95 protein-coding genes, 1 pseudogene and 1 riboswitch are annotated in these 99,011 nt (G+C 67.9%); of the genes and pseudogenes, 23 read left to right on the top strand and 73 right to left on the bottom strand.

What is annotated here, in order from left to right; translation table 11 throughout:
- A partial coding sequence (locus ACFWPX_RS19090) for a GntR family transcriptional regulator (protein WP_378928519.1) occupies positions 1–488 on the top strand: 488 nt, incomplete at its 5' end.
- Between the two features lie 4 nt (positions 489–492).
- Here the strand turns inward: ACFWPX_RS19090 and ACFWPX_RS19085 are convergent.
- A complete protein-coding gene (locus ACFWPX_RS19085) occupies positions 493–852 on the bottom strand; it encodes a DUF4254 domain-containing protein (RefSeq protein WP_101468584.1) in 360 nt (119 codons plus the stop codon).
- Between the two features lie 398 nt (positions 853–1,250).
- Between ACFWPX_RS19085 and ACFWPX_RS19080 the strand changes: the two genes are divergently transcribed.
- Positions 1,251–2,129 carry a helix-turn-helix domain-containing protein gene (locus ACFWPX_RS19080; protein ID WP_378912373.1) on the top strand — a complete coding sequence of 293 codons (879 nt, stop codon included), beginning with the start codon at positions 1,251–1,253 and terminating at the stop codon, positions 2,127–2,129.
- Here ACFWPX_RS19080 and ACFWPX_RS19075 read toward each other — a convergent pair.
- From ACFWPX_RS19075 to ACFWPX_RS19065, 3 genes are all read right to left on the bottom strand, one after another.
- A complete protein-coding gene (locus ACFWPX_RS19075; protein WP_378928517.1) occupies positions 2,123–3,019 on the bottom strand; it encodes a thioesterase domain-containing protein in 897 nt (298 codons plus the stop codon). The two genes, ACFWPX_RS19080 and ACFWPX_RS19075, sit on opposite strands and share 7 nt — an antisense overlap.
- Positions 3,020–3,085: 66 nt before the next feature.
- Complete coding sequence (locus tag ACFWPX_RS19070) at positions 3,086–3,505, bottom strand: hypothetical protein (RefSeq protein ID WP_378928516.1); 420 nt, start codon at positions 3,503–3,505, stop codon at positions 3,086–3,088.
- 362 nt (positions 3,506–3,867) lie between these two features.
- Entirely contained in the window at positions 3,868–5,214 is a 1,347-nt protein-coding gene (locus ACFWPX_RS19065; protein WP_378928515.1) for a TIGR03118 family protein, read from the bottom strand.
- 114 nt (positions 5,215–5,328) lie between these two features.
- Between ACFWPX_RS19065 and ACFWPX_RS19060 the strand changes: the two genes are divergently transcribed.
- Together ACFWPX_RS19060 and ACFWPX_RS19055 are read left to right on the top strand one after the other, a co-directional pair.
- Entirely contained in the window at positions 5,329–5,826 is a 498-nt protein-coding gene (locus ACFWPX_RS19060) for a peroxynitrite isomerase (RefSeq protein ID WP_378912377.1), read from the top strand.
- Between the two features lie 264 nt (positions 5,827–6,090).
- Entirely contained in the window at positions 6,091–6,294 is a 204-nt protein-coding gene (locus tag ACFWPX_RS19055; protein ID WP_378928514.1) for a hypothetical protein, read from the top strand.
- Here the strand turns inward: ACFWPX_RS19055 and ACFWPX_RS19050 are convergent.
- From ACFWPX_RS19050 to dxr, 5 genes are all read right to left on the bottom strand, one after another.
- On the bottom strand, positions 6,288–8,078 hold the full coding sequence (locus ACFWPX_RS19050) for a penicillin-binding transpeptidase domain-containing protein (protein WP_378928513.1): 1,791 nt from the start codon (positions 8,076–8,078) through the stop codon (positions 6,288–6,290). The genes ACFWPX_RS19055 and ACFWPX_RS19050 overlap by 7 nt on opposite strands.
- A gap of 56 nt (positions 8,079–8,134) precedes the next feature.
- Positions 8,135–8,989 carry a GNAT family N-acetyltransferase gene (locus ACFWPX_RS19045; protein ID WP_378912740.1) on the bottom strand — a complete coding sequence of 285 codons (855 nt, stop codon included), beginning with the start codon at positions 8,987–8,989 and terminating at the stop codon, positions 8,135–8,137.
- Between the two features lie 87 nt (positions 8,990–9,076).
- On the bottom strand, positions 9,077–10,231 hold the full coding sequence (gene ispG / locus ACFWPX_RS19040) for a flavodoxin-dependent (E)-4-hydroxy-3-methylbut-2-enyl-diphosphate synthase (protein WP_378928512.1): 1,155 nt from the start codon (positions 10,229–10,231) through the stop codon (positions 9,077–9,079).
- Positions 10,232–10,346: 115 nt separating this feature from the next.
- Positions 10,347–11,543, bottom strand: coding sequence for a M50 family metallopeptidase (locus ACFWPX_RS19035; protein ID WP_378912381.1), 1,197 nt, complete (start codon positions 11,541–11,543; stop codon positions 10,347–10,349).
- A gap of 145 nt (positions 11,544–11,688) precedes the next feature.
- Entirely contained in the window at positions 11,689–12,882 is a 1,194-nt protein-coding gene (dxr, locus tag ACFWPX_RS19030; protein ID WP_378928511.1) for a 1-deoxy-D-xylulose-5-phosphate reductoisomerase, read from the bottom strand.
- Positions 12,883–12,977: 95 nt separating this feature from the next.
- Here dxr and ACFWPX_RS19025 point away from each other — a divergent pair, with 95 nt between their 5' ends.
- Positions 12,978–13,247 (top strand): DUF2631 domain-containing protein, encoded by a 270-nt coding sequence (locus ACFWPX_RS19025; RefSeq protein ID WP_378912383.1) that lies wholly within the window; start codon positions 12,978–12,980, stop codon positions 13,245–13,247.
- A gap of 66 nt (positions 13,248–13,313) precedes the next feature.
- Here ACFWPX_RS19025 and ACFWPX_RS19020 read toward each other — a convergent pair whose 3' ends face one another.
- The 3 genes from ACFWPX_RS19020 to ACFWPX_RS19010 all read right to left on the bottom strand — a co-directional run bounded on the left by ACFWPX_RS19020 (position 13,314) and on the right by ACFWPX_RS19010 (position 16,029).
- Positions 13,314–14,276 (bottom strand): LysR family transcriptional regulator, encoded by a 963-nt coding sequence (locus ACFWPX_RS19020; protein ID WP_378928510.1) that lies wholly within the window; start codon positions 14,274–14,276, stop codon positions 13,314–13,316.
- Positions 14,277–14,319: 43 nt separating this feature from the next.
- Entirely contained in the window at positions 14,320–15,459 is a 1,140-nt protein-coding gene (locus tag ACFWPX_RS19015) for a protein kinase (RefSeq protein WP_378928509.1), read from the bottom strand.
- Between the two features lie 147 nt (positions 15,460–15,606).
- Entirely contained in the window at positions 15,607–16,029 is a 423-nt protein-coding gene (locus ACFWPX_RS19010; RefSeq protein WP_378912386.1) for an uL11 family ribosomal protein, read from the bottom strand.
- A gap of 115 nt (positions 16,030–16,144) precedes the next feature.
- On the opposite strand from ACFWPX_RS19010, the gene ACFWPX_RS19005 reads away from it, so the two are divergent.
- Positions 16,145–16,948: a transglutaminase family protein gene (locus ACFWPX_RS19005; RefSeq protein ID WP_378928508.1), complete on the top strand. Its 804-nt coding sequence runs from the start codon at positions 16,145–16,147 to the stop codon at positions 16,946–16,948.
- A gap of 17 nt (positions 16,949–16,965) precedes the next feature.
- On the opposite strand, the gene rlmN is transcribed toward ACFWPX_RS19005, so the two are convergent.
- A complete protein-coding gene (gene rlmN / locus ACFWPX_RS19000) occupies positions 16,966–18,075 on the bottom strand; it encodes a 23S rRNA (adenine(2503)-C(2))-methyltransferase RlmN (protein ID WP_378912388.1) in 1,110 nt (369 codons plus the stop codon).
- Between the two features lie 101 nt (positions 18,076–18,176).
- Between rlmN and ACFWPX_RS18995 the strand changes: the two genes are divergently transcribed.
- Positions 18,177–18,554, top strand: a complete 378-nt coding sequence (locus tag ACFWPX_RS18995) for a lipopolysaccharide assembly LapA domain-containing protein (protein ID WP_378912389.1) — start codon at positions 18,177–18,179, stop codon at positions 18,552–18,554.
- Positions 18,555–18,557: 3 nt separating this feature from the next.
- Here the strand turns inward: ACFWPX_RS18995 and ACFWPX_RS18990 are convergent, their stop codons facing one another.
- The 5 genes from ACFWPX_RS18990 to rpsB all read right to left on the bottom strand — a co-directional run bounded on the left by ACFWPX_RS18990 (position 18,558) and on the right by rpsB (position 22,860).
- Entirely contained in the window at positions 18,558–19,442 is an 885-nt protein-coding gene (locus ACFWPX_RS18990) for a phosphatidate cytidylyltransferase (protein WP_378912741.1), read from the bottom strand.
- 111 nt (positions 19,443–19,553) lie between these two features.
- Positions 19,554–20,111 carry a ribosome recycling factor gene (frr, locus tag ACFWPX_RS18985; RefSeq protein ID WP_378912390.1) on the bottom strand — a complete coding sequence of 186 codons (558 nt, stop codon included), beginning with the start codon at positions 20,109–20,111 and terminating at the stop codon, positions 19,554–19,556.
- Between the two features lie 49 nt (positions 20,112–20,160).
- Entirely contained in the window at positions 20,161–20,889 is a 729-nt protein-coding gene (pyrH, locus tag ACFWPX_RS18980; RefSeq protein ID WP_378607015.1) for a UMP kinase, read from the bottom strand.
- 168 nt (positions 20,890–21,057) lie between these two features.
- On the bottom strand, positions 21,058–21,882 hold the full coding sequence (gene tsf / locus ACFWPX_RS18975) for a translation elongation factor Ts (RefSeq protein WP_378912392.1): 825 nt from the start codon (positions 21,880–21,882) through the stop codon (positions 21,058–21,060).
- A gap of 108 nt (positions 21,883–21,990) precedes the next feature.
- The gene (rpsB, locus tag ACFWPX_RS18970; protein ID WP_378928507.1) at positions 21,991–22,860 is read right to left on the bottom strand and encodes a 30S ribosomal protein S2; all 870 of its coding nucleotides are present in this window, start codon (positions 22,858–22,860) and stop codon (positions 21,991–21,993) included.
- 1,099 nt (positions 22,861–23,959) lie between these two features.
- Between rpsB and ACFWPX_RS18965 the strand changes: the two genes are divergently transcribed.
- A complete protein-coding gene (locus tag ACFWPX_RS18965) occupies positions 23,960–24,541 on the top strand; it encodes a M23 family metallopeptidase (protein WP_378928506.1) in 582 nt (193 codons plus the stop codon).
- 61 nt (positions 24,542–24,602) lie between these two features.
- On the top strand, positions 24,603–25,115 hold the full coding sequence (locus tag ACFWPX_RS18960) for a DUF1990 family protein (RefSeq protein ID WP_378928505.1): 513 nt from the start codon (positions 24,603–24,605) through the stop codon (positions 25,113–25,115).
- Positions 25,116–25,275: 160 nt separating this feature from the next.
- On the opposite strand, the gene ACFWPX_RS18955 is transcribed toward ACFWPX_RS18960, so the two are convergent.
- From ACFWPX_RS18955 to ACFWPX_RS18880, 16 genes are all read right to left on the bottom strand, one after another.
- Positions 25,276–25,617, bottom strand: coding sequence for a hypothetical protein (locus ACFWPX_RS18955; protein WP_378928503.1), 342 nt, complete (start codon positions 25,615–25,617; stop codon positions 25,276–25,278).
- A gap of 82 nt (positions 25,618–25,699) precedes the next feature.
- The gene (locus tag ACFWPX_RS18950; RefSeq protein ID WP_378912397.1) at positions 25,700–25,999 is read right to left on the bottom strand and encodes a DUF202 domain-containing protein; all 300 of its coding nucleotides are present in this window, start codon (positions 25,997–25,999) and stop codon (positions 25,700–25,702) included.
- Positions 25,996–26,361 carry a YidH family protein gene (locus ACFWPX_RS18945; RefSeq protein WP_378912398.1) on the bottom strand — a complete coding sequence of 122 codons (366 nt, stop codon included), beginning with the start codon at positions 26,359–26,361 and terminating at the stop codon, positions 25,996–25,998. The genes ACFWPX_RS18950 and ACFWPX_RS18945 overlap by 4 nt, the downstream gene beginning before the upstream one ends.
- Positions 26,362–26,695: 334 nt before the next feature.
- The gene (locus ACFWPX_RS18940) at positions 26,696–27,619 is read right to left on the bottom strand and encodes a tyrosine recombinase XerC (RefSeq protein ID WP_378912399.1); all 924 of its coding nucleotides are present in this window, start codon (positions 27,617–27,619) and stop codon (positions 26,696–26,698) included.
- Positions 27,620–27,774: 155 nt separating this feature from the next.
- Positions 27,775–28,956, bottom strand: coding sequence for a DNA-processing protein DprA (gene dprA / locus ACFWPX_RS18935; RefSeq protein ID WP_378928502.1), 1,182 nt, complete (start codon positions 28,954–28,956; stop codon positions 27,775–27,777).
- Complete coding sequence (locus ACFWPX_RS18930) at positions 28,953–30,461, bottom strand: YifB family Mg chelatase-like AAA ATPase (RefSeq protein WP_378928501.1); 1,509 nt, start codon at positions 30,459–30,461, stop codon at positions 28,953–28,955. Before ACFWPX_RS18930 ends, dprA begins: the two co-directional genes overlap by 4 nt.
- The gene (locus ACFWPX_RS18925) at positions 30,461–30,817 is read right to left on the bottom strand and encodes a YraN family protein (protein WP_378912401.1); all 357 of its coding nucleotides are present in this window, start codon (positions 30,815–30,817) and stop codon (positions 30,461–30,463) included. The genes ACFWPX_RS18930 and ACFWPX_RS18925 overlap by 1 nt, the downstream gene beginning before the upstream one ends.
- Positions 30,818–30,908: 91 nt before the next feature.
- Complete coding sequence (locus ACFWPX_RS18920) at positions 30,909–31,214, bottom strand: DUF2469 domain-containing protein (protein ID WP_011210678.1); 306 nt, start codon at positions 31,212–31,214, stop codon at positions 30,909–30,911.
- Positions 31,215–31,260: 46 nt separating this feature from the next.
- Entirely contained in the window at positions 31,261–31,965 is a 705-nt protein-coding gene (locus tag ACFWPX_RS18915; protein ID WP_378912402.1) for a ribonuclease HII, read from the bottom strand.
- A gap of 76 nt (positions 31,966–32,041) precedes the next feature.
- A complete protein-coding gene (lepB, locus tag ACFWPX_RS18910) occupies positions 32,042–32,806 on the bottom strand; it encodes a signal peptidase I (protein ID WP_378912403.1) in 765 nt (254 codons plus the stop codon).
- A gap of 86 nt (positions 32,807–32,892) precedes the next feature.
- On the bottom strand, positions 32,893–33,234 hold the full coding sequence (gene rplS / locus ACFWPX_RS18905) for a 50S ribosomal protein L19 (RefSeq protein WP_056811812.1): 342 nt from the start codon (positions 33,232–33,234) through the stop codon (positions 32,893–32,895).
- A gap of 157 nt (positions 33,235–33,391) precedes the next feature.
- Positions 33,392–34,282, bottom strand: coding sequence for a hypothetical protein (locus ACFWPX_RS18900; protein WP_378912404.1), 891 nt, complete (start codon positions 34,280–34,282; stop codon positions 33,392–33,394).
- Between the two features lie 24 nt (positions 34,283–34,306).
- Positions 34,307–36,709, bottom strand: coding sequence for a Tex family protein (locus ACFWPX_RS18895; protein WP_378928500.1), 2,403 nt, complete (start codon positions 36,707–36,709; stop codon positions 34,307–34,309).
- Positions 36,710–36,756: 47 nt separating this feature from the next.
- Positions 36,757–37,923 (bottom strand): alpha/beta hydrolase family protein, encoded by a 1,167-nt coding sequence (locus tag ACFWPX_RS18890; protein WP_378928499.1) that lies wholly within the window; start codon positions 37,921–37,923, stop codon positions 36,757–36,759.
- A 99-nt stretch (positions 37,924–38,022) separates the two neighbouring features.
- Positions 38,023–39,657, bottom strand: a complete 1,635-nt coding sequence (locus ACFWPX_RS18885; RefSeq protein WP_378928498.1) for an AMP-binding protein — start codon at positions 39,655–39,657, stop codon at positions 38,023–38,025.
- On the bottom strand, positions 39,657–41,270 hold the full coding sequence (locus tag ACFWPX_RS18880; protein WP_378928497.1) for an AMP-binding protein: 1,614 nt from the start codon (positions 41,268–41,270) through the stop codon (positions 39,657–39,659). The genes ACFWPX_RS18885 and ACFWPX_RS18880 overlap by 1 nt, the downstream gene beginning before the upstream one ends.
- Before the next feature lie 96 nt (positions 41,271–41,366).
- Between ACFWPX_RS18880 and ACFWPX_RS18875 the strand changes: the two genes are divergently transcribed.
- Both ACFWPX_RS18875 and ACFWPX_RS18870 read left to right on the top strand, forming a co-directional pair.
- On the top strand, positions 41,367–42,212 hold the full coding sequence (locus tag ACFWPX_RS18875) for a LuxR C-terminal-related transcriptional regulator (RefSeq protein WP_378928496.1): 846 nt from the start codon (positions 41,367–41,369) through the stop codon (positions 42,210–42,212).
- Positions 42,213–42,612: 400 nt separating this feature from the next.
- Complete coding sequence (locus tag ACFWPX_RS18870; protein WP_378912410.1) at positions 42,613–42,981, top strand: VOC family protein; 369 nt, start codon at positions 42,613–42,615, stop codon at positions 42,979–42,981.
- Position 42,982: 1 nt separating this feature from the next.
- Here ACFWPX_RS18870 and trmD read toward each other — a convergent pair whose 3' ends face one another.
- The 6 genes from trmD to ACFWPX_RS18840 form a co-directional block, all read right to left on the bottom strand.
- A complete protein-coding gene (gene trmD / locus ACFWPX_RS18865) occupies positions 42,983–43,660 on the bottom strand; it encodes a tRNA (guanosine(37)-N1)-methyltransferase TrmD (protein ID WP_378928494.1) in 678 nt (225 codons plus the stop codon).
- Positions 43,661–43,663: 3 nt separating this feature from the next.
- Positions 43,664–44,188: a ribosome maturation factor RimM gene (gene rimM, locus ACFWPX_RS18860; RefSeq protein WP_378912412.1), complete on the bottom strand. Its 525-nt coding sequence runs from the start codon at positions 44,186–44,188 to the stop codon at positions 43,664–43,666.
- On the bottom strand, positions 44,189–44,431 hold the full coding sequence (locus ACFWPX_RS18855) for an RNA-binding protein (protein WP_056811833.1): 243 nt from the start codon (positions 44,429–44,431) through the stop codon (positions 44,189–44,191).
- On the bottom strand, positions 44,431–44,868 hold the full coding sequence (gene rpsP / locus ACFWPX_RS18850) for a 30S ribosomal protein S16 (protein ID WP_378928493.1): 438 nt from the start codon (positions 44,866–44,868) through the stop codon (positions 44,431–44,433). Before rpsP ends, ACFWPX_RS18855 begins: the two co-directional genes overlap by 1 nt.
- 208 nt (positions 44,869–45,076) lie before the next feature.
- The gene (locus ACFWPX_RS18845; protein ID WP_378928491.1) at positions 45,077–46,171 is read right to left on the bottom strand and encodes an amidohydrolase family protein; all 1,095 of its coding nucleotides are present in this window, start codon (positions 46,169–46,171) and stop codon (positions 45,077–45,079) included.
- Positions 46,172–46,298: 127 nt separating this feature from the next.
- Complete coding sequence (locus ACFWPX_RS18840) at positions 46,299–47,117, bottom strand: nuclear transport factor 2 family protein (RefSeq protein ID WP_378928490.1); 819 nt, start codon at positions 47,115–47,117, stop codon at positions 46,299–46,301.
- Between the two features lie 105 nt (positions 47,118–47,222).
- Between ACFWPX_RS18840 and ACFWPX_RS18835 the strand changes: the two genes are divergently transcribed.
- Positions 47,223–48,014, top strand: a complete 792-nt coding sequence (locus tag ACFWPX_RS18835) for a 3-oxo-5-alpha-steroid 4-dehydrogenase (protein ID WP_378928489.1) — start codon at positions 47,223–47,225, stop codon at positions 48,012–48,014.
- Between the two features lie 169 nt (positions 48,015–48,183).
- Here the strand turns inward: ACFWPX_RS18835 and ffh are convergent, their stop codons facing one another.
- The 6 genes from ffh to ftsY form a co-directional block, all read right to left on the bottom strand.
- Positions 48,184–49,749 carry a signal recognition particle protein gene (gene ffh / locus ACFWPX_RS18830; protein ID WP_378912417.1) on the bottom strand — a complete coding sequence of 522 codons (1,566 nt, stop codon included), beginning with the start codon at positions 49,747–49,749 and terminating at the stop codon, positions 48,184–48,186.
- An 80-nt stretch (positions 49,750–49,829) separates the two neighbouring features.
- Positions 49,830–50,144 (bottom strand): hypothetical protein, encoded by a 315-nt coding sequence (locus ACFWPX_RS18825; RefSeq protein ID WP_378912418.1) that lies wholly within the window; start codon positions 50,142–50,144, stop codon positions 49,830–49,832.
- A 132-nt stretch (positions 50,145–50,276) separates the two neighbouring features.
- Positions 50,277–52,721 (bottom strand): [protein-PII] uridylyltransferase, encoded by a 2,445-nt coding sequence (locus ACFWPX_RS18820; protein WP_378928488.1) that lies wholly within the window; start codon positions 52,719–52,721, stop codon positions 50,277–50,279.
- Between the two features lie 92 nt (positions 52,722–52,813).
- Positions 52,814–53,152 (bottom strand): P-II family nitrogen regulator, encoded by a 339-nt coding sequence (locus ACFWPX_RS18815; protein ID WP_110036141.1) that lies wholly within the window; start codon positions 53,150–53,152, stop codon positions 52,814–52,816.
- Between the two features lie 5 nt (positions 53,153–53,157).
- Positions 53,158–54,522, bottom strand: a complete 1,365-nt coding sequence (locus ACFWPX_RS18810) for an ammonium transporter (RefSeq protein WP_378928487.1) — start codon at positions 54,520–54,522, stop codon at positions 53,158–53,160.
- Between the two features lie 315 nt (positions 54,523–54,837).
- Positions 54,838–56,280 carry a signal recognition particle-docking protein FtsY gene (ftsY, locus tag ACFWPX_RS18805; RefSeq protein ID WP_378928486.1) on the bottom strand — a complete coding sequence of 481 codons (1,443 nt, stop codon included), beginning with the start codon at positions 56,278–56,280 and terminating at the stop codon, positions 54,838–54,840.
- A gap of 154 nt (positions 56,281–56,434) precedes the next feature.
- Here ftsY and ACFWPX_RS18800 point away from each other — a divergent pair, with 154 nt between their 5' ends.
- Entirely contained in the window at positions 56,435–56,824 is a 390-nt protein-coding gene (locus tag ACFWPX_RS18800; RefSeq protein ID WP_019048221.1) for a DUF2237 family protein, read from the top strand.
- A 33-nt stretch (positions 56,825–56,857) separates the two neighbouring features.
- On the opposite strand, the gene ACFWPX_RS18795 is transcribed toward ACFWPX_RS18800, so the two are convergent.
- Positions 56,858–57,514, bottom strand: coding sequence for a response regulator (locus ACFWPX_RS18795; protein ID WP_378912422.1), 657 nt, complete (start codon positions 57,512–57,514; stop codon positions 56,858–56,860).
- A complete protein-coding gene (locus tag ACFWPX_RS18790; RefSeq protein WP_378928485.1) occupies positions 57,511–58,653 on the bottom strand; it encodes a sensor histidine kinase in 1,143 nt (380 codons plus the stop codon). Before ACFWPX_RS18790 ends, ACFWPX_RS18795 begins: the two co-directional genes overlap by 4 nt.
- A 132-nt stretch (positions 58,654–58,785) precedes the next feature.
- On the opposite strand from ACFWPX_RS18790, the gene ACFWPX_RS18785 reads away from it, so the two are divergent.
- Together ACFWPX_RS18785 and ACFWPX_RS18780 are read left to right on the top strand one after the other, a co-directional pair.
- Complete coding sequence (locus ACFWPX_RS18785) at positions 58,786–59,703, top strand: ABC transporter ATP-binding protein (RefSeq protein WP_378928484.1); 918 nt, start codon at positions 58,786–58,788, stop codon at positions 59,701–59,703.
- Positions 59,700–60,491, top strand: coding sequence for an ABC transporter permease (locus tag ACFWPX_RS18780; RefSeq protein WP_378928483.1), 792 nt, complete (start codon positions 59,700–59,702; stop codon positions 60,489–60,491). Before ACFWPX_RS18785 ends, ACFWPX_RS18780 begins: the two co-directional genes overlap by 4 nt.
- Positions 60,492–60,605: 114 nt before the next feature.
- Here the strand turns inward: ACFWPX_RS18780 and ACFWPX_RS18775 are convergent, their stop codons facing one another.
- Positions 60,606–61,376 carry a TetR/AcrR family transcriptional regulator gene (locus tag ACFWPX_RS18775; RefSeq protein WP_378928482.1) on the bottom strand — a complete coding sequence of 257 codons (771 nt, stop codon included), beginning with the start codon at positions 61,374–61,376 and terminating at the stop codon, positions 60,606–60,608.
- Positions 61,377–61,499: 123 nt separating this feature from the next.
- On the opposite strand from ACFWPX_RS18775, the gene ACFWPX_RS18770 reads away from it, so the two are divergent.
- Positions 61,500–62,411, top strand: coding sequence for an NmrA family NAD(P)-binding protein (locus ACFWPX_RS18770; RefSeq protein WP_378928481.1), 912 nt, complete (start codon positions 61,500–61,502; stop codon positions 62,409–62,411).
- A gap of 28 nt (positions 62,412–62,439) precedes the next feature.
- Here the strand turns inward: ACFWPX_RS18770 and smc are convergent, their stop codons facing one another.
- The 10 genes from smc to ACFWPX_RS18720 form a co-directional block, all read right to left on the bottom strand.
- Positions 62,440–66,066: a chromosome segregation protein SMC gene (gene smc, locus ACFWPX_RS18765; RefSeq protein ID WP_378928480.1), complete on the bottom strand. Its 3,627-nt coding sequence runs from the start codon at positions 66,064–66,066 to the stop codon at positions 62,440–62,442.
- Positions 66,067–66,221: 155 nt separating this feature from the next.
- Positions 66,222–66,707: a DUF1707 domain-containing protein gene (locus tag ACFWPX_RS18760; RefSeq protein WP_378912429.1), complete on the bottom strand. Its 486-nt coding sequence runs from the start codon at positions 66,705–66,707 to the stop codon at positions 66,222–66,224.
- Between the two features lie 87 nt (positions 66,708–66,794).
- Positions 66,795–67,250 (bottom strand): DUF350 domain-containing protein, encoded by a 456-nt coding sequence (locus tag ACFWPX_RS18755; protein WP_378912430.1) that lies wholly within the window; start codon positions 67,248–67,250, stop codon positions 66,795–66,797.
- A 35-nt stretch (positions 67,251–67,285) separates the two neighbouring features.
- The gene (locus ACFWPX_RS18750) at positions 67,286–68,449 is read right to left on the bottom strand and encodes a glutathionylspermidine synthase family protein (protein ID WP_378912431.1); all 1,164 of its coding nucleotides are present in this window, start codon (positions 68,447–68,449) and stop codon (positions 67,286–67,288) included.
- Positions 68,450–69,196, bottom strand: coding sequence for a hypothetical protein (locus tag ACFWPX_RS18745; RefSeq protein WP_378912432.1), 747 nt, complete (start codon positions 69,194–69,196; stop codon positions 68,450–68,452).
- Positions 69,197–69,227: 31 nt separating this feature from the next.
- Positions 69,228–69,563 (bottom strand): acylphosphatase, encoded by a 336-nt coding sequence (locus tag ACFWPX_RS18740; RefSeq protein WP_378912433.1) that lies wholly within the window; start codon positions 69,561–69,563, stop codon positions 69,228–69,230.
- The gene (locus ACFWPX_RS18735) at positions 69,560–70,003 is read right to left on the bottom strand and encodes an OsmC family protein (RefSeq protein WP_378928479.1); all 444 of its coding nucleotides are present in this window, start codon (positions 70,001–70,003) and stop codon (positions 69,560–69,562) included. Before ACFWPX_RS18735 ends, ACFWPX_RS18740 begins: the two co-directional genes overlap by 4 nt.
- A gap of 90 nt (positions 70,004–70,093) precedes the next feature.
- Positions 70,094–70,822: a response regulator gene (locus ACFWPX_RS18730; protein ID WP_378912743.1), complete on the bottom strand. Its 729-nt coding sequence runs from the start codon at positions 70,820–70,822 to the stop codon at positions 70,094–70,096.
- A 64-nt stretch (positions 70,823–70,886) separates the two neighbouring features.
- Positions 70,887–73,397 (bottom strand): ATP-binding protein, encoded by a 2,511-nt coding sequence (locus tag ACFWPX_RS18725; RefSeq protein WP_378912434.1) that lies wholly within the window; start codon positions 73,395–73,397, stop codon positions 70,887–70,889.
- The gene (locus ACFWPX_RS18720) at positions 73,394–73,558 is read right to left on the bottom strand and encodes a hypothetical protein (protein ID WP_378912435.1); all 165 of its coding nucleotides are present in this window, start codon (positions 73,556–73,558) and stop codon (positions 73,394–73,396) included. The genes ACFWPX_RS18725 and ACFWPX_RS18720 overlap by 4 nt, the downstream gene beginning before the upstream one ends.
- A gap of 283 nt (positions 73,559–73,841) precedes the next feature.
- Here ACFWPX_RS18720 and ACFWPX_RS18715 point away from each other — a divergent pair, with 283 nt between their 5' ends.
- The 4 genes from ACFWPX_RS18715 to ACFWPX_RS18700 all read left to right on the top strand — a co-directional run bounded on the left by ACFWPX_RS18715 (position 73,842) and on the right by ACFWPX_RS18700 (position 78,693).
- Positions 73,842–73,925 (top strand): potassium-transporting ATPase, encoded by an 84-nt coding sequence (locus tag ACFWPX_RS18715; RefSeq protein ID WP_267890436.1) that lies wholly within the window; start codon positions 73,842–73,844, stop codon positions 73,923–73,925.
- An 83-nt stretch (positions 73,926–74,008) separates the two neighbouring features.
- The gene (gene kdpA, locus ACFWPX_RS18710; protein ID WP_378912436.1) at positions 74,009–75,679 is read left to right on the top strand and encodes a potassium-transporting ATPase subunit KdpA; all 1,671 of its coding nucleotides are present in this window, start codon (positions 74,009–74,011) and stop codon (positions 75,677–75,679) included.
- Position 75,680: 1 nt separating this feature from the next.
- Positions 75,681–77,822 carry a potassium-transporting ATPase subunit KdpB gene (gene kdpB, locus ACFWPX_RS18705; RefSeq protein WP_378912437.1) on the top strand — a complete coding sequence of 714 codons (2,142 nt, stop codon included), beginning with the start codon at positions 75,681–75,683 and terminating at the stop codon, positions 77,820–77,822.
- A 1-nt stretch (position 77,823) separates the two neighbouring features.
- On the top strand, positions 77,824–78,693 hold the full coding sequence (locus tag ACFWPX_RS18700; RefSeq protein WP_378928478.1) for a potassium-transporting ATPase subunit C: 870 nt from the start codon (positions 77,824–77,826) through the stop codon (positions 78,691–78,693).
- A gap of 55 nt (positions 78,694–78,748) precedes the next feature.
- On the opposite strand, the gene ACFWPX_RS18695 is transcribed toward ACFWPX_RS18700, so the two are convergent.
- From ACFWPX_RS18695 to ACFWPX_RS18650, 10 genes are all read right to left on the bottom strand, one after another.
- On the bottom strand, positions 78,749–80,893 hold the full coding sequence (locus tag ACFWPX_RS18695; protein WP_378912439.1) for a glycogen debranching N-terminal domain-containing protein: 2,145 nt from the start codon (positions 80,891–80,893) through the stop codon (positions 78,749–78,751).
- The gene (locus tag ACFWPX_RS18690) at positions 80,890–82,059 is read right to left on the bottom strand and encodes a glycosyltransferase family 4 protein (protein WP_378912744.1); all 1,170 of its coding nucleotides are present in this window, start codon (positions 82,057–82,059) and stop codon (positions 80,890–80,892) included. Before ACFWPX_RS18690 ends, ACFWPX_RS18695 begins: the two co-directional genes overlap by 4 nt.
- A gap of 286 nt (positions 82,060–82,345) precedes the next feature.
- The gene (locus tag ACFWPX_RS18685; protein WP_378912440.1) at positions 82,346–83,857 is read right to left on the bottom strand and encodes a PstS family phosphate ABC transporter substrate-binding protein; all 1,512 of its coding nucleotides are present in this window, start codon (positions 83,855–83,857) and stop codon (positions 82,346–82,348) included.
- 92 nt (positions 83,858–83,949) lie between these two features.
- Positions 83,950–84,987, bottom strand: a complete 1,038-nt coding sequence (locus ACFWPX_RS18680; protein ID WP_378928477.1) for a PHP domain-containing protein — start codon at positions 84,985–84,987, stop codon at positions 83,950–83,952.
- Positions 84,988–84,992: 5 nt separating this feature from the next.
- On the bottom strand, positions 84,993–85,574 hold the full coding sequence (locus ACFWPX_RS18675) for a dihydrofolate reductase family protein (protein ID WP_378912442.1): 582 nt from the start codon (positions 85,572–85,574) through the stop codon (positions 84,993–84,995).
- A 64-nt stretch (positions 85,575–85,638) separates the two neighbouring features.
- Positions 85,639–86,499: a bifunctional DNA-formamidopyrimidine glycosylase/DNA-(apurinic or apyrimidinic site) lyase gene (gene mutM, locus ACFWPX_RS18670; protein WP_378912443.1), complete on the bottom strand. Its 861-nt coding sequence runs from the start codon at positions 86,497–86,499 to the stop codon at positions 85,639–85,641.
- Positions 86,500–86,502: 3 nt separating this feature from the next.
- On the bottom strand, positions 86,503–87,234 hold the full coding sequence (gene rnc, locus ACFWPX_RS18665; RefSeq protein WP_378912444.1) for a ribonuclease III: 732 nt from the start codon (positions 87,232–87,234) through the stop codon (positions 86,503–86,505).
- A gap of 24 nt (positions 87,235–87,258) precedes the next feature.
- The gene (rpmF, locus tag ACFWPX_RS18660) at positions 87,259–87,441 is read right to left on the bottom strand and encodes a 50S ribosomal protein L32 (RefSeq protein WP_040708879.1); all 183 of its coding nucleotides are present in this window, start codon (positions 87,439–87,441) and stop codon (positions 87,259–87,261) included.
- A gap of 80 nt (positions 87,442–87,521) precedes the next feature.
- On the bottom strand, positions 87,522–88,127 hold the full coding sequence (locus tag ACFWPX_RS18655) for a YceD family protein (RefSeq protein ID WP_378928476.1): 606 nt from the start codon (positions 88,125–88,127) through the stop codon (positions 87,522–87,524).
- 87 nt (positions 88,128–88,214) lie between these two features.
- The gene (locus ACFWPX_RS18650) at positions 88,215–88,988 is read right to left on the bottom strand and encodes a DivIVA domain-containing protein (protein WP_378912446.1); all 774 of its coding nucleotides are present in this window, start codon (positions 88,986–88,988) and stop codon (positions 88,215–88,217) included.
- A gap of 252 nt (positions 88,989–89,240) precedes the next feature.
- Here ACFWPX_RS18650 and ACFWPX_RS18645 point away from each other — a divergent pair, with 252 nt between their 5' ends.
- The gene (locus ACFWPX_RS18645) at positions 89,241–89,786 is read left to right on the top strand and encodes a GtrA family protein (RefSeq protein WP_378912447.1); all 546 of its coding nucleotides are present in this window, start codon (positions 89,241–89,243) and stop codon (positions 89,784–89,786) included.
- Here ACFWPX_RS18645 and coaD read toward each other — a convergent pair.
- Genes coaD through ACFWPX_RS18630 form a run of 3 tightly spaced genes read right to left on the bottom strand, consistent with a single transcriptional unit; the run spans position 89,783 to position 94,230 of the window.
- Positions 89,783–90,268: a pantetheine-phosphate adenylyltransferase gene (coaD, locus tag ACFWPX_RS18640; RefSeq protein ID WP_358187554.1), complete on the bottom strand. Its 486-nt coding sequence runs from the start codon at positions 90,266–90,268 to the stop codon at positions 89,783–89,785. The two genes, ACFWPX_RS18645 and coaD, sit on opposite strands and share 4 nt — an antisense overlap.
- Positions 90,269–90,271: 3 nt before the next feature.
- Positions 90,272–90,835, bottom strand: coding sequence for a 16S rRNA (guanine(966)-N(2))-methyltransferase RsmD (gene rsmD / locus ACFWPX_RS18635; RefSeq protein ID WP_378912449.1), 564 nt, complete (start codon positions 90,833–90,835; stop codon positions 90,272–90,274).
- Positions 90,832–94,230, bottom strand: coding sequence for a pyruvate carboxylase (locus tag ACFWPX_RS18630; RefSeq protein WP_378928475.1), 3,399 nt, complete (start codon positions 94,228–94,230; stop codon positions 90,832–90,834). The genes rsmD and ACFWPX_RS18630 overlap by 4 nt, the downstream gene beginning before the upstream one ends.
- Before the next feature lie 290 nt (positions 94,231–94,520).
- A riboswitch (cobalamin riboswitch) is annotated at positions 94,521–94,718 on the top strand.
- A 142-nt stretch (positions 94,719–94,860) separates the two neighbouring features.
- Here ACFWPX_RS18630 and metE point away from each other — a divergent pair.
- Both metE and ACFWPX_RS18620 read left to right on the top strand, forming a co-directional pair.
- Positions 94,861–97,125 carry a 5-methyltetrahydropteroyltriglutamate--homocysteine S-methyltransferase gene (gene metE, locus ACFWPX_RS18625; RefSeq protein ID WP_378928474.1) on the top strand — a complete coding sequence of 755 codons (2,265 nt, stop codon included), beginning with the start codon at positions 94,861–94,863 and terminating at the stop codon, positions 97,123–97,125.
- Between the two features lie 194 nt (positions 97,126–97,319).
- Complete coding sequence (locus ACFWPX_RS18620) at positions 97,320–98,744, top strand: short-chain fatty acyl-CoA regulator family protein (protein ID WP_378912452.1); 1,425 nt, start codon at positions 97,320–97,322, stop codon at positions 98,742–98,744.
- A gap of 16 nt (positions 98,745–98,760) precedes the next feature.
- On the opposite strand, the pseudogene ACFWPX_RS18615 reads toward ACFWPX_RS18620, so the two are convergent.
- Positions 98,761–99,011, bottom strand: a pseudogene (locus ACFWPX_RS18615) (ATP-dependent DNA helicase RecG); the annotation flags it as partial.

The raw sequence follows: 99,011 nt of genomic DNA, 5'->3' as shown, positions 1-99,011 counted from the left end.
CGACTCCGCGCCCCACCAGGCGCGCGGGCTCGAGCCCCGCGGGGCCCACGCCGGCCGCCACCAGCTGTGCTGGTAAGTGGGCCGCCCCTGCCGCGCCCACGGCCACCGACCTCGAGGTGGAGCTTGGCACCGAGGTGATGCACCTGGAACGGGTACTGCTCGCCGACGGTGAACGTGTCGGGCTGGAGAGCACCTACCTGCCGCTGCACCGCTTCGCCGCCCTGCGCGGCAGCTATGACCCCACCACTTCGCTGTACGCCGCGATCCGCGCCACCGGCGTCGAACTCGCCGGTGCGCGCGAACGCATCGAAACCGTACTCGCCGCCCCGCGAGAAGCGGGTCTGCTCGAATGCACCACCGCACTACCGATGTTGCTGCTGCACCGGCGCAGCGTCGACGCCGATGGCGCACCCGTCGAACGGGTGCGCTCGCTCTACCGAGGTGACCGCATCGCCTTCGAGGCGAGGCTGTCACCGGAGCCGGCGTAGCCCTTTACTGTTCGGGCAGCCTTCGCCGTCCGCCTGCCACATCGGTGACCAGATCTGTGTAACCATCCACAAGCTCGGCCAGGTGGTACCAGTGCTTGTGGGTGTTGTCGCTTCGCGCACCGTCGATGTCGATGGCCTGGTTGGCATCCACCCAGCTACGCGCCATCCGGTCGACGACCGCACCGAGACTTTCGGTGTGCAGCGAGGCGCCGTTGCGGTGCAACGGGATCTCCTGGACACACCAGTCGTTGATGTCGTCGACGAGTTCACTTCGACGGCAATCGATCTCGGCGATCAATGCCGTGTCACGCACCTGCCCCCGCCGTTCGTGCAGTTCAGCGAGTGCGTGTGCTGACCGCAACAATTCGCGATCTTGAAATCGCCGCCCCTGAAATGCACACAACAATTGCGGAGCGGTCGGCAGTATCCCCATCACCGGCGCGCTCATCGCAAGGCCCCGAATTCACCCGACACCCAAGATTTGTCTACCAACATGATTGGCTCTCGATTCGGTTGTCCCGGTCATCTGTTCGGATTGTTCGCAACCAGGCTATCTGGATCATGCTCGCTCAGAAGACGAAACGCAAGATTGCGTTATCACTCCTGCAGTAAAGCCGCCCTGACAGAACCGGGAGTCACATGCGCAGCGCCGCACGGTCTTCCGGCGTGCCTCGCGGACTCGCCGAACACCATGGCAGGCCCAATGCCGCTGTCTTCGCCGATCGCGTGACATAGCGGCCTTGCAGCGCAATAATGCGTTTCATGGCAGGCAAGCGCACGACCCTGACCGTCCGGCTCCGCAGGCTCGCAGCCATGTTGCGCGAGCTGCGTGAAAGCGCCCAGCTGAGCAAGGAAGACGTCAGCGCGCGAACCGGTATCAACGTCACCACGCTGTACCGGATCGAAATGGCTCAGGCGCGCCCACAACGCCGCACTCTCGGCGCCATGCTCGACCTGTATCAGGTGGACGACAAAATGCGCGAGGAAGCACTCAGTTTGCTGACCGACGCGCTGAAACCCGGCATGTCGCGCCCTTACGAAGGCGCGGTGTCGGAGGTGTATGCGAATTACATCAACTTCGAGGCGGAAGCATTGTCGGCCAGGCAGTACCAGACCTCGACGGTGCCCGGCCTGCTGCAGACATTCGAGTACGCCGCCGCCGTGATCGACACCTCGATGCCACGCCTCGACGCCTCGGTGATGGAGAGCAGGGCGCAGGCGCGCATGGATCGCGCCATCAACCTGACCAAGGACGACCCACTGGAATTGTGGGTGGTGATGGACGAGGCGGCGATCCGCAGGGTGGTCGGCGGGCCCGCGACGATGGCAGGCCAGCTCGACCGGCTGCTCGACGAGACCAAGCGCAAGAACGTGATCCTGCAGGTACTTCCGTTCGACGCGGGCGCGCACCCCGGCATGGCAGGCTCGTTCACGCTGCTCGACTTCCGCAATCCGGTCGACCCCGAACTGGTGTACGTGGAGAGCATGTCGGTGCACGACCTGGTGGAGGGGCACTCCGAGATCCGCCGGTTCGGCGTGATCTTCGATCAGCTGCGGGCGATGGCGTTGAGCCCTCGTGACTCGGCGAAGCTGATCACCGAAGCCCGGGCCGCGATCACCCAGTCCGCGACCGCTCAGTAGCGGCCGGTGCTCGCCAGGATCCGGGCGATCTCGGGGAGAACGTCGGGTGCGGTGAGTTCGTCAGGGGTCGCGTCGAGGACGAAGCCGGTGATCGCACCCTCCACGTAAGGGCGCCAATTGCGCACCGTGGCAACAGGATCGAGGCGATCGGTGCCGTCGAGTGCGCGGCCCGCGACGCACACGGTGAGGTCGCCGGGGAGCCACGAGGGTCGGTGGCCGGTCACCATGCCTGCGGCCGCGGTGCTCACCTCGGCGATGCGGTCGAGATCGCTGCCGGTGAGGTCGATCGTTCCCGCCAGTGCGGCGTTGATCGCCGCGGCGGTCGCGGTGGGCGTTTTCGTTCCCGCGTCGGCGCGTGCCTCGAAAGCTGGAGTGTCGATGTCGGCACCGAGCAGTGCGGCGAATCGGTCGGCGGACAGCGGCGCGGGCGTGGGCGCCGCGGGGTCGGTAGCGAGTAGGACGACGCTGACGTGTTCGCCTGCCGCGCGGAGTCGGACCGCGACTTCGTGGGCGACGAAACCGCCTGCGGACCAACCGAGGAGCTGGTACGGGCCGTGCGGGGCGATGCGCCGGATTTCGGCGAGGTAGCGGGTGGCGTATTCGCCGATCGTGCGCGGTTCACTGCCGGCCTGCAGACCGTAGATCGGGACGCGGGGGTCGAGGTGGGCGACGAGGTCCACATAGTTCCAGGCCAGGACCGCTTCACCGGCCAGGCAGAACAGGGGCGCGGCGTCGACCGAGGTGGTGCGTGGGCGGATCGGTAGCACGATGGCCGTCGCCGCGGACTCCGCGCGCTCGTCTGCGGCGGATTCCGCCGGACAGGAATCGGGCCGGTCGGCCGTCCACCTGCAGGTGGACGGCATGCCGACCGGATCATCGCGAGTGCTCACAACAAATGATACGTCGTACGAAACATCCAGCAGCCCAATACTTTCGGGGGCCCGCGGCCGTCGGGATCAGTAACTGTTCGACGGCAGGCTGCGGGCACCCGACCATAGGTCGTCGATCAGACGCTCGTAGCTGTCGGCGAGGTCGTGGAGGCGGACCCACTCGTCGTAGAAGACCGATTCGGGGGCACCGGCCAGGCCGACGAATGCCTGGGAGCAGTGCTTGGCGAGGCGGTCGACCAGGTCGCCGAGAGTTTCGCAGTGCTCGTCGGCCGCGGCGTGCGGCACGGGGGCGGCGAGGATGACCCAGCGATCGATCGCGCGCATCAACTGGCCGCGGCGGCGATCGATGTGCTCGGACTCGCTCTGTGGGGTCCGCTCGCGCAACTGGTGCAGCAGCGCCAGCTCGCCTGCGGCGTCGAGGATGGGGTGGTCATCGTGTGGCAAACCGCGGAAGGCCGCCAGGAGCACGTCCCGGCCGGGCAGCATCGCCCCTCGTCCCGAATGGCGCATGTCACCGCACTCCCGCCGAGCCGACGACGTCAACGCACGAAACCTTCATCTGGCACACCTCCGGCTCTGGCACGACACCCCGGTGGGAGTGTCATCGCGTGCGGATGGAACTCGCCGGGCAGACGCGGATCGCGCCCACCCGGCAACCATTCCGCCACCACTGTCCCTTACAACGCCCGGTCGGCGGAAGCGAATCGGCACCGGACATCCAAATTGTCCGCTAGCCCGCCTCTCCGCGAATTCAAGCCAGGCCTGGGAGCGTGGTCGACCAGGCGGGCGACCGGCGGCGGTGTTGTCGGCCTCGTCCGCCCGTACCCGGTGAGTTACCCATGTGCTTGCTACTGCACGCGCAAGCTTCCGAACAGGCCGTCTTTCTCGTCTTCCGGGCCCGCGGTGAAGTACAGCGCGTTCGCGTCGCCCAGGCTTTCGCCGTTGCCGAACATCAGTGCCCACAGGCCAGCGATCTCGACCGGCTTCGCCTCACCGTCGCGCAGGTAGTCGACGAAGGTGCCGGTGGTGTCGTCGTAGGCGAGGACGCGGCCGAGGCCACCGAAGTTGCCGATCAGCAGCTTGCCCGAGAGCGCACCGAAATTCGACGGCGCGATCGCCACGCCCCATGGCGCGTTGAGCCTGCCGCCGTCGTCGATGATGCGCACCAGCTTGCCCGCACCGTCGAACTCGGCCACCTTGCCCTTGTCGGGCTTGCCGTTGGAGTCCTTGTCCTTGTCGGCGTCGAGCGAGGCTTCCTCGGCCTTGTCGAAGGCCTTCGGATCGTCCTCGGCGGGCTGGGTCACGGCATAGGACACGAACACTCGGCTACCGAGGGTGGTGATGTTGAACGGCGCCGGATCGCCGGGCACAGCCTTGCGGCCCTTCTCGGGCGAGGAGGCGTCGATCACCTCGCCGGTGGCGAACGGGTTGGCGAAACCGGTGGTCGCGACCGGCTGCCAGTTCTTGTCGAAGGTGCGGACCTGCGGGTCGGTGCCGAAATCGGCGGCCAGCAGCTTGTCACCCGTTGGCGCCAGCGCGATACCGAAGAAGGCCATGCCCGCGGCGGAACCGTCGAACACCTGGTTCGCGCCGCCGTCGCGCCGCACGATCGCACCGTCGGGGGCCTGCTCGGTCCAGGCCGAGATCTTGCCCGAATCGGTGGCGAAGATGAAGCGCGAGGAACCGCCGAGCGGAACCGGCATACCGTCCACATCGACCCACTGGTCGCGCACCACGAACAGATCCGAGGTGATCGGCGCCGGATTGAACACCACGCCGGTGACCTTGCCGATGCTCTTGTCGGAGGTGTCGGCGTCGGCACCGGGGATGCCGACGAGCTTGAGCTGGTCCTGGGTCAGCTTCTGCAGCTTGGGATCCGAGGACGACTGCACATCACCGAGGAACTGGAACGACTTGCCGCCCGCGCCGACCCAGAAATGCCCGCCCGCGCCCTTGGGCCGATCCGCCAGGCCCCAGGCGTTGACCATGCCGGGCAGCGTGAACTGGGCGTGATAGGAGTCCTTGTCGGCGGCCAGGTTGGTCTGGCTGTAGCGGTTGCCGTCCAGCGCGGCCACGTCGTCGGTCGAGGGCCCGGTGTTCGAGCACGCCGCGGCGAGCAACACTGCCGCGCCGAGTACCGCACCGCGCACCAGCCCGGACCGCACCCCGCGGGCACCCCTCACATGTCCGTTCACGTTCTTTCCTTTCGACCTTCCGCCGGACGGCGTTCAGGCGAGGCTGACCTTATCGTGGCTGATGCGGTGGTGTGCCCTGACCGTCGCAGGAAGCACAGGACTACGCTGTCGGCCGTGGTCGAACCTTCCCCCAACATCGCCCCGCATCCCGACATCGCCGCCCTCGCACCGCTACTCGGTACCTGGCGCGGCCGGGGCAGAGGCGAATACCCGACCATCGAATCCTTCGACTACGTCGAGGAGATCACCTTCGGGCACCTCGGCAAACCGTTCCTCACCTACAAGCAGCGGACCAAGGCGGGCTCCGACGGCAGGCCGCTGCACGCGGAGACCGGCTACCTGCGCAGCCCGGCACCGGGCCGGGTCGAGCTCGTACTCGCCCATCCGACCGGAATCACCGAGATCTGCGAGGGCACGATCACCGAAACGGTCGACGGAATTCGTCTGGAATTGAACTCCACGAATATCGGCCTGAGCGAATCGGCAAAGCCGGTTACCGCGGTCGGCCGCTCATTCCATGTCACCGGCGACACCATCGAGTACACGTTGCGGATGGCGGCGGTTGGCGAATCTTTGCAGCATCACCTAGCGGCAACTCTGCAACGCGGCTGAGTCACGTGTAATTCGGTAATTTACCCGAACATGACCCTTGATCAGCGCATTTGCACGATCGAAACCGGTAGTTCACCTTTTCATCACGGCCGGGTAGCGGTTGTGTTCGAACACGCCCGCACATAGGGCAACAATTGTGTGTCGCTTGCTGCCGTCGCCTGTTGCCGAAGTAACCGCCGTTCTACGGTTGTGCATCAGCTAATCCTCAGACAATCGAACTCTGCCCCGCGAACACGTCGAAACCCTGAATGAGGGAGACGAACTATGAGGCGTTCCACTCTGATCTTGACCACTGCGGGGATGATCCTCGGCGGCGCGGCCGCCATCGATATCCTCGACGGCGCGGCCATGGGGGCCGCACCCGAGCCCGTTGTCAGTTACAACGTGCTGCACGACACGGCGACATCGCATACCGAGAGCACCTCGCTAGCGGTGGTGCGGGGTCTGCTGGCGACCGAGAATCAGTAGCCGGCAGGCAATGCGGCGAACATATCCCGGGTGACGGCAACCGCGTTGTCGGAGCTACCACCCTTGACCAGCAGTGTCGCGAACGCGATATCCCCGCGATAGCCGATGAACCACGAGTGCGATCCACCGTCGACTTCGGCTTCGCCGGTCTTGCCGTAGACCTCGCCCTGATCCCGGATGCGTTCGGCCGTGCCGCCGGTGACCACCATGCGCATCATCGAACGCAGCCCCTCGACCACCTCCGGCGCGATCGCGGGCCGATCACCGGTGATCTCGGTCGGCCTGCCCGCGATCAGATACGGCACCGGCGCGGCACCGTGGGCGACGGTCGCGGCCATCACCGCCATCCCGAACGGGCTCACCACCACTCGGCCCTGCCCGATGCCGTCTTCAGCGCGCTGAACGAGACCCTCGGCTCTGGGCACCGAACCGGACACGGTCGGTAGACCTTCGACCTTGTAGTCCTGGCCGACGCCGAGACGCGCCGCCGCCTGTGTGAGCGCGTCGGGTTCGAGCTTGCTGGCCAGCCTGGCGAAGGTGGTGTTGCACGAACGCTCGTAGGCGGTGGCCATCGGCACGTCACCGACGGAGAACATGTTGTAGTTGGGGATGGTGCGTTCGCCGATGATGGTGCTGCTCGGACAGGCCAGCACGGTCTCCGGCGTGGCCAGACCGGAGGCCATCGCCGCCGACGCCGTGACCGTCTTGAAGATCGAGCCCGGCGGGTACTGGCCACTGGTGGCCACCGGACCGTCGCGGTCGGCGAACTTGTTCTGGGCCACCGCGAGAATCGCCCCGGTCGAAGGGCGGAGTACCACCATCATCGCCTGCTCGGTGCGCAGGTCGACCGCGTGCTGGGCGGAATTCTGGACGAACCGGTCGATGCTCAGCGCGAACGACGGTGCCGGTTCGGCCGCTTCCTCGTGCAGCACATCGAGATCGGCGCCGTCGGCATTGCGGGTGACCACGCTCCAGCCTGCCTTCCCGTCGACCTCGGCGATCACCGTTTTGCGGACCTGGGTGAGCAGGTCGGGCGCGAATTTGCGGTCGGTGGGCACCATGTCCCACTCCTGGGTCAGGGTGACGCCGGGCAGGCCGATCAGTTCGCCGCCGATCGTCTCGGCCTCGTATTCGTTGAGCAGGATCACGGTGTGCGCGCCGTCGGTCCTGCGCGCCGAGGTGAGGATGGTCTGCGGGGTGTAGGCGACGGGATCGATGCGGCTCAGCGCGGCAGCGAGCGCGCCGGCGACGCGGCTCGGGTCGGGGGCATCGGCCACGGTGAACTTCACGCGCGAGACCTTGCCGGGAACCAGCACGTCACTGCCCGCAGCCTCGTTCACCCTGGCGCGCGGCGCGGGGCGGGTACGCAATTCCATGCTCTGGGTGTCACCGAGTTTGGGGTGGATATCGGCGGAGCTCCAGCGGACCAGCCAGCGCCCGTCGCTGCGGCCCATCTGCAATTCGCCGGAATAGGTCCACTGGCGCCCTTTGGGCAGAGTCCACTCGTAGGTGTAGTCGACCGTCGCGGTGTCACCGTTGACGCGCGCGTCGCCGGTGCGGATCGACAGCTTCTCCGCCTGCAACGCCTGCCACGTCGAAGTCAGTGCCGCCGTTGCCCTCTCGGGCGCGGTGGTGAGCGCAGCGGCCGCGGAGAGATCGTGTTCGGCGAACGCCGCGGCGAAGGCATCGGCGGCGGGCACCGGCCCCTGGGCGCCGGAAGAACAGGCGGTCGCCGCAACGGCGAGGGCGGCCACCGCACAAGTGGTGAGCATCCGTGTCCTCATCGGCATCGATGGTAGCGGCGAACAGGCCGCTGACCTCGGCGCCACGCGCCGAAGTTTCAGTCCACCAATACGGTTGCGAAGGTAGCGATCTGGCGGAAACCCACCCGGCTGTAGGCGCGGCGGGCGATGCGGTTGTAGTCGTTGACGTAGAGGCTCGCGGTACGGCCCGTTGCCACAACAGCATTGGCGACCGACGCGGTGCCCGCGGTGCCCACACCGGCGCCCCGGTATTCGGGATGTACCCACACGCCCTGGATCTGACCGGTGCGTCGCGACAGCGCGCCGATCTCGGCCTTGTAGATGACCTCGCCGTCTTCGAAACGTGCCCAGGCCCTGCCGGATTCGATAAGGCTCTTGATCCGCCGCCGGTAGCCGCGACCGCCGTCGCCGGTGCGCGGGTCGATGCCGACCTCTTCGATGAACATGGCGATCGCGGCGGTCAGGTAGCGGTCGATCTCGTCGGGTCGCACGCGGCGCACTCCCCCGTCGGCGCGCGCGGCGGCGGGCCGGGCGAGCGCCAGCAGGGGTTGATCGGCACGTAACTCCCTGGCCGGACCCCAGGACGGGAGCAGCATTTCCCACAGCGGGAGGGCGAGCTCCTGCCTGCCGACCACCGAGGAACACACCCGTGGCCAGCGGCCTGCCCGATCGGCGAACGCGCGCAGGGCCTGCTGGTCACCACGCAGCGGAACCAGGTTGGCGCCGGAGAAACACAGGGAGTCGGCCGGTCCGCCGCGGCTCCACAGTTCACCGACACCGCTACGGGAGTCGAGCCCGTACTCCTGCACGCGGGCGGCGATCATGCACGAAGCCACCGGGTCGGTATCGAGGACACGCAGCACCTCGCCCAGATCTCGCACGGCCACCGGACGCGCGGGAGCGGTTTTGGACCGTCGCGTCGGCTCCAGCAGACTCCGCACGGCACCAGCCTGCCACGAAAGCACGCCGAGCGGTACGAGTCCGCCGAATCCGACGTGTGAGCGTAAGGGAGGCGGGATTCAGCTCACGCTGACAACGGGCTCGGCGCCCGGCTGCTCGCCCATCTCCTCGGCGACGCCCCCCCCCTCTTCGATCAGGGTCTCCACGATCAGATGCTCGGGCACGGTCTTGATGACCTCACCCTTGACGAAGATCTGGCCCTTGCCGTTGCCGGAGGCGACACCGAGGTCGGCCTCGCGTGCCTCGCCCGGCCCGTTCACGACACAGCCCATCACCGCGACGCGCAGCGGCACTTCCAGGCCGTCCAGACCGGCGGCGACAGCGTCGGCCAGGGTGTACACGTCCACCTGGGCGCGTCCACACGACGGGCAGGACACGATCTCGAGCTTGCGCGGGCGCAGGTTCAGCGACTGCAGGATCTGGTCGCCGACCTTGATCTCCTCGGCGGGCGGCGCCGAGAGCGAGACCCGGATCGTGTCGCCGATGCCCTCGCTGAGCAGCGCGCCGAAGGCCACCGCCGACTTGATCGTGCCCTGGAACGCCGGGCCCGCCTCGGTGACGCCGAGGTGCAGCGGGTAGTCGCTGCGCGCCGCGAGCTGGCGGTAGGCCTCGACCATGATCACCGGATCGTTGTGCTTGACCGAGATCTTGATGTCGCCGAAGCCGTGCTCCTCGAACAGGCTCGCCTCCCACAGCGCCGACTCGACCAGTGCCTCGGGCGTGGCCTTGCCGTACTTCTCCAGCATCCGCTTGTCCAGCGAACCCGCGTTGACGCCGATGCGGATCGGGATACCCGCGGCGCCCGCGGCCTTGGCGACCTCGCCGACACGGCCGTCGAATTCCTTGATGTTGCCCGGGTTGACGCGCACCGCGGCGCAGCCCGCGTCGATCGCGGCGAAGATGTAGCGCGGCTGGAAGTGGATGTCGGCGATCACCGGGATCTGCGACTTCTTCGCGATGGTGGCGAGCGCGTCGGCGTCTTCCTGGCGCGGACAGGCCACCCGCACGATGTCGCAGCCCGAGGCGGTGAGCTCGGCGATCTGCTGCAGCGTGGCGTTGATGTCGTGGGTCTTGGTGGTGGTCATCGACTGCACCGAGATCGGCGAATCGCTACCGACGCCGACATTGCCGACCATCAGCTGGCGGGTCTTGCGCCGGGGTGCGAGAACAGCAGCGGGGGCGGTGGGCATCCCCAATCCGATTGTGCTGGTCACGTTCGGCTGCCTTCTTTCGTACGTTTCGCGGATCGACCTGGGTTGTTGTTGCCGAGCTTAGTCGCGCGGGGTGACCGGGCGCCCTGTGAGGGGCATGACACCGGTCATCTCGCCATCAGGGCAGACGGATCGGGTTGACGATATCGGCGGCCAAGGTCAGCAGCATGAACGCACCACCGATCACTACCGCCACATAGGTCACCGGGAGCAGCTTGAGATAGTCGACGGGACCGGCAGGGGCCTTGCCGAACCAGCCACGAACAGTGTTCCTGATCTTCTCGTAGAGCACCACCGCGATATGCCCGCCGTCCAGCGGCAACAGCGGCAACAGGTTGAACGCGCCGAGGAAGAAGTTCAGGCTGGCCAGGACCAGGATGAACATGCCCCACAGGCCGCGCTCGGCGGTCTCGCCACCGATGCGGCTGGCGCCGTAGACGCTGACCGGGGTCTCCGGGTCGCGCTCGCCGCCGGTGACCGCTTCCCACAGCGCCGACACCTTCTGCGGCATCTTCGCGAGGGATTTCACAGTCTCGATGAAGAAATCACCGGTGAACGAGATGGTGGCCGGGATCGCGGCGATCGGGCCGTACTGCTTCGGTTCGGCGAAATCGGGGCCGACGCCGACGGCGCTCACTTCACGACTCGGGCCTTCCTTGGGCGAGCGCATGACCCGCTCCGGGGTGACCGGGACGGTCAGCCGGTTGCCGTCGCGTTCGATCGTGTAGGTGAAGGTGCCGGTCTGCTTCTGGGTTTCGGCCTGGAACTGCGCCCAGGTGCTCACCTCGACGCCGTTCACGGCCTTCACCACGTCACCACGCTGCAACCCGGCACGTTGGGCGGGCCCGTCGCCCGCGCAGGGGGCGAGGGTCTTCTCCGGGGTCTCCTGCGCGACGCAGCTCATGGTGCCCAGCGCCGTAGCCGGGGGCTGCTCGAGCTGCGGCAGACCCCAGCCGATCGCCAGGACCACCAACAGGATGAAGCCGAGCAGGAAGTTCATGCCGATGCCGCCGAACATCACGACCAGGCGCTTCCAGGTCGACTGGCGATACATCGCCCGGTCGACTTCCTCCGGCTCGAGCTCGTCGAGGGCCGTCATGCCCGCGATATCGCAGAAACCGCCGAGTGGCAGCGCCTTGAGTCCGTACTCGGTCTCACCGCGGCGGAACGAGAACACCTTCGGTCCGAAGCCGATGAAGTAGCGGCGCACCTTCATGCCGGTGGCCTGCGCGGTCCACATGTGCCCGCACTCGTGCAGCGCGATCGAAATCGTGATACCGAGCGCGAACAGTGCGAACCCCAGCGCGAAAACCATGTGGCCCTTTCTTTGGCGGCTGGCGCCGCGTGTTTTCGGCCTCGTAACCCCGGATCCGAGGGGCGATACTGCGCCTTCGGCGTTCCGTCTCGCCCCTCGGATCCGGGGCGGCCGAAAACGTGGTGGTGTCGTTGTGGTCGTTAGGTCAGGTCGTAGTTTCGCCGTCGATGGTCTTCGCGGCGTACTCCCTTGCCCAGCGGTCGGCCGCGAGGACGTCGTCCAGGGTATCGGGTTCGGCGTGCCAGCGGTCGGCGGCCTCTACCGCGCGGGTGACGGTGCGCACAATGGTGGGGAAGGTGATCTTGCCGTCGAGGAAAGCCTGGACGGCGACCTCGTTGGCGGCGTTGTAGACCGCGGTGACGCTGCCGCCCGCTTCACCCGCCTGTCGGGCAAGGCGCACGGCGGGGAAGACCTCGTCGTCGACCGGCTCGAAGGTCCAGGTCGCGGCGGTGCCGAAATCGCAGGCCGCGGCGGCGCCGGGGATGCGGTCGGGCCAGCCCAGTGCCAGGGCAATGGGGAGTTTCATGTCAGGCGGGCTGGCCTGGGCCAGGGTCGAGCCATCGGTGAAGGTGACCATCGAGTGCACGATCGACTGGGGGTGCACGGTGACGTCGATGCGGTCGTAGGGCACGCCGAAGAGCAGGTGGGTCTCGATCACCTCCAGACCCTTGTTGACCAGCGAGGCCGAGTTCAGGGTGTTCATCGGGCCCATCGACCAGGTCGGGTGGGTCTTCGCCTCGGCGGGGTTCACGGATTCGAGCATCTCGGTGGTCCAGCCACGGAACGGTCCGCCCGATGCGGTGAGAACGAGGCGGTCGACCTCCTCGGCGCGGCCACCGCGCAGGCACTGGGCCAGCGCCGAGTGCTCGGAGTCGACGGGCACGATCTGCCCGGGTGCGGCCGCGCGCGTCACCAGGGAGCCGCCCGCCACCAGTGATTCCTTGTTCGCCAGCGCCAGGCGGGTGCCTGCGTGCAGGGTGGCCAGTGTGGGTTCCAGCCCCAGCGAACCGACCAGGGCATTGAGCACGACATCGGCTTCGGTGCGGCGGACCAGTTCGGTCACCGCATCCGGGCCGCCGAGTTCGAGATCGAGCGCCTGGGCGGCGGCGGGATCGGCGACGGCGGCATTGCGGGTGCCGGTGGCCGTCATCTGCTCGGCGAGCAGGGCGGGGTTGCCGCCGCGCGCCGCCAGACCGACCACCTCGAAGCGGTCGGGATTGGCGGCGATCACCTCGAGCGCCTGAGTACCGATCGAACCGGTACTGCCGAGAAGCAGCACCTTCACCCGATCGGTGGACGGGGAACTGGCGTGCGCGGCACGCGTTGCGGGGTGGGACACGGGCCCATTGTGGCAGGGCTGCTGGCTACGACGGACGGTCGTATGCCACGATATGCTCACTCGCCCAACCAGAACTCGAGCCCTAAGGAGCGATCGTGGCAGCCACGGACCTCGACAAAGCCAGCACCGAGCGCGCCGTCGCCACCAGCGTCGACCCCGCCGAGGTGCCCTCGGCAGCATGGGGCTGGAGCGGTGAGTCGCGCAAGACCTTCCGCATCGCGGGTTGGGTCGTCGTCGTCGCCCTGCTCGCGATGACCATCGGCAACCACCAGGGTCACGTCGAAGACATCTTCCTCGTCGGCCTGGCGGGCCTGATGGCGCTCATGATGGTCGTCGACTCGCTCACCCAGCGTATGCCGAAGTAACCCTTCAGCTCGAAAACGTCCACGCCTGCGGCAGCGATCACCTTGCGCCGCAGGCGTTTTCGCGTGTCAGCGGCCGCGCCGGGCCGGTTTGCGGCCACGCGCGACCGGCTTCTTCGCCGCCGGTTTCTTGGCTGCGGGTTTCTTCGCCGCGGGCTTGCGAGCCGGCGCCGCGGCGCGCTGTTCCGGTTCCGCCACGCCGCCGCGCGAGCTGTTGGCCGAACGACCGCGCACGATGCCGACGAACTCCTCGAGCAGATCGCTGTCGGTCCCGGCGGGCCAGGCCAGCGCGATCTCGGTGAACTCGGTGTCGCTGACCGGGCGGTAGACCAGGTCGCGGCGGTGATGCAGGCGGGCGATCGACTGCGGCATGATCGCCGCTCCACCGACCGCGGCGACGAGGGCGAGGATGTCGACGGCCTGATCGAGATCGGCGCTGTCCTGGATCGTTTCGTCGGCCAGATCCGCCGGGCTGATCGACTCGAGCAGCGACAGCGCGTCGTCCTTCTGAACGACCGCGACCGGCGTCTCCTGCCACAGTGAGATCGCGTTCGTCGCGGTCCGGTCGATGGGCAGCCGGACGAAGCACAGGTCGACGCGGCCCTCGCGCAGCGCCGACTCCTGCTCACCCTGCGCGACGCCGACGACCTCGAGTGGATGGTCCGGTAGCCGCTCGCCCCAGATCCGCGCCCACTTCGACACCGTCACCCCCGGCACGAACCCCACCCGCAGGCTCGCGGGCGCGTCGGGTTTCTGCTCCCGTTCGGCCTGCTCCCGCACCCGGATCAGGTCCCTGGCACGCGCGAGCAGGGCGTTGCCGTCGTCGGAGAGCTGGGTGGGCGAGGCGCCTGGCACGAAGACCCGGGTGCCGAGTTCTTCCTCCAACTCGATCACGGTGGCGCTCAGTGCCTGCCGCGGGATCCGCAGGGCCTTGGCGGCGCGCGCGAAGTGCAACTCCTCGGCCACGGCGACGAAACGACGCAACCGGTCGAGGTCGATGGAGTCGGCGGCGGTGACGTCGAAGTCGCTCATTCTGACCAGAATATGGCACCCGCCGATCGGGTCGGCGGGCCGATCAGAGGTTTGCCAGCAGCGCGATCACTCCGGCGATCGCGATGACCACGATCAGCAGGACCGCGTAGGTGCCCAGTGCCGATCCCCAGCCGCCTCGCTGCGGTGGCGGATTCGGGATCCGGGCCGGTTGCGGCTGCCAGTACTGCGGCGTGGGCGCGTACTGAGGCTGCGGCGCTCGTGGGGGCATCGGAACGGGGTTGTACTGCGGGATGGGAGTGCCCGTCGAACTCACCGGGCGCATGGGCTGCATGCCGACGAACGGCTGAGCGTGCGCACCCGAGGTCGGGCGGGCGAGCGGGCGGGCACCGGTGGTTCCGGTGCGCACTGCCCGCTGAGCGGCGTCGACGAACTCCTCGCACGAGGCGAACCTGTCGGCGGGTCGCTTGGCCAGCGCGCGAGCCATCACGGCGTCGAGCACCTGCGGCAGACCCGCGCGACGCGGACTCACCGGGGGCGGTGGTGCTTGCAGATGGCCGGTGATCACCGCGGCCGGACTGGTCGATTCGTAGGGTGCGCTGCCGGTCAGCAGCGTGTAGAGCGTGCACGCCAGGGAGTACTGGTCGGCGCGGTGATCCAGCGCGGCGCCGGTGAGCTGCTCGGGCGCGGCGTAGGCCAGGGTGGCGGTGAACGACCCGGTCTCGGTCAGATGACCCGAATCGTCGCGCAGGCGGGCGATACCGAAGTCGGTGAGATACACCCGCTCCTGGCTGCTGGAACGCGCCAGCAGGATATTGGCAGGCTTGACGTCGCGGTGCAGCACTCCCGCGCGATGCGCGTAGTCGAGCGCGGCGGCGGTCTCACCGATGATCTGCAGCGCCCGGTCCGGCGGCAGGGTGTGCGGATCCAGCGAGGAGGCGTCGATCCCGTCGATGTACTGCATGCTGATCCACAGCTGATCGCCCTCGACCCCGCGATCGAACACGGTCACGATATTGGGGTGATCGAGCTGGGCGACCAGATCGGCTTCCCGCTCGAACCTGGCCCGGATCTCGGAGTCGGAGAACAGCTCTCGATTGAGCAGTTTCAGCGCCGTCCACCGGGGCAGACGCGGATGCCTGGCCAGATACACCGACCCCATCCCGCCCTGACCCAGCTGCCGATCGATCGTGTAGCCGGCGAACACCGTCCCGTCAGAAACCACTCTGACCCCCGAATCTCGCTCCTCGTCCGACGGCTGGACCATACCAAACGAAGGACCTGCGAATCGGTGCAGTACACCGCTCCGGAGTGGGTTCACCCCAGCTGGAAGCGGCGCAGACGAGGGTCGCGGTGAACGGCCGCTCGGTCGTCAGCCCTCGACACGCACGCCCATCGAGCGCGCGGTGCCTGCCACGATGCGCATCGCCGCCTCCACATCGGTGGTGTTGAGGTCGGGCAGTTTGCGAACAGCGATGCGGCGCAATTGCTCCCGGCTGAGCGCGCCGACCGGCTTGTGGCCGGGTTGCGGGGAGCCCGGTTGGCCGAGAGCCTTGCGGATCAGGGAGGCGGTGGGTGGGGTTTTGAGTCGCATCGTCCAGCGCTTGCGGGCGTCGATCGTGATGACGGCCGGAATGATCTCGCCGCGCTGGTCTGCCGTCGCGGCGTCGTAGCGCCGTTTGACCTCGAAGGGTGGGACGCCGGTGGGACCGAGCATCTTGCCGAGGATCATCAGCGAGGCGTTTCCGGCTTCGAGCTCGAGAGTGACTGTGACAGAGGCTGTTTCGCGCGCCATAGTCAACGATCTCGGACGCACGCGTCGATCCGGTCCCGCGACGATAACGCCTGGGCCGCAACCCGCTCGAGCGGTTCGGTTCGCCTGATCCCGGTTCGCCTGTCAGTCTGTGGGCGTGAAACGGGACGTTTCCGCTCGCCTGGAGGTCGCGGTCCATGCTGATTCGGTGCTGCAGTGTCAGATCGCTGTCGCCCGCAGGCCCGGGCTCGACCTGATCGAGTCCATGACATGCTCGCTCGACGGCGAGTTCCTCACGCCGCGCGAAGTGGTCGGTGCGCACGGTTCCCGGATCCACGTGCTCGATGTGCGCGCGGGCACCCTCCGCATCGACTACCAGGCGACCGTCCTGGGCACTGCCTTCCTCGAGCCGCCCTCCGACTACGACCTCGCGCTGTACCGGCGACCGAGCCGCTACGCGGAGTCGGACAAACTGCTCGGCTTCGCGGCGGCCGAATTCGGCTACGGCATAGCCGATCCCGAGGTAGCCAACCGCGTCGCGTCGTGGATCGGCCGACGGATCACCTACGTCTCGGGTAGCAGCACGCCCATCGACGGCGCGGTGGAGACGCTGCTGTCGGGCACCGGCGTCTGCCGCGACTTCTCACACCTGATGGTCGCGCTGCTGCGCGCCGTCGGCGTCCCCGCCCGGGTCGCCGCGGTCTACGCGCCGGGCTGCGTGCCGATGGACTTCCACGCTGTCTGCGAGGCCTACATCGACGGCAAGTGGCGCACTTACGACCCGACGGGCCTCGCACCGCGCTCGAGCCTGGTGCGCATCGCCACCGGCCGCGACGCCTCCGATATCGCCTTCCTGGACAACCACGGCGGCGACATCACCCTGAACTTCATGCAGGTCAACGCCTTCGTCGCGGGCCCACTCCCCTACGACGACTTCATCGCACCGATCAGCATCGTCTGACGGCGCGGAGGAAGGACCTAGCCCTCGGCAGCGAGCTGACCGCAGGCCGCCGCGATCTCCTGACCGCGGGTGTCACGCACCGTGCACGACACACCCTGGGCGATCACGCGCCGCACGAACTCCTTCTCGACCGGCTTCGGGCTGGCATCCCACTCACTACCCGGCGTCGGGTTGAGCGGGATCAGGTTCACGTGCACGAGCGGGCCCAGCGCCTTGTGCAGCTTCTTGCCCAGCAGGTCCGCCCGCCACGGCTGATCGTTGATATCGCGGATCAGCGCGTATTCGATCGACACGCGGCGCCCGGACTTGTCGGCGTAATACCTTGCGGCGTCGAGCACTTCGGCGATGGACCAGCGATTGTTCACCGGCACCAGGGTGTCGCGCAGTTCGTCGTCGGGCGTGTGCAGCGACACCGCCAGGCGCACCGACATGTCCTCGTCGGCCAGCTTGCGAATCGCCGGTGCGAGGCCGACGGTCGACACCGTCACCGATCGCTGCGAAATGCCGAGCCCGTCGGGAGCGGGCGAGGTGATCCGGCGAACCGCGTTCACCACCCGCTTGTAGTTGGCCAGCGGCTCGCCCATCCCCATGAACACGATGTTGGAGAGTCGGCCCGGACCGCCGTGCACCTCACCGTCGCGCAAATCGGCCGCGGCCGCGCGCACCTGATCGACAATCTCCGCGGTCGACAGGTTACGGGTGAGCCCCGCCTGCCCGGTCGCACAGAACGGACACGCCATACCGCACCCGGCCTGGCTGGAAATGCACAGCGTATTGCGATCGGGGTAGCGCATGAGCACGCTCTCCAGCAGTGTCCCGTCGTGCGCCTTCCACAGCGTTTTGCGGGTATCGCCCTCATCGCAGGCGATATTGCGCACCACCGACAGCAGCGGTGGGAACAGCGTTTCGCCGACCTTCGCGCGCACCTCGGCGGGCAGATCGGTCATCAGCGCCGGATCGGACTGCAGGCGGCCGTAGTACTGACGGGCCAGCTGGTCGGCCCGGAACTTCGGCAATCCCAGCTCCTGCACCGCGGCCTTGCGTTCGTCCGAATCGAGATCGGCGAGGTGACGCGGCGGCATGCCGCGGCGCGGGGCATCGAACACGAGGGGCAGGGAGATGGCCATAGTTTCACCATTGTCCCAAACGCGACCTCGGGGTTGGCACGCCGGGCAACGTTATCGACAAGATGCGTGCGCGAGCCATAGCAGTCGGCAATGATCGAACCATGAGTACATCCGCAGAATCCGGTGCGTCACCGGCCGAGCACGACCCGCCGCCGACCGATCTCACCGGCAAGCACAGCAAGCCCGCCGAACCGGCGCAGCCTGCTACCACACCGGTATCGGTTCCACACGACGCCGTGCACGGATCGCGCACCGGCTACACCTGGATCGCCTTACTTGCCGCCGCCCTGCTCGGCATCGTGCTGCTGATCTTCATCATCCAGAATCTCGACAAGGTCCGTACCAACCTGCTGTTCTGGCACTTCGAACTGCCGCTCGGCGTCACCGTGTTGCTGTCGCTGATCGCGGGGGCGCTGGTGATGGGCCTGGTCGGCGGGGTGCGGATCCTGCAACTGCGGCAGGCCGCCAAGAGGCCATGACGCTCAGATCAGCGCGCTGAGTACCAGCCAGGAGACGAACGCCGAGGGCAGCATCGAGTCGAGACGATCCATGATTCCGCCGTGCCCCGGCAGCAGCGTCCCCATGTCCTTGATGCCGAGTTCCCGCTTGATCTGCGACTCGATCAGGTCACCGATGGTCGCCACGGCCACCAGGCCGACACCGAGCACCACACCGATCATCGAGTTGGCCTCGAGCAGCAAGGTGACGGTCAGCAGACCGCCGATCACGCTGAACACCAGCGAACCGCAGAAACCCTCCCACGACTTCTTCGGGCTGATCGCGGGCACCATCGGATGCCTGCCGAACAGCACTCCGGCGACATAGCCGCCGACATCGGAGCACACCACCAGGATCATGAACGTGAGCACCCGCAGATTGCCGTCGGGTTCGAGCAGCAGCAGCGTGGAGAACGCGGCCAGCAGTGGGATCCAGGTGAGGGTGAACACGGCGATCGCGGTGTCACGCAGGAAATTCTTCGGCGCGGTACTGAGGCCGTGATCGAACAGGCGCCACACCATGCACACCAGCGCGGTGGCGGCGAACGCGCCGAGCACCCCGCTCGCCCCCCACGGCCAGCCGAGCCAGAACACCGCCTGACCGCCCACGAGCAGCGGAATCCGCGGCACCAGCACGTCGGCTTCGCGCAGCCGCTTGGTGACCTCCCAGGTCGCGACGCCCACGCCGAGCCCCGCGACCGCGATGAACACCTTCGGGACGAACAACAGGATCGCGATCAGCGACAGCCCGAGCGTCAGCCCCACTGCCAGTGCCGCGGGCAGATTGCGCCCGGCACGGGATGCCGGGGCAGGCGGCTGCTCGCCCTGCGGCGTGGCCGCGGTCGCGGTCTCCTCGACCTTGTCCGGCATGGGATCCGGTGCCGCCCCGGTGGCGGCGGCGTCTTCGGCCACGATTGTCCCGTCGCTCAACTCGTCGTTCCGTTCATCCCCCGCACGAGCGGGACTGGCGAGATCTGGCGCTCAGACCTCGAGCAGTTCGGCTTCCTTGTGCTTGACCAGCTCGTCGACCTGGGCCACATACTTGGCAGTGGTCTTGTCGAGCTCCTTCTCGGCGCGCCCGACCTCATCCTCACCCGCTTCGCCATCCTTCTGGATGCGGCCCAGTTCGTCCATCGCCTTGCGGCGGACGTTGCGAATCGAGACCTTGGCGTCCTCACCCTTGCCCTTGGCCATCTTGACCATCTCGCGGCGACGTTCCTCGGTGAGCTGCGGCACCGAGATCCGCAGGATGTCGCCGTTGTTGGTCGGGTTCACGCCGAGGTCGGAGTTGCGGATGGCGTTCTCGATCAGGCCGAGCGAGCTCTGCTCGTAGGGCTTGATCACGACCATGCGCGGCTCGGGCACGGTGATGCTCGAGACCTGGGTGATCGGGGTGAGCGAGCCGTAGTACTCGATCAGCACCCGGGTGAACATGCCCGGGTTGGCGCGGCCGGTACGAATGCTGCCCAGGTCGTCCTTCGCCACCGTGACGGCCTTGTCCATCTTCTCCTCGGCATCGAAGAGCGCTTCATCAATCACGACCGAATCCTCCACAGCATCGTCATCGTCATCGTCCGCGGATGCGGGGTCACGACCGAACCAGGGTGCCGATGGGTTCACCGGCCACCGCGCGGGCAATATTGCCCTTGATCAACAAATTGAACACCAGCATCGGCATCTGGTTGTCCATGCAGAGACTGAACGCGGTGGCATCGGCCACCTTCAGGCCCTTTTCGATCACTTCCTTGTGGGTGATCTCGGTGAACATGCTCGCATTCGGGTCGACGCGCGGGTCGGCGTCGAACACGCCGTCGACCGCCTTGGCCATCAACACCACGTCGGCGCCGATCTCCAGCGCGCGCTGGGCGGCGGTGGTGTCGGTGGAGAAGTAGGGCATGCCCATGCCCGCGCCGAAGATCACGACACGGCCCTTCTCGAGGTGGCGCTTTGCGCGCAGCGGCAGGTAGGGCTCGGCGACCTGGCCCATCGTGATGGCGGTCTGCACGCGGGTATCCACGCCCTGCTGCTGAAGGAAATCCTGGAGGGCAAGGCTGTTCATCACGGTGCCGAGCATGCCCATATAGTCGGAGCGGGCCCGCTCCATGCCGCGCTCCTCGAGCTCGGCGCCGCGGAAGAAGTTGCCGCCGCCGATCACCACGGCCACCTGCACGCCGGTCTCGACGATCTCGGCGATCTGCTCTGCCACCGTCTGCACGACATCGGGGTCGAGGCCGACCCCACCACCACCGAACATCTCCCCACCCAGCTTGAGCAGCACCCGGTTGTATCCAGGGCGGTCGTTACCCGGGTCGGTCATGGGTGTTGGTCTCCTTCGGCGAGGTCGAGAGCGGGGCGAGCAGGCGGCATCTATCCTGCCCTATCAGGTTGCGATCACCCAGAAGTGGGGTCGGTCGATCCACGAGTAAAGCCTCTCCAGCGCGGCATCACACCGCGCCGAAGAGGCTTTTTCGTCAGTTCAGGCGGATCAGGCCTGGCCGACCTCGAAACGAGCGAAACGCTTCACGTTCACGCCCGCCTCTTCCAGAAGCGCCTTGACGGTCTTCTTGGAGTCGGTGACGGCGGACTGCTCGAGCAGCACGACGTCCTTGAAGAAGCCGTTGACGCGGCCTTCGGTGATCTTCGACAGCGCGGCTTCGGGCTTGCCCTCTTCGCGCGCGGTCTCCTCGGCGATGCGACGCTCGGCGTCGACGACGTCGGCGGGCACCTCCTCGCGGGTCAGGTACTTGGCCTTGAGCGCGGCAACCTGCATGCCCGCGGCACGCGCGGCGTCGGCAGCGGCGTCGCCGGTGCCTTCGTACTCCACCAGCACGCCGACGGCGGGCGGCAGGTCCGAAGCACGCTTGTGCAGGTAGGTGGCGACCGGGCCGTCGAAGGACACGACGCGACGCAGTTCCAGCTTCTCGCCGATCTTGGCCGACAGCGCCTGCACGGCGTCGTCAACGGTGCCGTCGGTCAGCTTGAGCGCCTTGAGGGCGTCCAGGTCAGCCGGCTTGGCCGCGGCGGCCGCGGTCACGATGGCGTCGGCCAGCTGCTGGAACTCGGCGTTCTTGGCGACGAAGTCGGTCTCGCAGTTGATCTCGACCATGACGCCGTCCTTGGCGATGACCAGACCCTCCGCGGTCGCACGCTCGGCGCGCTTGCCGACGTCCTTGGCGCCCTTGATGCGCAGCACCTCGACGGCCTTGTCGAAATCGCCGTCGGAATCGGCCAGCGCGTTCTTGCAGTCCATCATGCCGGAGCCGGTGAGCTCCCGGAGCCGCTTCACATCAGCAGCGGTGTAGTTCGCCATCGGGGGCGAGCCTCCTCGTGTGTGGGGTGCTTGGGTGTTAACACCACCTTGCCGACCGCTTCTGAATTCAGAAGGGCCGGCAAGGTGAACGTAGTGCTACCGGTCAGCTCAGAAGTCGGCCGGGGTGTGCTGCGCCGGGTCGGCCTTGACCTCGGCCTCGGCCTCGGCCGGGGTCTCGACGGCTTCGGCAGCCTCGGCGGCCGGGGTAGCCGAGGACAGGAGCTCCTGCTCCCACTCGGCCAGCGGCTCGCCTGCGCCGGCTTCGGGCTTCGCGTCGCCGGAAGCCTGGCCCGCGCGGGCCTGCACGCCCTCGGCCACCGCGGAAGCGACGACCTTGGTGAGCAGTGCGGCGGAACGGATCGCGTCGTCGTTACCCGGGATCGGGTAGTCGACCAGGTCGGGGTCGCAGTTGGTATCCAGGATCGCGATGACCGGGATGTTCAGCTTGCGCGCCTCGCCGACGGCGATGTGCTCCTTGTTGGTATCGACGATCCAGATGGCCGAGGGAACCTTGGCCATGTCACGGATACCACCGAGGGTGCGGTCCAGCTTGGTCATCTCACGCGTGAGCATGAGGATTTCCTTCTTGGTGCGACCCTCGAAGCCACCGGTCTGCTCCATCGCCTCGAGTTCTTTGAGGCGCTGCAGGCGCTTGTGCACGGTGGAGAAGTTGGTGAGCATGCCACCCAGCCAACGCTGGTTGACGTAGGGCATTCCGACGCGCAGCGCCTCGGAAGCGATCGACTCCTGGGCCTGCTTCTTGGTGCCGACGAAGAGAACGGTGCCACCGTGGGCGACAGTCTCCTTGACGAACTCGTAGGCCTTGTCGATGAAGGTCAGCGTCTGCTGCAGGTCGATGATGTAGATGCCGTTGCGGTCGGTGAAGATGAACCGCTTCATCTTCGGGTTCCACCGACGAGTCTGGTGGCCGAAGTGCGCGCCGCTGTCGAGCAGCTGCTTCATAGTTACGACAGGCATAGCCTTCGTATCCTCTTTCGTTGCCGGTTGTCGCGGTCGATCGGCGATCGACTGCCCTGGCGCCACCGAAACCGCCGGACCCGATTCGAAGAATCCGGGACCAGCCGACGATTTCCCTGTTCATCCGTTGGAGAACTCGCGCTGACATGCCCTCGCGGACCGTCTGCATTGCGAGCGACGACCGGATGGACGAGCACGGGTGGCGCGCGAAGTCGGTCCGTACCGTGCACACGCACTGGCTGCTGAGCACAAACCGCTCGTTCAGTCTACGCGGACCTGGGCCAGGTCCGAAATCGCCCCTGCGCAACGACCGCCCATTTCGTAGATGAAGTGGTCGATATCCACATGTGGGGAAGTTGTCCACAATCCCGAAATCGTTGTCCCGGTGGGGTTGTCCGGCGCCCAGAGTTGGGGCATGAATCCATTGACACGCACCCTGATCACTACGTTTCCGCTGCTCTGCGTGGCCGGAGTCGCCGCCGCGCCGGCCGTGGCTCATCCTACTTCGGGCGATGGCGCGACCGGACCGTCGGTGACTCGGCCCGCCGAGGCGACGCCCCCAGCCGGTCTGTCGTCGATATGCGCCGGCGGCGGTGCTGTTGTCCTCGCACAGCCACCCGTACGAAGGACCGGCGAACCGATTTTCCCACCGCAACGTGCGGCCGCGCCGGGCACGGTCCCGGTAGCGCCTCCGGTACCGCAGAGGAAGGGCACACCATCCGAGACACGGGGTTTCTGCGGGCGGGCGCCGGTCGTGGTGCCGGTGATCGTCGTGCCGCGGCGAGAGCTTGTTCCCGCACCGGTGCGGGTGACTATCCACGACCTCGATTCGGCTCCCGCCCGTCCGCGAGGTGTGGATCAGAGTGCGGGGGCGCGGTCGGAGATCGAGATCGTGGTGCGAGCCGGGGGTGGGAGTGGGTCGGCGGCGGGGCTTCCGGCGGTACTGCGGGAGATGTTGCGAACGCTGGCGGCGCAGCAGCGGGTGCCGACACCGCGACCGCACCGCTGAGACCGGGCGATGTTCGACAAGCCCGATGCCGGACAGAAGATGCGGGCTCGCATTCGCGGTCGCGATCGTCCCGTTGCAAGGCGAGCCGCCATGACCGACGGCGACGAGTGGCCTCGCGACCGCAGGAATCTCCGTCGTGCGGTGCGCCGGGTCCGGTCGGTACTCGGGCGGGTACTCGGTGTCGTCTGCCTGGTGGCGATCGTGCTCAGTGGTGCGGTACCCGCCGATGCGGCCGAATCCGGGCCGTTCGGTTGGCCGCTGCGGCCGCGGCCCACGGTGGAGCGCGCGTTCGACAAACCGGATCGGAATTGGTTGCCGGGGCATCGGGGCGTGGATCTGGCGGGCACGGCCGGGCAGACGGTGCTGGCGGCGGGCGAGGGCATCGTGGTGTTCGCGGGGGACGTGGCGGACAAACCGGTGGTGTCGATCGATCATCCTGGCGGCTTGCGCACCACCTACGAGCCGGTGCGGGCGCAGGTGAGGGTGGGAAGCCGGGTGAGCAGGGGTACGCCGATCGGCACGCTGGTGGCCGGACACGAGGGGTGTCCGGCCACCGCCTGCCTGCACTGGGGCGCCCGTCGCGAGTCCGGTGCGCACAACCGACGCGAATATGTCGACCCACTCGGACTCCTGCACGAGGTGCCGGTCCGCCTGAAACCGTTGGAGCCATGACGTGACGAACCACTCCACCACCCGGCCCCCACGGCGATCGGCCGCGGACGAGAATCGAGGCGTGCCCGATAAAACAGCGCCGTTCACCTACCCCGAGGTCGGTGCCACCCGCACCACCATGCCCGGCGGATACCACCGGTTCCGGCTACGACAGCCGATCGGTCACGGCCGCGATCTGTTCGACCGCGCGGAAAACCACATCCTCGAGTACGGAATACAGAAGGGCTCCGGCGTCTTCCAGAGCGCCGACACCGAAACCGCCCAGCCGGGAACCGCATTGACGGTATTCCTCGGAATCGGCCGGCTCGGCATCACCGCACCCTGTCGCGTCGTCTATGTCCTCGACGAACCCGACCGCCGAGGCTTCGCCTACGGGACCCTGCCCGGGCACCCCGAGATCGGTGAAGAACTGTTCGCGGTCGAGTACGACCCCACCGACGACACCGTCTACGGCCTGGTCACGGCCTTCTCCAAGCCGGGCACCTGGTACGTCCGCCTCGGTGGCCCCGTCGTCCGCCTGATCCAGCGCTGGTTCGCCCACCGCTACCTGAATACCTTGCCCACCAACGGCTGACGTCGCGCTCGACCGGCGCGGGTGCCGGGGGATCAGCGTTTCCTTCGGCGTCCGTGTCGCGCTACCCACCTCGCCGACGCGCTCGATGTCGGCGCTTCGAGACTGGCCGGTGCCGAAGCCTCGCGGACCGGTGGCCGTCACTCGCGGACTCGGTGGCTCGTCAGAGGAGCGCGGCCAGCGCGTCTGCCTCCGCGATCAGCCGATCGCGGCGGTCGATCGCACCGTGGTGTTCGTATTCGGTTGCTGCGACCCGTCTCTCGTCGATCTCACGGCGGACGATCGCTTCGATCTCGACATCGGTGAGGTCGCGGCGACTGGCCTCGGCCGCGCCGAGACCGACTGGGCTGTCTTCCATCGCACCGGCTCGCATCTCACCGACATCGATCGCCTCCGCGTTGTCGATCGCCGCCAGCGCCGAACGTAGCGCCGACACCGCACCGAGGTCGCGGGCCTTCATCGCAGGTTTCAACGCGGCGCGCAGCCGCTCGCGCAGGGAAGTCACGCCCTCACACTATTTTCCGGTGCCGCGATCGTCGATCGAGTTCCGTATCGGCGCAGGTCGCTCGCCAACGCGCGGACACCTTTCATAGCCTGAGCAGCACAGTGACGACAGCGATCAGGGATACGGTCGCGACGGCGAGGGCGGCGGTCCCGACAGATCGGTGACCGGTGCCCACACGTCCGCGATCGAGCGCGCGGCCACGGGACCAGCCCATCCCGGCCAGGATCAGCGCCACCGTGGCCGCGGCGAGTGGGAGCACCCAGGTCAGCCCACCGTCGGTGGTTGCCTCGTGGACGAAGAGCAGGGCGCAGGCGGCCGCGCCGAGGGACGTGCGCCGCCAGGCCAGGGCGGTGCGCTCCATGGCCAGGGTCGGTGCGGTCACGACAGCACTACCGCTACACAGGCGAGTGCGGCGACCACCGCGACGCCGACCGAGAGAACCGGCACCAGGATCGTTCCCGGCAGCGGTCCCCCGGCGCGCATCGCGAGATTCACCCGACGCCAGTGCCGGAAGGCGGCGAGCGCGACGACCAGTCCCATGATCAGGCAGATCAACGAGATGACACCGGCGAATCCGGCCAGGCGAGTCGGTTGGACGAGGGTGTGCACCGCGACACCGCCGGCGAGCAGACCGAGCGCGGTCCTCATCCACGCCAGGAACGTGCGTTCATTGGCGAGGGTGAATCGGTAGTCGACCTCCTCCTCGCCGTCCTCGGATTCGGCCCCGACCTCGGGCAATGTCACTACACCACCTCCTGTCCCCATCATGCGCCACCGCGATCCCTCCGCTCGTGATCGTTGCGAGCGCGCCGACCGCCATGTCGTCACCGCTGATCTCCCCGGTCGCCATGTCGCTCACGCCGATCTCCCCGCCGCCATGTTGCTCACCGCCGATCTCCCCGTCGCCATGTCGCTCACCGCCGATCTCCCCGTCGCCATGTCGCTCACCGCCGATCTCCCCGTCGCCATGTCGCTCACCGTTCGCACGTGCGCCCGTTCGCTGATGCCCGCTACGTTCTCACTCGCCGATCCGCTCGCAGCGCGGCGCGGTCTCGGTGCCGGACTCGTTTCGCGGCCGTCAGGCGCGGGGGTGGGCTTGGTCGTGGACTCGTTTGAGGCGTTCGACAGAGACGTGGGTGTAGAGCTGGGTGGTCGCCATGCTGGCGTGGCCGAGCAGTTCCTGGACGACGCGGAGGTCGGCGCCGCCTTCGAGCAGGTGGGTGGCAGCGGTGTGGCGTAGACCGTGGGGGCCCATGTCGGGGGCGCCGGGGATCGCGGCGATGACCTCGTGGACGACGGAGCGGGCTTGGCGCTGGTCGAGGCGACGACCACGTTGACCGAGGAACAGGGCGCGGCCGGAGTGGTCGTTGACCAGGGAAGGGCGGCCGGCGCGGAGCCAAGCATCGAGCGCCGTGTCGGCGGGACCACCGAACGGCACCGAACGTTCCTTGTTGCCCTTGCCGAGAACGCGCACGAGGCGACGCTCCCGATCGATGTCGTCGATATCGAGACCGCACAGCTCGCTGACGCGAATTCCGGTGGCGTACAACATCTCCACGATCAGCCGATCCCGCAGTGCCATCGGATCCTGCTGCGCCGCCCCGGATTCCGCCGCATCCATGGCGTGTTCGGCTTGATTGCGGCCGAGCACCGCAGGCAGCACGCGATGCGCTCTCGGGGCCTGCAGACGCAACCCGGGATCGACACCGAGCCGCCCGGTCTCGGTCAACCATGCGGTGAAAGTCCTTGCCGCCGATGCCCGCCGAGCCAGGGTCGTCCGCGCCACCCCTGCCGCCGCGAGGTCGGCCAGCCACGACCGCAACAACGGCAGATCCAGCTCCCGCACCGCCGAATCCGCCGACCGCGCGTACAGATGCTCGAGCAACGACCGCACATCCCCCAGATACGCCCGCACCGTATGCGCCGACCGATTCCGCCCCAACCGCAGATGCCGACCGAACTCGGCGAGCAATGCGGTCAGATCATCAGGCAACACATCCATGACCCAACCGTCGCCCTTCCCCGTCCCCCACGCAACCCACCACGCCGCCCCGGGATGCGAGCCGCCCACACGGCCGACCACCGGTTCTACTGGCCGAACCCTCCAGTTGCTCGCTCGACGGCCGATGCATGCGCATCAACTGCATGCTTTGCCCCTCAGCCCGCCCGTCGGCTGGAGGTCCGAAACCATCCGTCGGAGTCGCAGCCGACCAAATCGGCTAGTTCCAGACTCGGAAGGACTGCCCGGACGGTGGCCAGGTCAAGGCCGGACTGTTGAGCTAGTTCCCGAGGAAGGCGGGTACCGATGGTGGGTAGAGCCGCATAGATTTCGGCTTCGGCGCCGCGGAGGTGGGCTGCCTGGTCCAACGGGTTGCCTTCGGCGACGGGAAGGCGGAGGGGGCCCGCTTCGTCGATGATGTCCTCGGCGCGGGTTACCAGGAGGGCTTCGCCGTCTCTGATCATTCGGTGGCAGCCTGCCGAGGAAGCCGACCCGACGGGTCCCGGAACAGCCATGGCCGGCCTGCCCAGCCTGCGAGCCCATTTCACCGTGTTGCGGGCACCGCTGCGTAGACCCGCTTCGACCACCAGGACACCGTCCCCGAGTGTCGCGATCAATCGATTCCTGGCCAGGAACTGGTGTTTCTGTGCCGAGATGCCCGGCGGGTATTCGCTGACGACGAGACCACTTTCGGCGATGGCGGCGAGCAGGCGGTCGTGCTGAGCCGGATACGGGCGATCGACACCGCAGGCGAGCACCGCCACGGTGGTCCCACCGACGGCCAGCGCCGCCCGATGGGCCGCGGCATCGATGCCGAAGGCCGCCCCGGAGACGATCGTCCAGCCCCGACCGGACAGGTCGCACGCGATCTCACTGGCCACCTGCAACCCGTATCCGCTGCTACACCGCGAACCGACCACCGCGACAGCACGTTCGGACGCGGCATGGAGCGAGAGCGGGCCCCGCGCCCACAGCACCAGCGGAACCGCTGCCTCACGATCGCGTTCGGTGTCGAGCTGGCCGAGTCCGAGCATCCGCCAGCCGGGCCATTCCTCGTCATCAGGAGTGATGACCCGTCCACCCAAGCGCAGCATGGTGTCCAGATCCTTTGCCGCTGAGTCGATTTCGCGCCGCATGGCGGTAGGTCCACGCAGTGCGGCAGGCAACTCGTGCTCGCGGACCGCACGGGCGGCCTCACACACCCCGACGGAGGCGATCAGTGCCGACAGCGGTGCGCACGGCCCCTGCACCACCCGCGACAGATACACCCAGGCGAGCCTGCGTTCGTCCGGATCACCGTCCAGATCCACCGCATCACCGACCACGCGCAACTCGCTCATTGCGCACCCCGCTGCCGGAAGTTCAACGACGACATCACATCCTGCACGGTGGGCAACTCCCCTTCGCGCAGATCGCAGACCGTCCAGGCGACCCGGATCGCCCGGTCGGCGCCACGAGCCGACATTCGCCCCAGCCGTAAGGCCGTCTCGATCGGCGCGATCGATTCCCGTGGCAGCTTGAACCGCTTGCGCAGGACATGGCCTGGCACTTCGGCATTGGTCGCCCACCCGTCCTCGCTCCACCGCTGCGCGGCGCGGACTCTGGCTCGGGCAACGCGCGCGGCCACGGTGGTGCTGCTCTCGGCCTGCTCGTCGCCGAACGTAGCGCCTGCCTGCCCGTGCATCTGCACCCAGATATCGATGCGATCGAGCAGCGGCCCCGATAGTTTGCCCAGGTAGCGGCGCCGAGCCAGTGGCGCGCAGATGCAGTCGACATCGCGCGCCGGTGCGCACGGGCAGGGATTGGCCGCCAGCACGAGTTGGAAGCGGGCCGGGTACCGGGCGACACCATCGCGCCGGGCGATGCGCACCTCTCCCTCTTCGAGCGGAGTCCGCAGCGCTTCCAGCACTTTGGTGCCGATTTCGGCGCACTCGTCGAGGAACAGCACCCCGCGATGCGCCCGGCTCACCGCGCCTGGACGAGCCATACCGGAACCACCGCCGATCATCGCGGTCACCGACGTCGAATGATGCGGGGCGACAAACGGAGCCCGCGTGAGCAACGGCTGCTCCGCCGAGAGTGATCCCGCCATCGAGTGGATCGCGGTCACCTCCAAGGACTCCGCTTCCGACAGTGGGGGCAACAGCCCTGGAAGACGCTGCGCCAGCATCGTTTTGCCGATTCCGGGCGGTCCGGTGAGCAACAGGTGATGCCCGCCCGCCGCCGCGACCTCCAACGCCCAGCGCGCCTCGTCCTGACCGACGACGTCGCTGAGGTCACCGCACGGAGTCTGCGTCCCCGGCACGACCCCGTCGGGTTCGACCAGCTTGCCCTCCCCGCGCAGCCACGCGACCACCGCTCGCAGGCTCGTCGCCCCGAGTACCTCGATCCCCTCGACCAGCCCCGCTTCGGCCACCGCTTCGGCGGGCACGACCACGGTGGGCAGCCCGGCCGCCCGCGCCGCGATCACGGCGGGCAACACCCCACGCACCCGCCGAACCCGACCGTCGAGCGCCAACTCCCCCAGCAGCACCGTCTTCACGAGCCGCTCGCCGGGCACCGCACCGGAGGCGTCGAGCACGGAAACGGCCAGCGCGAGGTCGTAAACGCTTCCTACCTTCGGCAGGGTTGCCGGCGAGAGTGCCAGGATCACGCGGCCATCCGGCCACTTCTCCCCCGTATTGGCCACCGCGGAACGCACCCGATTGCGTGATTCCTGCAGCGCGGTATCGGGCAGACCGACGAGATTCACCGAGGGCAGGCCCTGACCGATATCGGCCTCGATCTCCACCAGCTGGCCGTCGACCCCGGTCACCGCCACCGACAGCGCCCGTCCGAGTGCCATCAGAAGGCCCCGGTCAGATGATCGATGACCGGCCCGCGCCCCCGCGGGACCAGCACCGACACGACGTCGAAGCGAATCCGCCGCCACGGCCCGTCCTGCTCGGCCAGCCACAGCAGAGCCAGCCGCCGAATCCGCTGCTGCTTGCTGAACGTGACGGCCTCGGCGGGAGTACCGAATCCCAGCCCCGACCTCGTCTTCACCTCGACGAAGACGGTGACCGACGGGTCCTGGACGATCAGATCCAGCTCACCGTATCGACACCGCCAATTGCGGGCGACGATCTCCATCCCGGTCTCGCAGAGATACTGCGCGGCCAGCTTCTCCCCGTAGGCGCCGAGCGCCTGTTTGTGTGCCATGAGCGAAAGCATGGCCACATGCCCTCGCGTGGCTGACCCACGCGAGCTGGGCAAACAGAAAACCTGTGGATAACCGCGCCCCTGTGGACAACTACTCCGGCAGGCGCAGGTCCGGCTTCTCCAGCTCCTCGATGTTCACGTCCTTGAACGTGATCACCCGAACATGCTTGACGAACCGGGCCGGGCGGTACATATCCCACACCCACGCATCGCTCATCCGCACTTCGAAATACACCTCGCCGTCGGCGTTCTGCGGGCGCAGTTCGACAGAATTGGCCAGGTAGAAGCGCCGTTCGGTCTCCACCACGTACGAGAACTGGCCGACGATGTCCTTGTACTCGCGGTACAACGACAGTTCCATCTCGGTTTCGTACTTCTCGAGGTCCTCAGCACTCATCGGGTGGGACGTCCTCCTGCTAGCAGCGCCGCGTTCATTGCTGACATCATCGCGCATGTGCCGCCGGAGTAGCCACTCGGCTACCTCCGGGCACCTCGAGCTCGCGCACATTACGCCAGGAACGACGGTGCTCGGTGCTTGGTCCGAGCTGCCGCAGGGCCGCGGTGTGCTCGGGCGTGTTGTAGCCCTTGTGCGCGGCGAAACCGTAGCCGGGCAGCTGCGCGTCGAGCTCGACCATCATCCGGTCCCTGGTCACTTTCGCCAGGATGCTCGCGGCCGCGATGCAGGCCGCGGTGCCGTCGCCGCCGATCACCGGCAGCGACGGGGCGGGCAGGCCGGGGACCTTGAATCCGTCGGTCAGGATGTAGCCGGGGGTGCGTTCGAGGCCTGCGACAGCCCGGCGCATGCCCTCGATATTGGCGACGTGGATGCCGATCGAGTCGATCTCCCACGCGGGCACCACGACGACACTCCAGGCCAGCGCCAATCGCTGAACCACCGGGAACAGCTCCTCACGAGCCGCCTCCGTGAGTTTCTTGGAGTCGTCTAGCCCAGCCAGCTTGTCGTAGGCCTTGGGCGCCAGCAGGCACGCGGCGACCACCAGCGGGCCCGCGCAGGGTCCGCGCCCCGCCTCGTCGACGCCGGCCACCGGCGCGAGGCCACCGCGTACGAGCGCCGCCTCGAGCGTGCGTAGGCCGCCCGCCCGGCGCATCACCATCCGCGGCGGCCAGCTGGTCCGATCCTGCCCCACAGTTCGATTGTCCCGTCGCGTCAGTTCTCCTGGGCGTTCCGGGTGCACTCGACCCGGAACGCCCGTCCTCAACGTGTCAGTTCTCTTGCGCGTTCTGCGTCTTCACCGGGCCCATACGGTTCGGCGGCCAGATCTTGAACACCGTCTTGCCGCGGACGTTGTCCACCGGCACCGTGCCCTGCAGATCGTCGCTGACGTGGGCGCGCGAATCAGCCGACTCGTTGCGGTTGTCGCCCATCACCCACAGATTGCCCTCCGGCACCTTCACCGGACCGAACACCCGGCCCGCCGGGTACACGGCGTTGGGGCGGTCGGTGTACCAGGGGTAATCCTTCTTGATGTACGGCTCGTCGAGAGGTTTGCCGTCGACCATGACGCGGCCCTGCGGGTCGCAGCACTGCACGGTCTGCCCGCCGACCGCGATGACGCGCTTGACCAGATCGTTCTCGTCCGGCGGGACCAGCCCGAAGTAGGACAGGAAGTTCTGCAGTCCGCGCAGGACGGTGTTGTCGGAACGGACCGACTTGTAGTGCCCGTTCCACGACGGCGGTCCGACGAAGACCACCACGTCGCCCGGCCCGGGTTCGGAGCCGTAGTAGCTGATCTTCTGGACGTAGATGCGATCACCGATCTGCAGCGTGTTCTCCATCGACTGCGACGGAATCACATACGGCCGACCGACGAAAGTCACCATCAGCGCGGCGATCACCGCCGCGATCACGATCAGTATCGGCAGCTCCTGCCAGAACGGGCGCTGCTTCTTGTCGCCGCGCTTTTTTCTGCGCCGCCCACCGTCGTCACCCGAATCGGACACCGACACCGACTCACTTTCGTCTGCCACGCCGAACAGAGTAGCCCGGCACCCTGACGTGAGTCGGGTACCGGGCTACCTGAAGAATTCTGGTACTGCCAAGTGCTACTGCGAGATCAGCGCTTTTCCTTGATCTTGGCAGCCTTGCCGCGCAGATCGCGCAGGTAGTACAGCTTGGCGCGACGCACGTCACCGCGGGTCACGACATCGATGTGGTCGATGTTGGGGCTGTGCACGGGGAAGGTGCGCTCGACACCGACGCCGAAGGACACCTTGCGGACCGTGAAGGTCTCGCCGATGCCGCCGCCGTGACGCCGGATGACGACGCCCTTGAAGACCTGGATGCGCTCCTTCGAGCCTTCGATGACCTTCACGTGCACGTTCAGGGTGTCGCCCGGACGGAATGCGGGGACATCGCTACGCAGCGACTTCTCGTCGACGAAATCAAGGGTGTTCATTTTCCACCTTTTCGGATTCTTCGCGTGAACAGAGGAACCTGGCGGCACTCGCGCGCTCGACCGGTTCATGCTCAGAACAGGAGTGCTCTCGGACATGACTCGTCCAAGGCAACCGGTTCATTGTGCCAGACCGGGTAGCCCCGACCGAAATCGGGGCTCACTCGTCGCTTGACTGGTCGGACACGGTATCGGCCCGGCGGCGCGGCAGCAGATGCGGGTGCGGCGGCGGGGCGGACGGCGCGGGAACGACCGTGCGGGCCAACTCGGCCTCGGCGGCGGTGCGTGCGTGCTCGACATCGGGTTTGCCCGCGATCAGGTCCTGGACGAAGATCTTCGCGCGGATGACCGGGCGGCGATATCGCCGCTCCCGCTCGATCGCCCGATTCATGGTCTTGGGCCGGTGACCGTAGCGCCAGCGCGCCCACGGCGCACCTGGCCTGCTCAATCGCACGGCGCCGACGAGCAGCAGCGGGGTGAAGAACATGCCGAACAGCCCGGTCCAGATCTTGCCCTTGGCGATCACCACCGCGGCGAGCAACAGGTTAACCACCGTCGTGACGGCCACACCCAGCCGCACCCCGACACCGCGCGAGGACCGGAAATCGTCGTAGTCCAGAAACGTCGCGGGCTGCACGCCGAGCAGCAGCAGGCCGGTCACCGCGAGCGCGACGAACACCGCGTCCACCGAGGTGCGGCCCTGTTCGGACCAGTAGACGTCACGCAGATAGAAGATCAGCGCGAACTCGTCGAGTACCAGCGCGGCGCCGATCCCGAACAGCGCCGCCAGCACGCTCGAGGTGACCTGGGTGGAGTCCTCGGCGGTGGCGATCAGCCCGATGCCCGACAGCAGCACCGTGATCACGCCGAACACCATGTGATGGATGTGGGTGTCGCCGGCCTTCACATTGCCCGGCCACCAGCGCACCTTGGCCCGGATCATCCGCACGCTGATCCGGATCACCACGAAGCCGAGGATGAACCCCAGCAGGAAACAGAGCAGGGGCAGGCGGCCGTGCGCGATCACCTCGTGTTCGAGCCACCGTCCCATGCCGCCTGCCCTGTCGTCGAGTGCCTACTTGTTGCCGAAACCGGCCTTGCGCAGCGCGTCGGCCATCGATCCCGTCGGTGCGGCAGCCGGCTTGCGCTGGTTGCCACCACCGTTCCCATTGCCCTGACGAGCCTGTCCCTGATTGCGACCCTGTCCTTGATTGCGAGCAGGTGCCTGGCCACGACCGCCCTGGCCACGACCCTGACCGCGCGGCGCACCGCCACCACGATTGTCCCCCTGCGCGGGCTTGCCCGGCTCGTCGTCCAGCCGCAGGGTGAGTCCGATCCGCTGACGCGCGACGTCGACCTCGAGGACCTTCACCTTCACCACGTCACCGGACTTCACGACTTCGCGCGGGTCCTTGACGAAGTTGTGCGACAGCGCCGACACGTGCACGAGACCGTCCTGGTGCACGCCGACATCGACGAACGCGCCGAACGCGGCCACATTCGTGACGACGCCTTCGAGCACCATCCCCGGCTTCAGATCGGCGACTTTCTCGATGCCCGCGGCGAATTCGGCGGTCTTGAACTCCGGACGCGGGTCAAGGCCCGGCTTCTCCAGCTCGGCGATGATGTCGCTGACGGTGGGCACACCGAACTTCTCGTCGGTGAAGTCGCCGGGCTTCAGCGCGCGCAAGGTGCTGGTGTTGCCGATGACCTCGGCCATCTCCCGGCCGGTGTGCTCGAGAATGCGACGCACCACCGGGTAGGCCTCGGGGTGCACGGCGGAGGTGTCGAGCGGGTCGACGCCGCCGCGGATGCGCAGGAAGCCCGCGCACTGCTCGAAGGCCTTGGGACCGAGGCGCGGTACCTCGAGCAGGGCGGTCCGGCTGCGGAACGGCCCGTTCTGATCACGGTGGGCCACAATGCTTTCCGCCACCGAGCCAGATACACCCGACACCCGCGAGAGCAGCGGCACCGAGGCGGTGTTCACGTCGACACCGACCGCGTTCACCGCGTCTTCGACGACGGCGCCCAGCGAGCGCGCCAGCAGCGTCTCGGATACGTCGTGCTGGTACTGGCCGACACCGATCGACTTGGGATCGATCTTCACCAGTTCGGCGAGCGGGTCCTGCAGACGCCGGGCGATGGAGACCGCGCCGCGCAGCGATACGTCCATGTCGGGCAGTTCGGCCGAAGCGTAGGCCGAGGCGGAGTACACCGAAGCGCCCGCCTCCGACACCACGATCTTGGTCGGCTTGTTCTCCGGGATCCGCGAGATCAGTTCCACCGCAAGGGCATCGGTCTCGCGTGAGGCGGTGCCGTTGCCGATCGCGATGAGCTCCACGTCGAAGCGGGCGACGAGCGCGGCCAGCACGGCGAGGGACTTCTCGGTCTGACCCTGCGGCTTGTGCGGGTAGATGACCTCGGTCGCCACGGCCTTTCCGGTGGCGTCGACGACGGCGACCTTCACACCGGTGCGGTAGCCCGGGTCGAGGCCCATGGTGGTGCGGGTACCTGCGGGCGCGGCGAGCAGCAGGTCGCGCAGATTCGCGGCGAACACGTCGACCGCGTCCTTCTCCGCCGCCTGCCGCAACCGCATCCTGGTGTCGATACCCAGGCTCACAGCCAGTTTGGTGCGCCAAGCCCAGCGGACGGTGTCGAGCAGCCAGGAATCGGCCGGGCGGCCCTTGTCGGCGATGCCGAAGGCGACCGCGATGCGGCCCTCGTAGATCGTGCGCTCGCCGGGTACCGGTTCTTCGGTGTCGGCTTCGAGGTGCAGCGTGAGCATCTCTTCCTTCTCCCCGCGCAGCAGCGCCAGGATCCGGTGCGAGGGCAGTTTGTGGAAAGGCTCGCTGAACTCGAAGTAGTCGGAGAACTTGGCCCCCGCCTCCTCTTTGCCCGCGCGCACCGTCGAGGTGACCTGACCGCGATTCCACATCAGCTCGCGCAGCTCACCGACCAGGTCGGCGTCTTCGGCGAAGCGTTCGACGAGGATCGAGCGGGCACCGTCGAGCTGTTCGGCGGTGTATCCGGCCGGATCGGTGTTCGGGTCGCCGATCAGCGCGTCGGCCACCGGCTCGTGTCCGGCTTCGCGCGCGATCTGAGCCTTGGTGCGGCGCTTGGGTTTGTACGGCAGGTAGATGTCTTCCAGGCGCGCCTTGGTCTCGGCGAGCATGAGCTGCGAGTGCAGGGCGGGATCGAGTTTGCCTTGGCCGCGGATGGATTCGATGATCGCGCCGCGGCGCTCGTCGAGCTCACGCAGATAGCCGAGCCGTTCCTCGAGCTGACGCAGCTGGGCATCGTCGAGGCCGTCGGTGACCTCCTTGCGGTACCGCGCGATGAACGGAACCGTCGAACCGCCATCGAGCAGTTCGACGGCGGCGCGGACCTGGGTCTCGCGTACCCCCAGTTCATCGGCGATCCGCCTGCCTACGCTGGCGATGGTGGTCGTGCTGTCGGCGATCTCGGGCGCTGTCGTCACAGCCGCAGAGACTACAGCTCCGCACCGACACCCCGCTGGCACCCAGGTCAGCGGATTGTCCTCACCTCGGGTTCGGTCACCGGCCGATCCAGCACGGTGTCGGTGCGGTCGCGCAGGAACCGGTCGAACATCGCGGCGACGTAGCCGTGTACGAGCGCCGCGGAACGGTCCGGCGCCATCGCGCCGATGTAGGTCGAGGCGGCGGGCCGGGCGAGCGCGGGGACGAGCAGCGGCATGTCGGTGAAGTCGTAGTGGGCCGTGTCCTGGATCGCCAGGTGCCGTTTCCAGCCGGTCGCCGTGCGCCAGAACGCGTTCAGCGACGGGTTCGCGTCGCCGACCTCCTCGATCTGGGCGCTGGTCAGCACGAGCGTCGGCCGGTCCAGGCCCTCGGTCACCGCGCGGCCGAAGGCCTCGTCGACCCCGAGCTGCCCGTCGAGGTCGACGGCGGCGTCGATCCGGCGGTCCTCGTGCATCGATTCCACCGCGGTGTAGCCGCCCGACGAGTGGCCGACCGTGCCGATCCGGTCCAGATTCAGGGTCCGCCCGAGATCAGCGGGGAGCGCGCGCTGTTCGGCGTCGGGGTTCGTGCCACCGGCCAGCCCGGTCAGTGAGTCGAGCACGAGGCGGAAGTCGAGCAGCCGGGTGGCGACGTACTTCGCCCTGATCTCGGTGTCGAACCCGTTCGGGGCGGCCGCGGCCCGAACGAGGCGACCGCCGGGGAATTCCACGACGGGCGCCTCGTAGGTGTGGTCGACGGTCACCACGACATAGCCACGACTGGCGAGGTCCTCGGCCAGACCGGTGCCGAACAGTCGCGACACCCCGGCGCCCGGTGTGTAGAGCACGACCGGATAGGCCGCCTCGGCACGGGCGGGCGCGTCGCGGTGGGAGTTGGTCAGCGCGCCGGGCAATTCGACACCCAGCGACTGTTCCAATCCGGGAATCAGCTCGGTCGAGACGTAGTGGGCGCGCGGATGCCGCTCGACGTCGGTGGCCGGGTAGAACACCGACACCATCAGCTCCCGGGTCCGGTCCGGCGCGAACGGGTCCGGCCGTGCCGGGTCGACCAGATGCAGCGTCGTCGTGCCGACCGGCAGCGCGCCGACCGGCGATGGCAGCACCACGGCACCGCCCGGCCCGGCACCGGCCGGTCCCCCGCTCGCCGCGATCAACGCGCACACCGTCATGGCCATCATCGACAGACGACGGATCACCGTATCCCCCAGATCATCTCGCGGCCCGGCACGAACCGCCGCGCCCAGGCTACCGGTGCGATCGGGGCAGCGCGACCGGATGAGTGACGTTGCGCTGCACTACATTTGCGCCGAGTCGGAGCTGTCGAGGATGCGCTCGGCCAGCTCACGCATCTCCGCCTTGCGAACCTTGCCGGTGACCGTCATCGGGAACTCGTCGACGACGTGCACATAGCGCGGGATCTTGTAGTGGGCAAGGCGGCCTGCGCAGAAGGCGCGGATGGCGGCGGCATCGAGCAGGTCCGCGCCGTCGCGCAAGCGCAGCCAGACCATGAGCTCTTCGCCGTATTTGGCGTCGGGGACACCGATGACCTGGGCGTCGACGATATCGGGATGCGTGTAGAGGAACTCCTCGATCTCGCGGGGATAGACGTTCTCGCCGCCGCGGATGACCATGTCCTTGATCCGGCCGGTGACCGAGAGATAGCCGTCGTCGTCCATCACGCCGATATCGCCGGTGTGCATCCAGCGGGCGGCGTCGATCGCCTCGGCGGTCTTGTCGGGCTGTTCCCAGTAGCCGAGCATCACCGAGTAGCCGCGGGTGCACAGTTCACCCGGTTCCCCGCGTGGCACGGTGCGCCCGGTCTCCGGGTCGACCACCTTGACCTCGAGGTGTGGGCCGACCCGGCCGACGGTGGCGGTGCGGCGGTCGATGCTGTCGTCGCGACGGGTCTGGGTGGAGACCGGCGAGGTCTCGGTCATGCCGTAGCAGATCGCGACCTCGGCCATGCCGAGCCGGTCGATCACTCGTTTCATCACCTCCACCGGGCACGGCGAGCCCGCCATGATGCCGGTGCGCAGGCTGGACAGCTCCGGTGTGGCGCCGCTGTCGAGTTCGGCCAGCATCGCGATGAACATCGTCGGAACCCCGTAGAGCGAGGTGCAGCGTTCGGCGGCGACGGCGGCCAGCGTCGCGGCCGGATCGAACGACGGCGCCGGAATCACCACGGCCGCACCGTGCGAGGTGACCGCGAGATTGCCCATCACCATGCCGAAGCAGTGGTAATAGGGCACCGGGATGCAGACCCGGTCGGCTTCGGTGTATCCGCACAGCTCGCCCACGAAGAACCCGTTGTTGAGAATGTTGTGGTGGCTCAGCGTCGCGCCCTTCGGGAAACCTGTTGTTCCCGAGGTGTATTGGATATTGATCGGATCGTCGGCCGACAGCGTCTCGGCGATCGCGGCCAGCCGTCCGGCGTCGGGCACCGTCTCGGCCACCTGCTGCCACGGCTCGGTACCCAGGATCAGCACCTGTTCCAGGGCGGGACAGTTCGGCCGGACCTGCTCGATCATCGCGACGTAGTCCGAGGTCTTGAACTCCGGTGCGGCGACCAGCATTCGCACCCCGGCCTGGACGAGGACGTATTCGAGTTCGCTGGTGCGGTAGGCGGGATTGATATTGACCAGGATCGCGCCGATCTTCGCGGTGGCGTACTGCACGAGAAGCCATTCCGCGCAATTGGGCGCCCAGATGCCGACCCGGTCACCGGGGCCGATGCCGCGCGCGGTGAGGCCGGTCGCGACGGCGTCGACAGCGGCGCCCAGCTCGCCGTAGGTCCAGCGGCGCCCCGTCGGGCAGTCGATGAGCGCGTCGCGCGCCGGGTGGGCAGCGACGGTGCGGTCGAGGTTCGCGCCGATGGTGTCGCCGAGCAGTGGCGTGCCTGCCGGACCGCAGGTGTAGCTGAGTTCGGACATCAGCGGATCTCCTTGCCACGCAGCAGGAATCGCTGCACCTTGCCGCTCGGGGTTTTGGGCAGACTGTCCACGAAGTGGACCCTTCTCGGATAGGCGTGGGCGGCGAACTTGTCCTTGACGAGTTGCTGCAGTTCGGCGGTCAGCTCGGCACTGCCCTCGGTGTCGGCGCGGGTCACCACGAAGGCCTCGAGTACCTCGCCGCGGAGTTCGTCGGGCATGCCGACCACGGCGGCCTCGGCGACCTGATCGTGCAGGACAAGCACGCTCTCGACCTCGAACGGGCCGATCCGGTAGCCCGCCATGATGATCACGTCGTCGTCGCGGGCGCTGAAGCGGAAGCAGCCGTCGGCGTCGCGGGCGCCGACGTCACCGGTCAGATACCAGCGTCCGTCGGCGGTGAATCGGCTCGCGGTGCGTTCCGGATCGTCGAGGTAGCCGAGGAACCAGAGCAGCGGGCTGTGGTCGGTGTCGATGGCGACCCGGCCGATCTCGCCGGGTGCCGCCTCGATGTCGGCGTCCTCGGCCAGGACCGCACAGGACCACCCGGGCAGCTGTCTGCCCATGGAACCGAGCGGGGCGGCGACATCGAGGGCGGGGTGCCACGCGTGGCAGATGACCATGCCGTGTTCGGTCTGGCCGTAGTGATCACGCACCGCCACCCCGAGGTTCCGCTGCGACCACGCCACCACGTCCGGGGTCAACGGCTCCCCCGCCGACGAGGCCCTACGCAGGGCGAAGCCGTCCGGGACCGGACCGCCGCCGGCGCGCAACGCCCGGTAGACGGTCGGCGCCGCGGCGAAGTTGGTGACACCGAAGCGCCGCAGCACGTCCCAGGTGAGTGGCGCCGAGAAACCCGCGTGCAGCAGCAGGCTGCGCACGCCGGTGGCCAGCGGACCCAGGATCGCGTAGTAGAGGCCGTACGCCCAGCCCGGGTCGGCCGCGTTCCAGAAGACGTCGTCGGGGCGAACGTCGAGGGCGAACTCCTGGTAGGCGTGGAAGGACGCCAGCGCGCGGACCGGGATCGGCACGCCCTTGGGGGTTCCGGTGGTGCCGCTGGTGAACAACTGCACCAGCAGACCGACGCCGCCGACCGCCACCGGCCGCGCGCGCGGATCGTCGGGCCGGTGCCGGGCGAGCAGATCGTCGAAGCGCAGCGCGCCGGGGATCTCGGCGGCGCCGACGATGATCGTCCGGTAGTCGGTCCCGGCGAGTTTCGGCGCCTGGTCGGCGTCGGCGACAACTACTTTCGCGTGACTCGCGCTCAGCCGGAACTCGATGGCGGGTGCGGCGAACGCGGTGAACAACGGGACGTGCACCGCGCCACGGCGCCAGAGGCCGAGCAGGGCCACCACGAGCTCGGCGGACTTCCCCATCAGCGTCGCCACCCGGTCGCCCGATTCGACGCCGAGTTCGGCCAGCGCGGCGGCGAACCGGGCCGAGCGCTCCCGCAGCTCGCCGTAGGTCAGCTCGTGCGCGCTCAGATCGGCTTCGACCACGGTGAACGCGATCTGCTCGGCCGGATGCCGATCGCAGAGCAGTTCGGCCGCGCAGGCCTCGGGTCCGTCGTAGTCGTCGAGCAGGTCGCGCACCCGCGCGTCCAGGTCGGTAGTCATCGCAGCTTCTCCTCAACACCCGGGCAACGGCCGCCGGGTCTGCCTTAGAATGTGGCATAGCTCACGTCGACCACTACCCCCGAAAAGGGGTGACCCATGACTTCCCTGTTGCGCCCGCGCGACGGTGACGCCCTGCGCGCCGAGATCCGCTGGGTGGCGCGCCGGGCGGGCGTCCCGGTGGTGTTCGGCGGCGCGGTGGACGAGGACACCCTGCTGCTCACCGAGTTCGCGGGCACCGTCACCACGGGACTGCGCGGGCTGTCGGTGCTGCGCACCTCCGGGCTCGGTGGACAGGCCATGGAGTACCGCAGGCCCGCGTCGGTGGCCGACTACCGGGGCGCGTCCACCATCACCCACCACTACGACGCCGCGGTGGTCGGCGAAGGGCTGCGGTCGGTGCTCGCCGTGCCGGTCCTGGTCGCCGACCGGCCGCGCGCGGTGCTCTACGCGGCCACGCGTGGCGCGACCCCCCTCGGCGACCGCACCGCCGAGGTGATCCTGCAGGCGGGTCGGCGGCTGGCCGCCGAGATCGCCGTCCGCGATGAGGTGGACCGGCGGGTCCGGCTACTCGACCTCGCGACGCCGCCGCCCGCGTCCACGCCCGCGGTGACCGAGGAGCTGCGCGAGATCCACGCCGAACTGCGCGCCCTCGCGACCGAGACCGGCGATCCCGCACTGCGAGAACGGCTTTCCGGGGTGTGCGAACGATTGACCGGGGTATTGACCGGCGGTCCCGGCGGCGATGCGCCGCGACTGTCACGGCGCGAACTCGATGTGCTCGCTCAGATCGCGCTCGGCTGTACGAATCAGGAAGCGGCGCTTCGGCTCTCGCTCGGGGCCGAAACCGTGAAGAGCTATCTGCGGCAGGCGATGAGCAAGCTCGATGCGAGCACTCGACACGAGGCCGTCGCGTTGGCACGGCGGCACGGCTTGCTGCCCTGAACGGCCGTCACACAGCCCCATTCACGGCTTGTCCGATATGTGCGATATATCACTTTCATTCGGCCGCCATGAGTGTCCAATGCCCTGGAACAGTCACGCGGGCAGACTCGATCGCCCGCGGCGGCGCGAGACACCGGCATCGAAACTCGTACCCCACGCATGTCGGTAATAGCCAATCACCCACGGACGCAATGCCTGTACTGGGAACATCGGCGCGCAGCACGCTCGGATTCACCGCTCCGGACCCGATCGCGCCGAAAGACGCAGGTACCGAACCTATTCCGAATGGAACCAGCAAGTCTCAGGTTGGACGATCGCACAACGCATGACCGCAATGGATACCCAACTGTCTTTGGGCAAAACAATCTCGGCGCGCATCCGGCCCGGTACCGTCGGTCCGATGACGGAGCCTTTTCAACTGGCCGGCCTCTCACTGGACTGTGACGACCCCGAGTCCCTCGCCCGCTTCTATCTCGGGCTGCTCGGTGGCCGTGTCCTGTGGAACGACGCGCACAGCGTCGGGATCCGTATCCCGTCGGGACTGACGGTCGCCGCGCAACGCGTCGAGGACTACTATCCGCCGCAGTGGCCGGGCACAGCCGCGGTACACCTGGACCTCGCCGCCGATGCCGACCTGGACCTATGCGAACAGCACGCCCTCGCGATCGGCGCGAAACCCGCACCGGTGCAACCGGATCCGCGCTGGCGTGTGTTGCTCGATCCCGCGGGGCATCCGTTCTGCATCACCACCCGCGTGATCACGGGATAGTTCAGGGCAGCAGATCGGGACGACGCCGCGCTGTCCGGTCCAGTGACTGTTCGTGACGCCACGCAGCTACTTTGGCGTGATCGCCCGAGAGCAGGATCGGGGGCACATCGAGGCCCCGCCACGACACCGGCCGGGTGTAGCTGGGACCCTCGAGAAGCCCGTCGGAGAACGAATCCTCCTGGTGGGACTGCTGATTGCCGAGCACGCCGGGGATCAGGCGCACCACGGCCTCGGTCATCACGAGCACCGCGGCCTCGCCGCCGATGAGCACGTAGTCGCCGATGCTCACCTCTTCGACGCGCACGCGGCGGGCGGCGTCGTCGAACACGCGTTGATCGATGCCCTCGTAGCGCCCGCAGGCGAAGACGAGGTGTTTCTCGGTGGCCCAGCGCTGCGCGGTGGCCTGGGTGAACGGCACACCGGCCGGGGTGGGGACGACGAGCAACGCGTCGTCGGGGCACACCTCGTCCAAGGCGTCGCCCCAGACGGTGGGCTTCATGACCATGCCGGGACCACCGCCGTAGGGCGAGTCGTCGACCGACTTGTGCACATCGTGCGTCCAGTGACGCAGGTCGTGGACACCGACCGAGATCAGGCCCTTGTCGACGGCCTTGCCGAGCAGCGCGGTGCGCAGCGGCTCGAGATACTCCGGGAAGATCGTGACGACGTCGAGTTGCACGAATTACTCCGGATCGAGCAGGCCCTCGGGCGGTGTGATGACCACCAGCCCATCGGCGAGCGAAACCGTCGGCACGATGGCGGTGACAAAGGGAATGAGAATTTCGCGACCGTCGTCGGCGGCACGTACAGACAGCAGTTCACCCGCGGCCGAATGCAGCACCTCGGTGACCGTGCCGACTTCGGTGCCGTCGGCGAACTCGACCCGAAGGCCTTCGAGTTCGTGGTCGTAGAAGGCGTCGTCATCCTCCGACGGCGGCAGCGACTCGCTGTCGACGACGAACAAGGTGCCGCGCAGGGCATCGGCGGCGGTGCGGTCGTCGATACCGTCGACGAACACCAGAAGCCGGCCCGAGTGCTCTCGGGCCGACTTCACGGTGTAGTCACGGGTCGCCGAGGACTTCGGCATCCTGCCGCGCAATGTGACACCCGGCGCGAACCGGACGTCCGGCTCGTCGGTGCGAACATCGACGACGAGTTCGCCGCGCACGCCGTGCGACTTGGCGACCCGACCTACGACGAGTTCCATCTAGGCGTCGGTATCGACCACGTCGACCCGGATCCCACGGCCGCCGATGCCGGCGACCAGGGTGCGCAGCGCGGTCGCGGTACGACCACCGCGCCCGATCACCTTGCCCAGGTCTTCAGGATGGACGTGTACCTCGACGGTGCGTCCACGACGTCCGGTGAGCAGCTCGACACGGACGTCGTCAGGGTTGGCGACGATGCCGCGAACCAGATGTTCGACGGCATCGGCAACAACAGCAGTCATTACTCGGCAGCCTCGGTGGCGGCTTCCTCAGCGGCAGCCTCGTCCTTCTTGGCGGCCTTCTTCTTCGGGGTGACGGCCTCGGTGGTGGGCGCGTTGTCGGCGGCGGCGAGCGCGGCGTTGAACAGGTCAAGCTTGGAGGTCTTCGGGGCCTTGACCTTCAGGGTGCCCTCGGTGCCCGGCAGGCCCTTGAACTTCTGCCAGTCGCCGGTGATCTCGAGCAGACGCTGCACCGACTCGGTCGGCTGCGCGCCGACGGACAGCCAGTACGCGACGCGATCGGCGTCGATCTGGATCAGCGAAGGCTCTTCCTTCGGGTGGTACAGGCCGATGGACTCGATGGCCCGGCCGTCACGACGGGTGCGGGCGTCGGCGACGACGACGCGGTACTGCGGGTTGCGGATCTTGCCGAGACGAGTGAGCTTGATCTTGACAGCCATGCTGTTCAGTCTTCTTTCAGTAGTTTGGTCACCACGCGATTCGGCGACCCACATGGTCTGCGGGTCCGGTTTCGCGCATGCGTGCGTGACCGCCGCGCGGTACGTAACCGGAGACGGGCTGACACTGTCCAGGAAGGACGAGGGTTCATTCTGCCAGACGACCCGCCGCGGCCGGAAATCGCCTCCGCTATCGCCGCGCAACGCCGATTCAGCGGTGCCCGGTGACGGGGTCGGGTGTCTTCACCACCAGGCCACGCAGCACAACCCATTGTGGGTCGGTGAGCGACTGAGGGTCCACGCGAGGGTCGTGGGCGTAGACGACGAAGTCGGCCGGGGCGCCCTCTTCGATGCTGGGGCGGCCCAGCCAGGTGCGGGCGTTCCAGGAAGCGGCGCCGAGGGCCTCGTGGGGTGACAGGCCCGCGCCGGACAGGGCGGTGATCTCGTCGGCGATGCGGCCGTGACGGATGGAACCGCCCGCGTCGGTGCCTGCGTAGATCGGGACGCCCGCCTCGTGGGCTTTGCCGACGGTGTCGCGGACGCGGCGGTGCAGATCGCGCATGTGGGCGGCGTAGACCGGGAACTTCGTGGCGCTGTCGGCGATGCCGGGGAAGGTGTCGATGTTGATCAGGGTGGGGACGAGGGCGGTGCCGTTGGCCACCATCAGCTCGATGGTGTCGTCGGTGATGCCGGTGCCGTGTTCGAGGCAGTCGATGCCCGCGTTGATCAGACCAGGCAGCGCGTCCTCACCGAACACGTGCGCGGTGACCCTGGCCCCGTTCGCGTGGGCCGCGTCGATGGCCTGCTTCAGGATGTCGTCACTCCACAGTGGCCGCAGGTCGCCGACCGACCGGTCGATCCAGTCGCCGACGATCTTCACCCAGCCGTCGCCGAAGCGGGCCTGCTCGGCGACGATCTCCGGCAGGTCGCGTTCGTCGTCGAGTTCGATGCCGAGTTCGCGGATGTAGCGCTTGGGGCGGGCGATGTGGCGGCCCGCGCGGATGATCCGCGGCAGCTCGGCGTGCTCGTCGATGAAACGGGTGTCGATCGGCGAGCCCGCGTCGCGCAGGAGCAGCGCGCCCACGTCGCGTTCGGTCTCTGCCTGCTCGATCGCGCCCTCGTGGGTCTCGTCCCCGCCGCCGTAGCGAATGCCGACATGACAGTGGGCGTCGACCAGGCCGGGCACGATCCAGCCGGTCCGGCACAGCGTGTCCGCGTCCGCGACCGGCTCGAAGGTCACATGGCCGTCGACGACCCACAGGTCGCGCTCCTCGTCACCGGGCAGAACCACCCCGCGCACGTGCATGAAGACCTCCTCGCCGTCGACGCCACCAACCTACCGCCGGTGACGCCGCGCCGGAGCCGGTTGCCCGGGCGTCGGCGCGGTGAATGCCGGGCCGAGGACGGCTATCCGGGCAGAGCCGGCCGCGTCGCTAGCTTTCGGACGGATTCCCGTCGAGAAAGACAGTCACCTTGGCGATACGCGCAGAGTCGGGCGCGAAGTCGACGAACGCCACGCCCGGTGCCGTACCGACCCGTACGCTCACGCTGACCGTGCGCCCGGCGGCGATCATCTTGTCCCACTTCATCCCTCGCGCACGTTCGGCGAACTCCGCCACCGAGATCGGGTGCCCGGCGGGCAGTTCGACCACCGTCCGCTCATCGAGCAGCGCCCGCACGCCGCCCGAATCGCCGGACGCGGCCGCGGCGAACAGCCTGCCGACGATGCGCTTGCCGGAGCCACCCACCCCGCGCAGCGCCCGCATCATGCCCATCGCGCCGCCCACACCGAGCTCGGCGACGAGTTGCGGCCCGAGCTTCGCGCCCGCGAGCAGCCCGGACGGCCCCGTGCGCAGCAGTCGCGCGATCATCACCCCCAGCTCCCAGTGCGCGGCGAGCCGCGCGATTCGCCAGCCGCCGTCGGTGCCGACCAGGTCGTAGCGCAGATGCATCGGTACGGTGACGGTGGCGCCGGTCGACATCGTGGTCTCGATGTTCAGATCACGCACCACCGTGTACCCGGCGACGAGATCGCGGTCGACGCGGAAGGCGATGGAATTCGGCGCGATGAAGACGTTGTAGAAGCGCGAGATCGCGTCGGGGCCGATGTGCTCGCGCGAGCCGTACGGGTCGTGCACCGCGGCCTGCTCGGCGAACAGGCCGACCCAGGCGGTCTTGTCGTGCGCCGCCACGGCACGCGGTGACGCCCGCACCGCCGCCAGCAGGTCTTCGTCGGTCCGGTCCAACGGCATGTGCGTCCTCCATACTCACGCTCCCCCTGCGCGATCCATGATAGAACGTGTTCTAGTTTTGCGTCGGCGATCGTGCCCGGCGCCTGTTGGACAAAGAGGATCTCGATGGACTGGTACACCGGGAACACCACCTACGACACAGTGCTGACCATCGCCTTCGCCTTCGCCGCGTTCGTGATCGTCGGCGGACTGTTCGCCCAGAGCCCCTACGGCCGCTTCGCGTCGAACAAGGTCGGCTTCAATCTCAACCCCAAGCTGGGTTGGTGGCTGATGGAGCTGCCCGCGACCGTCGTGTTCGCGCTGTTCTATCTCAGCGGCCCCGATCGCTTCGAACCGGTGCCGCTGATATTGGCCGCCATCTGGCTGCTGCACTACAGCAACCGCGGCTGGTTCTTCCCGCTCTCCATCCGGCAGGTGCCGGGCAAGAAGAGCAGTTTCAACGTCTCGGTGGTCGCGGCGGGCGTGTTCGTGACGGCCCTGCACGGCTATCTCAACGGCGCGTTCTTCAGCAACGACTACAAGAACCAGTACGGCACCGCCTGGCTCACCGATCCGCGCTTCCTGATCGGACTGGTGGTGTACCTGTGTGGCTTCGGCCTGCTGGTGCGATCCGAGGCGATCGTGCGCAACCTGCGAGACAAGAACAACCCCGGCGCCGCCGAGTACCGCGTCCCGCACGGCGCGGGCTTCCGGTTCGTCAGCAGCCCGGCCTATCTCGGCGAGCTGATCGCCTGGGCCGGATTCGCCCTGCTCACCTGGTCGCTGGCCGGCGTCGTGATCTTCCTGATCACCGCGGGGAACCTGGTGCCGCGCGCCTTCGCGACCCACCGGTGGTACCGCGAGAAGTTCGCCGACTACCCGGCGAAGCGCAAGGCGTTGATCCCCGGCGTGATCTGACACACCGACCCGCACCCGCGACCCCTAGGGAGCGGCGGCCACGAAGTGGCCGGTCCGCGGCCGGGTCGCCGGTTAGACGCCGTTGCGTAGGCGACGAAGGAGCAAGCAACGGTGTCTAACCGGCGGCCCCTTGGGGCCACGGACACGCGCGCGCCAGCGCGCCAAAAACTCAGTTCTTGGGGAACTTCAGCTGCGACAGGTCGATCCCGTCCAAGCCGGGCGGCAGTTGATCGAGACCGGGCGGCATGTTCGACAGATCCATGCCCGGCGGCAACCCCGGCATTCCGGCGGGCATCCCGGGGAACCCACCACGGACCTTCGGCGGGGTAGGCCCACGCCCACCCTTCTTGCCCTTCTTACCGCCCTTTTTGGTGCTGCTGCGCCGTGCGCCGGGCATCCCCATCTGCCGACCCATCATCGCCATCATCTTCTTGGCTTCGAAGAAGCGGTCGACGAGCTGGTTGACCTCGGAAACCTGGACTCCGGAACCATTGGCGATGCGCAAGCGCCGTGAAGCGTTGATGATCTTCGGGTTGTCCCGCTCGGCGCGCGTCATGCCCCGGATGATCGCCTGCACCCGGTCGAGCTGCTTGTCGTCGACCGCGGCCAGGGCGTCCTTCATCTGACCCGCGCCGGGCAGCATCCCGAGCAGGTTGCCGATCGGGCCCATCTTGCGGATGGCCAGCATCTGGTCGAGGAAGTCCTCTAGCGTGAGTTCGCCGCTGCCGATCTTGCGCGCGGTCTCCTCGGCCTGCTGGGCGTCGTAGACCTGTTCGGCCTGCTCGATGAGCGTGAGCACATCGCCCATGCCGAGGATGCGCGAGGCCATCCGGTCGGGATGGAAGACGTCGAAGTCCTCGAGCTTCTCACCGGTGGAGGCGAACATGATCGGCGCGCCGGTGACATTGCGCACCGACAGCGCCGCACCACCGCGAGCGTCACCGTCGAGCTTGGTGAGCACGACGCCGGTGAACCCGACACCGTCGCGGAAGGCTTCGGCGGTGCTGACCGCGTCCTGACCGATCATCGCGTCGAGCACGAACAGCGTCTCGTCCGGCTGCACGGCATCGCGGATGCCCGCGGCCTGGCGCATCAGTTCGGCGTCGATACCGAGGCGACCAGCGGTATCGACGATGACCACGTCGTACTGCTTGGCCTTGGCCTCTTCGATACCGGCCGCGGCGACGGCGACCGGGTCGGCCGCGGTGATCCCGAGCGGGTTCTCACCACCGCCGATGGAGGTGCCGCCGTGCGGGGCGAACACGGGCACGCCCGCGCGCTCACCGACGACCTGCAGCTGGGTGACCGCGCCGGGACGCTGCAGGTCACAGGCCACCAGCAACGGCTGGTGTCCCTGGCCCTTGAGCCATTTGGCCAGCTTGCCCGCGAGGGTGGTCTTACCCGCACCCTGCAGACCGGCCAGCATGATGACCGTCGGCGGGTTCTTGGCGAGGTTGAGGCGACGGGTCTCGCCACCGAGGATCGCGACGAGTTCCTCGTTGACGATCTTGACGACCTGCTGCGCGGGATTGAGCGCGCCGGAGACCTCCGCGCCCTTGGCGCGTTCTTTGACGTTGGCGATGAAGCCGCGCACCACGGGCAGCGCGACGTCGGCCTCGAGGAGTGCGAGGCGGATCTCGCGCGCGGTGGCGTCGATGTCGGCCGGTGACAGACGCCCCTTACCGCGCAGATCCTGCAGTGCACCGGTAAGCCGGTCGGACAGGGATTCGAACACCGATCGCGCTCCTGATCTGAAAGGGTCTCAGATCGTCTGACCGAAGTCGGACGTCTATTGCCCTCCCAGGGTAATGGAGGTTATTCGGTATGTTGCACGTGCGGTGGCGCCGTGCGGCGTAACTCGTGGGATTCGATGTTCACCAGGTACACCGCTTCTCTGCCGGTGAGGCCGAGTTCCCGCGAGAGCGCCTCGATCCGGAGCCATTCGGAATCGGCGCTGTCGGCGTGGCGGGCGGCGGTCGAGGCGATGGTCATCGCGGCTAACGCCTGCGCACCACTGAGGGTGCGACCCGGTAACCACGAAACCACCCACAGGTCACCACCGACGCAGCGCGCGATGTGCGCGGTTGCGTCGCTGGTCATCATTGACGCGGAAACGACTTCGATAGCCACGGATCAGCTCCCCTCGTACGAGTGACAGCCAGACCAGGGAAATGCTATAGGTCCTATCTCGACTTATCGGGCCGCGAGCTCGCTGTGTAGCAACCTGATAGCAATCAGTGAGTAAACCGTGTCCTTACAATGTCAAGCGGTTTCGTCGGTTTCGGTCGGCGGCGGGGCGGGCGCAGGCCTGGGAACCACGTCGAGGACGGCCTTTTCGATGCGGTCGCGCAGTGCGGGGCTGTCGGCGTCGCCCAGATCGAGGCAGAAGGCGTCGACCACGGCCGAGCCCATCGTGACCACCTTGGCCCACCGGACGTTCGCTCCCGTCGCGGCGAAGGCACCGGCCAGCCTGCTCAGCAAACCGACCCGATCGTCGGCGCGCAGCTCCAGGATCACCTGCCCAGGTGTGCTGACAGATGACCAGATCAGTCGCGGCGCGGCACGCGCGTACCGGCCCGGCCCCGTCCCGGCTGCCTCGGCTTCGCGTTTGGCCAGCACTTCGGGCAGGTCGAGCGCGCCGGTGGTGGCTCGGATGAGCTCCTGACGCAGCAGACCCGCGTCCGGCGGGTCACCGAATTTCGGCATCACCACGAAGGTGTTGATCGCCGCATCCCCCGCACTACCCAGCGAGGCCGAGAGCACGCGCAGCGCGTGCAGTGCAAGGACACCGGCGGCGTCGGAGAGCAGGCCGGGCTCGTCGGGGGCGATCACGGTCACCACGAAGGTGTGTTTGCCGTCGCCGGGCGCGAGGGTGACGTGCACGCCGCCCGCCGCGGCCTTGTCCAAGAGCTCCGGGTCGATCGGTTCCGGTTGCGGCAGTGGCTCGCCCGCCATGACGAGCCGGCAGCGGCGCACCAGTTCGCCGATCAGCGAGGCCTTCCAGTCGCCCCAGACCCCAGGGCCGGTGGCCATCGAGTCCGCCTCGGCCAGCGCGTGCAGCAGTTCGAGCAGGCCAACGTCACCGCCGAGCGCGTCGGCGACGTGCTGCACGGTCGCCGGGTCGTCGAGGTCACGCCGGGTAGCGGTGTCGGGCAGCAGCAGGTGGTGGCGCACGATCGCGCTGAGGGTGCGCACATCCGAGGGCCACAGGCCGAGCCTGCGGCCGATGTGGGTGGCCAGTTCGGCGCCGACGACGCTGTGGTCGCCCGTTCGGCCCTTGCCGATGTCGTGCAGCAGCGCGCCGAGGGCGAGCAGGTCGGGCCGGGCGACCCTGGTACTCAGGCCACTGGCGAAGGCGACCGTCTCCATCAGGTGCCGATCGACGGTCCAGGTGTGCAGTGCGTCGCGCGGCGGCAGATCGCGGACCGCGCCCCATTCGGGAAAGAGCCTGCCCCACAAGCCCGTTCGATCGAGCGCCTCGACCGCGTCGATGCTGCCGCGGCCCGCGCCGAGCAGCACGAGCAGGTCGTTGAGCGCGTCCTTTGGCCACGGTTCGCGCAGTTCGGGCGCGTCCTCGGACAGGCGGTTGAGCGTGGTCGCCGACATCGGCAACCCGGTCTGCGCCGACGCCGCCGCCACCCGCAGGATCAGCCCCGGATCACGTTGCGGGCGTGCGTCTCTGGCCAGCACGACCTCGCCGGAGTGCTCGACCACCCCCTCATCGAGTGGTCGGCGCACCGGCATCCGGCGCAGTCTGGCCAGGCCGCGTCGCGGTAGCGCGTTGGCGGCCGTGCGCAGACCGACGTCGCACGAATAGCTCACCGTACGCGCCGAATCGGTCAATGTCCGGGCGAGATCGAAGCGGTCACCGATGCGCAGCGCGGCGCCGATCTCGTCGGCGTCCTGGGCGCGCAGTTGATCACGGGCCCGGCCCGCGACCCGGTGCAGTTCGGTGCGCACGTCGAGAAGCCTGCGGTGGGCCTGTTTCAGGCCGCCGCCGGGGACCTCGGGGCCCAGTCCCGGCATGGCGTCGGTCAGCTGGGCGATCGAGAGCGCGTCGAGCAGCTGGATATCGCGCAGCCCGCCGCGACCGTTCTTGAGATCGGGTTCGGCGCGGTGAGCGATCTCGCCGCTGCGCTGCCAGCGTGCGCTGGTCTGGGCGATGAGATCGTCGAAGCGGGACCGGATTCCGGTGCGCCATTCCCGGCGCACGCCGCCGATGAGCAGATTGCTGAGGTCTTCGTCGCCGACGATGTGGCGGGCTTCGAGCAGGCCCAGCGCGGCGATCATGTCGTCGGCGGCCACCCGCAGCGCCTGCGGCACGGTGCGCACGCTGTGATCGAGCTTGATGTGGGCATCCCAGAGGGGATACCAGAGTTGATCGGCGACCTCGGAGACCACCTTGGGGTCGACGTCGTCGTGCAGCAGCACGAGGTCGAGATCGGAGTACGGCAGCATCTCGCGGCGGCCGAGTCCGCCGACCGCCACGACCGCGAGGCCGCTGTCGGCGGTGATGCCGAGTTCGTTGCCCTTGCCGGTGAGCCACAGTTCGAACAGGTCGACCAGGGCCTCGCGCAGCGATTCCGGATCGAGCCGTGGATTGCGGGTGCCCGCTCCGTCGAGCAGTTGCGCCCTGGCCTTGACCAGATCCGCCGCTCCGTTGTTCTGAGTACCGCCGTTCCGCTGTGCCACAGCCCACACCACCATTTCATGCGGGCGGCCCCGCCCCGACCGGTTGAGATTCTCACCGGTGGGAGCGGGGCCGCCACTCGATCGATTGTCGTGCGTTCCCTACCGAATTACAGTGCGTCGCTTCCGCGTTCGCCGGTACGGACACGGATGATGGTGTCCACCGGGGTCACCCACACCTTGCCGTCACCGATCTTGCCGGTGCGCGAGGCTTCGACGATCACCTCGACGACCTTCTCGACCGACGCATCGTCGACGACGACCTCGACCCGGACCTTGGGAACGAAATCCACCGAGTACTCGGCACCGCGGTAGACCTCGGTGTGGCCCTTCTGCCGGCCGTATCCCTGGACCTCGCTGACGGTCATGCCGAGCACGCCTGCCTGTTCCAGCCCGGTCTTCACATCTTCGAGCGTGAACGGTTTGACGATTGCCGTAACCAGTTTCATGTTCGTCATGCCTCCTTGACGAGCGAGCGTGCCGTGCCACCCACAGCAGCGAAATCGTATGCGGTTTCCGCGTGCTCGGCCTCGTCCAGGCCCGCCGACTCGGACTCTTCGCTGGCGCGCAGGCCGATCGTGAACTTGATCGCGTACGCGATGACGGCCGTGGCGACCAGCGAGTAGGCCAGGACGACGAAGGCACCGACAGCCTGCAGCTTCAACTGCTCGATCCCACCACCGTAGAACAAGCCGGTGACGCCCGCCGGAGCTTCGCTCGCAGCGACCAGACCGACCATCAGGGTGCCGACCAGACCACCGACAAGGTGGACGCCGACCACGTCGAGCGAATCGTCGAAGCCGAAGCGGAACTTCAGGCCGACGGCCAGGGCGCACAGCGCACCGGCGACCACACCGATGGCCAGGGCGCCGACCACGTTCACCGAGGAACAAGCCGGGGTGATGGCGACCAGACCGGCGACGATGCCCGAGGCAGCGCCGAGCGAGGTCGGGTGACCGTCGCGGATCTTCTCCACGAGCAGCCAGGCCATCATCGCGGCGGCGGTGGCGATCGTGGTGGTGAGGAAGGTGGCACCGGCGATGCCGTTGGCGCCCAGCGCCGAACCGGCGTTGAAGCCGTACCAGCCGAACCACAGCAGACCGGCGCCGAGCATCACGAAGGGCAGGTTGTGCGGACGGAACGGCGTCTTCGGCCAGCCCTTGCGCTTGCCGAGGATGAGGCACAGGACCAGACCGGCGGCGCCGGCGTTGATGTGGACCGCGGTACCACCGGCGAAGTCGATCGCCTTGAGGTTGTTGGCGATCCAGCCACCGGCCTCAGCGGTGTAACCGTCGAAGGCGAAGACCCAGTGCGCGACGGGGAAGTAGACGACCGTGGCCCAGATTCCGGCAAATACGAGCCACGAGCCGAACTTCAGGCGGTCGGCGACCGCGCCCGAGATGAGTGCGACCGTGATGATCGCGAACATGAGCTGGAAGGCGACGAAGACCGTCAGCGGGATACCCGCGGTGATCGGGGCCGTCGGGTCCTCCGGGGTCGCCGTGAACAGCGGGATGCCCGCCGAATCCGCGGCGGTGCCACCGAAGATGCTCTTCAGACCGAAGTACTGGAGAGGATCACCGATCAGGTTGCCCTTGTCCTCGCCGAACGTCATCGAGAAGCCGTACAGACACCACAGAATGGTGACCAGGCCCATCGCGGAGACGCTCATCATGATCATGTTCAGCACGTTCTTGCCACGGACCATGCCGCCGTAGAAAAACGCCAAACCCGGCGTCATCAACAGCACGAGCGCTGCCGACGCCAGCATCCAAGCGGTATCACCGGTATCCGGTGTACCGATCAGTGGAAATGCCACCTTGTCTTCCTCCTCATCTCGGGCCTCGCCGATGACGGCAAAAGGACCTGTACAGAAGGGTCGCCACTCGGTGTTTCATCCGTTGAGCTGTGGTGTTTCGCCTGAGTGAACGGATAGCGCTGTTGTGTTGCATCCACGTTTCGTGTGGTTGGCATGAGCCTGTCAGCTCACGGTGAGGTTGGTACGGAGGTGGGATTCGCCGCGAGTTCGCGCGGCGATTCGCCGCGGCGCCGTTTCCCGGGAACAGTGATGTCAGCCCCGGAAAACAGCGATGCCCGCCCGATCGCTGGATCGGGCGGGCATCGATGGGAATCGCTACGCGGCGCCCCCGAGCAGGGCGTCGACGAATGCACCCGGCTCGAACGGGGCCAGATCGTCGGCGCCCTCGCCGAGGCCGACGAGTTTCACCGGCACACCGAGTTCGTGCTGCACCTGGAACACGATGCCGCCCTTGGCGGTGCCGTCGAGCTTGGTGAGCACCACGCCGGTGATGTCGACGACGTCGGCGAACACCCGCGCCTGCATCAGGCCGTTCTGGCCGACGGTCGCGTCGAGGACCAGCAGCACCTCGTCGACCTCACCCTTCTTCTCCACGACCCGCTTGACCTTGCCCAGTTCGTCCATCAGGCCGGTCTTGGTGTGCAGGCGGCCCGCGGTGTCGATGAGGACCGCGTCGACACCGCCGTCGATGCCCGCGGTGACCGCGTCGAAGGCGACGGCGGCCGGGTCGGCGGCCTCTTTACCGCGCACGGTCTCGGCGCCCACCCGTTCGCCCCAGGTCTGCAGCTGATCGGCGGCGGCGGCGCGGAAGGTGTCGGCGGCGCCGAGCAGGACGCGGCGGCCGTCGGCGACGAGCACGCGGGCGAGTTTGCCGGTGGTGGTGGTCTTTCCGGTGCCGTTGACGCCGACGACGAGCAGGATCGCGGGCTTGTCGCCGTGTGGGAGGGCGTGGATGGAACGGTCGAGTTCGGGGCGCAGCGCCTCGATGAGCACGTCACGCAGCGCGCCGCGGGCCTGCTCGGGAGTGCGCACGCTGCGCGAGGCCATCTCCTCGCGCAGGCGTTCGACGATCTTCGCGGTGCTCGCGGTGCCGATATCGGCCAGCACCAGGGTGTCTTCGATCTCCTCCCACGAATCCTCGTCGAGGTCGCCGCCGCCGAGCAGGCCGAGCAGACTCTTGCCGACCGCGTTCTGGGAACGCGCCAGGCGGCCGCGCAGGCGGACGAGGCGGCCGGTGGTGGGGTCGATCTCTTCGATCGCGGTGGTGGTGGCGTCGGCCGGGATCGGCGCCGCGGTGGGCGCGGCCTCGGCGGGCGCTGTGTCAGCGGGCGCGGTGGTGGTGGGCGCGATCTCGGTGTCGGGCTCGGCCGGTGCGACCGTGTCGAGGGTGGACGCGTCGTCGGGGACGACCACCGTCTCGTCGACGACGACATCACCCTCTGGCAGCGGAACATCGGTGATGCCGCGGCGCGGGGCGTCACGCGGGACCGCCGCGTCGTCGCCGACGTGCGGTTGGCCGTCGGTGTCGGTGCGCTCCGGGACGGGCTCGGGCTTGGGCAAGGTGGCCGTCGAGCCGCCCTGGCTGAAGTTGAACCCACCGGACGCGGTGTAACCACCGGAGCGGTCCGTCAACTCCTTGTCCGGCTCGGGCGGCGCCAGCGAAATCTGGCGTCGCTTGTACAGGACGAAACCCGCGACGAGCGCCACCAACAGGACGGCGGCGATCGCGGCGATCAGGATCCACGCTTGCGAACTCACCCGGCGAGTCTATTCGTGCGGGCAGTTACCGCACGTCGGCGGCGTCTGCGGGGCAGGTCGGCGAGCCGTATCCGGGCGCGTCGCGGTGTGGCGGAAACACTACAGATTCGTTGTCCTGCGGAACTTCTGGCGCTTGCCCCATAGGATCGGCGGAGTGACCGATCGAAACGTGCTTGGGGGGCCGCTGGAAGAGTGCGGCACCGATCCTCTCACGGGCTTCTACCGGGACGGCTGCTGCAGCACCGGTCCGGAGGATCTCGGCAGCCACACCGTGTGCACCGTCGTGACGGCGGAATTCCTGGAGCATCAGGCCTCCATCGGCAACGACCTCAGCACCCCCCGCCCAGAGAACAATTTCCCCGGCCTGCAACCGGGCGACCGCTGGTGCGTGGTGGCGGTCCGCTGGTTGCACGCCCACGAGGACGGCGTAGCCGCTCCCGTGGTGCTGGCCGCGACCCACGAGAACGCGCTGGAGGTCATCTCGATGGACATCCTGCGCAAATACGCGGTAGACGTCCCCGACGACGTCAGCGACCTGCTGTAGGCAGTAACCCCTGATCACGCGAGAACATCGGGTTCAGTGCCCCACCCGGCCGGTGTCGTAGGCCCACATCGCGATCTCGACCCTGTTCCGAGCGCCGATCTTGGTCAGCAGGCTCGCGACGTGGGTCTTGGCGGTCGTCACGCTGATGAACAGCTCGGCGGCGATCTCGGCGTTCGTGCGGCCGATAGCGACCAGTTTCAGCACCTGCTCCTCGCGCGGGGTGAGCGGCTCGATCGGTTGGGTACGGCGTTTCGGTGAGGCCCCCGCGGCGAGGGTCGCCAGCAGCCGTCGGGTGATGTTCGGCGCGATCAGGGCATCGCCGACGGCGGCGGCATGGACGGCCTGCACCAGCAGCTCGGGCCCGGCATCCTTGAGGAGAAATCCTCGGGCGCCGGCCCGAAGCGCGCCGTGGACGTACTCGTCCAGGTCGAATGTCGTGATCACCACCACCGCGATCGGGTCAGGGACGTCGCGCCCTGCGAGGAGCTCGGTCACCTCGATGCCGTCCAGCCCTGGCATCCGAATGTCGACCAGGCACACATCGGGGCGGAGCTGACGCGCCAGCTCGACGGCGGCCTTGCCGTCGGCGGCTCGGCCGACGACCTCGATGTCGGGCTGGGCGTCAAGGATCATCGACAGGCCGGTGCGCACCAGGTCTTGGTCGTCGGCCACCAGCACGCGCACCGTCATCGGGGTATCTCCGTCGGCAGCTCGGCGTCGACCGCCCACCCGCCCTCGGGCGTCGGCCCGGCGCGCAGCGTGCCGCCGAGCAGCCGCGCGCGCTCGGTCATCCCCAGCAGCCCGAAGCCGTGGGTCGCAGGCCGCGCCGGGTCGATCCGGCCGTCGTCGGTCACGCGGATCCGCAGCCTTCCCGCGCCCTCGGCGACCCGGATCTCCACACGTGAGGCGTTTCGGGCGTGCCGCAGTGCGTTGGTCAGCGCCTCCTGCGCTATCCGGTACACGGCTGCGTCGACCGGGGGCCGAAGTCCGGCCAGATCACCTGCCAACTCGACGTCGACGACGGGGTCCGGGTCGCGGCGGGCGAGGGACACCAGGTCGGCGACGCCGGGTTGGGGAGCGTACTCCGCCGGTGCTCCGTCGCGCAGCACCCGGACCATCGCCCGCATCTCCGCCAGTGCCCGCGACGCTTCCCCTTCGATGACCGAAAGCGCCTCGAGCGCCGCTTCAGGTCGCTGCCCGGCCATCGCCCGGCCTGCCTGCGCTTGCACAGTGATCGCCGAGACGTGGTGGGCGACCGAGTCGTGCAGCTCGCGCGCGAGGCCGACGCGCTCCTGGCTGCGGACCTGGTCGAGCGCCCGGCGCCAACTCTCGGCGCGGTAGCGCAACGCCGCACCTCCCGCCACCACCGCCGCCAGGACGGCGAGCCCGCCGAAGAGCTCGGACGGCCCGGTGTAGTCGGTCGCAATGCTGAACACCGTGGCGACGGCCACCACCGCCAGCCCGATCACGATCTGACGCCCTGAACCCCAGCGGACCAGCGCGTAGACGAGCACCAGGATGAAGCTCATCGTGTGCAGGCCCACACCCTGGATCCCGGCCAGCCGGCTCGCCAGTCCCAACGCCATGCCGGTGCCGAAGGCCACCACGACGCAGACCAACGGGTGGGTACGCCGCCACAGCAGCACCGGCGCGAGTCCGACCGTCACGATCGTCACGACCAGCCGCCAGGTGACGTCCTCTCGCAGGGTTCCTTCGAGCAGCGCCGCCACTATCACCACACCGACCAGCACCCGGTCGCGCCACGGCTGTTCGGGCGGGTCGGCGGCGCGGGGCTCGTCCCACAGCGAGCGCAGGGCGGTAGGGATCACACACCGAGCCTAGAGACTGCCGAGGCGTCGGAGATCCGCCGAAAGAACGAGACGTTTCCCCTCCCATCGGTCGAGGCGGGTCCGGCCTCGACGCCGATGTGGCGGAAGGCCTGTCGCAGCGAGACTTCCGTCATGATCACTGTCGACCACCTGACCAAGAGCTATCGCGGCGTGACCGCCGTCGACGACGTCTCGTTCACCGCCCGACCGGGCCGCGTGACCGGCTTCCTCGGCCCCAACGGGGCAGGCAAGTCGACCACGATGCGGATCATGGTCGGCCTGAGCCCAGCCACCTCCGGCCACGTGGAGGTCCTCGGCGGCCGGTACGCCGACCTGCCGAACCCGGGCATCGAGATCGGGGTACTCCTCGATGCCTCGGCCCAGCACGCCGGCCGTACCGGCCGCGAGGTGCTCACCGTCGCGGCCCGCACCATGGGGCTGCCGACCAGCCGGGTGCCCGAGATGTTGCGCCGGGTGTCGCTGACGGAGAAGGAGGGCGACGGCAGGGTCCGCAACTACTCCCTCGGCATGCGGCAGCGGCTCGGCATCGCGACCGCTCTCATCGGCGACCCCGCCGTCCTGGTCCTCGACGAGCCCGCCAACGGCCTCGACCCCGCCGGCATCCGCTGGATGCGCGATCTGTTGCGCGAGTTCGCCGACCAGGGCGGCACGGTGCTGTTGTCCTCACACCTCCTGCACGAGATCGAGGTCATCGCCGACGACCTGGTCGTGATCGGGAACGGCCGGATCGTCGCTGAGGGGACCAAGCAGGATCTGCTGTCGACGGCCGGGACCGTCGTCTCGTCCGCGGACAACACCCGGCTGGCCGGCGCCCTCGCGGACGCCGGCATCGGCGCCTCGCCCTCGGGCGCAGGCTCGCTCCACACCCACGCCGACCCACACCACGTCGGCAGGGTCGCCCTCGCGGCCGGCATCGCCCTGACCGAACTGCGCCCCGCGGACGGCGCTGGTCTGGAGGAGATGTTCCTCGAGCTCACCGCGGAATCCCAGCGCGACAGCAACTTTCCCGGAGAAGGGGCAGCAGCATGACCACCCAGACCGCAACGACCGCCGACCGCGCCGTACATCCGATCCCGACCAGCCGGATCATCGGCGTCGAGCTGCGCAAGATGTTCGACACGCGCTCGGGCTTCTGGCTGCTCACGAGCATCGGCGTCCTCTCGGTCGTGGCGACCGCGGCCGCCATCATCTTCGCCCCCGCCAGCGCGCTCAGCTACCAGACCTTCGCCACCGCGCTCGGCTTCCCGATGACGCTGATCCTCCCCATGATCGCGATCCTCGCGGTCACCAGCGAGTGGAGTCAGCGCACCGGACTGACGACGTTCACGCTCGTACCGAGCCGGGGGCGCGTCATCGGCGCCAAGGCGATCGCGACCATCATCGTCGGGATCGTCTCGATGCTGGTGGCGTTCACGATCGGAGCCGTCGGCAACGTGGTGGGCTCCACCCTCGCCGGGGTCGACACGGTGTGGAACATCGGACCGGCTCACGCGGCTCAGATCGTCCTGGGCAACTTGGTGGGGATGGCCATCGGTTTCACCCTGGGCGTGGTGCTGCGCAACTCCGCAGGCGCCATCGTCGGCTACTTCGCGCTGTCCTTTGTTCTCTCCGGCATCCTGGTGCTGCTGGCCCGGGTGAGGGAATGGTTCACCGACCTCCAGCCCTGGATAGACTGGAACCACACGCAGATCGCGCTGTTCGCGGGTCAGACGTCCTCGGCACAGGAGTGGGCCCAGCTCGGATCGACCACGATGATCTGGATCATCATCCCGCTCGTCATCGGCATGGTGCTGCTGCGCCGCTCCGAGGTCAAATAGCCGGTCCACCGGTTCACACTGCGTCAGATGCGAGAGTTCCGGTAGTTTCCGCCCGAAGGGCCCAACACCCGACTACTCGAAGTCCCCCGGCCCGATGCGAAACCCTGCCACCCGTCACAACCCGGCGAAAAGTCGCGGGGAGCTGCGTTGGCGGTGTGCCTTTTGGCGGCAAGCCGGCGAGCAGTAGCGCGCCGGTCTGCCGGTGGCCGGTCGGCGGACGGGCGCGCTACAGACGGGGCAGGGTGCCGGGATTTCGTTACTTTCCAGCGTTTCGTTACGGTCGGTTCTCGCGGGTTCCGTTACGGATAGTGGGCGGGTTCGCAGGGCGTCGAGGATGAGGGCGACGGCCGGGGCGAGGGGGTCTTCCGCGCGTCGATGTCGTTGGATCGCAACGCATCCGGTGAAGATGTCGAGCACGTCGGTGACGACCACGTCGGGGCGGACCGCGCCCTGACGTTGGGCCGAGGCGAGCAGGGCGCCCAGTGCGCGATGGAATCGGTTGCCCGCGCCGCGGAGCAGGGCGCGTGGCCAGCCGTCGTCGGATTGCACCAGGTCGCAGAGGTCTTTGTTGCCGGGCGTCGTGACGATGACATGGGTACAGAGGGCGAAGAAGGCCGAACCGGGGTCCGGATCGGTGAGATGTTCGGCGGCCAGCGCGGCCAATCCGTCGACACGCTGCTGCATCACCGCTTCCAGCAGATCGGTTTTCGTCGGAAAGTGCCGGTGGACGGTGCCCGCGCCGACACCGGCGCGGCGGGCCACCTCGGCCAGCGAGACCGTGGTCCCGCGTTCCGCGAGCGCGCGCTGAGCGGCGGCCAGGATCTGTGCGCGGTTGCGGCGCGCATCGGATCGGATCGCGGGTTCCGCGCTGTTGCCGACCGTCATTTCGTTACGCCTTCCCTGTACGTGACCTCGCCAACCGGGTGCAATCGCCCGTAACGTCCGGCATACGGGTTGACCGACCCGATTGTAGGCACACGATCGATCACGAAACGGAGCTCCTCCGCGATGACGTCAGCACTTCCCGTCCTGATCACCGGCGCCACCGGCAAGCAGGGCGGCGCGACCGCCCGCCGGTTGCTCACCGAAGGACACCGGGTCCGAGCTCTGGTGCGCGACACCGACTCCCCCGCTGCCCGCGCACTGGCCGCCCTGGGCGCCGAATTGGCGGTCGGCGACTTCGACGACCCCGCATCGCTGCGTGCCGCGACCACCGGTACCCGAGCCGTATTCCTCGTTCCGCCAGCCGATTACAGCGCGAAGGGCTGGGGCGAAGACACCGAGGCCCGTCGCGGCATCGCCATGATCGACGCCGCCCGAGCCACCGGTGTCGAGCAGATCGTGTTCACCGGCGTCGCCACGATGGGCGCCGCGGAATCGTGGGGCCAGCAGGGCAAACGGCAGATCGAAGAGGCCCTGGCCGCAGTCGGCTTGCGCTACACCGTGTTGCGCCCCGTGCGGTTCATGGAGAACTACCTCCTCCACGACTCCCCTGTAGACGGCATCCGCGAAGGCGGCGAGCACCGGCACCTGTTCCCCGCCGATCGCCCGCTCCAGATGATCGCCGTCGACGATATCGCCGCGTTCGCCGCCCTGGCCTTCGCCGACCCGGACACCTGGCACGCCCGCATCCTCGAGCTCGCGGGCGAGGCCATCACCCCCGTCGAGGCGGCCGCCACGATCAGCGCCGCGATCGGCCACCCCATCCACTACCGCGAGGTCACCGAGGACGAGGCCGACGCGATCGGACCCCAGCTCGGCAACACCTGGCGCCTGATCCGCGAAACCGGCGGCTGGCACGCCGATCTGCCCGCGTTGCGCTCACTGCACCCGGGGCTGACCTCGCTGCGCGACTGGTTGGCACGCGGTGGCACCCAGCGGATCCTCGAACGGATCGGGGCGCAGGCCCCCGCGAACTGACCTGGGCGACTCCGCCGACCCGACGATCTCAGACCGAGGCCGACACCGGGTCGGGGTCGGTGACCTCGGCTCGGTTCAGCCGCTGGGAGATCACCTGGGTGATGCCGTCGCCACGCATGCTCACCCCGTAGAGGGCGTCGGCGATCTCCATGGTCGGCTTCTGGTGGGTGATGACGATCAGCTGGCTCTTCTCGCGCAGCTGCTCGAACAAGCCGATGAGGCGGCGCAGGTTGGTGTCGTCCAGCGCGGCTTCGACCTCGTCCATCACGTAGAACGGTGAAGGGCGGGCGCGGAAGATCGCGACGAGCAAAGCCACTGCGGTGAGCGACTTTTCGCCGCCGGAGAGCAGCGAGAGGCGTTTGACCTTCTTGCCGGGCGGGCGGGCCTCGACCTCGATGCCGGTGGTGAGCATGTCCGACGGGTCGGTGAGCACCAGCCTGCCCTCGCCACCGGGGAACAGTTTCCCGAACACGCCGACGAATTCGCGTTCCACGTCGGCGTAGGCCTCGGTGAACACCTGAAGGATGCGGGCGTCGACCTCGGCGACCACGTCGAGCAGGTCCTTGCGCGCGTTCTTGACGTCTTCGAGCTGGGTGGCGAGGAAGGTGTAGCGCTCCTCGAGTGCCGCGAACTCTTCCAGCGCAAGGGGGTTCACCTTGCCGAGAGTGGTGAGGTCCTTCTCGGCGCGCTTGGCGCGGCGCTCCTGGGTGGGCCGGTCGTAGGGCATCGGTTGGGGTGCGCTGACCTGTTCGCCGCGTTCCTTGGCCTGCTCGTACTCGTGTATCTCCAGCGCCGAGGGCGGCAGCACCACGTCGGGCCCGTATTCGGCGACGAGATCGGCGAGTGCGATGCCGAACTGTTCGGAGATGGTCGTCTCGAGCTGTTCGATGCGCAGTGCGGCTTGGGCTTTGGCGACTTCGTCGCGGTGCACGGCATCGGTGAGCTGGGCCAGCTGGGTGTTCAGCGCGCGGGCGCGTTCCTTCACCTGTTCCAGCGCCGCGGCGCATTCGCCACGGCGACGGACCAATTCGTCACGTCGCGCCGCGGCGGTGGCTACCACCTGCTCGAGTTCATGCTTGATCTTGGTACCCGATTCGGCGACCGCCGCGGCCACGGCGGCCGCTTGGCGCCGAGCGGCCTGCGCACGTTCGGCGCGGGCCCTGGCCTCCCGCTCACCACGGGCGGCCCTGCGCAGCGAATCCGCTTTGCCGCGAACGGATTCCGCGCGTTCCTCCGAGGTGCGCACGGACAGGCGTGCCTCGACCTCCATGGTCCGGGCTTCGGCGAGCGCGGCGGCGGCTTCTTCGCGGGCGTACCCCGCGGTCTCGGTGCTCGCGGCGCCGAAACTGTCGTCGCTGCCGTCGTGCTCGATCTCGGCGTGCCGCAACCGGTCCTCGAGTTCGGCCAGCGAGGCCAGCGACTTCTCCCGCGCCGCTTCGGCTTCCGCGCGCTGGGTGGCCAGCCGCTCCCCTTCGGTCTGCGCGGCGCGCGCACTCTGCCCGACGCGGGCCAGCCGGTCGTAGATCGCCAGCAGCGCCTGGTCCGATTCGTGCAGCGCCATCAGCGCGTGGTCGGCGGCGTCCTTGCGGTCGGCCTGTTCGGCCAGCGCCCCGGCCAGCGCCGCCTCCAGCTCCTCGGCCCGCCGTTGCGCGGCTGCCAGTTCCGCTGTGGCGGTGTCGATATCGGCCTGGACCTCGAGCTGGCTCGGCATCCGTTCCGAACCGCCGACGATCCAGCCCGCACCGGCCAGATCACCGTCACGGGTGACCACCCGTAGTTCCGGGCGCAGCGCGACGAGCTCGGTGGCGGTCGCCAGATCCTCGACGACCACGACGTCGGCGGTGAGCGCGGCCAGCGCGGGTCGCACCTGATCGTCGCCATCGAGCACGTCGGCGAGCCACTGCGCACCGGCGGGCAACGCGGACCGCTCGGCCGGAATCGTCGCGCCGGTCGCGAAGACGAACGCCACCCGACCACCGTCACCGCCGCGCAATTCCCGCACCGCCGAGTCGGCGGTCGTCGCGGTATCGGCGGTGATGGCATCGGCGAGCGGACCGAGCAGCGCGGCGACAGCGGCCTCGAATCCGGGCTGCACGCGCAACAGGCCCGACAGCCGTCCGCCGAGCCCGCTCACGCCGTGTTCGAGCAGCCAGGCCGCACCGTCCTTGCGGGCCAGGTTCATGCCGAGAGCTTCGATGCGGGCACCGAGCCGGGCGACGAGCTTGCTCGCCTCACGGTCGAGTTCACGCAGTTCCCGGACCCGCTCGTCGGCCAGTCCCTGCGCGGCGACGGCGTGTTCGTGCTGGGCGTCCAGCCCCTTTTCCCCCGCGTCGAGCTCGCCGAGTTCGTCCTGCACCGAGTCGTATTCGACCTGCGCGGTCTCACCACGGTGGCGGGCGTCGGCGATGGCCACGGACAGGCGCGCGATCTCGGCGTCCACGGACTGGGCTCGGGTGCGCAACGTGTCGACCTGGCCGGACAGCCGGGCCAAGCCTTCGCGCCGGTCGGCGATCGCGCGCACGGCCGCCAGGTGCGCCTGCTCGGCGGCCTTGGCGGCGTGCTCACGCTCGGCGAGGGCTTCGCGCGCGGCTTCGAGGGTCTCGGTCGCCATCTCGACCGCGTACCGCAGTTCGGCCTCTTCGGCTTCGATCCGGTCGGCCTCGGCCTCGAGCTGATCCGGGTCGCGTCCCGTGCCGACCGGAGCCTCGGTGTGCAGGTGCCTGGCCCGGTCACTGGCGATGCGGATGGTGGCGTTCACTCGTTCGGCCAGTGCCGAGAGCTGGAACCAGGTCTGCGCCGCGGCCTCGGCACTGGGACTCAGCCGCGACAGCTGGAACTCCTGCTGCGCGAGCGCGGCGTTGGCGGCGTCTAGTTCGGTCTGCACGTTGATCTGCTGTTCGCGGGCGTAGGCCTCTTTGCTGAGCTGAGACTCCAGTTCGCCACGGCGGGTGACCAGATCGTCGGCGGCCAGGCGCAGCCGGGCGTCGCGCAGGTCGGCCTGCACGGTCTGCGCGCGGCGGGCGACCTCGGCCTGGCGGCTGAGCGGTTTGAGCTGGCGTCGCAGTTCGGTGGTGAGGTCGGTGAGCCGGGCGAGGTTGGCCTGCATCGCGTCGAGCTTGCGGACCGCCTTCTCCTTGCGCCTGCGGTGCTTGAGCACACCCGCGGCCTCTTCGACGAACGCGCGCCGGTCCTCGGGCCGCGATTCCAGGATCGCCGACAGCCTGCCCTGACCCACGATGACGTGCATTTCGCGCCCGATACCGGAGTCGGACAGCAGTTCCTGCACATCCATCAGCCGGCACGTGCTGCCGTTGATCTCGTACTCGCCCGCGCCGTCGCGGAACATCCGCCGGGTGATCGACACCTCGGCGTAGTCGATGGGCAGCGCACCGTCGGAGTTGTCGATGGTCAGCGTCACCTCGGCACGCCCGAGCGGTGCCCGCCCGACGGTCCCGGCGAAGATGACATCCTGCATCTTCCCGCCCCGCAACGCTTTGGCACCCTGCTCACCCATCACCCAGGAGAGCGCGTCCACGACATTGGACTTACCGGACCCGTTCGGCCCGACGACGCAGGTAATGCCCGGTTCGAAGCGCAAAGTGGTCGCAGACGCGAAGGACTTGAACCCCTTCAACGTCAAGCTCTTCAAATGCAAGAGAGCTCGTCCGCCTCTCCGCGATTCGGGCCGGACCTAGGTGCGTGTAGGCATCGCACGCGGCCAGCGGTGATGAGGGTGACTCGAGTAGCCGGTTCCCGATGAGTTACCCATGTGCTCGCGAAAGCTTAGCGGATGTAGCGGCAGGTTTGCGGTCAGTGCGGGCCGTGGGGGTTCATGTGCTTGGCTTGCTTCTGCAGTTGGCGCAGGTGGGTCTCGGTGCCAGGGCTCGCTTCCCAGCCGGTGATCACCCGGAAGACCAGGACAGCGCCCCATGGGCCGATCACCCACATCGGCCAGAAGTAGGTGAGCTCGCCCGCGGTCAGCGAGATCAGGCCCCAGATGACCAGCACGATCACGCTGACGCCGAGCCAGCTACCCGCCTCGATGCGCTGCCAGATCGGGAAGCGGGTACCGGACTTGCGTTCGGTGGGCGCCGCGGCCTGCTGTTGTGTGGTCAGCGGCGGCAGGTCGGACAGGACGAGCGCGAGGTCGTCGCGCGTGGTGGTCGCGTAGACCTTGGCCACGCGCAGGTCGTATTCGCCAAGGTCGAGCCTGCCGTCGGCCAGATGCGTACCCAGCTGGGCGACGATCGCGTTGCGTTCGGCGTCGGACGCGCGCGTACCCGGGGTGATATCCATGCCGACGTCCTCTCGGTCACATCCACGATGGAGTGCTGGTTTCCAGCGTCCACCCTCCACAGTGCGATGTCAACCGCTCACCCTCGCTCAGAGGATGGCGAACGCCACCACGAGACCGAGCGCGAAGTGCGCGGCGGCGACGACGAGGACCTCGGGGGTGTAGGTCTCGGCGTGCAGCGTGCGGCCGATGTCGACGCCGGTGACCTTTTCGATCACCCGCACCGAGATCACCTGCGCGATGATGCCGACCAGGCCGTACACGATCGCCGCGATGAGCCCTTCCGACAGCTTGCCGCTGCCGCCGGTGGCCAGCACCGCGAACACGACGATGAACGCCATGCTGATCATCCCGGCCGCCGAGACGATGATCGCGTTCGGCTTGCCCGCCACCACCAGGTCGCGCAGCTTGCCGGGCGTGGTCAGGTCGATGGCGAAGAAGCCGATCAGCATCAGGACAAGGCCGATCAGGCAGTACAGGATGATGGCGCCGACGCCTTCACCGAGCGCACTCCAATAACCCGATTCCAGGGCGAGGGCGGTCATCGTGGTCCTTTCGAACAATGTTGTGAGGTCAGGTGTCAGTCGACGATGCGGTGCGGCACGAACGCGGCGCCGTCATCGGTGATCAGGCCGGCGGTCTCGCGAATGCCGAGCCCGGCCGCGGTGTCACCCACGACCCAGGCGCCGAGCACCGGGCGCATCCCATCGAATTCCGGTAGCGGGTCGAGCAATTGGTAGACGAAACCCTCGGCGCCGTAGACGCCGCCGGTCGCGGTCTCCATGCCGGGGCCGACGATGGTCATATTCGCGCCCTCGCGGCCGAGCTTGGGTTTGCGAATGTATTCGGTGAGCTCGTGCGGGTTGTCGAGGTAGGCGGGCAACAGGTTGGGGTGGCCGGGATACATCTCCCACAGGATCGCCAGGATCGCCTTGTTGCTCAGCAGCGTGGTCCACAGCGGTTCGATCCACGCGGTCGCGGGCAGGCTGCCGACGACGCGCTTGCCGAAATCGTCGTCGATGATCCACTCCCACGGATACAGCTTGAACATCGCCTCGATCGGCGCCTCGGCCAGATCGACGAACCGGTTCAGCTCGGTATCGAAACCGACTTCCTCGATCGGCAGCGCGACCGTGTCGAAACCGGCTTCGGCCGCGGTCTCCTGCATGTAGGCGGTGGTGACGTTGTCCTCACCGGTCGCGTCGGCGCCCGACCAGGTGAAGTGCAGTTCGGTACCGGGCAGCACGCCGCGCAGTTCGGTCCAGCGCTCCACCAGTTTCTCGTGCAGCGAATTCCATTGGTCGCCACCGGGATACACCTGCTGCAACCAGTGCCACTGGATGATCGCGGCCTCGAGCAGCGAGGTGGGGGTATCGGCGTTGTATTCCAGCAGCTTGGCCGGGCGCCGCGCGTCGTAGCGCAGGTCGAAGCGGCCGTACACGTAAGGGTCACTGCGACGCCACGATTCGGCGATCGGGCCCCACGTCCATTCCGGCAGACCGAAATCGGCGAAGCGCTCGGTGAGTACCACGTGTTCGGCCGCGTGCAGGCACATCGACTGCAGCAGTTCCACATCGGCTTCCAGCGCGAGGATCTCGTCCATCGAGAACTCGTAGTGCACCGACTCGTCCCAGTACGGCCGCGGCTGACCGCTGGCGTCGCGGCCCGGTGCGCCGTAGACCAGACCCTGCTTTTCGATGATCTGCTGCCAGTCCTGGCGCGGTGTGCTCTTGTTGCGCCGCATCTACGTCCCACTCCCCCCGGTCGACTTGCTGCCGAGTCCGCCGCGCTGCACCGTGGTGCCACTCTTGGTCTTGATCTCGGCATTGCGCGGTTTCACCGACGTGCCGCCCGTGGGTGGCTTGCCGATCGTCGGTGTGCCGCCGTAGTGGTAGCGGTACTGCGGCCAGCCCAGAATCAGCAGTCCGCCGCCGTGGCCGCCACCGGAGCCGTCACTGCGGAAATTGGTCTTGCCGTCGCCGCAGTTCTCATCGGGGACAACGACTTCCTGCCCGTTCTCGTCGATCTGCACGCACGAGGCCGTCACCTGGTCGGGTGCGGTGACCGCGCGGTAGGCGAGGTAGCCACCGCCGACCAGCGCGGCGACGCCGACGATGGCGACACCACCGATCATCACGCGTTTGCGGTTGCGCCGCTTCTCCTCTGCCGCCGCGGCCGCCGCCCGCTCAGCTTCCTCGGCTTGCCTGCGGGCCTTGTCTCTGGCGCGCGCCTCGCCGACCGTCGGCGGACGCGGCTGGGTGACGCCGGGTTCCTGCCTGGCCATCCGACCGGGACGCGGCTGATCGACAGGATGCCCGCCCGCGCCGAACACCGGCGGCGTCGGCCCTGCGTTCGGATCGGATGGTGTCGAACTCGCATCCGGTGCGGACCATCCCGCGCCGGGATCGGGTGGCGTCCACGGGGACCTGTCCGGCTCGCCGTTCGAGGGTTGTTCCGGTCGATCGGGCGGTCCAGGGTTCTGTGTGCTCACCGCTGCCGCCCCCTAGCCCCCGAAGTCACCACTAGCGCTCCTCGAATCCCGTCATGTCGCCCCGCGCGGGCTCCCAGCTTTCCACAACCAGGTCTACCCGCCCGGGTGCCGGCCCGGACAGAGCATGTCTCACGTGCCCGACGGGTTGCGAACTATCGGGCGCCTCGCCGGACCGTAGCAGTTCCAGCAATTTCTCGCCCGCCGTTCGTGGCCCTTCGGCGACAACGTGGACGCGTCCGTCGCGGTGATTGCGTGCGTAGCCGACCAGCCCGAGTTCCAGTGCGCGCGACCGCGTCCACCACCGGAACCCCACGCCCTGCACGTACCCGTGCACCCACGCACTCAGCCGAACCGGCTCCTCGCTCATGCGTCGATGTTGAACGTCAGTGTCACCTTCGTGCCCGCTTTGAGCGTGCGGCCCACGGTGCACACCTTGTCGACGGCGCGCTGCACGGTGACCAGTAGTCGTTCGCGCGCGGCCTCGTCGAGTTCGGACAGATCGAGTTCGAGGACCTCGTCGAGCTGCGGGTAGAGCTCGTTCTCGCGGTCGGCGTCGCCGGAGACGCGGATGGTGGCGTCGAACTCGTCGCCGAGGCGACGCGACAACGGCAGGTCCGAACTGAGCCCGGTGCACCCGGCGAGTGCGATCTTGAGCAGCTCACCGGGAGTGAAGGCGCCGGGAACACCCTGGGAGGCGATCAAAACCTCCGCGCCACGGTTACTGCGCCCGGTGTATGCACGGGTTCCGGTGCGTTCGACCCACAGTTCGGTGGGGGCATTGTTCACGGTTGCGGTCTGCTCAGCCATGCCTTGATCCTGCCATTCGCTCGAGGACGATCCACGCCTGGGAACGCCACCGCCGCCACCGGCATTCCGGTCACGTGACCCGGCGCACGCTCACTCCTGGAAGCGATAGCCCATCCCGGCCTCGGTGAGCAGGTGACGCGGGTTCGCCGGATCGTCCTCGAGTTTGCGCCGCAACTGTGCGAGGTAGACCCGCAGGTAATGGGTCTCGGTGGCATAGGCCGGACCCCATACCTCGCGCAGGAGTTCCTTGCGCCCCACCAGTTTTCCGCGATTGCGCACCAGCATCTCGAGCATTCCCCACTCGGTGGGCGTGAGGTGCACGGCCACGCCCTGCTTGGTGACCTTCTTCGCGGCCAGGTCGACGGTGAAGGAATCGGTCACCACCACCGGGTCGTCGCTCCCGGCGTCGGCGGCCCCACGCCGAACCGCCGCACGCAACCGGGCCAGCAACTCGTCCATCCCGAACGGCTTGGTGACGTAGTCGTCGGCCCCCGCGTCGAGCGCCTCGACCTTGTCGGCGGAGTCGGTGCGCGCCGAGAGCACGAGCACCGGCGCGCTACTCCAGCCACGCAGCCCCGCGAGCACCTCGATGCCGTCCATATCGGGCAGCCCGAGATCGAGAATCACCACATCGGGATGCTTCTCGGCGGCGGCACGCAGCGCGGCGGCACCATTGCCCGCGGTGATCACCTCGTAGCCGCGCACCGACAGATTGATCCGCAACGCCCGCACGATCTGCGGCTCGTCATCGACCACCAGAACTTTCACGGCTCCGCCACTGCGCGTATCTTGGCCGGACTCAGGTGGGGCGACCGGCATCCGGGCGGGCGGCGGTTTCGGCGTAGCAGTGGGTTCTCCGGTCCCGCCGGAGTTACCCATGTGCTCACTTGTCGGCATCGTTGTTTCCTGTGAAGGGGGCGGGCAGGTCTACCAGCATGGTCAGACCGCCGCCCGGTGTGGGTTCGGCGTGGACGGTACCGCCCATCGCCTCGACGAAACCGCGCACGACCGAAAGGCCGAGGCCGACGCCGGTGGTGTTGTCCCGGTCGCCGAGTCGCTGGAACGGCTCGAACAGGTCCTCCTCGGTGCCCGCGGGAACGCCGCGTCCGGTGTCGACGACCGCGATCGACACCCGGTCGCCAACGTGTTCGGCGGTGACACGAACAGGTGTGTCACGGCCGGAGTGGTGCAGGGCGTTGTCGAGCAGGTTCGCCAGCACGCGTTCGAGAAGACCGCTGTCGGCGAGTACCGACACCTCGCCGACCTCGACTTTCACCCGATCCATCGCCGCGCGCCGCAATCCACGTGCCCCCATCCCGACGCTCACCAGCGCGCGGTGCACCGCCTCGTCCATGTAGACCTGCCGCAACTGCGGGCTCACCACACCGACGGCCAGGCGCGACGAATCGAGCAGGTTGCCGACCAGCGCGGTCAGCTGGTCGACGGATTCCTCGATCGCTTCGAGCAGTTCGCCGGTGTCCTCGGCGGAGAACTCCACATCGTCGCTGCGCAGACTCGACACGGCGGCCTTGGCACCGGCCAACGGCGTGCGCAGATCGTGGCTGACTGCCGAGAGCAGTGCCCGGCGCAACCGATCGGCCTCGAGCAACGCCGCCGCGGCACTGGCTTCCTCGGCGAGCCGTTCTTGCCGGACCAACCCGGCGGCTTGATTGGCCACCGCGTTGAGCACCGGCCGTTCCCCCGGGTCGAGTGGGTGCCCGGCCAGCAACAGCAGGCTCGTCGCGTCACCCGCTTCGATGACCGTCTCGGCATCGTCGGAACGTCGCGGTGGATTCGTACCGACCTCGGCGACCACCACGTCACCGCACAGCATGCTCACCGCCCGCTGCCCATAGGCCTCACGCACCTGTTCCAGCAGATTCGGCAGGTCGGCGCCGTGCAGCACCGCACCGGCGAACAGGGTGAGCAGTTCGGCTTCACGAGACGCCTTGCGCGCCTGCCTGGTTCGTTTGGCCGCGACATCGACCAGCGCGGCGACCGCGACCGCCACGATCAGCAGCACCACCACGGTGACGAAGTTGTCCGGTTCGGCGATGGTGAGGCTGTAGCGCGGAGAGGTGAAGAACCAGTTCAGCAACAGCCCCGACAGCAGCGCCGACACCGAGGCGGGCACGACACCGCCGAGCAGCGCGACCGCGACGACACCGACGAAGAACATCGCGCTGAGCCCGCCGAGTTCGAGGAATCCGTCGAGCGTCGCCCAGCAGACCACGCTCACCAGCACCGGCACCAGCAGTGCGGCGATCCAGGCGAACAGCGGCTGACGGACGCGCAGCGGGTTGCGGCGCACACCCTGGTTGGCCTGCTCATGGGTCACCATGTGGACGTCGATCTTGCCCGAACGCTGCACCACCGTCGACCCGATGCCCTCGTCGAGCATCCGCGCCCACCGCGACCGTCGCGAGGTCCCGAGCACCAACTGCGTGGCGTTGACCTCCCGCGCGAATTCCAGCAGCGCGCCAGGCACATCGTCGCCGGTCACAGTATGTAGCGAGGCACCGAGCCCGGCCGCGAGTTCACGCAGCCGAACCATCCGCTCGGTCGACACACCGGCGAGCCCGTCACCACGAACCACGTGCACCACCACGAGATCGGCGCTGGACTTGGACGCGATCCGCCCCGCCCGGCGCACGACCGTCTCCGATTCCGCCCCGCCGGTGACCGCGACGACGACTCGTTCGCGCGCCTCCCACAGCTCGGTGATCTTGTGATCGGCCCGGTACTTGGCGAGCGCGGCGTCGACCTGATCGGCCAGCCAGAGCAGTGCCAGTTCCCGGAGCGCGGTGAGATTTCCGGGCCGGAAGTAGTTACGCAGTGCGGCATCCACCTTGTCCGCCGCATACACATTTCCGTGCGAGAGCCTGCGCCGCAATGCTTCCGGCGTGAGATCGACCAGCTCCACCTGATCGGCCGCACGCACCACCGCATCTGGCACTGTCTCGCGCTGCTCGATCCCGGTGATCTGGGCGACCACATCGTTGAGGCTCTCGAGGTGCTGCACGTTCACCGTCGAGATGACGTCGATACCAGCGTCGAGGAGCTGTTCGATGTCCTGCCAGCGCTTTTCGTGCACGCTGCCCGGCGCGTTGGTGTGCGCGAGCTCGTCGACGAGCACCACGGCGGGCTTGCGCGCGAGCACCGCGTCGACGTCGAGTTCGGGCAGCTCGGTCCCGCGATAGCCGACCAGCTTCGTCGGGATCCGTTCGATGCCGTCGAGCAGTTGCGCGGTCTTCGCGCGACCGTGCGTCTCCACCAGCGCGGCCACCACATCACGGCCGCGCTCGAGCCGCCGGTGCGCCTCGCCGAGCATGGCGTAGGTCTTGCCCACGCCCGGCGCCGCACCGAGATAGATGCGCAGTTGTCCGCGTTTCACCTGTCCATCATCGCGTGTCGCCGAGCCTCGACTGTAGGGCGCACCGGCAACACGCCGACCGACACCATCGGCGTATGCGAGGTGTTCAGCCGACCGAGCACCCGGATCAGCAGCAGCGATCCGACAAAACCGAAGATCACCGCAAGGGTCACTACCGACACCGCGATCTCACTTTCCGTGCACAAGGGAACCGGCGGCGCCGTTCGCGTACCGGTGCCCACTTTCTACCGTCCGAACAAACGCCTGATCTCGATCTTTACGGTGTGTTGACGGCTATCGGGCGTGCTTTGACGGCATCCTCACACCCATCGCCCACCCACCGCGTCAACATTCCGCAAAGGCATGGCCGCCGGGCGCTAAGGAGTCGTAAGGAAGCCACGCCGAGTCGCGATCCGGCGTTTCACTCACCTAGGTGCTCCACCTCGGAGCACAAGGAGGTTGGAAATGTCTGTCGTGGTGTTCACGGTGCTCACCGTGGCGATCTTCGCGCTGCTGGGCCTGGTCCAGCGGGGGGTGGAGAAGCTGTGATCGCGAACCTTGTCGGTCTCGCGCTGGCTGTCCTCGTCGCCGTCTTCATGATCGCGGCGCTGCTCTTCCCCGAGAGGTTCTAGGTGAACACGACTACTGCGGGGATCGTCTTCGTGGCGGCCCTGGTTATCGCGCTGGCCCTGGTGCATGTGCCGCTCGGCGATTACATGTACCGGGTATACAACAGCGACAAGTACTCCCGCGTCGAGCGGCTGATCTTCCGCGCCATCGGCGCGAAACCCGAGGTCGAGCAGACCTGGCCCGTCTACGCCCGCAGTGTGCTGGCGTTCTCGGCGGTCAGCGTGCTGTTCCTTTTCTTCTTCCAGCTGGTTCAGGGCGCACTGCCACTGCACCTCAACGATCCCGGCACCGAGATGACCCCCGCGCTCGCGTGGAACACCGCGGTCAGCTTCGTCACCAATACCAACTGGCAGAACTATTCCGGTGAGTCCACCCAGGGTCACCTGGTGCAGATGGCCGGTCTGGCGGTGCAGAACTTCGTCTCCGCGGCCGTCGGCATGGCGGTGGCGGTGGCACTGGTGCGCGGGTTCGCCCGTCGCCACACCGGTGACCTGGGCAACTTCTGGGTCGACCTGGTCCGCGGCACCCTGCGGATTCTGCTGCCACTGTCGTTCGTCTTCGCGATCGTGTTGGTCGCGGGCGGCGTGATCCAGAACTTCAACCTGCACGACCAGATCGCGCAGACCATCGGCGGCGCCGAACAGACGATCACCGGCGGTCCGGTGGCGAGCCAGGAAGTCATCAAAGAACTCGGCACCAACGGCGGCGGCTTCTACAACGCCAACTCCGCGCACCCGTTCGAGAACCCGACCACCTGGACGAACTTCATCGAGATCTTCCTGCTCATGGTGATCGCGTTCTCGCTGCCGCGCACCTTCGGCCGGATGGTCGGTTCCACCAAGCAGGGCTTCGCGATCGTGGCGGTGATGGGCACGATCGCCCTGGCCAGCATCTCACTGACCAACCTGTTCCAGCTGCAGCACCACGGCACGGTCCCGACCGCGATCGGCGCGTCGATGGAAGGCGTGGAAACCCGCTTCGGCGTTGCCGATTCGGCCACCTTCGCCGGCGCGACCACCCTCACCTCGACGGGGGCGGTGAACTCGTTCCACGATTCCTACACCAGCCTCGGCGGCATGATGACGATGTTCAACATGCAGCTCGGCGAGGTGGCGCCCGGCGGTGTCGGCTCCGGTCTCTACGGCATGTTGATCCTCGCCGTGATCACGGTGTTCGTCGCGGGCCTGATGGTCGGACGCACCCCGGAATACCTGGGCAAGAAGATCACCCCGCGCGAAATCAAGCTGGCCGCGACGTATTTCCTGGTGAGCCCGCTGATCGTGCTGGTCGGCACCGCGGTGGCCATGGCCATGCCGGGACAACGAGCGAGCATGCTCAACGGCGGGCCACACGGCATGTCGGAGGTGCTGTACGCCTTCACCTCCGCGGCCAACAACAACGGTTCCGCCTTCGCCGGTCTCACCGGCAACACCGAGTGGTACAACACCGCCCTCGGCCTCGCGATGCTGTTCGGCCGGTTCCTGCCGATCATCATCGTGCTGGCACTGGCCGGTTCGCTGGCCCAGCAGGGCACCACTCCCGCGTCGATCGGCACGCTGCCGACGCACCGGCCGCAGTTCATCGGCATGGTCGTCGGTGTGACGGTGATCCTGGTCGCGCTCACCTTCCTGCCCGCTCTCGCACTCGGGCCGCTCGCCGAAGGAATCCACTGAAATGACCACTCCCACACTAGAAACCGCACCGCGGCCCGAACACCGCACCAAGGGCGTACAACGCGGCGTCCTCGACCCGAAGCTGCTGCTCACCTCCCTTCCCGACGCCGTGCGCAAGCTCGATCCGCGCACGCTGTGGAAGAACCCGGTGATGCTGATCGTCGAGATCGGCGCCGTGTGGTCGACCATCCTCGCCATCACCGACCCGAGCTTCTTCGCTTGGGCGATCGTGCTCTGGCTCTGGCTCACAGTCGTTTTCGCGAATCTGGCCGAGGCCGTCGCGGAGGGGCGCGGCAAGGCGCAGGCCGACTCGCTGCGCAAAGCCAAGACCGACACCATCGCCCGGCGCCTGGCCGACTGGACACCGGGTGGGCGCATCGTCGAGGAACGCGTCGCGGCCCCCGAGCTGCGTCGCGGCGACTACGTCGTCGTCGAAGCGGGCCAGATCATCCCCGGCGACGGTGACGTCGTCGAAGGCATCGCCTCGGTGGACGAATCGGCCATCACCGGTGAATCCGCGCCCGTGATCCGGGAATCCGGCGGCGACCGATCGGCCGTCACCGGCGGCACCACGGTGCTCTCGGACCGGATCGTCGTGCGGATCACCCAGGAACCCGGCGCCAGCTTCATCGACAAGATGATCGCCCTCGTCGAGGGTGCGAGCAGGCAGAAGACGCCGAACGAGATCGCGCTCAACATCCTGCTGGCCGCGCTCACGATCATCTTCGTGTTCGCGGTGACCACCCTGCAGCCGCTGGCCATCTTCGCCAAGTCGAACAACCCCGGCGTGCCGGATACCTCGGCACTTGACGCGCACGGCATCACCGGCATCGTGATGGTCTCGCTGCTGGTCTGCCTCATCCCGACCACCATCGGGGCGTTGCTCTCGGCCATCGGCATCGCGGGCATGGACCGCCTCGTGCAGCGCAATGTGCTGGCGATGTCGGGTCGTGCGGTGGAAGCCGCGGGCGATGTGAACACCCTGCTGCTCGACAAGACCGGCACCATCACCCTCGGCAACCGGCAGGCCGCCGAGTTCATCCCGGTGCCGGGCGTTCTCGACGACGAACTGGCCGACGCGGCACAGCTGTCGAGCCTCGCCGATGAAACGCCGGAGGGCCGCTCGATCGTCGTGTTCGCCAAGGAGGTGTTCAACAAGCGCGAACGCAGCGCGGGTGAACTGCCGGGCGCGACCTGGGTGGAGTTCACCGCACAGACCCGCATGTCGGGTGTCGACCTCGCCGACGGGCACCAGCTGCGCAAGGGGGCAGCCGGTGCCGTGACGGAATGGGTTCGCGCCCAAGGCGGTTCGATCCCCGAGCAGGCGGCGGTGATCGTCGACGGCATCTCCGCCTCCGGCGGCACGCCGCTGGTGGTCGGTGAGGTCAAGGACGGCACCCCACGCCTCGTGGGTGTCATCCACCTCAAAGACGTGGTCAAGCAAGGCATGCGGGAACGCTTCGACGAGATGCGCCGCATGGGCATCCGCACCGTGATGATCACCGGCGACAATCCGCTGACCGCCAAGGCGATCGCCGACGAGGCGGGCGTGGACGACTTCCTCGCCGAAGCCACACCGGAGGACAAGCTCGCCCTGATCAAGTCCGAACAGGACGGCGGCCGCCTCGTAGCGATGACCGGCGACGGCACCAACGACGCCCCCGCGCTCGCACAGGCCGACGTGGGCGTGGCCATGAACACCGGCACCTCGGCCGCCAAAGAGGCGGGCAACATGGTCGATCTGGACTCGGACCCGACCAAGTTGATCGAGATCGTCGAGATCGGCAAGCAGTTGCTGATCACCCGTGGCGCGCTCACCACGTTCTCCATCGCCAACGACATCGCCAAGTACTTCGCGATCATTCCCGCGTTGTTCGTGGTGCTGTTCCCCGGCCTGGACGCGCTGAACATCATGCGCCTTGCCAGTCCGCAGTCGGCGATCCTGTCCGCGGTCATCTTCAACGCGATCATCATCGTGGCCCTCATTCCGCTGGCGCTGCGCGGCGTCAACTACCGGGCGAGCAATGCCTCGAAACTGTTGAGCCGCAACCTGACGATCTACGGCCTCGGCGGCATCATCGCCCCGTTCGTCGGCATCAAGATCATCGACCTGTTCGTCCAACTCCTCCCCGGGATGTCCTGAAATGCGAATGTCAACCTGGATCCGTCAGCACCTGGCCGCCCTGCGCGCCCTGCTGGTGCTGACCGCGATCACCGGAATCGTTTATCCCGTAGCCGTCTTCGCGATCGCCCAGCTGCCGGGGCTCAGCGAGCGAGCCGATGGGTCGCTCATCGAGCAGGACGGAAAAGTGGTGGGCTCCAGCCTGATCGGGCAGTCGTTCACCGACGCCGACGGCAATGCCATGGCGCAGTACTTCCAGAGCCGCCCGTCGGCCGCGGGCGACGGCTACGACCCGCTGTCCACCGCCGCGAGCAATCTCGGCCCGGAAGACATCGTCGACACCGCCGACCGAACCAGCCTGCTCACCACCGTGTGCACTCGCTCGAAGGAGGTCGGCGACCGTGAGGGGGTCGACGGCGCCCGGCAGTTCTGCACGAAAGACGGTGTGGGCGCGGTGCTCTCGGTGATCGGGCCGCGTGATGCCGACGGCGATGTGTCGCAGCCGGTGCAGGTGGTCAGCGTCAACGAACTCTGCCCCACGCAGCCGTTCCTGAGCACGTTCCGCGGCGTCGCCGTGGAGTGCGCGAAGGAGGGCGAGGACTACTCCGTCGGCCGGATCATCCCGATCCTCGGTGACGCACCGGCCGAGGCCGCCGTCCCCGCCGACGCGGTCACCGCGAGCGGCAGTGGACTCGACCCGCACATCTCCCCCGAATACGCGACCATCCAGGTCGAGCGGGTGGCGAAGGCGCGCGGTATCACCGCCACCCAGGTGCGCGAACTGCTCGACGCGCACACCGACGGCCGCACGCTCGGATTCCTCGGCGAGCCGCGGGTGAACGTCGTCGAACTCAACCTCGATCTCGACGCCCGCTACCCGTTCCTGGGCTGAACACAGCGAAGGGGCCGGATCCACCACGGATCCGGCCCCTTTTCGTCTTTCTGAGCTAATCCTCGTCTGTGACCAAAGCCCAACCATCCGGTAGACCGGTCACGGTTACCGCTGACCCACACACCTCGAGATCCACCGTCACCCCTTCGCCCAGCCGGAACTCCGACATCCGCACACACCCCCAGGCCGGGGGCACCTGCGGCCGCAACGTCAACGTCTTGGCAGGCACATCGGGATCGAGCCCGAGGAACGACCGAACCAGCAGCAACGGCGCCGCACTCGCCCAAGCCTGCGGCGAACACGATGTCGGATACGGCACGGGTGCGGCGAATCTCGACCGTGGGAAACCACAGAACAGCTCGGGCAACCGCCCGTCGAACGCGGCGGCCGCGTCGAGCAGCCCGCCCGACAGCTTCGTCGCCAGTTCCACCGCGCCCGGCACATGCTGGTACCGCATCAACCCGGCGACAGCGATCGCCGTGTCATGCGGCCAGATCGACCCGCAGTGGTAACTCATCGGGTTGTAGGCGCCCATATCCGAAGACAACGTGCGCAGCCCGAATCCCGAATCCATCTCCGCCCGAGCAAGATTCCGGATCAGGATCTCGGCATGCTCGTCGGTCGCGATGCCCGACCACAAACAGTGCGCCGCATTGCTGGTGAGCGCGTCGACCTGCCGCTTGCGGCCGTCCAATGCCACCGCGTACCAGCCGTAATGGGGTAGCCAGAACTGTTCGGCGAACTTGGTTCGCAACTCGTCGGCCCGCTCCCGCATCCGCACGGCCAGCTCGGGGTCGTCGAACTGGTCGGCCAGTTCCGCGCGGGCCAGGAACGCCGCGTACACATACCCCTGCACCTCGGCCAGCGCGATCGGCGCTTCGGCGATATGCCCTGCGGCGTCGTTGATTCCGTCGAAACTGTCCTTCCACCCCTGATTGATCAGGCCGCGGTCGGTGGCGCGCACGTACTCGACGAAACCGTCGTCGTCGCGGTCACCGAAATCGGTGATCCAGCTGATCGCGGCGTCGGCCGCGGGCAGCAGGGTGGCGATCGATGCCGGATCCGCGCCCCACCGAAGACATTCGGCGAGCAGCATCACGAAAAGCGGTGTGGCGTCGACAGTTCCGTAATAGATCTGCCCACCGAGCACCTGCCCGACCGAGGGCCCGCGCCGCATCTCGTGCATGATCCGGCCCGGCTCCTCCTCGACGAGCGGGTCGATCGTCTGGCCCTGCAATTCGGCCAGCTGCTGCAAAGTGCCCAGTGCCAGATCGGTTTCCAGCGGCAGCGACATCCATGCCGTGAGCAGCGAGTCCCGGCCGAACAGCGTCATGAACCACGGCGCGCCCGCCGCCACGAAGGGCCGGTTGGTGCCCGAATCGGTGTGGATCTGCAAGGCGCCCAGATCACTTTCGCTGCGGCGCAGGATCTGGTTGAGCAGGCCCGAGTCGGCGGAGATGTCGGTGGCGGTGGCCCGCCACGCCTGGATCTTGCGTACCGGCTCGCTGGCCCGGTAACGCTCGCCCACGGAGCCGGAGGTCTGCGGGCGTTGCGCCGCGCCTGCCGGTTGCGCGGTGATCTCGGTCTGCCAGCGCCCGCCCGCCGGGACGACGACCCGCCAGATCATGGTGCCGGGCAGCACCATCGGCTCGACGGTGGAGGTGAGCGCGAGTCCACGGGACAGATCGGCGCGGTCGTGCAGCAGCAGTTCACCGTCGGCGGTCGTCATCTCCGCCCGACGCCCGTTCGTGCGGCCTTCCTTCACCGCGAACAGATCGACGAAATCGGCGTCGACGTGTAGTTCCACCACCACCGCCGTCGCCTCGCGGCTCATGTTCTCCAGGGTGATCACCTCGTGCATGCCCTCGGCGACGAGCCGATCACGCACCACGAGCAGGGTGCTGTCGGCCCGACCCTGCTGGGGAGGCCTGCGCAGCACGAACCGTGCCGCGAAAGCCTCCGGACTCAGCACCGACAGCGCCTCGGGCCGTTTGCCGTCGATCATCAGCTCCCAGCGCGAAATCACCCTGGCGTCACGGAAGAACAGGCCCTGCGGCTTGCCCGGCTCGATATCGCCGAGCCGGTCGGACAGGCAGAACGTGCCGCCTTCGACAAGGGTGATGTTGCCGCCGCCGCCACCGAGCCCCGCGGGTTCCCCCGCGTTGAGGGGGCTCGGCGCCGAGGCGCTGTCGGTGCTCATGCGCGCCCGTTGGCCGCCACCCCGAAGGGCATCGGCATCGCATAGGCGGTGTCGTACCCGATCGTGGTGCGGGCGAGCAGCTCCCGATAAACCTGTTCGTAGCCGCGGCCGAGGGTGTCGGCGCTGAAGTTGTCGACCACGTGTTTCCGGCACAGGGCCGGATCGTAGGTCTGCACTTCGGCGATGGCGGCGGGCAGTTCGGCCGGATCGTCACAGATCCGCCCCGTGACCCCGTCGACCACCACTTCGCTCACCGCACCGCCGCGCAACGCGACCACCGGCGTGCCGCAGATCATCGCCTCGATCATCACCATGCCGAACGGCTCCTCCCATCGAATGGGGAACAGCAGACACTTAGCTCCGGAGAGCAGCTTACGCTTGGCGGCCGCGTCGGCGAGACCGAACATCTGATCCTGGTCGGTCATCCGCGGCTGCACGAACTCCTCGAAGTAGGCCTTCTCGGGCGCCTCACTGCACTTGCCCGCCAGGATCAGCGGCATGCCGACGGCGTGGGCGGCGTCGAGCGCCAGATGCGGGCCCTTGTCGTTGCTGAAACGACCGAGGAACAGCGCGTAGTCCTGCTTCTCGGTCTCGTACGGCCACTGATCGGGACACAGCGCGTTGTGGACCCGGCCCGCCCATGGCAGATCGGGCGCCAGCGCGCGCTGGCGGTCGCTGATCGCGACGAGCGAGCACTCCTGGCCCAGTTCCTTGTAATAGCGGTAGCAGTCGTCCTGCACCGGGCCGTGCACGGTGACCACCGTCGGCAACCCGAGATTGGCATAGGCGGGCGCGTTCAGCGGGCCCGCGAAAGTGTGGTCGTGGACCAGATCGATGCCTTCGGTATCGGCCAGCCGCTCGATGGCGCGGCGCACCCGCAGCGCGTGCACGATTTCCGGGAACGGGTCACCCAGCCGTTCGGGCTGGATCCGGTCCCACAGCGGGACGAAATTCGCCTGGGTGCCGTCTACGCCCGCGCCGAACAGGGTGACGTGATGGCCACGCTCACACAGTGAGTCGACCAGATCGGCGACTACCGCCTCGACGCCGCCGTAGGCCTTGGGTGGAACGTCGAAATACGGTGGAACAACCATGGCGATCCGCAGTGGACCACCGTGGTGATCGATCGAGTAGAGATCGGACGCGGACAAACCGGTCGGCGACATTGCCGACGTGTCTGTACTCATGACCTTCCTTCCAGGGACGCAACCTCGCAACACTTGCGCGAACAAGAGATGGCCGCCTCGGCGGAGGTGGAGACGAGAGCTTCACCGCCGTCCATGGGGCATGGTTGGCCTGGCCAGACGCGATACGCACCGATTCGGGTGCCCGCCTGAACAGAGGGGCCGTCATGGAACGTACCCCGCTACCGGAGAGTAAACCAGCGTGTTGCTGGAAATGTTCGGTATCGATTCCTGCAGCCTGACAGGAGATTACGCGGTCAGATTCGGTCTACGGCGTACAGAAGGCGGGTTCTACCGGATCAACGCATGGAATATTTCCGTACTCGATCATGGTGAGCCTGGCCTTACCACGGACCAGATAGTCGATGAACTGGGCTACCAGCGAATCACCGGCGACCGGTCCGTGCGTGAGGGCGTACTCGACTCCGACGAAGGGATACCGGCCCGCGCGCATCGAGTCCGCCGAAGCGCTGACTCCGTCGATCGACACGGCCCTGACCTCGGAACCGACCGCCGAGGTCTCCATATAGCCCACTGCACCAGGAATTTTGGCAACGAATATTGCCACTTCCTCGGTGACGTCGACCTCGCATTGCACGCCACCGGCCGCCATCCCGATGCAGCTGGTGTAGGGAAACACCTTGCGATTGTCCTCGAGCAGGCGGGACTCGAGCGCGCGCCGGGTGCCCGAGCCCGCGGTCCGGTCGATCAGCACCACCGGGAGGTCAGGTCCGCCGATCTGGTTCCAGTTCTTCACATTTCCCCGGTACAGGTCCCGGATCTGCTGAGTCGTGAGGTTCGTCAGGCCGATACCGGGGTGCACCACCATCGAGAACGAGCCGAGCGCCAGCGGGTGTTCGGTCAGCGCTTCGAAGGAATTGCCCTTGGAGCCGTCCCCGATCGCGAGCGTGTTCTGCGTCTCACCGCCGCGGGTCAGCGTGCGCAGGCCGGGTTCGGTGCCCGCGAACGCGAAGGTGAATTTCGCGTCGGTGCAGGTCCGCTCGTAGTCCCCGGCGGCTTTGCGGATCATCGGCGCCATCGCGGTCGACCCGACGACGGTGAGTTCGCCCGCGGCGCAATCACGCGGCGGCGGGTCCGGTTGCAGCGCGAGAACAGCCTGGACCGTGATCAGCGCTACCAGGAATCCGCACAGCGCCATCAACTTTCGCGACGGGCCCGTCTTGCTCTTGGTCTCGACAACCTTGCCGCCCTTGACGGCACCGGTCAGGATCGGCTCCGCGGGCGCTCCCGTGCCGTGTTCCCGCTTCAGTACCGCCAGAATCTTGTAGTGCTGGCCTCGTTCGAGCGGCACCTTCGGCAGATCGATGATGCCCTCGAAGCGCGCGCCCTCACCCCGCACCCGCTTGCCGATGCCAGAACCCGGACCGAGATTGTCGGGCAGTACTCCCTCGAGTTCGGTCACCGCCATGCCGATCACCTCGCGGCCGGGGAAGGTGACGTGCAGCCCGATCAACGCGGATTCGGGGCTGCGCATCCGGTAGTCGTCGGCGTCGATGGCGAGGGTGCCGCTGTTCTCGACGCGAACCAGCACCACCGACAGCTTCGACAGATCCAGCGGCATCCCGGGGATATCCGGGGTGCTCAGATTCCGCAGCGCACCCACCAGTGAAGCGGATTCGGTCTCACCGGTGACCGGCGTATCCATCTGCACGCGGTAGCCGAGCCGGCGACGCCCGACCAGGACGAACTCGCGCACGAACGCCGCCGACGCGACCGCGATACCTGCCCCGGACAGCACCATCTCGATCGGAACGCTCATCAGATCCCCCACACTCAGCCACTATCGGCGAGTTGATATCTACCAGGCGGGAGTCGGCCGATCGGAGGCGAAGTCAGTTGTTGGGCAAGACTTCACCCACTCGATTCTCGACACCATGCGAGGAGCTCGTCGACCGGCCAGGTGTCGATCACTCTCGCGGCGGTGACGCCGTGGGCCAGCGCCCGCTCGCATCCATAGCCCTGCCAAGCCAATTGGCCGGGTGCGTGGGCGTCGGTGTCGATACTGAACAAGCAGTCCATCTCCACGGCCAGCTCGATCAGTCGTCCGGGTGGGTCACGACGCTCAGGGCGGCTGTTGATTTCGACGGCGGTGCCGTATCTCCGACAGGCCTCGAAGACGAGTTCGGCGTCGAACGACGACTCCGGGCGGGTCCCGCGAGCCCCTTCGACGAGCCGTCCGGTGCAGTGGCCGAGGATGTCGACATCGGGATTCGCGACGGCGTAGACCATCCGCTTGGTCATCGTGGCGCTGTCGTCGCGCAGATGTGAATGCACGCTGGCGACAACGACATCCAGGCGTTCGAGGAGGTCGGCACGCTGGTCGAGGGTGCCGTCGTCGAGGATGTCGACCTCGATGCCGGTGAGGATGCGAAACGGTGCCATCTGCTCGTTGAGTTCGGCGATCACGTCGAGCTGGCGCAGCAGCCGGTCGGCGGACAGGCCGTTGGCGACCTTGAGACGGGGCGAATGGTCTGTCAGCGCACAGTATTCGTGTCCCAGCGCCGCCGCGACCCCCATCATCTCGGCGATCGGGCTTCCACCGTCGGACCAGTCCGAATGCGTGTGGAGGTCGCCGCGCAGCAGACCGCGCAGCTCCTCGCCCGCGGGCGCGATCGGCCGTGCGTCCTTGCGGAGCTCGGCCAGATAGTCGGGAACCTCACCGGCACAAGCCTGTTCGATGATGGCTGCCGTCTTCGGCCCGATACCGGCAAGCTCACGCCAACTGTGTTCCGCGGCGCGAGTGGCGTACTCGCTCTCCGACAGCCCGGCGACGACATCGGCGGCGCGGCGGTAAGCCTTCACCCGGTGCGTTTCGGCACGACTACGTTCGAGCCAGAACCCGACCTCACGCAGTGCCGCCACCGGACCCGGGTTCGCCGCCGATGTCATCGCGACTACTTGATCCGGCCGTACTTGAGGAACGCGACGCCGTCGGCGTACACCCGGCTGGTGATCACCCGAAACCGTTCCGGCGCGGGCAGTTTCGTCCCACCGCCGAACAGCGGCCTGCCGGTACCCAGTACCACCGGGTGCAGTTTCAGGAACACCTGGTCGATCTCTGGCAGCAGCGTCTGCGCCAGTTGCCCGCCGCCGCAGAGCCAGATACCCAGTCCGTCTTCGCGTTTGAGTTCGCGCACCGCCGCGGTCGGATCCTCGGCGATCAGTTCCACCCCCGGCGCGGGCGCTTCGGGCAGCGTCGTGGACACCACGTACTGGCGGAGGTGCTCGTACGGGCTTGCGGTGCCGGTGCGGACCCCGAAGTCGTGGGTCTTGCGGCCCATGATCACGGTGTCGAAGTAGATGTTGCCCGCCGAGATCCCCCGTGCCTCGCGCACCTTGGTCGGCAGGGTTTCCGGGTACTGCGAGATGATCGCCGGCCCGTGGTCACCACCTACCGGGAAGAAATCCAGCGTTCCGTCTTCGGCGGCGATGAAGCCGTCGATTGTCGATGCCACGAAATAGGTCAGCTTGCGCATAACGTCCTCCCTGCACGGACCCGGTCTGTCACGACCTGTCAGGGGAAACGTTAGCGTGCCCGGATCAGCGGCGGCGCGGCTTCCGTTGACACTTCGGACAGGAAAATGACGACCGATTCATGAATTGTTCCCGTACCAGCAGCGTCGCGCACCGATCGCACGGTTCGTCCTCGCGCCCGTACGCGGCCAATGACCTGGCGAAATAGCCGGATTCGCCGTTCACATTCACATACAGGGCGTCGAAGGAGGTACCGCCGACGGCCAGCGCCTCGGTCATGACCGCGGTAACCCCGTCGAGCAGGGTGCGCAGGACCGGGCGGGTGAGTTCGGCGGCGACGCGGGTGCCGTGCAGACCGGCCCGCCACAGCGCCTCGTCGGCGTAGATATTGCCGATGCCGGAGATCACCGTCTGATCGAGCAGTACGCGTTTGATCTCGGTGTTCTTGGCGCGGATGGCCGCGACCACGGCCTCACGGTCGAACAGCGGGTCCAGCGGATCGCGCGCGATGTGGGCCACGGAATCGGGCACCACGGTTCCGTCCACCTCGACGAGTTCGCCCAGTGCCCAGCCACCGAAGGTGCGTTGATCGACGAATCGCAATTCGGCACCGTCACCGAGCACTGCCCGGATGTGCGCGTGTTTCTCGACGGGCGCGCCGGCGGGTTGCACGAGCATCTGACCGCTCATACCCAGGTGCACGATCAGTGCGGTATCGGGCTCGTCGAAAGTGAGCCAGAGATACTTCCCGCGCCGCTGCGCGGAGTCGATCCGCAACCCTTTGAGTCTCGCGGCCAGATCAGCGCCACCCGCGGCATGCCTGCGCACGGCACGCGGGTGGGTGACGGTGACAGTTTCGATCGCCCGGCCGACCGCGTGGTCGACAAGACCGCGCCGAACAACTTCGACCTCCGGCAGCTCGGGCACAGATCAGGCTTTTGCCGCGGATTCGTCGGTCAAGGCCTTGTAGGCCGTACCGGCTGCCTTCTGCTCGGCTTCCTTCTTGGAACGGCCCATACCCGAACCGTACGGACGACCGGCGATCACCGTGGTGGCGGTGAACTCCTTGTTGTGGTCCGGCCCGGTGGAAGTGATCTCGTAGGCGGGCACGCCGAGACCGCGTTCGGCGGTGAGTTCCTGGAGGCTGGTCTTCCAGTCGAGGCCTGCGCCCATGCGGGGCCCACGCTCGAGCAGTTCGGCGAACAGCCGGAGCACCACGCCGCGCGCGGTTTCGATGCCGTGCTCGAGGTGCACCGCACCGAGCAGCGACTCCATGCCGTCGGCCAGGATGCTCGGCTTGTCGCGGCCGCCGGTGAGCTCTTCGCCCTTACCGAGCAGCAGATACTGACCGAGTCCGCCGTCGCCGAGACCACGCGCCACCTCGGCGAGCGCGTGCATGTTCACCACGCTGGCGCGCAGTTTCGCGAGTTCACCCTCGGACTTCTCCGGATGCTCGGTATACAGGCGCTCGGTGATGCTGAGGCCGAGTACCGAGTCGCCGAGGAATTCCAGGCGCTCGTTGGTCGGCAAACCGCCGTTCTCGTACGCGTACGACCGGTGCGTCAGCGCTAGGCGCAGAAGCTCCGGTCGTACGTCGACACCGAGGGCGGTGAGCAGGCTGGCGTGATCCGCCGCGCCTACATTGTCTTTACTGGCTGTCACGTTGCTAGGAATGATCTACAACGATCAGACTGCAGAGGTGACCTGGCGGCCCTTGTAGGTACCGCAGGACGGGCACGCGATGTGCGGGAGGGTCTTCTCACCACACGCGCGGTTCGGGCAGGTGACCAGGGTCGGCGCGGTGGCCTTCCACTGGCTGCGCCGCGACCGGGTGTTGGAACGCGACATCCGACGCTTGGGAACAGCCACGGCTACTTCTCCTCTTGGTTTTCGCTGACTACACCGGCATCAGATGCCGCGGCAGCGGTTTGGTCTTGGTGGTGGAACCCTCAGGCGGGGTCGCCGGTACCGGGCTCATCAGTGGCGAACTTCGCCAACTTCGCCCAGCGAGGGTCCAGTATCTCATGCCCATGATCAGGACCCGCAATCGCCATCCGCACACCGCACTCGGGGCACAGGCCCGCGCAGTCCGGCGAGCACAGCGGCTGCAGCGGAAGCTCCAGCCCGATGGCGTCGAGGATCACCGGCTCGAGGTCGACGAGGTCGTCTTCCATGCGGTAGACCTCGGCGTCCTCGGTCGTCTGCTCGGTGGTGCTGTCCGGATACGCGAACAGTTCCGTCAGACGAATCTGCACCTGGTCGTCGAACGGTTCGAGGCAGCGCGAGCACTCCCCGGCCGTCGGACCGGACGCCGTGCCGGTAACCAGCACACCCTCCGAGACCGCCTGCAGTTGCAGGTCGAGTTCCACCGCGGCATCGGCCGGGATGGCGATCAGGTCCAGACCCAGCCGCTCGTGGTCGGTGACCGTGCGACGCAGCTCCCGCATGGTTCCCGGCCTGCGGCCGAGATTGCGGACATCCAGCACAAAACCCGCGTCGGACACAGGACCACTGGTCTTGCGTGGACGCGCAGGCGAACCGGAACCGGCCGACATCGCGGACTCACTTACCGTTGAGGGGATAATGGGCAACCACTCAACAGTACGGCAGGACCCCGCCCGAACTCAAAACGCGCACTCGCCTCAGCGGCGGTGGTCGGCAGCGTATTCGGGGTATTCGGCGGCCGGTCCGCCGCGCATCTGCTGGCGACCACGGGTGATCGAGCGCCGGGTGGTGTTGAGCGTCTCCTCCACGGCGGCGAGCTTGCCGCCGAAATCGGCCATCTGCTCGTCGACATAGTCGTCGCATTCGGTGCGCACCCGGTCGGACTCGGCGTGCGCCTCGTCGATCAGGCGGGCGGATTCGGCGTGCGCGACCCGCACCACCTCGGTCTGCGCGACCAGCCTGGCCTGTTCGGCCTTGCCGTCGGCGACCGAGCGCTCGTACGAGGCCTTGCCCGCGTCGATGGCCCGGTCGGCGTCGATCTGGGCGCGGCCGGTGAGCTCGTCGTATTCGGCGTTGCCCTCGGCCACGACCTGATCGGCCTCGGCCTGGGCCGAAGTCACCAGGCGGTCGGCATGGGCGGTGGCCTCGGCGACCATCCGGTCGGCGTGGTCCTTGGCGTCGGCGAGGATGCGATCGGCCTCGGCGCGGGCCTTGTCGATGGTGGTGCGCGCCTGCTCGTTGGCCGTGGTGACCGTCGTTTCGGCGCCGCTGCGGGCATCGCCGACGATCTTGTCGCGGTGATCGAGCACGTCCTGGGCATCGTCGAGTTCACCGGGCAGTGCGTCGCGGACGTCGTCGAGAAGTTCGAGGACATCACCGCGCGGCACGATGCAGCTGCGGGTCGGCGGGATGCCGCGCGCCTCTTCGACGATGGCGACCAGTTCGTCGAGTGCTTCGAATACGCGATACATGCTCACTACCCTCCTGCGGACTCACGGCGAAACCACTACCGCCGACGCCCAGTGTGCCTGTCGTCGGCAGCTGTGCCGAATGTCGTCGCGGTGTGTCGCGACAGTGTCCTAGATCGCACAGATATCAAGTGGAGTGCGGCCCTCCACTTCGGCTACCATCGGTAGGCACGACAACGCCGTCCGCCGGGAAGCACCACAACCTTTTCGCTGTTGTACTCCTCGACGTCTGTTCATTTGGGATCGGAGTCGAACATGACCCTCCTGGAAACTCCTAGGAGTCCGGTGTCGCACGTGGCGGGCATGTTCACTCCTTGGACCGGTCCGTTCCCCGTGGTGACGCCGAGTGAAGTCGCACCCGCGCTGCGCCCGCAGCTCGAGGGCGCGCTCACCTACCTGCGCGGCGACCGCGCCCTGCCCCAGCTCTTCCGATTCGCCCTCGTCGGCGGGTCGAGCAATATCGCCTATGTGCTGCTGTTCTTCGCGATGCACGGCATCGGCCCGCTGGTCGCCAATGTGGCCGGATCGGTGGTCAGCACCGTCATCGCCAACGAATTCCACCGTCAGCTCACCTTCCATGCCACGGACCGGGTCACCTGGTTCACCGCGCAGTGGGAAGGTGGCGGGATCGCGTTGATCGGACTCGCGATCACGACCGCGTGCTTGGCCGGACTGGATTTCTGGGCGCCCGGTTTGGGTGACATCACGCAGGCGCTGACGGTCCTCGCCATCACCGCCGCAGTCGGCGGCATGCGCTTCCTCGCACTGAGAGGCTTGTTCCGCCTCCCCGCGACCAGCTAGCCCTTACGTTCGGCGAGGCGGTCCAGCAGACGCTTGTGGACCGCAGGCGGGAGCATGTCGCTCACGTCGCCGCCGTAGGCCGCTACTTCTTTGACCAAGGAGCTGGACAGGAAGCTCAGGGACGGGTTGGTGGCGATGAAGAAGGTGTCGACGCCGGCCAGTTTGTGGTTCATCTGGGCCATTTGGAGCTCGTAGCCGAAGTCGCCCGCGTCACGCAGACCCTTGACGATCGCGCTGATGCCTTCCTGCTTGGCGAAATCGACCGTCAGACCCTGCCAGGACGCGACGCGCACGTTCGGCAGGTGCGAGACCGATTCGCGCAGGAGCTCCATGCGCTCCTCGACGGTGAACATCCCCTGCTTCTTGGGGTTCACATTGACGGTGATGATCACCTCGTCGAACTGCGCGGCCGCGCGAGCGAACACGTCGAGGTGACCGTTGGTGACCGGGTCGAAGGAGCCGGGGCACAGTGCTGCAGCCATAGCTCAGACGCTAGCACCGAACTCGGCGAACTCGACCCTGGTCTCCCCGTACTTGCGCGCCTTCAGCGCCACAAAGCCTGCCGGCCAGGTGATTTCGGGTGAACGACTCGACCGCTCCACCACCACCAACGCCTCCGGTGCGAGCCAGCCGTTGCTCGCCAAGGCGGTGAGGTCGGCGATCACGTCCTCGGTGCTCACCTCGTAGGGCGGATCCGAGAACACCACGTCGTAGGCCCGCGGCGCGGCGTGCTTCAGCAGCGAGGACACACTGCCGAGCCGCAGTTCCGCGCCGGGCAGACCCAGCTCGGCGATATTGGCGCGCACCACCTCGGCCGCCTTGCGGTCGGATTCGACCAGCAACGCGCGCTCGGCTCCGCGCGAGAGCGCTTCCAAGCCCAGCGCACCCGAGCCCGCGTACAGGTCGAGGACCAGCGTCCCGTCCAGATCGAGGCGCGCGTCGATCGCGCTGAACAGGGCTTCACGCACCCGATCGGAGGTAGGCCGGGTGCCGGCGGGCGGCACCTTCAAGCGCCGCCCGCCCGCCACACCCGCGACGATGCGTGTCATTCCGACTCGCGCGCGACCAGTTCCACCAGCAGGTCGCCGCCCTCGACCTGGGCCACCTTGGTGGTCGCGATTCGGCCGACCACGCCACCGCGCGGCGCGGTGATGGCCGCTTCCATCTTCATCGCCTCGATGGTGCCGACGGTGTCACCGGCGTGGATCTCGTCGCCTTCGGACACCGCGAGGGTGACCACACCGGCGAACGGTGCCGCGATGTGACCGGCGTTGTTCTTGTCGGCCTTCTCGGCCGCGGGCACCTCGGAGGCGACGGACCGGTCACGCACCGCGACCGGGCGCAACTGCCCGTTCATGATGCACATCACCGTGCGCATGCCCTTCTCGTCGGGCTCGGAGATCGCCTCGAGGCCGATGAGCAGGGTGACACCCTTCTCCAGTTGCACGCGGTGTTCCTCGCCGCGGCGAAGGCCGTAGAAGAACTGGTTCTCCGACAGGCCGGTGGTGTCGCCGTACTTCTCGCGATGGGAGTTGAACTCGGCGGTCGGGCCGGGGAACAGCAGCCGGTTCAGCGTTTCGCGGCGCTGCGCGGACGAGCCGTCGAGTGCCTTCTGGTCGGCCGGGTTCAGCGGGGTCTCGGGCTTGGGTTCGTTGCGCCCGGCCAGTGCCTTGCTGCGGAACGGCTCCGGCCAGCCGCCCGCGGGGGTGCCGAGTTCGCCACGCAGGAAGCCGATCACCGAATCGGGGATGTCGTAGCGGCCCGGATCGGCGGCGAAGTCCTCGATGTCGACACCGGTGCCGACCAGGGCGAGCGCGAGGTCACCGACGACCTTCGACGACGGGGTCACCTTGACCAGGCGGCCCAGCAGCCGGTCGGCGGCCGCGTACTTGGCCTCGACCTCTTCGAACCGGTCGCCCAAGCCGAGCGCGATCGCCTGCTGACGCAGGTTCGACAGCTGACCACCCGGGATCTCGTGGGTGTACACGCGACCGGTCGGCGCGGGCAGGCCCGACTCGAACGGCGCGTAGACCTTGCGCAGCGCCTCCCAGTACGGCTCGAGATCGCACACGTTCTGCAGGTTCAGACCGGTGTCGTGTTCGGTGTGCGCGGTGGCGGCCACGATCGCCGACAGCGCGGGCTGGCTCGTGGTGCCCGCCATGGCCGCGGATGCGCCGTCGACCGCGTCGGCACCGGCCTGCCAGGCGGCGAGGTAGGTGGCGAGCTGTCCGCCGGGGGTGTCGTGGGTGTGTACGTGCACCGGCAGATCGAAGTTACTGCGCAGTGCGGTAACGAGTTTCGCGGCCGCGGGGGCACGCAGCAGACCTGCCATGTCCTTGATCGCGAGGACATGCGCGCCCGCGTCGACGATCTGTTCGGCCAGCTTCAGGTAGTAGTCGAGGGTGTAGAGCGACTCGTTCGGGTCGAGCAGGTCACCGGTGTAGGACAGGGCGACTTCGGCTATGGCGGTACCGGTTTCGCGGACCGCGTCGATCGCCGGACGCATCTGGTCGACATTGTTGAGGGCGTCGAAGATGCGGAAGATATCGATACCGGTCGTGGCGGCTTCGGAAACGAAAGCGCGGGTGACCTGTTCGGGGTAGGGCGTGTAGCCGACGGTGTTGCGGCCGCGCAGCAGCATCTGCAGGCAGATGTTCGGCACGGCTTCACGCAAGGCCGCCAAGCGTTCCCACGGGTCCTCGTGCAGGAACCGCAGTGCCACATCGTAAGTCGCGCCGCCCCACGCCTCGATCGAGAGCAGCTCCGGGGTCAGCCGCGCGACGTGGCCCGCCACACCGAGCAGACCGTTGGTGCGCACGCGGGTGGCCAGCAGCGACTGGTGCGCGTCACGGAAGGTGGTGTCGGTGACGCCGAGCGCCTTCTGTTCGCGCAGGGCACGCGCGAAACCCTCCGGCCCGAGGGTGAGCAGTCGCTGGCGCGAACCGTCCGGCGGCGGCAGCGTCAGGTCGACGGCGGGCAGCTTGTCGTAGGGGTACACCGTGGTCGGGCGGTCGCCGTTGGGCTTGTTGACGGTGACGTCGGCCAGATAGGTCAGGATCTTGGTGCCACGGTCGGCCGATCCGCGCGAGGTGAGCAGCTCGGGACGCTCGTCGATGAACGAGGTGGTCACCCGGCCCGCCTGGAAATCGGGATCATCGAGCACCGAGAGCAGGAACGGGATGTTGGTCGTCACGCCGCGAATACGGAATTCGGCCAGCGCGCGCTGGGCGCGCGCGGCGGCGGCGGGCAGGTCGCGACCACGGCAGGTGAGCTTGACCAGCATGGAGTCGAAGTAGGCGCCGATCTCGGCGCCTAGGTTCGCGCCGCCGTCGAGACGGATGCCCGCGCCGCCCGGCGTGCGATAGGCGGTGATGCGGCCGGTGTCGGGACGGAACCCGTTGGCCGGGTCCTCGGTGGTGATACGGCACTGCAGCGCGGCTCCGCGGATCTGCACCGTCTCCTGACTCAAACCAAGGTCCGCGAGGCTCTCACCGGCAGCGATCCGCAACTGCGACTGCACCAGGTCAACATCGGTGATCTCCTCGGTGACCGTGTGCTCCACCTGGATACGCGGGTTCATCTCGATGAACACGTGGTTGCCGCGCTCGTCGAGCAGGAACTCCACAGTGCCCGCGTTGATGTAGCCGATCTGGCGCGCGAACGCCACCGCGTCAGCGCAAATCCGCTCGCGCAGTTCAGGAGACAGATTCGGGGCAGGCGCGAGCTCGATCACCTTCTGATGACGACGCTGCAGCGAACAATCCCGCTCGAACAAATGCATCACATTGCCGTGCTGATCAGCCAAAATCTGCACCTCGATATGGCGCGGATTCACCACCGCCTGCTCGAGGAACACCGTCGGATCACCGAACGCCGACTCCGCCTCACGCGACGCCGCCTCGATCGACTCACGCAACTGCTCGGGCGTAGCGACCCGGCGCATGCCACGACCACCACCACCGGCGACAGCCTTGACGAAGATCGGATATTCGAGTTCGGCCGAGGCGGTGAGCAATTCGTCGATATCGGCCGAGGGCTCGCTGGACTTCAGCGTCGGCAGCCCGGCCGCCTTGGCCGCGGCGATGGCCGTGGCCTTGTTGCCCGCCATCTCGAGGATCTTGGCGGTGGGTCCGATGAAGGTGATGCCCGCGGCGGCACAGGCCGCGGCGAGGTCGGGGTTCTCCGACAGGAATCCGTAGCCGGGGTAGATCGCGTCGGCGCCGGCGGCCACCGCGGCGTCGATGATCGCCTCGATCGACAGGTACGCCCGAACCGGGTGACCCTCTTCACCGATCTGATAGGACTCGGCCGCCTTCAGGCGATGGACGGAATTGCGATCCTCGTACGGGAACACCGCGACCGTTCCGATGCCGAGTTCGTAGGCCGCGCGGAAGGCACGGATAGCGATCTCACCACGATTTGCGACCAAGACTTTCGAGAACATTGGCCTACGGTACCCGGCGACGAGCCGGGGCCGGACACGCAAGGTGGCTTCGCAGCATTCTTCACACCGCACACCCGCCTACCTGCGAAGTTGCGTTCATCAGGCCGTCACATCTCACTGCGAGGAGCGGTCGGCGGTGCGCGTGGACAATGTGGGCGCAACCGCAGGTCACGGCACTGTTCGCCACCGGGCGGTGACCCGCGCCCCCGTTGAGGGCCTATGCTGGGGGCGCAGCTGGTTCGCCTGCGCGGTGGAAGAGTCGGAGCCCCGACCTCCCGCGTAGGCGTCGAAACCCGGGTGCGGATCATGTTCCGCACCGGGTGAGAGGGAACCCGGTGAGAATCCGGGACTGTCCCGCAGCGGTGAGCAGGAACGACCGCCGTCATCAGCACTGGGCATCATGCTTGGGAAGCGACGGCCAGTAGGTCGGTCGATCACACGACCGGTGCCCGCGAGTCCGAAGACCTGCCGACTGTGCCGGATACGCCGTATCCGGCGGCCACCGCCTCGTGGATCGGGCGCGCGGACCACCGATGCCGACCCGTCGTACCGTTCGCGACATGGTCCGGCCGGGTGGCGTGTGCCCGCGAAAAGGCGACGGCTCTCCCTGCACGACACTGGAGAATCTCCGTGACTGTTTCACACACCCCGTTCACCGCAACGGTTCTCGGCCTTCCGCGAGTGGGCCCGAACCGGGAACTCAAGCGCGCCACCGAGTCCTACTGGGCCGGCCGTGCCGATGCCGCGCACCTGCACGCGGTCGGCCGTCAGCTTCGTCGCGCCCAGCTCACCGAACTGGCCGCGGCGGGACTGGATTCGGTGCCGGTGGGCACCTTCTCCTACTACGACCAGATGCTCGATGCCGCTGAACTGCTCGGCGCACTGCCGCCGCGAGTGGCCGGGATCGCCGATCCGCTCGACCGCTATTTCGCGGCCGCGCGTGGCACCGACACGGTCGCTCCGCTGGAGATGACCAAGTGGTTCGACACCAACTACCACTACCTGGTGCCCGAAATCGACGCGGCCACCACCTTTTCGCTGCATCCCGGCAAGCTGCTGACCGAACTCGACGAGGCGATCGAACTCGGTGTCCCCGCACGTCCGGTGGTGATCGGTCCGATCACCTTCCTGAAGCTGGCCAAGGCCGCCGACGGCGCCGCGCTGGAGCGGCTGCCCGAACTGCTGCCGCTGTACCTCGACCTGCTGGCCCAGCTGGCGGATGCGGGCGCGCAATGGGTGCAGATCGATGAACCGGTGCTGGTCACCGACCTGACCGAGGCGGAGATCGCCCTGGTCGGCCAGACCTACAGCGCGCTGTCGGCCGCGCAGAACCGGCCCGCGATCCTGGTCGCCACCTACTTCGGGCACCCCGATGCCGCCCTGGCGGCGCTGGCCGAGACCGAGATCGAGGGTGTCGCGCTCGATTTCACCGCGGGCTCCGATATCTCGGCGGTCGCGGCGCTGCCCGCCCTTGCTCGCAAACTGCTGGTGGCGGGCGTGGTCGACGGCCGCAATATCTGGCGCGCCGACCTCGACGCCGTCCTCGGCACCCTGGGCACCCTGCTCGGCAGCGCCGACGCGGTGGCGGTGTCGAGTTCGTGCTCGCTGCTGCACGTGCCGTATTCGCTGACCCCCGAGACCGGCCTGGACGAGCGGCTGCGCTCGTGGCTGGCCTTCGGCACCGAGAAGGTCGCCGAGGTACGAGTCCTTGCCACGGCGCTCACCGCAGGTGTCGACACCGTCGCCGACGAACTGGCCGCGGCCCGCGCCGCCGCCGAATCCCGCCGGACCGACCCGCGCCTGCACAACGACCAGGTCCGGAGCCGATTGGCCGCGCTCGACGAGAACGACCTGACCCGCTCCCCCGCCGACGAGCGTCGCGCCCTGCAGCGCGATCACCTCGACCTGCCGGTGCTGCCGACCACCACGATCGGCTCCTACCCGCAGACCTCGACCATCCGGCTGGCCCGCGCCGCGCTGCGCAAGGGCGAGATCGACCAGGCCGAGTACGTGCGGCGGATGCGGGCCGAGATCGCCGACGTGATCACCCTGCAGGAAAAGCTCGGGCTCGACGTGCTGGTGCACGGCGAACCCGAACGTAACGACATGGTGCAGTACTTCGCCGAACTGCTCGACGGTTTCGCCGTCACCGAGGCGGGCTGGGTGCAGTCCTACGGCACTCGCTGCGTGCGCCCGCCGATCCTGTTCGGCGACGTCACTCGCCCCGAGGCGATGACGCTGTCCTGGATCGGGTACGCCCAGTCGTTGACCACCAAGCCGGTCAAGGGCATGCTCACCGGCCCGGTGACCATCCTGGCGTGGTCGTTCGTCCGCGACGACCAGCCGCTGGGTGACTCGGCCCGCCAGGTCGCGCTCGCCATCCGGGACGAGACCGTCGACCTGGAAGCCCAGGGCGCGCGGATCATCCAGGTCGACGAACCCGCCCTGCGCGAGCTGCTGCCGCTGCGTGCCGCCGAACAGCCCGCGTACCTGCGGTGGTCGGTGGATTCGTTCCGCCTGGCCACCGCGGGCGTCGCCGACACCACCCAGGTGCACACCCACCTGTGCTACTCGGAGTTCGGCGAGGTCATCTCGGCGATCGCGGGGCTGGACGCCGATGTCACCTCGATCGAGGCGGCGCGCTCGCACATGGAGGTCCTCGACGATCTGAACGCGGCCGGTTTCGCGCTCGGCGTCGGGCCTGGCGTCTACGACATCCACTCGCCGCGGGTGCCGTCGGTCGAGGAGATCACCGTCTCCCTGTCCGCCGCGCTGAAAGCGGTTCCGGCCGAACGACTCTGGGTGAACCCGGACTGCGGTCTGAAGACGCGCGGACCGGTGGAGGTCGAGGCGTCGCTGCGGAATCTGGTGACGGCCGCCGCGGCACTGCGCTGACCTAGCGGATCCGAGCATGAAGACCACTGCCCCGGACGGAGATTCCGTCCGGGGCAGTGTGGTCGGCCCGGCCTGCTCCTTCGCATGTTACGCACGGGTAGCCACGGGTAAAATCCCTTGCAGGACTGGACTTCTCCCGAGTCATTCGCCACTTTCAGCAAACATTGCGAACAGGTGGCGTTAAGATCTGCGGCGTGCGGAAGATGTACGCGGGGGCCAGGCTACGAAGGCTGCGCGAAGAACGGCGGATGACCCAGGCAGCGCTCGCGAAATCGCTGGACCTCTCACCCAGCTATCTCAATCAGCTCGAACGTGATCAGCGTCCACTGACCATTCCCGTGCTGCTGAAACTCAACTCGACCTTCGACCTCGACGTGCAGTTCTTCGCCGCCGACTCCGACGCGCGGCTGGTCTCGGACCTGCACGAGGTGCTGGTGGAGGCCGCGGGCGGCGGCGATACCGCACCGATCACCGAGGTGGAGGAACTGGCCACCAGGCTGCCCGAGGTGGCACGCATCGTGATCGCGATGCACCGGCGGCTGCGCGCGGCGACCGACCAGCTCGACCTGCTGTCCTCGCGCGTCGACACGCCCGCCGGCGCCCCGGGCACACCCATGCCGTACGAGGATGTGCGCGACTTCTTCTACGACCATCGCAACCACATCTCGACCCTCGACCACGCCGCCGAGCAACTGTTCGAGGAATCCGGTCTGAGCATCGGCTCGCTGGATCGTCAGCTGGCCAGGATCGCCGAGGAACGCGCGGGCGTCACGGTGCTGGTGCGCGGCGACGGCGCCGACCCGGCCATCCCGAAACGTCACTACGACCCCGACACCCGAACCCTCACCCTGGCCAGGCGGCTGCGTCCCGGGCAGCGCGCCTTCCAGATCGCGACCACTCTCGGCCTGCTGCTCTACGGCCGCGAGATCGACAACGTGCTCGCCGAGTCCCGGGCGCTCACCGGCGAATCCCGCACGCTGGCCAGAGTCGGGCTGGCCAACTACTTCGCCGGTGCGCTGATCCTGCCCTACGGGCGGTTCCTGCGCTCGGCCGAGGAACTGCGCTACGACGCCGACCTGCTCGCCCTGCGTTTCGAGGTCGGTTTCGAGACGGTCTGCCACCGGCTCAGCACCCTGCAGCGGCAGGGTCAGCGCGGTGTGCCGTTCTTCCTGGTGCGCACCGACCGGGCGGGCAATATCTCGAAACGGCAGTCCGCCACCGCGTTCCACTTCTCCCGAGTGGGCGGCAGTTGCCCGCTGTGGGTCACCCACGAGGCGTTCGCGCATCCCGGCCGCATTCTCACCCAGATCTCGGAGATGCCCGACGGGCGCCGGTACCTGTGGATCGCTCGCACCACGCCCGCGGCCGCGCAGGGGTTCGGGACGGCGTCGAAGAACTTCGTCATCGGGCTCGGCTGCGATATCGAATACGCCGACCGGCTGGTGTACTCGCAGGGGCTGCAGCTGGACGATCCGCAGGTGGCGGTGCCGATCGGGGCCGGGTGCAAGGTGTGCGAGCGGCCCGGGTGCCCACAGCGCGCGTTCCCGCAGATCGGGCGCCCCCTGGCCGTGACCGAACACACCAGCACCGACCTGCCGTACCCGCGCCTACCGCGCTGACGGGTCGCGTGGCCGGTCAGGACTTGGCGAGGTATTCGATGCGTTCGCCGTCGACAGCGGCGTGCATCATGCCCGCCAGGCCCGGGTGGTTCACCAGACCCGGGTCCTCGGCGACGACCTGCCTGGCGAGTTCCTGTGCGGCGGTGATCACCTCGAGGTCGTCGAGCAGCGAGAGCAGACGCAGCGACCGCGCGGTACCCGACTGCGCCGAGCCGAGGACATCACCTTCGCGACGCTGCCGCAGGTCGAGCACCGACAGTTCGAAGC

Source organism: Nocardia sp. NPDC058518 (assembly GCF_042719655.1).
In the GTDB taxonomy this organism is placed as follows: Bacteria; Actinomycetota; Actinomycetes; order Mycobacteriales; family Mycobacteriaceae; genus Nocardia.
Note: the sequence above shows the minus strand (reverse complement) of the source record. Positions and strands in the feature narration are given on the sequence as shown.

What these genes read in the sequence shown, in the direction of transcription:
- ACFWPX_RS19010 (WP_378912386.1), bottom strand. Translation starts at nt 16,029, where the DNA reads ATGGCGCGCGAAACAGCCTCTGTCACAGTCACTCTCGAGCTCGAAGCC.
- rpsB (WP_378928507.1), bottom strand. Translation starts at nt 22,860, where the DNA reads ATGCCTGTCGTAACTATGAAGCAGCTGCTCGACAGCGGCGCGCACTTC.
- ACFWPX_RS18885 (WP_378928498.1), bottom strand. Translation starts at nt 39,657, where the DNA reads ATGTCCGAACTCAGCTACACCTGCGGTCCGGCAGGCACGCCACTGCTC.
- rimM (WP_378912412.1), bottom strand. Translation starts at nt 44,188, where the DNA reads ATGGAACTCGTCGTAGGTCGGGTCGCCAAGTCGCACGGCGTGCGCGGC.
- ACFWPX_RS18740 (WP_378912433.1), bottom strand. Translation starts at nt 69,563, where the DNA reads ATGAGCGAGGAGCCGGTTCGGCTGAGTGCGTGGGTGCACGGGTACGTG.
- ACFWPX_RS19080 (WP_378912373.1), top strand. Translation starts at nt 1,251, where the DNA reads ATGGCAGGCAAGCGCACGACCCTGACCGTCCGGCTCCGCAGGCTCGCA.
- ACFWPX_RS18840 (WP_378928490.1), bottom strand. Translation starts at nt 47,117, where the DNA reads ATGCCGTTGGACCGGACCGACGAAGACCTGCTGGCGGCGGTGCGGGCG.
- ACFWPX_RS18995 (WP_378912389.1), top strand. Translation starts at nt 18,177, where the DNA reads ATGAGTACATCCGCAGAATCCGGTGCGTCACCGGCCGAGCACGACCCG.
- ACFWPX_RS18940 (WP_378912399.1), bottom strand. Translation starts at nt 27,619, where the DNA reads ATGGATGTGTTGCCTGATGATCTGACCGCATTGCTCGCCGAGTTCGGT.
- tsf (WP_378912392.1), bottom strand. Translation starts at nt 21,882, where the DNA reads ATGGCGAACTACACCGCTGCTGATGTGAAGCGGCTCCGGGAGCTCACC.
- ACFWPX_RS18630 (WP_378928475.1), bottom strand. Translation starts at nt 94,230, where the DNA reads ATGTTCTCGAAAGTCTTGGTCGCAAATCGTGGTGAGATCGCTATCCGT.
- ACFWPX_RS18870 (WP_378912410.1), top strand. Translation starts at nt 42,613, where the DNA reads ATGACGGAGCCTTTTCAACTGGCCGGCCTCTCACTGGACTGTGACGAC.
- ACFWPX_RS18700 (WP_378928478.1), top strand. Translation starts at nt 77,824, where the DNA reads ATGCGAATGTCAACCTGGATCCGTCAGCACCTGGCCGCCCTGCGCGCC.
- pyrH (WP_378607015.1), bottom strand. Translation starts at nt 20,889, where the DNA reads ATGACCGACCCGGGTAACGACCGCCCTGGATACAACCGGGTGCTGCTC.
- ACFWPX_RS18795 (WP_378912422.1), bottom strand. Translation starts at nt 57,514, where the DNA reads ATGACGGTGCGCGTGCTGGTGGCCGACGACCAAGACCTGGTGCGCACC.
- ACFWPX_RS18775 (WP_378928482.1), bottom strand. Translation starts at nt 61,376, where the DNA reads ATGACGGTCGGCAACAGCGCGGAACCCGCGATCCGATCCGATGCGCGC.
- ACFWPX_RS18655 (WP_378928476.1), bottom strand. Translation starts at nt 88,127, where the DNA reads ATGTCGGCCGGTTCCGGTTCGCCTGCGCGTCCACGCAAGACCAGTGGT.
- ACFWPX_RS18835 (WP_378928489.1), top strand. Translation starts at nt 47,223, where the DNA reads ATGGACTGGTACACCGGGAACACCACCTACGACACAGTGCTGACCATC.
- ACFWPX_RS18785 (WP_378928484.1), top strand. Translation starts at nt 58,786, where the DNA reads ATGATCACTGTCGACCACCTGACCAAGAGCTATCGCGGCGTGACCGCC.
- ACFWPX_RS18855 (WP_056811833.1), bottom strand. Translation starts at nt 44,431, where the DNA reads ATGACTGCTGTTGTTGCCGATGCCGTCGAACATCTGGTTCGCGGCATC.
- ACFWPX_RS18685 (WP_378912440.1), bottom strand. Translation starts at nt 83,857, where the DNA reads ATGAGCGTTCCGATCGAGATGGTGCTGTCCGGGGCAGGTATCGCGGTC.
- rpsP (WP_378928493.1), bottom strand. Translation starts at nt 44,868, where the DNA reads ATGGCTGTCAAGATCAAGCTCACTCGTCTCGGCAAGATCCGCAACCCG.
- ACFWPX_RS18845 (WP_378928491.1), bottom strand. Translation starts at nt 46,171, where the DNA reads ATGCACGTGCGCGGGGTGGTTCTGCCCGGTGACGAGGAGCGCGACCTG.
- ACFWPX_RS18695 (WP_378912439.1), bottom strand. Translation starts at nt 80,893, where the DNA reads ATGAGCACCGACAGCGCCTCGGCGCCGAGCCCCCTCAACGCGGGGGAA.
- kdpB (WP_378912437.1), top strand. Translation starts at nt 75,681, where the DNA reads ATGACCACTCCCACACTAGAAACCGCACCGCGGCCCGAACACCGCACC.
- ACFWPX_RS18770 (WP_378928481.1), top strand. Translation starts at nt 61,500, where the DNA reads ATGACGTCAGCACTTCCCGTCCTGATCACCGGCGCCACCGGCAAGCAG.
- ACFWPX_RS18650 (WP_378912446.1), bottom strand. Translation starts at nt 88,988, where the DNA reads ATGTATCGCGTATTCGAAGCACTCGACGAACTGGTCGCCATCGTCGAA.
- ACFWPX_RS18730 (WP_378912743.1), bottom strand. Translation starts at nt 70,822, where the DNA reads ATGCCGGTCGCCCCACCTGAGTCCGGCCAAGATACGCGCAGTGGCGGA.
- rsmD (WP_378912449.1), bottom strand. Translation starts at nt 90,835, where the DNA reads ATGACACGCATCGTCGCGGGTGTGGCGGGCGGGCGGCGCTTGAAGGTG.
- ACFWPX_RS18925 (WP_378912401.1), bottom strand. Translation starts at nt 30,817, where the DNA reads ATGGCACACAAACAGGCGCTCGGCGCCTACGGGGAGAAGCTGGCCGCG.
- ACFWPX_RS18735 (WP_378928479.1), bottom strand. Translation starts at nt 70,003, where the DNA reads ATGGCTGAGCAGACCGCAACCGTGAACAATGCCCCCACCGAACTGTGG.
- ACFWPX_RS18760 (WP_378912429.1), bottom strand. Translation starts at nt 66,707, where the DNA reads ATGGATATCACCCCGGGTACGCGCGCGTCCGACGCCGAACGCAACGCG.
- ACFWPX_RS19020 (WP_378928510.1), bottom strand. Translation starts at nt 14,276, where the DNA reads ATGAGCGACTTCGACGTCACCGCCGCCGACTCCATCGACCTCGACCGG.
- ACFWPX_RS18715 (WP_267890436.1), top strand. Translation starts at nt 73,842, where the DNA reads ATGTCTGTCGTGGTGTTCACGGTGCTCACCGTGGCGATCTTCGCGCTG.
- ACFWPX_RS19035 (WP_378912381.1), bottom strand. Translation starts at nt 11,543, where the DNA reads ATGGTTTTCGCGCTGGGGTTCGCACTGTTCGCGCTCGGTATCACGATT.
- ACFWPX_RS18930 (WP_378928501.1), bottom strand. Translation starts at nt 30,461, where the DNA reads ATGGCACTCGGACGGGCGCTGTCGGTGGCGGTGACCGGGGTCGACGGC.
- ACFWPX_RS18755 (WP_378912430.1), bottom strand. Translation starts at nt 67,250, where the DNA reads ATGACCGCCCTCGCCCTGGAATCGGGTTATTGGAGTGCGCTCGGTGAA.
- ACFWPX_RS19050 (WP_378928513.1), bottom strand. Translation starts at nt 8,078, where the DNA reads ATGAGGACACGGATGCTCACCACTTGTGCGGTGGCCGCCCTCGCCGTT.
- rlmN (WP_378912388.1), bottom strand. Translation starts at nt 18,075, where the DNA reads ATGGCCATCTCCCTGCCCCTCGTGTTCGATGCCCCGCGCCGCGGCATG.
- ACFWPX_RS19070 (WP_378928516.1), bottom strand. Translation starts at nt 3,505, where the DNA reads ATGCTGCCCGGCCGGGACGTGCTCCTGGCGGCCTTCCGCGGTTTGCCA.
- ACFWPX_RS18780 (WP_378928483.1), top strand. Translation starts at nt 59,700, where the DNA reads ATGACCACCCAGACCGCAACGACCGCCGACCGCGCCGTACATCCGATC.
- ACFWPX_RS18815 (WP_110036141.1), bottom strand. Translation starts at nt 53,152, where the DNA reads ATGAAACTGGTTACGGCAATCGTCAAACCGTTCACGCTCGAAGATGTG.
- ACFWPX_RS18750 (WP_378912431.1), bottom strand. Translation starts at nt 68,449, where the DNA reads ATGCGGCGCAACAAGAGCACACCGCGCCAGGACTGGCAGCAGATCATC.
- ACFWPX_RS18965 (WP_378928506.1), top strand. Translation starts at nt 23,960, where the DNA reads ATGACCGACGGCGACGAGTGGCCTCGCGACCGCAGGAATCTCCGTCGT.
- ACFWPX_RS18990 (WP_378912741.1), bottom strand. Translation starts at nt 19,442, where the DNA reads ATGCCGGACAAGGTCGAGGAGACCGCGACCGCGGCCACGCCGCAGGGC.
- rplS (WP_056811812.1), bottom strand. Translation starts at nt 33,234, where the DNA reads ATGAACACCCTTGATTTCGTCGACGAGAAGTCGCTGCGTAGCGATGTC.
- ACFWPX_RS19055 (WP_378928514.1), top strand. Translation starts at nt 6,091, where the DNA reads ATGAGGCGTTCCACTCTGATCTTGACCACTGCGGGGATGATCCTCGGC.
- ACFWPX_RS18900 (WP_378912404.1), bottom strand. Translation starts at nt 34,282, where the DNA reads ATGGGACGGTGGCTCGAACACGAGGTGATCGCGCACGGCCGCCTGCCC.
- dprA (WP_378928502.1), bottom strand. Translation starts at nt 28,956, where the DNA reads ATGAGCGAGTTGCGCGTGGTCGGTGATGCGGTGGATCTGGACGGTGAT.
- ACFWPX_RS18820 (WP_378928488.1), bottom strand. Translation starts at nt 52,721, where the DNA reads ATGGTGGTGTGGGCTGTGGCACAGCGGAACGGCGGTACTCAGAACAAC.
- ACFWPX_RS18645 (WP_378912447.1), top strand. Translation starts at nt 89,241, where the DNA reads ATGACCCTCCTGGAAACTCCTAGGAGTCCGGTGTCGCACGTGGCGGGC.
- ACFWPX_RS18880 (WP_378928497.1), bottom strand. Translation starts at nt 41,270, where the DNA reads ATGACTACCGACCTGGACGCGCGGGTGCGCGACCTGCTCGACGACTAC.
- ACFWPX_RS18920 (WP_011210678.1), bottom strand. Translation starts at nt 31,214, where the DNA reads ATGAGTGCTGAGGACCTCGAGAAGTACGAAACCGAGATGGAACTGTCG.
- ACFWPX_RS18680 (WP_378928477.1), bottom strand. Translation starts at nt 84,987, where the DNA reads ATGACATCGGCGGCGAACCCGGGTCCGGTGGCGGCACTGCGTGAGGTC.
- ACFWPX_RS18875 (WP_378928496.1), top strand. Translation starts at nt 41,367, where the DNA reads ATGACTTCCCTGTTGCGCCCGCGCGACGGTGACGCCCTGCGCGCCGAG.
- coaD (WP_358187554.1), bottom strand. Translation starts at nt 90,268, where the DNA reads ATGGCTGCAGCACTGTGCCCCGGCTCCTTCGACCCGGTCACCAACGGT.
- ACFWPX_RS18690 (WP_378912744.1), bottom strand. Translation starts at nt 82,059, where the DNA reads ATGTCGCCGACCGGTTTGTCCGCGTCCGATCTCTACTCGATCGATCAC.
- ACFWPX_RS18675 (WP_378912442.1), bottom strand. Translation starts at nt 85,574, where the DNA reads ATGCGCAAGCTGACCTATTTCGTGGCATCGACAATCGACGGCTTCATC.